106 protein-coding genes, 1 tRNA gene and 1 riboswitch (2 of these 108 running past the window's edge) are annotated in these 111,638 nt (G+C 69.1%); of the genes, 58 read left to right on the top strand and 49 right to left on the bottom strand.

Translation table 11 applies throughout. The annotated features are described in order from the left end of the window. The 6 genes from Talka_RS03660 to Talka_RS03635 form a co-directional block, all read right to left on the bottom strand. A protein-coding gene (locus Talka_RS03660) for an ABC transporter ATP-binding protein (RefSeq protein ID WP_143889744.1) crosses the window boundary here: on the bottom strand, positions 1 to 259 show its 5' portion. The gene continues 551 nt to the left of window position 1, outside the view; 259 of the gene's 810 nt are visible here — the first part of the coding sequence; its start codon is at positions 257 to 259; its stop codon lies off the left edge, out of view. Positions 260 to 399: 140 nt separating this feature from the next. After that, positions 400 to 1,728 (bottom strand): ABC transporter substrate-binding protein, encoded by a 1,329-nt coding sequence (locus Talka_RS03655; RefSeq protein WP_143889743.1) that lies wholly within the window; start codon positions 1,726 to 1,728, stop codon positions 400 to 402. Positions 1,729 to 1,781: 53 nt separating this feature from the next. Then, the gene (locus Talka_RS03650) at positions 1,782 to 2,858 is read right to left on the bottom strand and encodes a branched-chain amino acid ABC transporter permease (protein ID WP_143889742.1); all 1,077 of its coding nucleotides are present in this window, start codon (positions 2,856 to 2,858) and stop codon (positions 1,782 to 1,784) included. A gap of 62 nt (positions 2,859 to 2,920) precedes the next feature. Continuing rightward, complete coding sequence (locus Talka_RS03645) at positions 2,921 to 3,850, bottom strand: branched-chain amino acid ABC transporter permease (protein WP_143889741.1); 930 nt, start codon at positions 3,848 to 3,850, stop codon at positions 2,921 to 2,923. A gap of 33 nt (positions 3,851 to 3,883) precedes the next feature. Further along, positions 3,884 to 4,669, bottom strand: coding sequence for an ABC transporter ATP-binding protein (locus Talka_RS03640; RefSeq protein ID WP_143889740.1), 786 nt, complete (start codon positions 4,667 to 4,669; stop codon positions 3,884 to 3,886). 30 nt (positions 4,670 to 4,699) lie between these two features. Beyond that, positions 4,700 to 6,646 (bottom strand): AMP-dependent synthetase/ligase, encoded by a 1,947-nt coding sequence (locus Talka_RS03635; protein WP_143889739.1) that lies wholly within the window; start codon positions 6,644 to 6,646, stop codon positions 4,700 to 4,702. Positions 6,647 to 6,861: 215 nt separating this feature from the next. Between Talka_RS03635 and Talka_RS03630 the strand changes: the two genes are divergently transcribed. Together Talka_RS03630 and htpG are read left to right on the top strand one after the other, a co-directional pair. Then, positions 6,862 to 7,596 carry a Crp/Fnr family transcriptional regulator gene (locus Talka_RS03630; protein WP_246100553.1) on the top strand — a complete coding sequence of 245 codons (735 nt, stop codon included), beginning with the start codon at positions 6,862 to 6,864 and terminating at the stop codon, positions 7,594 to 7,596. Between the two features lie 111 nt (positions 7,597 to 7,707). Next, complete coding sequence (gene htpG, locus Talka_RS03625; protein WP_143889737.1) at positions 7,708 to 9,642, top strand: molecular chaperone HtpG; 1,935 nt, start codon at positions 7,708 to 7,710, stop codon at positions 9,640 to 9,642. Positions 9,643 to 9,734: 92 nt separating this feature from the next. Here the strand turns inward: htpG and Talka_RS03620 are convergent, their stop codons facing one another. From Talka_RS03620 to Talka_RS03610, 3 genes are all read right to left on the bottom strand, one after another. After that, positions 9,735 to 10,319: a hypothetical protein gene (locus Talka_RS03620; protein ID WP_143889736.1), complete on the bottom strand. Its 585-nt coding sequence runs from the start codon at positions 10,317 to 10,319 to the stop codon at positions 9,735 to 9,737. A 115-nt stretch (positions 10,320 to 10,434) separates the two neighbouring features. Then, positions 10,435 to 11,193, bottom strand: coding sequence for an acyl-CoA thioesterase (locus tag Talka_RS03615; protein WP_246100552.1), 759 nt, complete (start codon positions 11,191 to 11,193; stop codon positions 10,435 to 10,437). A 148-nt stretch (positions 11,194 to 11,341) separates the two neighbouring features. Next, a riboswitch (cobalamin riboswitch) is annotated at positions 11,342 to 11,547 on the bottom strand. Beyond that, positions 11,545 to 12,447: a LysR family transcriptional regulator gene (locus Talka_RS03610; protein WP_143889735.1), complete on the bottom strand. Its 903-nt coding sequence runs from the start codon at positions 12,445 to 12,447 to the stop codon at positions 11,545 to 11,547. Its footprint overlaps the riboswitch before it by 3 nt. Positions 12,448 to 12,547: 100 nt before the next feature. On the opposite strand from Talka_RS03610, the gene metE reads away from it, so the two are divergent. The 5 genes from metE to Talka_RS03585 all read left to right on the top strand — a co-directional run bounded on the left by metE (position 12,548) and on the right by Talka_RS03585 (position 19,376). Beyond that, positions 12,548 to 14,869 (top strand): 5-methyltetrahydropteroyltriglutamate--homocysteine S-methyltransferase, encoded by a 2,322-nt coding sequence (metE, locus tag Talka_RS03605; protein WP_143889734.1) that lies wholly within the window; start codon positions 12,548 to 12,550, stop codon positions 14,867 to 14,869. A 71-nt stretch (positions 14,870 to 14,940) separates the two neighbouring features. Continuing rightward, on the top strand, positions 14,941 to 15,819 hold the full coding sequence (locus tag Talka_RS03600; protein ID WP_143889733.1) for a class I SAM-dependent methyltransferase: 879 nt from the start codon (positions 14,941 to 14,943) through the stop codon (positions 15,817 to 15,819). A 7-nt stretch (positions 15,820 to 15,826) separates the two neighbouring features. Then, positions 15,827 to 17,011, top strand: a complete 1,185-nt coding sequence (locus tag Talka_RS03595) for a cation:proton antiporter domain-containing protein (RefSeq protein ID WP_221933847.1) — start codon at positions 15,827 to 15,829, stop codon at positions 17,009 to 17,011. Positions 17,012 to 17,014: 3 nt separating this feature from the next. After that, a complete protein-coding gene (locus tag Talka_RS03590; RefSeq protein ID WP_143889731.1) occupies positions 17,015 to 18,145 on the top strand; it encodes a YbdK family carboxylate-amine ligase in 1,131 nt (376 codons plus the stop codon). A 70-nt stretch (positions 18,146 to 18,215) separates the two neighbouring features. Further along, positions 18,216 to 19,376 carry a pyridoxal-phosphate-dependent aminotransferase family protein gene (locus tag Talka_RS03585; protein WP_143889730.1) on the top strand — a complete coding sequence of 387 codons (1,161 nt, stop codon included), beginning with the start codon at positions 18,216 to 18,218 and terminating at the stop codon, positions 19,374 to 19,376. Positions 19,377 to 19,410: 34 nt separating this feature from the next. Here Talka_RS03585 and Talka_RS03580 read toward each other — a convergent pair whose 3' ends face one another. Further along, entirely contained in the window at positions 19,411 to 21,783 is a 2,373-nt protein-coding gene (locus tag Talka_RS03580; RefSeq protein WP_143889729.1) for a methyl-accepting chemotaxis protein, read from the bottom strand. An 88-nt stretch (positions 21,784 to 21,871) separates the two neighbouring features. Next, positions 21,872 to 22,549: a ribulose-phosphate 3-epimerase gene (gene rpe / locus Talka_RS03575; RefSeq protein WP_143889728.1), complete on the bottom strand. Its 678-nt coding sequence runs from the start codon at positions 22,547 to 22,549 to the stop codon at positions 21,872 to 21,874. A gap of 154 nt (positions 22,550 to 22,703) precedes the next feature. Between rpe and thiL the strand changes: the two genes are divergently transcribed. Genes thiL through Talka_RS03555 form a run of 4 tightly spaced genes read left to right on the top strand, consistent with a single transcriptional unit; the run spans position 22,704 to position 25,568 of the window. Beyond that, entirely contained in the window at positions 22,704 to 23,729 is a 1,026-nt protein-coding gene (gene thiL, locus Talka_RS03570) for a thiamine-phosphate kinase (protein ID WP_143889727.1), read from the top strand. Then, positions 23,726 to 24,514 (top strand): NUDIX hydrolase, encoded by a 789-nt coding sequence (locus tag Talka_RS03565; protein ID WP_143889726.1) that lies wholly within the window; start codon positions 23,726 to 23,728, stop codon positions 24,512 to 24,514. The genes thiL and Talka_RS03565 overlap by 4 nt, the downstream gene beginning before the upstream one ends. Then, positions 24,511 to 25,062 carry a phosphatidylglycerophosphatase A family protein gene (locus Talka_RS03560; protein ID WP_143889725.1) on the top strand — a complete coding sequence of 184 codons (552 nt, stop codon included), beginning with the start codon at positions 24,511 to 24,513 and terminating at the stop codon, positions 25,060 to 25,062. The genes Talka_RS03565 and Talka_RS03560 overlap by 4 nt, the downstream gene beginning before the upstream one ends. 5 nt (positions 25,063 to 25,067) lie before the next feature. Further along, positions 25,068 to 25,568: a CinA family protein gene (locus tag Talka_RS03555; protein WP_425472625.1), complete on the top strand. Its 501-nt coding sequence runs from the start codon at positions 25,068 to 25,070 to the stop codon at positions 25,566 to 25,568. Between the two features lie 10 nt (positions 25,569 to 25,578). Here Talka_RS03555 and Talka_RS03550 read toward each other — a convergent pair whose 3' ends face one another. Next, positions 25,579 to 26,409, bottom strand: coding sequence for a YecA/YgfB family protein (locus tag Talka_RS03550; protein ID WP_143889724.1), 831 nt, complete (start codon positions 26,407 to 26,409; stop codon positions 25,579 to 25,581). 26 nt (positions 26,410 to 26,435) lie between these two features. Next, on the bottom strand, positions 26,436 to 27,488 hold the full coding sequence (locus Talka_RS03545) for a hypothetical protein (protein WP_221933846.1): 1,053 nt from the start codon (positions 27,486 to 27,488) through the stop codon (positions 26,436 to 26,438). Positions 27,489 to 27,557: 69 nt separating this feature from the next. Between Talka_RS03545 and Talka_RS03540 the strand changes: the two genes are divergently transcribed. Then, positions 27,558 to 30,062, top strand: a complete 2,505-nt coding sequence (locus Talka_RS03540; protein WP_143889722.1) for a Lon protease family protein — start codon at positions 27,558 to 27,560, stop codon at positions 30,060 to 30,062. Positions 30,063 to 30,069: 7 nt separating this feature from the next. Here the strand turns inward: Talka_RS03540 and Talka_RS03535 are convergent, their stop codons facing one another. Beyond that, positions 30,070 to 31,203 carry an SGNH/GDSL hydrolase family protein gene (locus Talka_RS03535; protein WP_143889721.1) on the bottom strand — a complete coding sequence of 378 codons (1,134 nt, stop codon included), beginning with the start codon at positions 31,201 to 31,203 and terminating at the stop codon, positions 30,070 to 30,072. Positions 31,204 to 31,491: 288 nt separating this feature from the next. Between Talka_RS03535 and Talka_RS03530 the strand changes: the two genes are divergently transcribed. Next, positions 31,492 to 33,150: a methyl-accepting chemotaxis protein gene (locus Talka_RS03530; protein WP_185970046.1), complete on the top strand. Its 1,659-nt coding sequence runs from the start codon at positions 31,492 to 31,494 to the stop codon at positions 33,148 to 33,150. Positions 33,151 to 33,186: 36 nt separating this feature from the next. Here the strand turns inward: Talka_RS03530 and Talka_RS03525 are convergent, their stop codons facing one another. Further along, a complete protein-coding gene (locus tag Talka_RS03525; RefSeq protein ID WP_143889720.1) occupies positions 33,187 to 34,581 on the bottom strand; it encodes an aminopeptidase P N-terminal domain-containing protein in 1,395 nt (464 codons plus the stop codon). 70 nt (positions 34,582 to 34,651) lie between these two features. Continuing rightward, the gene (locus Talka_RS03520) at positions 34,652 to 35,371 is read right to left on the bottom strand and encodes a nucleotidyltransferase family protein (RefSeq protein ID WP_143889719.1); all 720 of its coding nucleotides are present in this window, start codon (positions 35,369 to 35,371) and stop codon (positions 34,652 to 34,654) included. A gap of 93 nt (positions 35,372 to 35,464) precedes the next feature. On the opposite strand from Talka_RS03520, the gene Talka_RS12220 reads away from it, so the two are divergent. After that, positions 35,465 to 35,599 (top strand): hypothetical protein, encoded by a 135-nt coding sequence (locus tag Talka_RS12220; RefSeq protein WP_281289641.1) that lies wholly within the window; start codon positions 35,465 to 35,467, stop codon positions 35,597 to 35,599. Between the two features lie 99 nt (positions 35,600 to 35,698). On the opposite strand, the gene Talka_RS11900 is transcribed toward Talka_RS12220, so the two are convergent. After that, the gene (locus Talka_RS11900) at positions 35,699 to 36,010 is read right to left on the bottom strand and encodes a hypothetical protein (protein ID WP_221933845.1); all 312 of its coding nucleotides are present in this window, start codon (positions 36,008 to 36,010) and stop codon (positions 35,699 to 35,701) included. 235 nt (positions 36,011 to 36,245) lie between these two features. Here Talka_RS11900 and Talka_RS03510 point away from each other — a divergent pair, with 235 nt between their 5' ends. Genes Talka_RS03510 through Talka_RS03500 form a run of 3 tightly spaced genes read left to right on the top strand, consistent with a single transcriptional unit; the run spans position 36,246 to position 39,378 of the window. After that, positions 36,246 to 37,214, top strand: a complete 969-nt coding sequence (locus tag Talka_RS03510; RefSeq protein WP_143889717.1) for a LysR family transcriptional regulator — start codon at positions 36,246 to 36,248, stop codon at positions 37,212 to 37,214. Between the two features lies 1 nt (position 37,215). Further along, positions 37,216 to 38,064, top strand: coding sequence for a metallophosphoesterase (locus Talka_RS03505; protein ID WP_143889773.1), 849 nt, complete (start codon positions 37,216 to 37,218; stop codon positions 38,062 to 38,064). 21 nt (positions 38,065 to 38,085) lie between these two features. Continuing rightward, entirely contained in the window at positions 38,086 to 39,378 is a 1,293-nt protein-coding gene (locus Talka_RS03500) for an HD-GYP domain-containing protein (RefSeq protein WP_143889716.1), read from the top strand. 1 nt (position 39,379) lies between these two features. Here Talka_RS03500 and Talka_RS03495 read toward each other — a convergent pair whose 3' ends face one another. Further along, a complete protein-coding gene (locus Talka_RS03495) occupies positions 39,380 to 40,303 on the bottom strand; it encodes a LysR family transcriptional regulator ArgP (RefSeq protein WP_143889715.1) in 924 nt (307 codons plus the stop codon). Between the two features lie 154 nt (positions 40,304 to 40,457). On the opposite strand from Talka_RS03495, the gene Talka_RS03490 reads away from it, so the two are divergent. The 4 genes from Talka_RS03490 to Talka_RS03475 all read left to right on the top strand — a co-directional run bounded on the left by Talka_RS03490 (position 40,458) and on the right by Talka_RS03475 (position 44,152). Continuing rightward, positions 40,458 to 41,798 (top strand): D-amino acid dehydrogenase, encoded by a 1,341-nt coding sequence (locus Talka_RS03490; RefSeq protein WP_143889714.1) that lies wholly within the window; start codon positions 40,458 to 40,460, stop codon positions 41,796 to 41,798. A 93-nt stretch (positions 41,799 to 41,891) separates the two neighbouring features. Next, positions 41,892 to 42,383: a flavin reductase family protein gene (locus tag Talka_RS03485; protein ID WP_143889713.1), complete on the top strand. Its 492-nt coding sequence runs from the start codon at positions 41,892 to 41,894 to the stop codon at positions 42,381 to 42,383. A gap of 85 nt (positions 42,384 to 42,468) precedes the next feature. Beyond that, on the top strand, positions 42,469 to 43,752 hold the full coding sequence (locus Talka_RS03480) for a solute carrier family 23 protein (protein ID WP_143889712.1): 1,284 nt from the start codon (positions 42,469 to 42,471) through the stop codon (positions 43,750 to 43,752). Between the two features lie 97 nt (positions 43,753 to 43,849). Next, positions 43,850 to 44,152 (top strand): flagellar basal body protein, encoded by a 303-nt coding sequence (locus Talka_RS03475; protein ID WP_281289640.1) that lies wholly within the window; start codon positions 43,850 to 43,852, stop codon positions 44,150 to 44,152. Positions 44,153 to 44,314: 162 nt separating this feature from the next. On the opposite strand, the gene Talka_RS03470 is transcribed toward Talka_RS03475, so the two are convergent. The 7 genes from Talka_RS03470 to alr form a co-directional block, all read right to left on the bottom strand. Next, positions 44,315 to 44,626 carry a hypothetical protein gene (locus Talka_RS03470; protein WP_143889711.1) on the bottom strand — a complete coding sequence of 104 codons (312 nt, stop codon included), beginning with the start codon at positions 44,624 to 44,626 and terminating at the stop codon, positions 44,315 to 44,317. Positions 44,627 to 44,714: 88 nt separating this feature from the next. Next, positions 44,715 to 45,464: a sulfite exporter TauE/SafE family protein gene (locus tag Talka_RS03465; RefSeq protein WP_143889710.1), complete on the bottom strand. Its 750-nt coding sequence runs from the start codon at positions 45,462 to 45,464 to the stop codon at positions 44,715 to 44,717. A 108-nt stretch (positions 45,465 to 45,572) separates the two neighbouring features. Next, the gene (locus Talka_RS03460; protein WP_143889709.1) at positions 45,573 to 46,595 is read right to left on the bottom strand and encodes an SLAC1 anion channel family protein; all 1,023 of its coding nucleotides are present in this window, start codon (positions 46,593 to 46,595) and stop codon (positions 45,573 to 45,575) included. A gap of 20 nt (positions 46,596 to 46,615) precedes the next feature. Further along, positions 46,616 to 46,843, bottom strand: a complete 228-nt coding sequence (locus Talka_RS03455; protein ID WP_143889708.1) for a YgaP family membrane protein — start codon at positions 46,841 to 46,843, stop codon at positions 46,616 to 46,618. Positions 46,844 to 46,895: 52 nt separating this feature from the next. After that, on the bottom strand, positions 46,896 to 50,189 hold the full coding sequence (locus Talka_RS03450) for an efflux RND transporter permease subunit (RefSeq protein WP_143889707.1): 3,294 nt from the start codon (positions 50,187 to 50,189) through the stop codon (positions 46,896 to 46,898). Between the two features lie 41 nt (positions 50,190 to 50,230). Continuing rightward, a complete protein-coding gene (locus tag Talka_RS03445) occupies positions 50,231 to 51,334 on the bottom strand; it encodes an efflux RND transporter periplasmic adaptor subunit (RefSeq protein WP_143889706.1) in 1,104 nt (367 codons plus the stop codon). Between the two features lie 73 nt (positions 51,335 to 51,407). Next, the gene (gene alr / locus Talka_RS03440; protein ID WP_143889705.1) at positions 51,408 to 52,574 is read right to left on the bottom strand and encodes an alanine racemase; all 1,167 of its coding nucleotides are present in this window, start codon (positions 52,572 to 52,574) and stop codon (positions 51,408 to 51,410) included. Positions 52,575 to 52,733: 159 nt separating this feature from the next. On the opposite strand from alr, the gene lplT reads away from it, so the two are divergent. Continuing rightward, a complete protein-coding gene (gene lplT, locus Talka_RS03435) occupies positions 52,734 to 54,035 on the top strand; it encodes a lysophospholipid transporter LplT (RefSeq protein ID WP_143889704.1) in 1,302 nt (433 codons plus the stop codon). A 52-nt stretch (positions 54,036 to 54,087) separates the two neighbouring features. Here lplT and lipA read toward each other — a convergent pair whose 3' ends face one another. The 3 genes from lipA to Talka_RS03420 are packed head-to-tail and all read right to left on the bottom strand — an operon-like array spanning position 54,088 to position 56,056. After that, the gene (gene lipA, locus Talka_RS03430) at positions 54,088 to 55,068 is read right to left on the bottom strand and encodes a lipoyl synthase (RefSeq protein ID WP_143889703.1); all 981 of its coding nucleotides are present in this window, start codon (positions 55,066 to 55,068) and stop codon (positions 54,088 to 54,090) included. A 28-nt stretch (positions 55,069 to 55,096) separates the two neighbouring features. Beyond that, positions 55,097 to 55,780 carry a lipoyl(octanoyl) transferase LipB gene (gene lipB, locus Talka_RS03425; RefSeq protein WP_143889702.1) on the bottom strand — a complete coding sequence of 228 codons (684 nt, stop codon included), beginning with the start codon at positions 55,778 to 55,780 and terminating at the stop codon, positions 55,097 to 55,099. A gap of 3 nt (positions 55,781 to 55,783) precedes the next feature. After that, positions 55,784 to 56,056, bottom strand: a complete 273-nt coding sequence (locus Talka_RS03420) for a YbeD family protein (RefSeq protein ID WP_143889701.1) — start codon at positions 56,054 to 56,056, stop codon at positions 55,784 to 55,786. Positions 56,057 to 56,230: 174 nt separating this feature from the next. On the opposite strand from Talka_RS03420, the gene Talka_RS03415 reads away from it, so the two are divergent. The 11 genes from Talka_RS03415 to Talka_RS03365 all read left to right on the top strand — a co-directional run bounded on the left by Talka_RS03415 (position 56,231) and on the right by Talka_RS03365 (position 65,223). After that, positions 56,231 to 56,785, top strand: coding sequence for an ATP synthase subunit I (locus Talka_RS03415; protein WP_221933844.1), 555 nt, complete (start codon positions 56,231 to 56,233; stop codon positions 56,783 to 56,785). Beyond that, entirely contained in the window at positions 56,775 to 57,644 is an 870-nt protein-coding gene (atpB, locus tag Talka_RS03410; RefSeq protein ID WP_143889699.1) for a F0F1 ATP synthase subunit A, read from the top strand. The genes Talka_RS03415 and atpB overlap by 11 nt, the downstream gene beginning before the upstream one ends. A 48-nt stretch (positions 57,645 to 57,692) precedes the next feature. Next, on the top strand, positions 57,693 to 57,938 hold the full coding sequence (gene atpE / locus Talka_RS03405; protein ID WP_143889698.1) for a F0F1 ATP synthase subunit C: 246 nt from the start codon (positions 57,693 to 57,695) through the stop codon (positions 57,936 to 57,938). A 107-nt stretch (positions 57,939 to 58,045) separates the two neighbouring features. Further along, positions 58,046 to 58,516 carry a F0F1 ATP synthase subunit B gene (locus Talka_RS03400; RefSeq protein WP_143889771.1) on the top strand — a complete coding sequence of 157 codons (471 nt, stop codon included), beginning with the start codon at positions 58,046 to 58,048 and terminating at the stop codon, positions 58,514 to 58,516. 51 nt (positions 58,517 to 58,567) lie between these two features. After that, entirely contained in the window at positions 58,568 to 59,098 is a 531-nt protein-coding gene (locus Talka_RS03395; protein WP_143889697.1) for a F0F1 ATP synthase subunit delta, read from the top strand. Positions 59,099 to 59,147: 49 nt separating this feature from the next. After that, positions 59,148 to 60,704, top strand: coding sequence for a F0F1 ATP synthase subunit alpha (atpA, locus tag Talka_RS03390; protein ID WP_143889696.1), 1,557 nt, complete (start codon positions 59,148 to 59,150; stop codon positions 60,702 to 60,704). Between the two features lie 41 nt (positions 60,705 to 60,745). Then, complete coding sequence (atpG, locus tag Talka_RS03385; protein WP_143889695.1) at positions 60,746 to 61,615, top strand: F0F1 ATP synthase subunit gamma; 870 nt, start codon at positions 60,746 to 60,748, stop codon at positions 61,613 to 61,615. Between the two features lie 52 nt (positions 61,616 to 61,667). After that, on the top strand, positions 61,668 to 63,077 hold the full coding sequence (gene atpD / locus Talka_RS03380) for a F0F1 ATP synthase subunit beta (protein ID WP_143889694.1): 1,410 nt from the start codon (positions 61,668 to 61,670) through the stop codon (positions 63,075 to 63,077). A gap of 76 nt (positions 63,078 to 63,153) precedes the next feature. Beyond that, positions 63,154 to 63,570 (top strand): F0F1 ATP synthase subunit epsilon, encoded by a 417-nt coding sequence (locus Talka_RS03375; protein ID WP_143889693.1) that lies wholly within the window; start codon positions 63,154 to 63,156, stop codon positions 63,568 to 63,570. Positions 63,571 to 63,572: 2 nt separating this feature from the next. Further along, positions 63,573 to 64,643, top strand: coding sequence for a YheT family hydrolase (locus Talka_RS03370; RefSeq protein WP_342781035.1), 1,071 nt, complete (start codon positions 63,573 to 63,575; stop codon positions 64,641 to 64,643). A 7-nt stretch (positions 64,644 to 64,650) separates the two neighbouring features. Beyond that, positions 64,651 to 65,223, top strand: a complete 573-nt coding sequence (locus Talka_RS03365; protein WP_143889692.1) for a DUF2946 family protein — start codon at positions 64,651 to 64,653, stop codon at positions 65,221 to 65,223. On the opposite strand, the gene aroQ is transcribed toward Talka_RS03365, so the two are convergent. Next, a complete protein-coding gene (gene aroQ / locus Talka_RS03360) occupies positions 65,166 to 65,678 on the bottom strand; it encodes a type II 3-dehydroquinate dehydratase (RefSeq protein ID WP_143889691.1) in 513 nt (170 codons plus the stop codon). The two genes, Talka_RS03365 and aroQ, sit on opposite strands and share 58 nt — an antisense overlap. Beyond that, complete coding sequence (locus tag Talka_RS03355) at positions 65,675 to 66,181, bottom strand: c-type cytochrome (RefSeq protein ID WP_143889690.1); 507 nt, start codon at positions 66,179 to 66,181, stop codon at positions 65,675 to 65,677. Before Talka_RS03355 ends, aroQ begins: the two co-directional genes overlap by 4 nt. A 139-nt stretch (positions 66,182 to 66,320) precedes the next feature. On the opposite strand from Talka_RS03355, the gene Talka_RS03350 reads away from it, so the two are divergent. After that, a tRNA-Arg gene (locus tag Talka_RS03350) sits at positions 66,321 to 66,396 on the top strand. Between the two features lie 81 nt (positions 66,397 to 66,477). Here the strand turns inward: Talka_RS03350 and Talka_RS11895 are convergent. Together Talka_RS11895 and Talka_RS03340 are read right to left on the bottom strand one after the other, a co-directional pair. After that, complete coding sequence (locus tag Talka_RS11895; RefSeq protein WP_185970044.1) at positions 66,478 to 66,696, bottom strand: putative motility protein; 219 nt, start codon at positions 66,694 to 66,696, stop codon at positions 66,478 to 66,480. Between the two features lie 91 nt (positions 66,697 to 66,787). Next, complete coding sequence (locus tag Talka_RS03340) at positions 66,788 to 68,146, bottom strand: glutamine synthetase family protein (protein ID WP_143889689.1); 1,359 nt, start codon at positions 68,144 to 68,146, stop codon at positions 66,788 to 66,790. A 173-nt stretch (positions 68,147 to 68,319) separates the two neighbouring features. Here Talka_RS03340 and Talka_RS03335 point away from each other — a divergent pair, with 173 nt between their 5' ends. Next, complete coding sequence (locus tag Talka_RS03335) at positions 68,320 to 69,519, top strand: threonine ammonia-lyase (RefSeq protein ID WP_143889688.1); 1,200 nt, start codon at positions 68,320 to 68,322, stop codon at positions 69,517 to 69,519. 31 nt (positions 69,520 to 69,550) lie between these two features. Here Talka_RS03335 and Talka_RS03330 read toward each other — a convergent pair whose 3' ends face one another. Then, positions 69,551 to 70,363, bottom strand: coding sequence for a TIGR00266 family protein (locus Talka_RS03330; protein WP_143889687.1), 813 nt, complete (start codon positions 70,361 to 70,363; stop codon positions 69,551 to 69,553). A 110-nt stretch (positions 70,364 to 70,473) separates the two neighbouring features. Here Talka_RS03330 and Talka_RS03325 point away from each other — a divergent pair, with 110 nt between their 5' ends. From Talka_RS03325 to pdeM, 4 genes are read left to right on the top strand one after another with little or no spacing between them, the layout of a single operon-like run. Beyond that, positions 70,474 to 71,565, top strand: coding sequence for a ligase-associated DNA damage response exonuclease (locus tag Talka_RS03325; protein ID WP_143889686.1), 1,092 nt, complete (start codon positions 70,474 to 70,476; stop codon positions 71,563 to 71,565). Beyond that, positions 71,562 to 73,247, top strand: coding sequence for an ATP-dependent DNA ligase (locus Talka_RS03320; RefSeq protein ID WP_143889685.1), 1,686 nt, complete (start codon positions 71,562 to 71,564; stop codon positions 73,245 to 73,247). The genes Talka_RS03325 and Talka_RS03320 overlap by 4 nt, the downstream gene beginning before the upstream one ends. Further along, positions 73,244 to 75,781, top strand: a complete 2,538-nt coding sequence (locus Talka_RS03315; RefSeq protein ID WP_185970043.1) for a ligase-associated DNA damage response DEXH box helicase — start codon at positions 73,244 to 73,246, stop codon at positions 75,779 to 75,781. The genes Talka_RS03320 and Talka_RS03315 overlap by 4 nt, the downstream gene beginning before the upstream one ends. Continuing rightward, a complete protein-coding gene (gene pdeM / locus Talka_RS03310) occupies positions 75,774 to 76,541 on the top strand; it encodes a ligase-associated DNA damage response endonuclease PdeM (RefSeq protein ID WP_246100548.1) in 768 nt (255 codons plus the stop codon). The genes Talka_RS03315 and pdeM overlap by 8 nt, the downstream gene beginning before the upstream one ends. Here the strand turns inward: pdeM and Talka_RS03305 are convergent. After that, complete coding sequence (locus Talka_RS03305) at positions 76,520 to 77,287, bottom strand: hypothetical protein (protein ID WP_143889684.1); 768 nt, start codon at positions 77,285 to 77,287, stop codon at positions 76,520 to 76,522. The genes pdeM and Talka_RS03305 overlap by 22 nt on opposite strands. Continuing rightward, positions 77,281 to 78,111 (bottom strand): biotin--[acetyl-CoA-carboxylase] ligase, encoded by an 831-nt coding sequence (locus Talka_RS03300; protein WP_143889767.1) that lies wholly within the window; start codon positions 78,109 to 78,111, stop codon positions 77,281 to 77,283. Before Talka_RS03300 ends, Talka_RS03305 begins: the two co-directional genes overlap by 7 nt. A 114-nt stretch (positions 78,112 to 78,225) precedes the next feature. Here Talka_RS03300 and Talka_RS03295 point away from each other — a divergent pair, with 114 nt between their 5' ends. From Talka_RS03295 to tssL, 3 genes are all read left to right on the top strand, one after another. Continuing rightward, on the top strand, positions 78,226 to 80,883 hold the full coding sequence (locus Talka_RS03295; protein ID WP_246100547.1) for a DNA topoisomerase III: 2,658 nt from the start codon (positions 78,226 to 78,228) through the stop codon (positions 80,881 to 80,883). Between the two features lie 84 nt (positions 80,884 to 80,967). Further along, entirely contained in the window at positions 80,968 to 81,723 is a 756-nt protein-coding gene (pomA, locus tag Talka_RS03290; protein WP_143889683.1) for a flagellar motor protein PomA, read from the top strand. A 42-nt stretch (positions 81,724 to 81,765) separates the two neighbouring features. Continuing rightward, positions 81,766 to 82,647, top strand: a complete 882-nt coding sequence (tssL, locus tag Talka_RS03285) for a type VI secretion system protein TssL, long form (RefSeq protein WP_143889682.1) — start codon at positions 81,766 to 81,768, stop codon at positions 82,645 to 82,647. Here the strand turns inward: tssL and Talka_RS03280 are convergent. From Talka_RS03280 to Talka_RS03265, 4 genes are all read right to left on the bottom strand, one after another. After that, positions 82,644 to 84,230 carry an HDOD domain-containing protein gene (locus Talka_RS03280; protein WP_185970042.1) on the bottom strand — a complete coding sequence of 529 codons (1,587 nt, stop codon included), beginning with the start codon at positions 84,228 to 84,230 and terminating at the stop codon, positions 82,644 to 82,646. The two genes, tssL and Talka_RS03280, sit on opposite strands and share 4 nt — an antisense overlap. A 60-nt stretch (positions 84,231 to 84,290) precedes the next feature. Continuing rightward, positions 84,291 to 85,697, bottom strand: a complete 1,407-nt coding sequence (locus Talka_RS03275; RefSeq protein WP_143889765.1) for a sensor histidine kinase — start codon at positions 85,695 to 85,697, stop codon at positions 84,291 to 84,293. A gap of 70 nt (positions 85,698 to 85,767) precedes the next feature. Then, complete coding sequence (locus tag Talka_RS03270) at positions 85,768 to 86,442, bottom strand: response regulator (RefSeq protein ID WP_143889680.1); 675 nt, start codon at positions 86,440 to 86,442, stop codon at positions 85,768 to 85,770. A 46-nt stretch (positions 86,443 to 86,488) separates the two neighbouring features. After that, on the bottom strand, positions 86,489 to 87,031 hold the full coding sequence (locus Talka_RS03265; RefSeq protein ID WP_143889679.1) for a MarR family winged helix-turn-helix transcriptional regulator: 543 nt from the start codon (positions 87,029 to 87,031) through the stop codon (positions 86,489 to 86,491). A 156-nt stretch (positions 87,032 to 87,187) separates the two neighbouring features. On the opposite strand from Talka_RS03265, the gene recA reads away from it, so the two are divergent. Beyond that, positions 87,188 to 88,267 (top strand): recombinase RecA, encoded by a 1,080-nt coding sequence (gene recA / locus Talka_RS03260; protein ID WP_143889678.1) that lies wholly within the window; start codon positions 87,188 to 87,190, stop codon positions 88,265 to 88,267. A gap of 7 nt (positions 88,268 to 88,274) precedes the next feature. Continuing rightward, complete coding sequence (recX, locus tag Talka_RS03255; protein WP_143889677.1) at positions 88,275 to 88,751, top strand: recombination regulator RecX; 477 nt, start codon at positions 88,275 to 88,277, stop codon at positions 88,749 to 88,751. Positions 88,752 to 88,789: 38 nt separating this feature from the next. Here the strand turns inward: recX and Talka_RS03250 are convergent, their stop codons facing one another. Then, positions 88,790 to 89,842: a c-type cytochrome gene (locus Talka_RS03250; RefSeq protein ID WP_143889676.1), complete on the bottom strand. Its 1,053-nt coding sequence runs from the start codon at positions 89,840 to 89,842 to the stop codon at positions 88,790 to 88,792. 262 nt (positions 89,843 to 90,104) lie between these two features. Between Talka_RS03250 and Talka_RS03245 the strand changes: the two genes are divergently transcribed. Continuing rightward, a complete protein-coding gene (locus tag Talka_RS03245; RefSeq protein WP_143889675.1) occupies positions 90,105 to 92,234 on the top strand; it encodes a methyl-accepting chemotaxis protein in 2,130 nt (709 codons plus the stop codon). A gap of 23 nt (positions 92,235 to 92,257) precedes the next feature. Here the strand turns inward: Talka_RS03245 and Talka_RS03240 are convergent, their stop codons facing one another. Genes Talka_RS03240 through rpmH form a run of 6 tightly spaced genes read right to left on the bottom strand, consistent with a single transcriptional unit; the run spans position 92,258 to position 97,508 of the window. Further along, positions 92,258 to 93,463: a pyridoxal phosphate-dependent aminotransferase gene (locus tag Talka_RS03240; RefSeq protein WP_143889674.1), complete on the bottom strand. Its 1,206-nt coding sequence runs from the start codon at positions 93,461 to 93,463 to the stop codon at positions 92,258 to 92,260. Between the two features lie 5 nt (positions 93,464 to 93,468). Next, on the bottom strand, positions 93,469 to 94,881 hold the full coding sequence (mnmE, locus tag Talka_RS03235) for a tRNA uridine-5-carboxymethylaminomethyl(34) synthesis GTPase MnmE (RefSeq protein ID WP_143889673.1): 1,413 nt from the start codon (positions 94,879 to 94,881) through the stop codon (positions 93,469 to 93,471). A 9-nt stretch (positions 94,882 to 94,890) separates the two neighbouring features. Then, positions 94,891 to 96,606: a membrane protein insertase YidC gene (gene yidC, locus Talka_RS03230; RefSeq protein WP_143889672.1), complete on the bottom strand. Its 1,716-nt coding sequence runs from the start codon at positions 96,604 to 96,606 to the stop codon at positions 94,891 to 94,893. After that, complete coding sequence (yidD, locus tag Talka_RS03225; protein WP_246100546.1) at positions 96,603 to 96,908, bottom strand: membrane protein insertion efficiency factor YidD; 306 nt, start codon at positions 96,906 to 96,908, stop codon at positions 96,603 to 96,605. The genes yidC and yidD overlap by 4 nt, the downstream gene beginning before the upstream one ends. Next, a complete protein-coding gene (locus Talka_RS03220) occupies positions 96,905 to 97,360 on the bottom strand; it encodes a ribonuclease P protein component (RefSeq protein WP_143889671.1) in 456 nt (151 codons plus the stop codon). The genes yidD and Talka_RS03220 overlap by 4 nt, the downstream gene beginning before the upstream one ends. A gap of 13 nt (positions 97,361 to 97,373) precedes the next feature. Continuing rightward, on the bottom strand, positions 97,374 to 97,508 hold the full coding sequence (gene rpmH, locus Talka_RS03215) for a 50S ribosomal protein L34 (protein WP_143889670.1): 135 nt from the start codon (positions 97,506 to 97,508) through the stop codon (positions 97,374 to 97,376). Between the two features lie 198 nt (positions 97,509 to 97,706). Between rpmH and dnaA the strand changes: the two genes are divergently transcribed. The 9 genes from dnaA to Talka_RS03175 all read left to right on the top strand — a co-directional run bounded on the left by dnaA (position 97,707) and on the right by Talka_RS03175 (position 106,813). After that, positions 97,707 to 99,146, top strand: coding sequence for a chromosomal replication initiator protein DnaA (dnaA, locus tag Talka_RS03210; RefSeq protein ID WP_143889669.1), 1,440 nt, complete (start codon positions 97,707 to 97,709; stop codon positions 99,144 to 99,146). Positions 99,147 to 99,153: 7 nt separating this feature from the next. Beyond that, the gene (gene dnaN, locus Talka_RS03205; protein ID WP_143889668.1) at positions 99,154 to 100,269 is read left to right on the top strand and encodes a DNA polymerase III subunit beta; all 1,116 of its coding nucleotides are present in this window, start codon (positions 99,154 to 99,156) and stop codon (positions 100,267 to 100,269) included. A gap of 8 nt (positions 100,270 to 100,277) precedes the next feature. Beyond that, positions 100,278 to 102,857 (top strand): DNA topoisomerase (ATP-hydrolyzing) subunit B, encoded by a 2,580-nt coding sequence (gene gyrB, locus Talka_RS03200; protein ID WP_143889667.1) that lies wholly within the window; start codon positions 100,278 to 100,280, stop codon positions 102,855 to 102,857. Between the two features lie 162 nt (positions 102,858 to 103,019). Then, positions 103,020 to 103,841 carry a cation efflux transmembrane domain-containing protein gene (locus Talka_RS03195; RefSeq protein ID WP_246100544.1) on the top strand — a complete coding sequence of 274 codons (822 nt, stop codon included), beginning with the start codon at positions 103,020 to 103,022 and terminating at the stop codon, positions 103,839 to 103,841. A gap of 128 nt (positions 103,842 to 103,969) precedes the next feature. Next, entirely contained in the window at positions 103,970 to 104,314 is a 345-nt protein-coding gene (locus Talka_RS03190) for an ArsR/SmtB family transcription factor (RefSeq protein ID WP_143889763.1), read from the top strand. 96 nt (positions 104,315 to 104,410) lie between these two features. Then, a complete protein-coding gene (locus Talka_RS03185; RefSeq protein ID WP_143889665.1) occupies positions 104,411 to 104,920 on the top strand; it encodes an arsenate reductase ArsC in 510 nt (169 codons plus the stop codon). A gap of 18 nt (positions 104,921 to 104,938) precedes the next feature. After that, the gene (gene arsB / locus Talka_RS03180; RefSeq protein ID WP_143889664.1) at positions 104,939 to 106,030 is read left to right on the top strand and encodes an ACR3 family arsenite efflux transporter; all 1,092 of its coding nucleotides are present in this window, start codon (positions 104,939 to 104,941) and stop codon (positions 106,028 to 106,030) included. 157 nt (positions 106,031 to 106,187) lie between these two features. Beyond that, positions 106,188 to 106,289: a sodium-dependent bicarbonate transport family permease gene (locus Talka_RS11980; RefSeq protein ID WP_221933843.1), complete on the top strand. Its 102-nt coding sequence runs from the start codon at positions 106,188 to 106,190 to the stop codon at positions 106,287 to 106,289. Next, positions 106,286 to 106,813 (top strand): sodium-dependent bicarbonate transport family permease, encoded by a 528-nt coding sequence (locus Talka_RS03175; protein ID WP_143889663.1) that lies wholly within the window; start codon positions 106,286 to 106,288, stop codon positions 106,811 to 106,813. Before Talka_RS11980 ends, Talka_RS03175 begins: the two co-directional genes overlap by 4 nt. 95 nt (positions 106,814 to 106,908) lie before the next feature. On the opposite strand, the gene Talka_RS03170 is transcribed toward Talka_RS03175, so the two are convergent. Both Talka_RS03170 and Talka_RS03165 read right to left on the bottom strand, forming a co-directional pair. Next, the gene (locus Talka_RS03170) at positions 106,909 to 107,436 is read right to left on the bottom strand and encodes a cytochrome b/b6 domain-containing protein (protein WP_143889662.1); all 528 of its coding nucleotides are present in this window, start codon (positions 107,434 to 107,436) and stop codon (positions 106,909 to 106,911) included. Between the two features lie 32 nt (positions 107,437 to 107,468). Next, positions 107,469 to 107,729 (bottom strand): PepSY domain-containing protein, encoded by a 261-nt coding sequence (locus Talka_RS03165; RefSeq protein ID WP_143889661.1) that lies wholly within the window; start codon positions 107,727 to 107,729, stop codon positions 107,469 to 107,471. A gap of 250 nt (positions 107,730 to 107,979) precedes the next feature. On the opposite strand from Talka_RS03165, the gene Talka_RS03160 reads away from it, so the two are divergent. The 3 genes from Talka_RS03160 to Talka_RS03150 are packed head-to-tail and all read left to right on the top strand — an operon-like array spanning position 107,980 to position 110,365. Next, on the top strand, positions 107,980 to 108,273 hold the full coding sequence (locus Talka_RS03160; RefSeq protein ID WP_143889660.1) for a PepSY domain-containing protein: 294 nt from the start codon (positions 107,980 to 107,982) through the stop codon (positions 108,271 to 108,273). After that, entirely contained in the window at positions 108,270 to 108,935 is a 666-nt protein-coding gene (locus tag Talka_RS03155; protein WP_143889659.1) for a response regulator, read from the top strand. Before Talka_RS03160 ends, Talka_RS03155 begins: the two co-directional genes overlap by 4 nt. Next, entirely contained in the window at positions 108,932 to 110,365 is a 1,434-nt protein-coding gene (locus Talka_RS03150) for a sensor histidine kinase (protein ID WP_143889658.1), read from the top strand. Before Talka_RS03155 ends, Talka_RS03150 begins: the two co-directional genes overlap by 4 nt. A 165-nt stretch (positions 110,366 to 110,530) precedes the next feature. Here Talka_RS03150 and Talka_RS03145 read toward each other — a convergent pair whose 3' ends face one another. Continuing rightward, entirely contained in the window at positions 110,531 to 111,157 is a 627-nt protein-coding gene (locus Talka_RS03145) for a glutathione S-transferase C-terminal domain-containing protein (protein WP_143889657.1), read from the bottom strand. 140 nt (positions 111,158 to 111,297) lie between these two features. Between Talka_RS03145 and purB the strand changes: the two genes are divergently transcribed. Further along, a protein-coding gene (gene purB, locus Talka_RS03140; protein ID WP_143889656.1) for an adenylosuccinate lyase crosses the window boundary here: on the top strand, positions 111,298 to 111,638 show its 5' portion. 1,117 nt of this gene lie beyond the right edge of the window; the window shows 341 of its 1,458 coding nt (coding positions 1-341); its start codon is at positions 111,298 to 111,300; its stop codon lies off the right edge, out of view.

Genomic DNA, 111,638 nt, shown 5'->3' with positions numbered 1-111,638 from the left:
TGACGAGGTCGGCGGGCGTGAGGTTGTCGATGCGCTCGCCGCGCAGCTCGATCGAGCCCTTGGTGACCTCGCCGCGCTCGCCCTTGAGCAGGTTGGAGATGGCGCGCAGGGTGGTGGTCTTGCCGGCGCCGTTGCCGCCCAGGATGGCGGCGATCTGGCCCTCGGCGAGCTGCAGCGAGACGCCCTTGAGCACGAGGATGACGTGGTTGTAGATGACCTCGATGCCGTTGACGGTGAGGACGGGGGCGGGGATGGTCATGGGCAAGGTTCCATCGGTGAGGGGGATCGCCCAGCCTCGGCTCGATCCGAAGGCTGGACGCCGTCGATACCGCCAGGAAGGACGCGGGCAGGGGACCAGTCCCCCATGGTGCGTGCCCCGCGTCCCCCCTCAGCCGATCATCACGACTGGCAGTCTTGCGGCGTGCGACGCTGAATCTTTTTCTCGGCGGCGTAGCGATCGGCAGCGGCGCGCACCATCGGTCGAATGATTTGCTCGTCGGCCTGATACCAGTCGCTGGTGAACACCCATTTGGTGCCATCCCAGGTGTGGATGCGCGCCCAGGCCGACCCCATATGGTCTTGGCATGAGGTGGAGATGGGGCGCATCACGCCTTTGAAGCCCAAGGCGTCGAGCTTGGCCTGCGTCAGGTTGAGATTTTCCAGGCCCCAGCGCACCTGCTCGCCGGTCATGACCTTGCCCTTGCCGAAGCGCTCCTGCGCGGCGCGCACGCCCTCCACCGCCAGCATCGCGCTGATGGCGCCGCGCACATACAGCACGGAGCCCACCTCCTCGCGTGGGCCGGTGCCCTGGCCCTTGGCGTGCACTTTTTCCAAGATTTCTTTGATGAACGGCGCATTGGGCTCAGCGCCATGCTGCATGGCGACGGCGTTGTAGCCCTTGGCGCCCATGCCCACATCTTTGACGTCCGGCTCGGAGCCGGCCCACCAGACGCCGTACATTTTCTCGCGCGGGTAGCCGACGGCTTGCGCTTCTTTGAGCGCGGTGGCGTTCATCACGCCCCACCCCCACAGCAACACATAGTCAGGGCGCTGCTGGCGGATCTGCAGCCAGGTGGATTTTTGCTCCACCCCTGGGTGCGCCACCGGCAGCAAATTGAGCTGAAAGCCGTGCATCGCGGCGCGCTCCTGCAGCAGCGGGATCGGCTCCTTGCCGAACGGGCTGTCGTGATAGACCAGGGCGATCTTCTTGCCCTTGAGCTTGTCAAAGCCGCCCTCTTGCTTGGCGATGTGCTGGATCAGCACGTCCGCGGCCACCCAATACGTGCCGGCCAGCGGAAAGTTCCATTTGAAGATGCCGCCGTCCTGGCTTTCGCTGCGACCGTAGCCCACGGTGATGACCGGAATCTTGTCGATCGGGGCTTTTTCGGTCAGTGCAAACGTCACGCCCGTGGAAAGCGGCTGAAACATTGTGGCTCCGCCATGCTTGCCTTTGAGCCGTTCGTAACATTCCACGCCGCGATCGGTGGCGTAGCCGAATTCGCACTCTTCCCAGATGATCTTGACGCCGTTGATGCCGCCGCGCGCGTTGGTCAGCTTCAGGTAGTCGATGAAGCCGTTGGCCCATGGCGTGCCGTTGGGGGCGTACGCGCCGGTGCGGTACACCAGCACGGGGAAAAATTGCTCTTTGGCCTGTGCGTGCGCGTGGGCGCCGAGCAGCGAGGCCGACAGCGCCGCAGCCGCGGCCAGCAGGGTGGAGCGTCGGATCATGGCGGAGTCTCCTTTGCGGTTGGGGTGGGACGAATCAGGCTGCGGTCTGGCCGTTAGTGCGGAAACGGCCAGATGCGCAGCTTTTGCTTGCCGATGCTCCACAGCTTGGCCAAGCCATGGGGCTCGACAATGAGAAACCAAACGATCAACGCGCCAAAAATCATGTGCTCGACGTGGCTGACGGTGGCGGTGGACACCATCAGCCCTACCAGGCCTCCAAGCCACGGCAGCAACTGGTTGAGCGCAATCGGCAGAATGACGATGAAAGCGGCGCCAAAGAAGCTGCCCATGATGGAGCCCAGCCCCCCAATGATGACCATGAACAGCAGCTGAAACGAGCGGTCGATCGAGAATGCCGCCGGCTCCCACGAGCCGAGGTGGATAAAGCCCCACAGCGCGCCGGCCACGCCGACGATGAAAGAGCTGACCGCAAACGCCGACAGCTTGGCATACACCGGCCGAATGCCAATGACTGCGGCAGCCACGTCCATGTCGCGGATCGCCATCCACTCGCGCCCAATGGCCGAGCGCACCAGGTTTTTGGCCAGCAGCGCAAACAGCGCCACCACTGCCAGGCAGAACAAATATTTTTCTTCGGGGGTGTCGAGCCGCCAGCCGAACACGCTGAGATTGGACACCGACACCGAGCCCGATGGGCTGTCGTTAGTGAACCAACTGATGCGCAGAAACGCCCAATCGGCGAAAAACTGCGCGGCCAAGGTCGCCACCGCGAGATACAGCCCCTTGACGCGCAGGCTCGGGATGCCGAAGATGATGCCCACCAGCGTCGCGCACAGACCGCCGATCAGCAGCGCGACCACGAGCGGCATGCCCTCGATGCGCACGAAGGCGTTGTAGGCCATGTAGGCGCCCACCGCCATGAAGGCGCCTGAGCCCAGCGAGATCTGGCCGCAGTAGCCGACCAGGATGTTGACCCCGATGGCCGCCAGCGACAGGATCAGGAACGGGATCAGGATGGCGCGGAACAGGTACTCGTCCGCCAGCAGCGGCACGCCGACGAAGGCGAACGCCACCAGCGCGAGGATGGCCCAGCGGTCCTGAGCGATCGGAAAGATCTGCTGGTCGGCGCGGTAGCTGGTCTTGAACTGGCCGTTTTCGCGGTAGAACACGAGAGGTCTCCGGTCGAAGAGGGCTGCGTGAGGGGGACGGAAGGCCGGGGCGCGGGGCGGCGTCAGACGCGGTCGATGATCTTCTCGCCGAACAGGCCCTGTGGACGCACCAGCAGGAACACCAGCGCCAGCACGTAGGCGAACCAGATTTCAATGCCGCCGCCGACCAGCGGCCCGAGGTAAACCTCGGAGAGCTTTTCGCCCACGCCGATGATGAGGCCGCCGACGATGGCGCCCGGCACCGAGGTGAGGCCGCCGAGGATGATGACCGGCAACGCGCGCAGCGCCACGGTGGACAGCGAAAACTGCACGCCAAGTTTGGAGCCCCAGATCATGCCGGCCACCAGCGCGACGATGCCGGCCACGCACCAGACGATCACCCAGATGCGGTTGAGCGGGATGCCGATCGACTGCGCGGCCTGGTGGTCGTCCGCCACCGCGCGCAGCGCACGGCCGGTGGCGGTCTTCTGGAAGAACAGGCTCAGGGCCGCCACCAGCGCCGCGGCGATGCCGGCGGCGATCAGGTCTTCCTTGTTGATCAGGATGCCGCCCTCGAACGTGCCTTCGAGGATGAACACCGGATCCTTGGGCATGCCGATGTTGATCTGGTAGATGTCGCTGCCGAACAGCGTCTGGCCCAGGCCGTCGAGGAAGTAAGTGATGCCCAACGTCGCCATCAGCAGCGTGGCACCTTCCTGGTTGACCAGGTGGCGCAGCACCAGCGCCTCGATCAGCCAGGCGACGACGAACATCAGCGCCGCCGCGGTGAGGAACGCCAGGACGTTGGCCAGCAGCAGGCTGTCGAACCCGAACCACTGCGGGTACCACTCCGCAAAGCGCGCCATCGCCAGCGCGGCAAACAGCACCATTGCGCCCTGCGCGAAGTTGAACACGCCGGAGGCCTTGAAGATCAGCACGAAGCCCAGCGCCACGAGCGAATACAGCATGCCGGCCATCAGGCCGCCGAACACCGTTTCGATGAAGAAGGCCATACCTGTCGTCTCCTTGCGTGCGGCGCTTGTGTCTCAGTGGCTGGCGCCGAGGTAGGCGCGGATCACGTCCGGGTTGGTGCGCACCTCCTCCGGCGTGCCGTCGCCGATCTTCTTGCCGTAGTCGAGCACGACGACGCGGTCGCTGATGTCCATCACCACGCCCATGTCGTGCTCGATCAGCACGATGGTGGTGCCGAACTCGTCGTTGACGTCGAGGATGAAGCGGCACATATCCTGCTTTTCCTCGACGTTCATGCCGGCCATCGGCTCGTCCAGCAGCAGCACCTGCGGCTCCATGGCCAAGGCGCGCCCCAGGTCCACGCGCTTCTGCAGCCCGTACGGCAGCTGGCCCACCGGCGTCTTGCGGTAAGCCTGGATTTCGAGAAAGTCGATGATGCGCTCGACCACCTCGCGGTGTTCGATCTCCTCGCGCTCGGCCGGGCCGATGCGCAGCGCCTGCAGGAACAGGTTGCTCCGGATGCGCAGGTTGCGCCCGGTCATGATGTTGTCGAGCACGCTCATGCCCTTGAACAGCGCCAGGTTCTGGAACGTGCGCGCGATGCCCATCTCGGCCACCTGGCGGCTGTTCATGTGGCTGAAGGTTTGGCCGCGGAAGGTGATGGAGCCCTCCTGCGGCGTATAGACGCCGTTGATGCAGTTCAGCATCGAGCTCTTGCCGGCGCCGTTGGGGCCGATGATGGCGCGGATCTCGTGCTCGCGCACGTCGAAGCTGATGTCGGTCAGCGCCTTGACGCCGCCGAAGCGCAGCGAGATGTTGCGCACGTCGAGGATGACGTCACCGATCTTGCGTTGGGCCATGGGGTGGGTCCTCGGGGTGGGCGCGGGGTCTCAGGCCGCCGCCTTCAGCGGCTCGAAGGTCCTGGCGTCGGCGATGCGCAGCGTGGCGCGGATGGTGCCGGTGCGCCCGTCCTCGAACTTGACCTGCGTCTCGATGTACTGCTCGGTCTTGCCGCTGTAGAGCGCCTCCACCAGCGCGGCGTATTTTTCGGCGATGAAGCCGCGGCGGACCTTGTTGGTGCGCGTCAGTTCCCCGTCGTCGGCGTCGAGCTCCTTGTGCAGGATCAGGAAGCGGTGGATTTGGCAGCCAGCCAGCATCGCGTCGCGGCTCAGGTCGGCGTTGACTTTCTCGACGCACTCTTGGATCAGGGCATAAACCTCGGGCTTGCCGGCCAGATCGGTGTAGCCGGTGTAGGGCAGTCCGCGCTTCTCGGCCCAGTTGCCCACCGCCTCGAAGTCGATGTTGATCATCGCGCAGACCTTGTCGCGCCCGTCGCCGAAGGCCACCGCTTCCTTGATGGTGGGGAAAAACTTCAGCTTGTTTTCGATGTATTTCGGCGCAAACATGGCGCCGTCGTGTGGCCCGCCTTTCAAGCGCCCCACGTCTTTGACGCGGTCGATGATCTTGAGGTGGCCGCTTGCGTCGATGAAGCCGGCGTCGCTGGTGTGGTACCAGCCGTCGGCGTCCAGCACCTCGGCGGTGGCCTTGGGGTTTTTGTAGTACTCCTTCAGCAGCCCGGGCGAGCGCACCAGAATCTCGCCTCGCTCCGATAGCTTGATCTCCACCCCCTCGCACGGCACGCCCACCGTGTCGGGCTTGACCTCGTGGTCGGGCTGCAGGCAGACGAACACCGCCGTCTCGGTGGAGCCGTAGAGCTGCTTGAGGTTGATGCCGATCGAGCGGTAGAAGGTGAACAGGTCCGGGCCGATCGCTTCGCCGGCGGTGTAGGCCACGCGCAGGCGCGAAAAGCCCAGGTTGTTGCGCAGCGGGCCATAGATCAGCACGTCGCCGAGCGCGTAGTGCAGCCGCTCCAGCAGCCCCACCGGCTGGCCGTCCATCAGCCGCGGGCCGATGCGGCGCGCCACCTCGATGAAGTGCCGAAACAGCCCGCGCTTGAGCCGCCCGGCGTCCTCCATGCGGATCATGACGCTGGTCAGCATGCCTTCGAAGATGCGCGGCGGTGCGAAGTAGTAGGTCGGCCCGATCTCCTTCAGGTCGATCATCACGGTGCTGGGCGATTCCGGGCAGTTGACGACGTAGCCGCACGCCAGCCACTGCGCGTAGCTGAAGATGTTCTGCCCGATCCACGCCGGCGGCAGGTAGGCCAGCACCTCCTCTTTCTCGGTCAGCCGGTCGAACTTCGCGCCGACCTCCGCGCGGTTGAGCAGCGAGAAGTGCGTGTGCACCACGCCCTTAGGGTTGCCGGTGGTGCCGGAGGTGAAGAACATCGCCGCGACGTCGTCCGGCTGGCCCTGCTCGACCTGTTCGGCGAACCACTGCGGATGCTCCTGGCAGAACACGGCGCCGGCGGCTTCGATTTCCTTGAGCCCCGCCAGGCCGGGGTGGTCGTAGTGGCGCAGGCCGCGCGGGTCGTCGAACAGGATGTGCTCCAGCTGCGGGCACTGCGGCCGGATCTCCAGCATCTTGTCCACCTGCTCCTGGTCCTCGACGACCGCGAAGCGCACCTCGGCGTTGTGGATCGGAAAGACGCACTCGGCGGCCACCGCGTCCTGGTACAGCGGCACCGGGATGCCGCCAATGGCCTGCGTGGCCAGCATCGCGGCGTAGAGGCTTGGGCGGTTGTGGCCGATCACCACCAGGTGCTCGCCGCGGCGCAGGCCAAGCTGGTGCAGGCCGGCGGCGATGTGCTGCACGCGCTGCAGCATTTGGCGCCAGGTGGTGACCTGCCAGATGCCAAATTCTTTTTCGCGCATCGCCGCCGCGTCGGGGCGCTCGGCGGCGTGGCGCATCAGCAGGCGCGGAAACGTGGTGCGCATGACGTGACTCCCGAGCCGGATGCAAGGGGGACTGGCTTGCTGGCTCCCGCCGTGATCCGTTGCTGCGCACTCTACGCCGGCATTTGACGCTATTTTGTCCTTCCAAAGACAATTTAAGGGAGACCCCCATGGGGATTTTCCCGGGGGGTGCCGTGATCTCGCGGCTGCGGGCATCAAGATCGCGTTGGAATGGTTTTGTTCGTGGGCCTGCAACTGTGAGTCCGACCGCCAATCGACTGCGCCAGCGTGCTCGCCCGCTTACCGAATCCGAACTCAACAGCATCCCCTGGCTGGCCGGGCTGGAGCCCGACGCGCAAGTGCGCGCCCGCGAAGCCTTAATGGTCAGCGAAGCGGAGCCGGGCGACTACATCTGCCGCATTGGGCGTCCGGTGACGTATTGGCTGGGCTTGATCGACGGGCTGCTGAAGATGAGCAACGACGATTCGCGCGCCCCCGCGATGACGTTTGCCGGTGTGGCTCCGGGTGGCTGGTTTGGCGAGGGCACGGTGCTGAAGCGCGAAGCCTACCGCTACAACATCCAGGCGCTGCGACGCAGCCGCGTGGCGGGGCTGCCGGTGGACATGTTCCACTGGCTGCTGGATCATTCAATTGCGTTCAACCGCTTCGTGATGAACCAGCTCAACGAGCGGCTAGGGCAGTTCATTGCCGCGCGCGAGATTGATCGCCTGGGCGATCCGGATGTGCGCGTGGCGCGCAGCCTGGCCAACTTGTTTCACCCGACGTTGTTCCCCGGGGTCGGGCAGGTGCTGCGCATCACGCAGCAGGAGCTGGCCTATTTGGTCGGGCTGTCGCGCCAACGCGTCAATTTGGCGCTGGCGCGCTGGCAGCGCGCGGGCGCGATTCAGGTGGAATACGGCGGTCTGCGCGTGTTGGATCTGCAAGCGCTGCGTCGCGCCGGGGCGGACGAATCCGCGCCGCCGCGGACTTGAAAAACCGCGCGCGCATCCCTATGACTGAGGCCGGGGCGCGAGTCGGCTGCGGCCCGGCTTAGCCCTTTTGCATCGTTTCCGAATTGTTGCTCGACCGCTTTCTAAGAGCCCATGAGTGCCCATACCCATGCTTTCCAGGCCGAGGTGGCGCAGCTGCTGCACCTCGTGACCCATTCGCTGTATTCCAACCGCGACATCTTCCTGCGCGAGCTGGTCTCCAACGCCTCCGACGCCTGCGACAAGCTGCGCTTCGAGGCGCTGGCCGACGCCTCGCTGTATGAAGATCAGCCCAACCTCGAGATCCGCGTCACCTTCGACAAGGCGGCCAGGACGATCACCATCAGCGACAACGGCATCGGCATGAGCGAGGCCGAGGCGATCGACCACCTCGGCACGATCGCCAAGAGCGGCACGCGCGAATTCCTGCAGCGCTTGAGCGGCGACCAGAAGAAGGACGCGCAGTTGATCGGCCAGTTCGGCGTCGGCTTCTACTCCGGCTTTATCGTCGCCGATCGCATCGTGGTCGAGAGCCGCCGCGCCGGCCTGCCGCCCGAGCAGGGCGTGCGCTGGACGAGCGACGGCAGCGGCCAGTTCACCACCGAGACGATCACGCGCGCCGCGCGCGGCACCAGCGTCATCCTGCACCTGCGCGACGACGCCAGCGAATACCTGAGCCGCTGGAAGCTCAAGTCCATCATCGGCAAGTACTCCGACCACATCAGCCTGCCGATCCTGATGCCCAAGGAGCAGTGGGACAAGGACAAGGGCGAGTACGTGCTGCTGCAGGAGTGGGAGCAGGTCAACGCCGCCAGCGCCCTGTGGACGCGCGCCAAAAAAGACATCACCGATGAGCAATACATCGAGTTTTACAAAAACCTCGCCTACGACGACGAGCCGCCGCTGGCCTGGGCGCACCACCGCGTGGAGGGTGCCACGGAATACACGCAGCTGCTCTACATCCCGTCGAAGGCGCCGTATGACATCTGGAATCGCGACAAGCGCGGCGGCGTCAAGCTCTACGTCAAGCGCGTCTTCATCATGGACGACGCCGAGGCGCTGCTGCCGGTGTACCTGCGCTGGGTCAAGGGCGTGGTCGATTCGGCCGACCTGCCGCTCAACGTCAGTCGCGAGCTGCTGCAGGACAGCCGCGACGTGCGCGCGATCCGCGAAGGCAACACGCGCCGTGTGCTGTCGATGCTGGAGGACCTGGCGGCCAAGGACCGCAAGCCCGAGGGCGAGGCGTGGGAGCGCTTGAGCGACGACGAGAAGAAACAAGCCGAGGCCGACGCCGGCAAGTACAGCCGCTTCTGGGCCGAGTTCGGCATGGTGCTCAAGGAGGGTCTGGGCGAGGACTTCGCCAACCGCGAGCGGCTGGCGCGCCTGCTGCGCTTTGCCTCCACGCACAGCGATGCCGTGAGCGTCAGCCTGGCGGACTACAAGGCGCGCATGAAGGAAGGCCAGGAGGCGATCTACTACCTGACCGCCGAGTCGCAGGCCGCGGCGAAGAACAGCCCGCAGCTGGAGGTGTTCCGCAAGAAGGGCATCGAGGTGCTGTTCATGACCGACCGCGTCGATGAGTGGATGCTGCAGTACCTGCACGACTTCGACGGCACGCCGCTGCGCAGCGTCGCCAAGGGCGCGGTGGATCTGGGCAAGCTGCAGGATGAGGAGGAAAAGAAAAAGACCGAGCAGGCCGCCGAAACGCTCAAGCCGCTGCTGGAGCGGCTCAAGGAGGTGCTCAAGGACAAGGCCAAGGACGTGCGCGTCTCGGCGCGGCTGGTCGATTCGCCGGCCTGCCTGGTGGTGGAGGACGGCGAATATTCGATGCAGCTGGCGCGGCTGCTGAAGGCAGCCGGGCAGAAGGTGCCCGAGGTCAAGCCGATCCTGGAGCTCAACCCCGAGCATGCGCTGGTGCGCAAGCTGGACGGCCATCCGCACTTCGACGACCTGGCGCACGTGCTGTTCGACCAGGCGCTGCTGGCCGAAGGCGGCCTGCCGGAGGACCCGGCTGGCTATGTCAAGCGCGTCAGCGCCTTGTTGGTTTAAAAAGCCGTGACGCGTGGCGGGCCCTGCTGTTCACGATGGCAAGGCCCCAGCGCCGCGTGGCGCGGGCAGATTGGCGCAGGCGTGGAGTCGTCCTACGGCAAGGTGCCCGCCCACTCCAAAATCGCGCGGTGATCGGGTGGTAGCAGGGTGTAGAGAATGCCTTCGCTGCTGTAAAAAGTGCGCATATCCAGATCGATTTCGCGCGCTTGTTGCTCATCTTGCAGGCGGCCCGCTTGCACGTAGGGCTTTTCATCGTGCCGCTGAGCAAACACGTTGATGTGGTCAAAGCGCTTGAGCCACGCCCGGATTTGCGTCTTGGTTTTGGTCACGTCGCAAATGTTGTCGGGGTAGCGCTCGTTGTAATACAGCAGTTGCGGCAAGCCGCCCTCGGTCACTAAGTATTGAACTTGGCCGTCCAAGGCGGTCAGCATGCGGTACTGCTGCTGAGCCAGCCCGAATTGGTAGCGCAAGGCTTCGGTGTCGCCCGCCCAGACGTGGGCTTTGGCGACCTCGGGCACCCACTCCACCGTCTTGTGCAGCAAATGCAATTTGAGCACGATCGCCGAGGCATACAGCGATTTGTCGCAGCCCGGCCCTCCCAGAATATTGATCACCTTGGTGGGGTAGCGACGCAAGCGGGTTTCGCTCGGATCGACGTAAATGATGCGCGTGCTCATGGTGGGCTCCCCGAGTCGAGACCGTTCATGGCCCGATCATGCTACGGTGGCGACCGCGCCACAAGTCCCTGTTGACCCTAGGGGCCTGGACCAACGGGCTTTACGATGGCGAGCTTCAAAGGGCTGACGGTGTGGTTCGCACCGGCACGGGTCGGCCATTGTCGTCAATCGCTACAAACACCAACTGCGCTTCGGTGCAGCACCGTCGCTGGCCGCTGGCGGGGGAATAAGCCTCCATGCGCGCCGCCGCCGTCATGGAGGAGCGTCCGACTTGGACGATCCGAGCGGTAATTTCGACCACCTCGCCCACGTAAGCTGGGGCCTGAAAATCGAGAGCCTTGCTGCCGGCCATGACCACCGGCTGCCTTGCATGACGGGTGGCGGCGGCAAACCCCGCCTTGGCCAACCAGGCCATGGCGGGCCCGCCGTGCAAAATGCCACGGTGGTTGGCATGGCCCGGAAAGACAATTTCCGCCACGCAGACCGAATCGGGTTGGAGAGGCGGCCAATCGGCCTCGGCGCGCGCGGGCGTGGGCGACACCATCACAAACTGCCCGGTCAAGCAGGCAATACGCTGGCCGCTGAGCAAATCCTCCGCGTGCAGCTGCGTTTCCAGGGTCACCGAGCGGTGTCCGACTCGGCTGACCCGACCGATGCACTCGGTCAGCCAGCCGGCGGGCGCGGGCTGATGGAACTGCAGCTCGCGCACCGCCGCGGTGACCAGCGGGCCGCGCAACACCCGGCTGCCGAGGATGAAGGCCAGTTTATCCAGCATCGCCAACGCCGCGCCGCCAAACAGCGTGCCATGGTGATTGCACTGGTCGGGCAGCACCATGTCCACCAGCGACAGCGTCGGTAAGGGGGCTTCGGACATCGCAGGGCTCCAAACCGAAAGAGCGGAGCCGGGGGCCGGCGCGGGACGCAAACACGCCCGCTGCGCGGAGGGCGCAGCGGCAAGCCGCCTGCCTTGAAGGGCAGGCTCGCAGCGTCGCTCTCGCCGGGGACACCCCGCCCCGAACGTTGAGGAACACGCTCTCGGGGCAGGTCTCCTGACTTTCGGGTCACCGCCGCCTGCCAGCCTTCCCAGCCGCAGCCAGTGGCGCTGATGGCAGACAACTCGCCGATGACAGTTGCGGGGGCAGTTCCGGACTAGGGCCAGGGGCCCGCACCGGATTCCCTTTTCATGCCGACTGCCGCGCAGCCGGCAACCCCGAGGCAGGGCCGATCATACCCCGGGTTTATCGGGACGGCTCGAGCGCGCCTGCTGCACAAACGCAGCCAGGTATGCAACGCCGCGATCCACAGCGCGGATGCCGAGAAAAATTTGTTTCGCGATGCCCCGCGGCCCCAACCGGATGGACGCGATGTCGAATTTGCTGGCGTATTCGTTGACCAGCCAGTTAGGCAGGGCTGTCACGCCCCGGTTTGCGGCTACCAGTTGCAGCAGGATATCGGTGGTTTCGACGGTTTTGTGCTGTTTGGGGATGATGCCGGCCGGGGTTAAAAACAGTTTAAAAATGTCCAGCCGATCGGCTTCAACTGGGTAGGTCAACAGTGTTTCTTCAGCCAGTTGAGGGGGGTCGATCCATGCGGCGCCTGCTAAGGGGTGGCGGCGGCTTACGACCAAAACCTGTTCATAGTCAAAGACGGGCTCAAAAATAAGCTCCTTTTTGTAAACGGGGTCCGGTGTGACCAAAAGGTCGATGTCGTGGTTTAGCAAAGCGCCAAGCCCGCCAAACTTAAATTGTTGCCGCACGTCGATATCGACGTGCGGCCATGCCGCCAAAAAGGGTTGCAAGACGCCCAGCAGCCAAGCGTAGCAGGGGTGGCACTCCATGCCGATGCGCAGCATGCCGCGCTCGCCCCGGGCGATTTGGCGCAGTTGCTGCTCAGTGGAGGCCAGCAGCGGCAGCACCCGGTTGGCCACCGCCAACAACGCTTGGCCAGCCTGCGTCAGGCGTAGCTGCCGACCATCCCGTTGCCAAAGGGCCGTGCCCAGCTGGGCCTCCAATTTCTTGATGCTGTGGCTCAGTGCCGACTGCGTCAAGCACAGCGTTTGCGCCGCGGCGGTGAGGGAGCCGCGGCGCTGCACTTCGCGCACGATGGCCAGGTGGATGCGCTCGATCATCGATGAGCGGTGTTCATGGATGGTTGCAAAAAAACCATTTTACTTCATCGATTCCTCGTCTTAGCATGCGTATCCTGTTGGTGATGCAGGAGGGTGCAAATTGGTTGTCATACACAATCTGGGTTATCCGCGCATGGGGGCTCGCCGGGAGCTGAAATGGGCTTTGGAGGGCTACTGGAAAGGCGATATTTCGCGCGCGCAGTTGGAGGCTGTGGGCGCCGAGTTGCGCCAGCGCCACTGGGCCGATCAGGCTGATTTCGATTGGGTGCCGGTGGGGGATTTTTCGTTTTACGACCATGTGCTGGACATGAGCGTCACGTTGGGCTGTTGGCCTGAGCGGGCGCGCGCGATGAGGGGCGATGATCTGGATCGATCTTTTTGCTTGGCGCGTGGACAGTCGGCGCCGGGCGCGAGTGCTCCAATTGCCGCGGCAGAAATGACCAAGTGGTTTAATACCAATTACCACTACATCGTGCCGGAATTTGATGCTGGCACGACATTTGAGCTGAACGCGGCGCGGCTTGAGGCGCAAATGGCGGAGGCCAGGGCGCAAGGGATACGCGCGAAACCGGTGATCATCGGCCCGATCACCTACTTGGCGCTGGGCAAAGCCTGCGACGGAACCGATCCCCTGACGCTGCTGCCGCGGCTGCTGCCGGTCTATGCCGAGTTGCTGCAGAGCTTGGCGGCAGCGGGGGCGCAGTGGGTGCAGGTCGATGAGCCGCTGTTGGTAACCGAACTGAGCGCCGAGTGGCAGCATGCCTACAACGTGGCTTACCACGCGCTCAAGAGCGCGCCCGTCAAGCTGCTGCTAACCACCTATTTTGGGCGGCTGCTCGACAATGCTTATCTCGCGGCGAATTTGCCCGTGGCCGGGCTGCACATCGATGCCATTGAAGGGCGTGATGATGTGGCGCCGCTGCTTGGCCTGATGCCCCCGCACAAGGTGCTTTCGCTGGGTGTGGTCGATGGTCGCAACGTCTGGAAAACCGACCTTCAGGCGACGCTGGACTGGCTGGAGCCGCTGGCGCAGCGATTGGGGTCGCGGTTGTGGCTGGCGCCGACATGCTCGCTGCTGCACGTGCCGCTGGATTTGACCGCGGAGCGCCAGCTCGACCCCGAGGTGCGCGCGTGGCTGGCGTTTGCGGTGCAAAAGCTCGACGAGTTGCGCGTGCTGCGCCAAGCATTGCGTCAAGGGCGCACAGCTGTGCGTCCGGCGTTGGAAGCCAACGCTGCGGCGGTGCAGGCGCGGCGCGCCTCAGGCCGGTTGCGTCATCCGCAGGTGCAGGCGGCTCTGGCCGCTTTGCAGGCCAAAGGGATAGCCAAACGCAGCCCCTACGCCCAGCGCGCTGCCCGGCAGGCGGCGGCGCTGGGGCTGCCGCTATTGCCCACCACCACGATTGGTTCTTTTCCGCAAACGCCCGAGATCCGACAGGTGCGGCGTCAGTTCAAAGCTGGGTTGATCGATGCCGCCACCTACCGATCGGGTATGCAGGCGGAAATCGCCCGTTGCGTGCGGGAGCAAGAAGCTCTGGGGCTGGACGTGCTGGTGCATGGCGAACCTGAGCGCAGCGACATGGTGGAATTTTTCGCCGAGCGCTTGGAGGGTTTTGCGGTCACCGAGGCGGGCTGGGTGCAGTCGTATGGTTCGCGTTGCGTCAAGCCGCCGATTCTGTTCGGTGATGTGCGCCGAGCGCAGCCGATGACCGTGGAATGGATCGCCTATGCCCAGTCGCTGACGTCCAAGCCCGTCAAAGGCATGCTGACCGGTCCGGTGACGCTGCTGAATTGGTCATTCGTGCGCGACGACCAGCCGCGCTCGGTGACCTGCAAGCAGCTGGCGCTGGCGATCCGCGAGGAGGTGTTGGATTTGGAGCGTGCGGGTGTGCGCGTCATCCAAATCGACGAGCCGGCCTTACGGGAAGGCTTGCCGCTGCGCCGGGCCCAGTGGCCGCAGGCGTTGCAATGGGCCGTGGAGAGCTTTCGCGTGGCCTGCAGCGGCGTGCGCGACGAGACACAGATCCACACCCACATGTGCTACTCGGAATTCAACGACATCATCGAAGCCATCGCAGCCTTGGATGCCGACGTGATCACGTTGGAGTGCGCGCGCTCTCGAATGGAGCTGCTGGAGGTCTTCGATCGCTTCGCCTACCCCAACGCGATCGGCCCAGGCGTGTATGACATTCACTCCCCCAACGTTCCCACGGTCGAGCAAATGGTCGAACTGCTGCGGCAGGCGCTGCGCCGCCTGCCCCTGGCGCGCCTGTGGGTGAACCCCGATTGCGGCCTCAAGACGCGTCACTGGCCTGAGGTGGTGGCCGCGCTGCGACATATGGTGGCGGCGGCGCAGCAACTGCGTCTGGAGTTGCAAGCTGAAGCTGGCCAACCGCAGGCCCTCGCGGTCTCGCGCGGCGGTTGAGGGCATGCTTGCGCCGCTTGGACCCATAGGCTGGCGATCCGGTTCGAGGCGGGCTGGGCTACCATGGCGGCATGAACGCGTCAACGTCTTGGGCTCTGCCGCCGGACGTGCAGGCCGCGCTGCGCCCGGGCCAATCGGTAGAACTGCTCAAGGAGCTGCATATCCTGACGCGGGAAGGCCGACTCAATCAGGATACACGTCGCAAGCTCAAACAGGTCAACCACTTGCTGCAATTCGTGGAGCCGCTGCTGGAGCAGGCGCTGGCCGCGCGCGGCGACGTCACGGTGGTCGATCATGGGGCTGGCAAGTCCTACCTCGGCTTCCTGCTGTACGACCGCGTGCTGGCGGCGCGCGCGGCTGGCACAGTGTGGAGCGTGGAAGCGCGCCCTGAGCTGGTGGCGCGCGCGCAGGCGCTGGCGCAGCGGCTGGGCTTTGCGCGCATGCACTTTGTCGCCGCCACCGTGCGCGAGGCGATGGCGGCGCTGCCGGCGCAGGCGGACGTGGTGACGGCGCTGCACGCCTGCGACACCGCCACCGACGACGCGCTGGATTTTGCGCTGCAGCGCCAGGCGGGCGCGATCGTCGTGGTGCCGTGCTGCCAGGCGGAAGTGGCCGCCGCGCTGCGGCGCGGCAAGGCGCTGCAGCTGGCGCGCACGCCGCTGGCGGAGCTGTGGCGCCACCCGCTGCATACGCGCGAATTTGGCAGCCAGGTTACCAACGTGCTGCGTTGTTTGCGCTTGGAGGCCGCCGGCTACGACGTCACGGTTACGGAGCTGGTGGGCTGGGAGCATTCGCTGAAAAACGAACTCATCCTGGCGCGGCGCACCGGCCGGCGCAAGCGCAGCGCGGCGCTGCGGCTGCAGCGCATGCTGGATGAGCTGGGGCTGTCGGAACTCCAAGCTCGGTTTGCCGTCCCAACTGAGGGAGGTGGGTTGTCGCCAGAGGAGTAAGCCGTCAATGCAGTTGTGGGTGACGTGGCCGGCTCTGTTGTGGTTGGCGTGGTGGCTGGGGGAGCGCGCGCAGCCATGGGGTGTGCCGCGGGTCAGCGTGTATGTGGCCGTGGGGCTGTTGGCCAGCGTGGTGGCGCCCGCGCCCGCACTGGTGGATGGCGCCGTGTTGGCCTTGCTGGCGCAGTTGGCGCTGGCGCTGGTGCTGTTTGAGCTGGGGCATCGCATCCGTCTGGCGTGGTTGCGCGCCAACCCCTGGGTGACCGCCGCGGCGCTGTTGCAGGGGCTGGGGATTTTTGCCGTCGTGGCTTGGGGCGCCGCCTGGCTTGGCGTCATGCAGGAGGAGCGCTGGTTGTTGGCGGCGGTGGCGGTGGCGGCCTCGCCCGCCGCGCTGCTGCGGCTGGTCAACGACGCGCGGGCAGGCGGCCAAGTAACCGAGCGGGTGCTGCACCAGGCGGCTTTGCTGTCGGTGTTGGCGGTGTTGCTGGTCAAAGGCGTCTCAGCGTATTGGTTGGCAAGCACCGCGGGGGATTGGCAGCGGGCGCTGCTGACCGGCGTCTATGCCTTGGTGGCTTCGGTCGGCCTTGGGGTGGCGCTGGCGGTGGTGCTGGGCTTGCTGGTGCGGGGGCCGTTTGCCTCGCCGGTGGTGCCCACGGTGGGCTACGCCCTGGCCTTGATCTGGCTGACGGTGGTGGCCGACGCCCTGCAGCTGTCGCCGTTGTTGGCCGCTTTGAGCTTGGGCATGGCGCTGCGGCAGCGCCAGACGCTGGCGGCGGCGGTGCAGCGCGATTTCGGCGCGCTGGGCTGGGTGCTGGGCGTGTTTTTGTTCGTGTATGTGGGCTCGCGCATGACTTGGGAGGCGCTGACCCAGCCCCAGGTGTGGGCCATGGCCGCGCTGGTGCTAGGGGCGCGGCTTTTGGTGCCGGTAGGGGTCAACGCCGCGCTGGCTTGGCCGGCGGCCACGACATTGCGCAAAGGTGTGCTGACGGGCGTAGCGTTGGTGCCGATGTCGGCGCTGACGTTGCTGTTGCTGGAGCGCAGCGTGGCGCAGGGCGTGGCGCCGGCGGCGCAGGTGTTGCAGCAGCTGGCGGCGGCTTTGTTGTGGGCCGAACTGTTGGGGCCGTGGGTGACTTTGTGGGCGCTGCGCGCGGCGCGTGAAGCCGCTGTCGGCAACCCGGCGCGTTGGGGGGATTGAGGCATGCCATTGGAGCCGTTCAAGCAGTCCGACGCGCTCACGATGGGCGTGGAGCTGGAGCTGCAAATCGTTCACCCCTACGACCTGGACTTGACGCCGGGGGCCGACGATCTGCTCGCGCTGCTCAAGCGCGCGCCGTTTCCGGGCAGCGTCACGCCGGAGATGACGCAAAGCATGATTGAGGTCGCCACCGGCGTGCACACCCAATACGATGCCCTGCTGGCGCAGCTGCGCGCGATCCGCGACACGCTGCTGGCGGCAGCGGAGCGGCTCAACGTCGAGCTGGCCGGCGGCGGCACGCATCCGTTTCAGCGCTGGTTCGAGCAGCGCATCTTCGACAAGCCGCGCTTTCAGCAGCTGTCGGGCCTATATGGCTACTTGGCCAAGCAGTTCACGGTGTTCGGGCAGCACGTGCACATCGGCTGCCGCTCGGCGGACGAGGCGCTGTTCCTGCTGCATGCGCTCAACCGCTACGTGCCGCACTTCATCGCGCTGTCGGCCTCTTCGCCGTTCTTTCAGGGCGTGGACACGCTGTTCGATTCGGCGCGGCTGAACTCGGTGTTCGCCTTTCCGCTCAGCGGCCGCGCGCCGTTCGTGCTGCGCTGGGACGACTTCGAGCAGGGTTACTTCCGCAAGATGGAGTCCACCGGGGTCGTGAAGTCGATGAAGGACTTCTACTGGGACATCCGCCCCAAGCCGGAATACGGCACGATCGAGCTGCGCGTCTGCGACACGCCGCTGACGGTGGAGCGCGCCGCGGCGCTGGCCTGCTACCTGCAGGCGCTGTGCCGCCACCTGCTGGAAGGCGGCGAGCCGCCCCCGGAAGAGGACGACTACCTCGTTTACACCTACAACCGCTTCCAGGCGTGCCGCTTCGGGCTGGAGGGCACGATGGTGCACCCGCGCACGCGCGAGCCGCTGTCGATCCGCGAGGATATCCTGGCCACGCTGCGCCGGCTGGAGCCGCACGCACAGGCGCTGGGCAGCGCGGCGGCGCTCGTGGAGCTGGAGGCGGTGGCGGGATCGCTGGGCAACCACGCGCGCCAGCTGCGCACGGTGCATGCGCGCACCGGCAGCATTCAAGCGGTGGTGCGCGCCGCCGCCGACGCGCTGCGCGAGGGCGTGCTAAGCTGAGATGGCAAAGTTGGCTTGCCTGCCTGGCCTTGGCAAGCCCGCAACCGACCCGAAGCACGAGGAGACTGCCATGCCCGGCCTGCTGCCGCACGTTGACCCCGACGGTTTGCTTGAGTTTTCGGTGGTGTACACCGACCGCGCGCTCAACCACATGTCCAGGCGCTTCCAGCGCGTCATGACCGACATCGGCGGCATCCTCAAGGAGGTGTACGGCGCGCAGTCGGTGGCGCTGGTGCCGGGCAGCGGCACCTTCGGCATGGAGGCGGTGGCGCGCCAGTTCGCTACCGACCGGCGCGTGCTGGTGATCCGCAACGGCTGGTTCAGCTACCGCTGGACGCAGATCTTCGACATGGGCCGCATCCCGGCCGAGGCGCATGTGCTCAAGGCCCGCCGCGTGGCCGAGGAGCCGCAGGCGCCGTGGGCGCCGGCGCCGCTGGACGAGGTGGTGCGCACGATCCACGCGCTGCGCCCGGCGGTGGTGTTCGCCCCGCACGTGGAGACCGCCGCCGGCATGATGCTGCCGGACGACTACCTGCGCGGCGTGGCCGAGGCTGTGCACGCGGTCGGCGGGCTGTTCGTGCTGGACTGCATCGCCTCCGGCGCGATGTGGGTGGACATGCGCTCAAGCGGCGTGGACGTGCTGATCTCGGCGCCGCAGAAGGGCTGGAGCGGCTCGCCGTGCTGCGCCATGGTGATGCTGTCGCCGCGGGCGCGCCAGGCCATCGACGGCACCGCCAGCTCGAGCTTTGCCTGCGACCTGAAGAAGTGGCTGCAGGTGATGGAGACCTACGAGCAAGGCGGGCATGTCTATCACACCACCATGCCGACCGACGCGCTGGCGCGCCTGCGCGACGTGATGCAGGAGACGCGCGAGCAGGGCTTCGCCGCGATGAAGGCGGCGCAGGCGGAGCTGGGCCGGCGCGTGCGCGCGCTGTTCGAGGCGCGCGGGCTGCGCAGCGTGGCCGCGCCCGGCTTCCAGGCCCCGGGCGTGGTCGTCAGCTACACCGACGATGCGGAGATCGCCAGCGGCCGCAAATTCGCCGCCGTCGGGCTGCAGACCGCCGCCGGCGTGCCGCTGATGTGCGACGAGCCGGCGGATTTCCGCACCTTCCGCGTCGGGCTGTTCGGGCTGGAAAAGCTCTTGCACATCGAGCGCACCGTCGGCCACCTGCGGCAGGCGCTGGACGCCATCGGCCTGCGCGAGCGCTCGCTGGTCTCCGTCATGGCCTGAAATTGACCGGGAGCAGAAAGGGCTGCGGTTTTGTTTAAGCTGCAGCCTTTGCCATGCCTGCGCTGTCGGCGCGGCTTTTGAGCGCGCTGCGATAGGCGCCGCAGCCCAGCACCAAGCCGTTGCCGATCGGCACCACGTAGGAGGCTTTGGCGCGAACCTGGCCCGTGACGGGGTTGACGATGTTGTATTCCACCCAGCCGCCACCCTGGCTGGCGCGGTGACGCACATCGGCCAAAAACGCTTCGGCGTCGATGCCGGGGGCGTCGTGCACGCGCGTGCCAACCTTGCCGCGATCCAGGCCCATGACGTGATACGTGCCCGCCTCGTCCAACACGAAAATGTAGAGATCCCGATCCACGAAGGGGCCGCTTTTATCGTGAAAATCCTCCGCGGCGCGTTCGTAGCCGACCGCCTGCAGGTGCGCCAAGGCCTTTTGCACGAGTTCGTAGGCTTCATCGGCGGTGCCTTGGCGCAGCTTCATGTGGTGCACGGCCTCATCCAGGTCGCGGGTGCGCTCCATCAACCGGTTGGCGCGGTGCGTGGTGCGCTCCACCATGGCGGAGTTTTCGTTGGTGACTTTGTCGAGGTCGCCCACCGCGGCCACCACCTCCGCCAACGCCGTGCTTTGCTGGCGGCTGGCGTCGGCCATCTCGCCGATGCGCGCCGCGATATCGCGGATGCCGCGCACCAGCACGTCCATCGCGTCGTTGACGCTGCGGATTTCTTGCACCGTGCCTTGCACGCGCTCGGCGGATTCGGCGATTAGCTGGCGCACTTCGTTGGCGGCCTCCTGGCTGCGCTGGGCCAGCCGGCGCACCTCGGCGGCCACGACGGCAAAGCCCCGCCCGGCCTCGCCGGCGCGCGCAGCCTCCACCGCGGCGTTGAGCGCCAGGATGTTGGTCTGGAATGCGATGCCATCGATGGTGCCGATGATCTCGGTCATGCGCTGCGAGGTGGCCTGCAGCGAGCCCAGCCCGCCCACCGTGTGCTGCATCAGCTCGCTGGCGCGCTCGGTTTCGCGGTTGAGCTCGCTGGTCAGGCGCCGGATGTCCTGCGCGCTTTCCGCGTTGGCTTGCACCGTCTCGGCCACTGAGCGCACGTTGCTGGTGGCCTGCTCCAGGCTGGCGGCCTGGCTCTGCGTGCGCTCGGCCAGCTGCTGGCTGTCTTGCACCAACTGCACTCCAACGTGGCCCAGCACCGCCGCGGCGCTGCGCACGTCGGCCACCAGCTCTGAGAGCGCTTGCAGCATGTGGTGCAGGCGCTGGCTCATGTCGGCCATTTCGTCGCGCCCCGGCAACACCGCGTCGGTGGTCAAGTCGCCTTCGGCGGCGCGGTCGATGGCCTCATTGAGGTGCCGTAAGCCCCCCACGGTGGCGCGGTAAAACGCCACCATGCCGTAGGTCAGCAGCACCAGCGCCAGCGCGCAGCCTGCGGCCACCAGAGCTGTTTCGCCTTGCAGGGCTGCCAGGCGCTGCAGCCAATTCGCCTCGATGGCTGCGGCCAGCTCCTGCTCCAGGGCCGCCGTGGCCTCGATGGCGCGGCTGGCCTGGGCGTAGTAATCGGCGCTGGTGACGGTCATGGCCGCGGTTTTGAGGTGCGTGGCGGTGCTGCGCACCAGCTCGTCGGTGGCGCTGCGAAAGTCGGCCCAGTTTTGCGGCGCCGCCCCGCCGCGACGCTGCAGCGCCTCGATGCGCTCTTGCAGCGCCGGCAGCAGCCCCTCGATTTGATCAGCCGCGGCAGCTTGCCGCACCATGTTGGAGATGATGACCGAGTCGGTCATCGCATCCGGGTGCGCCAGCATGGCGCTGGCGCGCCCGCGCAGCAAACTGGCCAGCTCGCGCAGCGGCGGCAGCCCCTCCAGCGCCAAGGCAGCCCGGTGGGCCACTTGCGGATCGGGGTCGCGCAGCACCCCGCTGGCATCACCGATCCAGCCGCTTAAGCGCTGCAGCCGCGCCAGCACCTGCGTAGCCGCGGCATGGCGCGCCGGCGGCGGGCGCTGCGCGTCTTGCAGCAGGGCGGCAAGCTGCTCGCGCAGCGGATTCCACATGCCGGTCGTGTTCCACTGCGGGTGTTGCTGCAGTTGCGTTTCCAGCGTGCGGATCGCTTCTTGCACGCGCGCGGCGGCGCGCTGCTGCTCGGCCTGTCGCTCCGCAATCCCGGCAGCGGCCACGTCGGCGGCGTCGCGCCAGTCCTGCAGCGCGTGGGCCAATTGCTGCACCGTTTGCATCGCTGCCAGCCCCTGCTGCGCGGCGCGGGTGGCCTGCAAGGCGCGCCAGTTGTCCGCCACCAGCAGCCAAGCCACCAACAGCAGCGGCAGCACCACCATGGCGGCCATACCCAGCATCTTGGCGGGCATCGACAGCCGCTGCAGCAACGCCACCGCTGGGTAGAAGGCATCCTTGCGCATGCCCGTAGTATCGGCAAAGTCCACCCCCGTCGCACGCGAGAAAACCCCACCGTGCGTCACGGCGGTGACGAAACGCAGGTTGGGCGCCTCAAGCTAACGCCGCGCGCATTTGGTCGATGACAGCCTTGTAGTCGGGCTTGCCAAAGATGGCGCTGCCGGCGACGAAGGTATCGGCGCCGGCGTCGGCCACGCGGCGGATGTTGTCGGCCTTGATGCCGCCGTCCACTTCCAGCCGGATGTCCTTGCCGCAGGCGTCGATGCGGCGGCGCGCCTGCTCGACCTTGCGCAGCGCGCTGTCGATGAACGACTGCCCGCCGAAGCCCGGGTTGACGCTCATGATCAAAATGAGGTCAAGGTCGTCGATCACCCAGTCCAGCACGTCCAGCGGCGTGGCGGGGTTGAACACCAGCCCCACCTGGCAGCCGCGCGCCTTGATGGCCTGGATGCTGCGATGCACATGGATGCTGGCATCCGGGTGGAAGCTGATCAGGTCGGCCCCGGCGTCGGCGAACATTTGCGCCAACGCATCCACCGGCTGCACCATCAGGTGCACGTCCAGCGGCACCGGGCGCCCGTCGGGCGTCTTGCAATGCGGCTTGAGCGCCTGCGCCACCGCCGGGCCGATCGTCAGGTTCGGCACGTAGTGGTTGTCCATCACGTCGAAGTGGATCCAGTCGGCGCCGGCGGCGATGACGGCGCGCACTTCTTCGCCGAGGCGGGCAAAGTCAGCCGAGAGAATGGAGGGGGCGATGCGATACTGAGGCATGGCGGTGGGGAAAGTGGCCAACGAACGCGACGCGCAAGCGGCGCCGTAACTGGGTTACATCCGCCGTATTGTCAGGCAAAACGTGCGTCCGCGCATCTTGCGTCATGCATTTTGGATTTGCGCGCGCCGCCGCGCCGGGCATCACAATCCACCCATGGGCGAATTTGAACTCATCCGCCGCGTGTTTTGGCGCGCCACCGGCGCAACTCCTGGGGTGTGGCTGGGCAACGGCGACGACGCGGCGCTGCTGGCGTCCTCGCCAGGCTGCGTGCTGGCGGTCAGCAGCGACATGCTGGTGCAAGGGCGGCACTTTTTGCCGGACGTCGAGCCGCAGGCGCTGGGCCACAAGGCGCTGGCGGTGAACCTGAGCGACCTGGCGGCCATGGGGGCGCGGCCGCTGGCCTTCACGCTGGCGCTGGCGCTGCCGCGCGTTGATGAGGCGTGGCTGCGCGCGCTGGCCGAGGGGATGCTGACGCTGGCCGACGCGCACGGCTGCGCGCTGGTGGGCGGCGACACCACCGCCGGCCCGTTGACGCTGGCGCTGACGGTGTTCGGCGAGGTCGCGCCGCAGCGGGCGCTGCGGCGCGACGCGGCGCGCGTCGGCGACGACGTTTGGGTCAGCGGCGCGCTGGGCCTGGCGCGGCTGGGGCTGGCGCTGCTGCGCGGGGAGCTGGCCATGTCCGGGGCACAGGCCGAGGCGGCGCGCGCGCAGCTGCTGCGTCCGACGCCGAGGGTGGCGCTAGGGCAGGCGCTGGCGGGCCTGGCGCACGCCGCCGCCGATGTTAGCGACGGGCTGCTGGCCGACCTCGGGCATATCCTGGCCTCCAGCGGCGTGGCTGCCGAACTGGACGTGGAGGCGCTGCTGCGCGAGGCGACGCCGCCGGCGGTGCGCGATCTGCCGCCGGCGCTGGCCCTGTCGTTTGTGCTGGCCGGCGGCGACGACTACGAGCTCGTCTTTACCGCCCCAGCGGCGCGCCGCGACGCCGTGCAAGCCGCCGCCGCCCGCGCGGCCACGCCGGTGGCGTGCATCGGGCGCATCGTGCCAGGCGAGCCCGCCGAGCATCCGCTGGCCGACGGCGCCGGCCGCGTGCGCCTGCTCGACACCCAGGGGCGCCCATACCCGCTGCCGGAGGGAGTGCGGCTGGCCGGCTTCGACCACTTCGCTACCATTGCGGCATGACCGAACCGCGCCGCGCCGCCCCCGCCGACGAGCCGCCCCCGCGCGATGCCGCCAGCGTCGTGCTGCTGCGCGATGGCGCGGCGGGTCTGGAGGCGCTGTTGCTGCAGCGCCCCTCGGCCAGCCGAGAGCTGGGCGGCGTGTTTGTGTTTCCCGGCGGCAAGGTGGACGCCGCCGACGCCGACCCCGCCTGGCAGGATTGGCTTGGCGCTGCGGCGCAGCTGCTGCCTGCTCGGTTGGGAGAGCCAGCCCTGACACCGGGGCAGGCGCGCGCGCTGCTGGTGGCCGCCGCGCGCGAGCTGCGCGAGGAGGCCGGCATCGCGTTGGACAGTGGCGCGGCGCTGGTGCCGTGGTCGCGCTGGATCACGCCGTGCAACCCGCCGGTGGGCACGCAGCGCTTTGACACGCGCTTCTTTCTCGCGCGGCTGCCCGACGGGGCCGAGGTGCGCCCGGATCCGCGCGAAGTCAGCGCGGCGCTGTGGCTGACGCCGCGCGAGGCGCTGCGTCGTGCTTGGGAAGGCGCCATGGCGCTGATTCCGCCGCAGCTGATGGGGTTGGCGCAGCTGGCGCGCTACCCCAGCGTGGCGGCGGCGCTGCAAGATGCGGCGGCGCGGGTGCCGCCGTGCATCCTGCCGCAGCTGTTTGAGTTGGATGGCGAGCGCGCGATGTGCTACCCCGGCGATCCGTTGCACCCGGTGCGCGAGCGCGCGCTGCCCGGGCCGACGCGGCTGCGCCTGGCGCGCGGGCGCTTCGAGCCGTTCGGCGGCTTTGAGGAGTGGTTTGCATGAGCGATTCCACCCGAGCGCCGGCAGGGCTGCCGTGGCCGGTGCCGTCGGCGCGCTTCATGCGGGCCCGGCTGTCGCATCTGGTGGCGCTGGGCTTCGGGGCCGGACTGGCGCGGCTGGCGCCGGGCACGGTGGGCACGCTGTGGGGTTGGGCGGCCTACGCGCTGATCGAGCGGCTGGTCGCGCCGGGCGATGTCGGCTGGGCTGGCATCGTCGCCGGGGCATTGCTGGTCGGTTGGTGGGCCGCCACTGCCACCGCCCGCCGCACGGGTATCGACGACCCCAGTTTCGTGGTGATCGATGAAATCGTTGCGATCTGGCTGGTGCTGTGGATCGCGGCGCCGGCCACGCTGCTGGGGCAGGCGCTGTGCTTTGCGCTGTTTCGGCTGTTCGACGCTGCCAAGCTTGGCCCGGTGGCGTGGGCCGACCGCGCTTTCAAAGGCCCGGGCTGGCGCGGTGGCTGGGGCATCATGTTCGACGACCTGGTGGCGGCGTTTTGCACGCTGCTGGTGGTGGCGCTGGCGCGTTTCCTGTGGGGAGGGGTGGCGTGAGCGGGGTGTTGCCGCTGTGGCTGCCGCCGGCGGTGTGGGCCGAGGTGGAGGCGCTGGCGCAGGCGCTGCCGGCGCGCGGCTGGCGGCTGGCCACCGCCGAGAGCTGCACCGGCGGGCTGGTGGCCTCGGCCTGCACCGCGCGCGCCGGCAGCAGCGACTGGTTTGAGCGCGGTTGGGTGACCTACGCCAACGCCGCCAAGACCGCCGAACTTGGCGTGCCGGCGGCGCTGATCGAGGCGCACGGCGCGGTCAGCGAGCCGGTGGCGCGCGCGATGGCGGCGGGCGCGGCGGCGCGCGCCGGGGTGGCGGCGGCGCTGGCCGTCACCGGCATCGCCGGCCCGGGCGGCGGCTCGGCGGCCAAGCCGGTTGGCACGGTGTGGTTCGCCTGGTGCGTGGGAGGCCAGGTGCACGCCGAGTGCGTGCGCTTCGACGGCGACCGCGCCGCGGTGCGCGCGCAGGCCGCCCTGCACGCGCTGGCCGGGCTGCGCCGGCGGCTGCCCGACTAGCGCAGCGCGCTCAGGCGGCGGCGCCGCAGCATTTTTTGAATTTTTTGCCGCTGCCGCACGGGCAGGGGTCGTTGCGGCCCGGCTCGGGGGCCTTGCGCACGGTCGGCACCGGCGCGCCCAGCTCGCGCGCCAGGTCGTGCAGCGCGTAGGCGGCCCAGATCGCCTCGCCAAGGGCGTTGAGGCGCGCCTCGGAGTAGCCGATCGGCTGGCCATCGTCGTCCGGCGGCAGCGGCGCTTCGGTGTCGTCGTCCAGCAACGCCGCGATGTCGGCCAGCGCCCCTTCCCACGCCTGAGCCAGCTCGCGCTCGCGCGGCGGTTTCCAGTCGTCCGGCCACGCGGCCACCACGTCGAGGAAGCCCACGGCCCACAACTGCCCGATCGGCGGCAGCTCATCCAGCGGGTGCCCGAGCGCGTCCTGCAGCTGCTGCCGCTTGTCGGCGCCGAGGCCCATGGCCCAGCCGCGCAGGTCGTGCCAGCACGGCTGCAGCGTGCGCGGGTCGTCCAGCGTCTCCACCGGCTGCTGCAGGGCGTGCGCGACCTCGTTCCAGCGCCGCATCCACAGCTGCAGGAAGGTCTGCAGCTGCGCCTCGTCACGGAATTCCACCGCGCCGAATCCCGGGCCCGAGCCCGGCTCGGCGCCGAACAGCACGGGAAAGTATTCGCTTGGCATCATCAGCCGGCGCGAACACAAGAGCGCGGTCAGAAAGCCGTCGCAGTACTCCCAGTCGTCCGGCGCCTGCGCATCTTCGCCAGCGCGCGTGGCCAGATCATGCAGGATGTCGTTGAGGGTGTCGAAGTCGTCGTCCGCCAGCGCAGCGGTGGGGGGCGGGGGCGTGTCCATCGCTGCAGTGTAAATCGAACGTCCCCTTACGCCACCAAATCGATCTGTTGCAGAAGGCGCGCCGCGCCGGTTTCGGCCAGATACAGCCCGCTGGCGCGCACCAGGCCCGCCACCGCGCCGTCGTTGGTGCGCAGCGTCCAGGGGCTGGCCACGCGGCCGGTGTGCAGCGCACCTACGCCCGCTTCGCGCAGCGTCAGCAGCCGCCCCGGGTCGTGCGCGCCGGTGCGCACCCACACGCGCAGCGCTTCGAACGCCGCGTCGGCCTCGTCGATCCAGCCGTTGCCGTCCTCATCCAGCGCCGCCAGGTCTGCAAAGCCGTCGCCGCTGAGCGCGCCGAGCACCTCGCGGCCATCGTCGATGCGGCCATTGCCGTCGCGGTCCAGCACCAGCCAGCCGGCGCCCGGCGCCGCAAACGGCACCGCCTCGGTCTGCCCGTCGGCGTCGAGGTCGAACGCAAAGCGCCAGTTGCTCAGGCCGATCGGGTTTGTGTCCAGCGCGATCATCAGCGGGTCTTTGGTGCGCTGCGCCCGCGCGGTTACCGCCTCCACTTGGAGCCGCTCGTGATGCAGCTCCAGTTTCAAGTCCAACGCCAGCGTGCGTCCGTCGGTCAGCGTGATTTGACCTTGGGCCCACACTTGCAGCGTGCTTTGCTCGTGGCGCACGTGCAGGCGCGTGACTTCCAGCGCCAGTGCCGGCGTGGCAGGGGTGGCGGTGGGCGTCTCGATGGATCGGTCGGCTTGCAAGGCCTCGGCGCGCACAACGCGCACGCGCAAGCCTGTCATGGCCTCCACCAGCCGCGCCAGCACCGCCAGGCGCGGCTCGCGCAAGGAGGGTTCGTTGCGCACCGCGTCGGCGCCGCAGGCTGCGCCGTGTTCCTGGGCCCGCGCCCGATCCGGGGATGGGGGCGTGCCCGTGGATGGAGCCGTCGGGGCCGGCGGTGCTGGGCGCAGCAGCCCTCGCGCGGACGCAGGGTCAGGGGAAGGCTGCTCGCGACCGATTCGCTGCGTGATCGAAGTGTGCTGGCGCACCCGCTGCTCGTGCCGGGCCGCCAGATGGAGTTGACTGTGTTCGATGCGCATGCCTGCGTTATCGACGCCGCGGCAGCCGCCTTACAGGCCGCGGCGACGAACGGCGCTAGACTGCCGCGCATGAACGACGAACGGCCTGACAACGCGGTGCCCGTCGCTGCGGCGGGCGCCGGCGCGCCCGCGCCGCTGCCCCCCAGCGCGCTGCGGCTGCGCATCGACCCAGCGCAGCTCGGCTTTGCCGACACCGACGAGCTGGCGCACGAGCCGCTGCCGTGGATCGGGCAGGCGCGCGCGCAAGCGGCGGCGCGCTTCGGGTTGGAATTGGATCAACCGCGCCATCACCTGTTCGTGCTCGGCGCCGTCGGCACTGGGCGGGCCACGCTGATGCAGCAGGAGATGCAGGCGGTGGCCGCCAAGCGTCCGGCGCCGCCCGATCTCTGCTATCTGCACAACTTTGAAAACCCCCAGCAGCCGCGCGCGCTGCGCCTGCCGGCGGGGCAAGGGCGCGTGTTGCGCCAGCGCATGCAGGAGTTCGTGCGCACGCTGCAGGCCGACATCCCCAAGCGCCTGAGCGAGCCCGGCTTCAAGGCCGCGCTGTCGGCGCTGGAGAAGAACTACGCCGACCGCGAGGCGCAGGCGTACGCGGAGCTGGCAGCCTTTGCGCGCCAGCGCCACTTCGCGCTGCGGCGCGAGGGCGGGCAGCTGATCTTCACGCTGCTGGACGAGGACGGCGAGCCGCTGTCGGCCGAGGGCCTGGCGGCGCTGGACGAGGCGCGCCGGCGCGCCTACGACGACGGCGAGCGCGAGCTGCGCGCCGAGATCCTGCGCTTCCTGGAAGTGACCGCGCCGCTGGAGCGCGCGCTGCGCGAGGGCGTGCAGGCGCTGCGGCGGCAGGCCGTCAAGCCGCTGCTGGAGCGCGAGCTCGGCGCCGTGCGCCAGGCGCTGCGCAAGCAGTTCAAGGACGCGCGCAAGCTCAACCAGTGGCTCGACGGCATCGCCGCCGACGTGCTCGATCACCTGGATCTGTTCGAGCCGGGCGACGCCGAGGACGAAACCGAGCGGCGCGAGGCGCTGGAGCGGCGGCTGCAGCGCTACCGCGTCAACCTCGTCGTGGACAACGCCGACACGCAAGGCGCGCCGGTCATCGTCGAGAACAACCCGCTGTACCGCCCGCTGTTCGGCAGCATCGAGTACCAGACCGACAACGACGTACTGGTGACCGACTTCAGCCGCATCCGCGCCGGCAGCCTGCTGCGCGCGCACGGCGGCTTTCTGATGCTGCACCTGCGCGACCTGCTGGCCGACGAACTGGTGTGGGAAAAGCTGCGCCGCGTGCTGCGCAGCGGCCGGCTGCAGATCGAGGAGCCGGGCACGATGTTCTCGGCGCTGGCCACCACCTCGCTGGAGCCGGAGGCGGTGGACATCGACGTCAAGATCGTGCTGATCGGCACGCACAAGCAATACTACGCGCTGCAGGAAGGCGACCCGGAATTCGCGCGCCACTTCCGCGTCAAGGTGGATTTCGACGACAGCTTCGTGGCCGGGCCCGACACCTGGCGCGCCACCGGCGTGTTCGTCGCCCACACCGCCGCGCGCCGCGGCCTGCCGCCGTTCGACGCCGCGGCGGTGGCGCGCCTGATCGAGGACAGCCACCGCCAGGCCGAGGATCGCACGCGCCAGAGCGCCGTCTTCGCCCGCACCGAGACGCTGGTGATCGAGGCCGCGCAGCACGCCCGCGCGCGCGGGGCCCGCCTTGTGGAGCGCGCCGACGTCGAGCAGGCCATCGCCGCGCGCAACCGCCGCCACGACGGCCCCGAGCAGCGGCTGCGCGCCGCCATCGCCGAGGGCGACCGCGTCGTGCACTTAAGCGGCGCGCGCATCGGCCAGCTCAACGGCCTGTCGGTGCTCGACCTGGGCGACTACGCCTTCGGCCTGCCGATGCGCGTGGCGGCGCGCACCGTGCCGGGCCACGACGGCCTGCTCAACATCGAGCGCGAGGTCGAGCTCTCCGGCCCGATCCACGACAAGGCGGTGCTGATCCTGCACAGCTACCTGTCGGCGCTGTTCGCCCCGCTGGCGCCGCTGGCGCTGACCGCCTCCATCGTCTTCGAGCAGGAATACGCCGGCGTGGAGGGCGACTCGGCCTCCTGCGCCGAGTTCTTCGCGCTGCTGTCGGCGCTGGCCGGCGTGCCGCTGAAGCAGTCGATCGCCGTCACCGGCGCCCTCAACCCCTTCGGCGAAGTGCTGCCGATCGGCGGCGTCAACGAGAAGATCGAGGGGTTCTTCCGCGTCTGCGCCGCCGCCGGGCTGGACGGCACGCACGGCGTCATCATCCCGGCGCGCAACCGCCGCCACCTGGTGCTGGCCGACGAGGTCGTCGAGGCCGTCGAACGCGGCCGGTTCCACGTCTGGGCCATCGACCACGTCGCCGAAGGCATGACGCTGCTGAGCGGCGTGCCGTTCGGCCTGGCCGACCCGCGCGCGGCCACCGCGCCGCTGGATGCCGCCGGCCAGCCGGCCTACGCCCCCGGCTCGGTGCTGGCGCGCGCCGCCGAGACGCTGCGCGCCTACCGCCGCGCCTGCCTGCGCGCCGGCAGCCCGCGCGCCTGGCGCGCCCGGGGGTGAGCGATCGTCACACCCACCCCCGCGCCCGCAGCGCCTGCACCACGAGCCGGCCCATCAGCGCGTTGGTGTGCGGCGTGCCGTGGAAGTTGTCGGAGAAGACGTAGCCGTTCCACCACGCGCCGCCGGCGCCGGCGGGCGGGTTGGCGGCCAGCAGCGCCTCGGTGCAGGTGGCCAGGTTGTAGCTCGGCAGGCCCTGCGCGTCGGTGCCGGCGGCGGGGCAGGCCGGAGTGGTGGTGTTGGTCAGCCCGTAGGCGGCAGGGTTGGTCAGCCACTGGTCGAGCGCGGCGCGGAAGTCCACCAGCGCCACGCGGCTTTCACCGGCGAGGCGTTGCGCCAGCCGACCGTTGAAGGCGTCGAGCCAGGCGCGTGCCATCGTGACCACCTGTTGCGCCGCGGCGGCGCCAGCCTGGCCGCCCCCAGCGCCTGCGGCCACCGAGGTCAAGACCGCCGCGAAGCGCGGCGTGCGCGCGACGTCTGGCGCGTTGAGCACCACGACGCGCCGCGCACCTTTGGCCAGCGCCTCGGCGGCGAGCGTGTCGGCCAGCCGGTCGGCCAGAGCCGCCATGTACGCGCCTCCGGCCTGCGCGAGGCCGGAGGCTCCCGCCGCTGCCGCCGCCACCTGATCGGCCGGCAGCAGCTCCGCCAGCAGGCTGGTGTAGGCTGCCCCGCCGTCGCCTGTCGCGGACAGATAGGCGCCGATCAGGTCCGCCAGGTCGTTGCCGCCGCCGTCCACCAGCAGGATGTCCTGCGCCGCGTAGCCGCTGGCCCCCAGCGTGCGCAGCTGCTGCAGCACGGAGTAGGGGGTCGCATCGCCGGCGCTGCCACGCACGTTGAGACGCGCGCCTCCGACCGCGTGGCTGGTGCAGCTCGCTCCCGCCGGGTCGGGTTCGATGGCGCCGCTGGAGGGATCGCCGCGGTAGCGGGGGCAAAGCGGCGCGACGTCGGCGGCATCGGCCACCACGTCGGTCCAGATGCGGGTGGCGTTGCGGCTGGCGGCCTGCACCGTGAACTTGAAGCCGAACGTGCCGGCGTCGGCCAGACTGTCGCCCGCGACCTTGACGGCCGTGACGTCCGAGCCGCCACCACAGGCAGTCAAGACGGCCGCCACGGCAATGGCGGCCAAGCGAGGCATCCAGCGCATGGGAGACTCCTTTCGGACAAATCTCCGATCTCCATTGTAAAAATCCGTGCGCATTTGCTGATATTCGGGTTTTCCCTCGTGCTGTGTCGGGGGGTGATCTCGAGAGTGATGGTTGCATGCAATACCCGGCACGGTACCAGGTTCTGCTGGCGCGATAGGGTTTGATGTAGGTCAAAGGATGCGGATGATGCAGCGGGCAAGATGTTCGCTGTCATTGTCGCTCGAGTTTCGAGCTCGATTTTTCGTCTCTGCGAGCGATCTCCTCCTTCCTGTTTTTTCGCGGATCGCATGTCAACGCCGTCGTTGGGGCAGTCTCTGGGATTGGCCGGGGTGGTTCAGTCGCCGGCATGGGCACCGTCCGGGGCTTTCCGGGTGATCGTGGCGCCTGGGGTGCGGTGCTTTCAGCGTCTGCGTTTTGCTGGCAAGGCGCTGGTCATCTCGCTGAGCTTTATGCTGCCGATGATCGCGCTCATCCTCGGCTTGCTGGTCACTCAGGCCCGAGATGCTCGGCAGGCCCGCATGGATGCCACGCGCCAGCATGTCGAGGTGGCGCATGGGGTGCTGGTATGGGCGCATGGCCTGGAGCAGTCCGGTCAATTGAGCCGGGCGGAGGCGCAGGATCTGGCCAAGCGCGCGGTCGCGGCATTGCGTTACGACAGGGTGGAGTACTTCTGGATCAATGACATGGAACCCCGGGTCGTGATGCATCCAGTCAATCCGAAGCTGGACGGTCAGCCGGCCGGCGACATTCGTGATCCGAATGGATTCGCTCTCTTCCGGGGTTTCGTCGATAAGGTGCGAAGCGAGGGAGAGGGGTTTGTTGCCTATCAGTGGCCGCGTCCGGGCAGCGACGAACCCGTTGACAAGCTATCCTACGTGAAGGGATTTGCTCCTTGGGGTTGGGTCATCGGGTCGGGCATCTATGTCGACGATCTGCGCGCGTCCGAATGGCGGCGCTGGAAATGGGTGGGGGGTGTTTCGCTGCTGGCGCTGTTGGTGTCCGGCTATCTGTTTTTCAGTTTCTACTGCGTCATGAGTTCCGGGTTGCGCGAAACGCGGGAACATCTGCAGGCCATTGCCCGGGGTGACCTGACGCGCACGCCGCAACCCCATGGGAGTGACGAGACGGCGCAACTCTTGTTCGATTTGCGGGCCATGCAGGATGCCTTGCGCCACATGGTCGAGCAGGTTCGGGCATCGAGTGATCGGATCGTTCAGGCCAGCGCCGAGATCGCCGCGGGTGCGCACGACTTGTCTGCGCGTACCGAGGCGACCGCCTCCAATCTGGAGGAATCCGCCGCGTCGATGGAGCAGATCGTGGCGGCGGTGCAAAGTGGATCGTCCTTGCTGGACGAGGCTGCGCGGACGGCCCGCGACAGCGCACGCGGCGCCATCGCTGGCGGGCGGGTCATGCAGGACGTCGAGCGGACCATGGCGGACATTCGGCAGTCCTCGCAGCGCATTGGTGAAATCATCGGCACGATCGACGGTATCGCGTTTCAGACCAACATCCTGGCGCTCAATGCCGCAGTGGAAGCTGCCCGGGCGGGTGAGCACGGCCGCGGTTTTGCCGTGGTGGCTGGCGAGGTGCGCAGCCTGGCGCAGCGCAGTGCCGCCGCGGCGCGCGAGATCAAGGCCCTCATCGACGCCAGCGTGGCGCAAGTCGGGGCGGGTGCTCAGGTGGTGGTTCAGGCCGGGCAAGCCATGCGCGACATCGTCACGTCGGCCGAGCGCGTCGACCGGCTGCTCGAGCAGGTCGCGAACGGCGCACAGGAGCAGCATGCCGGCATTGCGCAGGTGGGACAGGCGCTGCAGGAGCTGGACCGCATGACGCAGCAGAATGCTGCCCTGGTCGAGCAGACCGCCGCCGCCACGGCATCCTTGCGCCAGCTCGCGCAGTCACTGGCGCAGGAGGTGGACCGATTCGTGTTGCCGCAGCGGGCTTGATCAGGTGGCGGGCGTCCAACGCCGGGGGGTTGACCCTCACCCCCGCATCAGCGCCTCGATCGCGTCGGGCTGCACCGGCACGTCGCGCGTGATCAGCTCGCAGCCGTGCTCGGTGACGACGGCGTCGTCCTCGATGCGGATGCCGATGTTCCAGAACGCCGGCGGCACGTCCTCGGCCGGGCGTACGTAGAGGCCCGGCTCGATCGTCAGCACCATGCCGGGGCGCAGGATGCGCGCCGGGCGGTCGAGGATGGTCTCGCCGCTGAGCGGGTCGCGCCGCGGGCTGGCCTGGCCGATCTCGCTCGGCTCGACGTAGCTGCCGACGTCGTGCACGTCCAGACCCAGCCAGTGGCCGGTGCGGTGCATGTAGAAGCGGAAGTAGGCGCGCTGCTCGATCGCGTCGTCCAGCGTGCCGACCTGTTCGCGCTTCAGCAGCCCCTCGTCGAGCAGCCCCTGCGTCAGCACGCGCACCGCGGCCTCGTGCGCGTCGGTGAAGCGCGCGCCGGGGCGGGTGGCCGCCACCGCGGCCTGCTGCGCTGCCAGCACCAGCTCGTAGAGCGCGCGCTGCGGGCCGCGAAAGCGCCCGTCGGCCGGGAAGGTGCGCGTGATGTCGCTGGCGTAGCCCTCGAGCTCGCAGCCGGCGTCGATCAACACCAGCTCTCCGGGGCGCACCGGGGCCGTGTCAGCACGATAGTGCAGCACGCAGGCGTTGGCCCCGGCGGCCACGATGCTGCCGTAGGCCGGGCCGCTGGCGCCGTGGCGGCGGAATTCGTGCAGCAGCTCGGCCTCCAGGTGGTACTCGCGTACCTCCTGCCCGGCGCGCAGCCAGGCGGCGCAGCGCTGCATCGCGCGCACGTGGGCGCCGGCGCTGATGCGCGCGGCGCGGCGCATCACGTCGAGCTCGTGCGCGTCCTTGACGAGGCGCATCTCGTCCAGCAGGCTGCACAAGTCGCGCTGCGCTTCCGGGCACAGCACGCCGTAGCGCACGCGGGCGCGCACGCGCTGCAGCCAGCCGTCGAGGCGCGCCTGCAGCCCCTCGTGGGTGGCGAACGGCCACCAGACGCTGCGACGGTTTTCCAGCAAGGGCGGCAGGCGTGCGTCGAGCTCGGTGACCGGATACGCCTCGTCGACGCCGAGCGCGGCCGGCGCGGCCTCGGGCCCGAGGCGGTAGCCGTCCCAGATCTCTCGCTCGGGATCCTTGGGCTGGCAGAACAGGATGCTGCGGCCCTCGGCGGTCAGCACCAGCCACGCCTGCGGCTCGGCAAAGCCGGTCAGGTAGAAGAAGGAGCTGTCGAAGCGGTAGGGGTACTCGTTGTCGCGGTTGCGCGGACGCACCGGCGCGGTCGGCACAAGGGCGATGCCGCCTTCGCCCAGCTGTTGGGCTAAGCGTGCGCGGCGATGAAGGTAAAGCGAGGGGTCGGTCGTGGTCATGCACCCTATCATAGGATGCGTCGCTGACCGATACGCCTAACGTGTGGCGCGGTGGCCGCAGGAGCGTCGGTCAGGTGGCAGGGGCTTGCAAGGCTGCCAGGCGCTGCGGCGTGCCGACATCTGTCCAGGCGCCCGGCCAAACTTCTGCGCTCACGCGCCCGGCGGCCATCGCGCGGCGCAGCACAGGGGCCAGCGGCGCCACCGCGCCATTCGGGTTGCCAGGCGGGATGTCGCACCACGGCGGGCGAAACAGCGCATGGCGCAGCAGCGCGATCGTGCTGTAGGTCCAGCGCGGACGCGGGTCGTCGGCTGGCAAGTCGAGTGCATGACCTTCGTCAAGGCCAAAGTCGCCAGCTGGGTGATGCGGAGGGTTGGGCACCAGCCACAGATGCGCCAGGTCGGCACGGCGCGCGAAGGCGGCGCGGCGCGCCTCGTCGAACGCAAAGTCCGGCGCGTACACGTCGCCGGCCACCAGCCAGAACGGATCCTCCAGCCGCGGCAACGCGCGCGCGATGCCGCCGGCGGTCTCCAGCGCGTGGCCAAAGTCCTCCCCCTCCATCGAATAGGCCAGCGCCACCTCGCCCCAGGGGGTATCCTGCACGGCCCCCAGCGCCGCCGGAATTTGCGCGCCGAGCCACGCCGTGTTGATCAAAACCCGCCGCACGCCGCCTCGGGCGAGCGCGTGCAAATGCCAGATCAACAGGGGCCGGCCGCGCACCGGCAACAAAGGCTTGGGCATGTGATCGGTGAGAGGGCGCAGCCGTTGCCCGCGTCCGGCCGCCAGCACCATGGCTTGCGCCGGCAGGGATGACGACGATGCTGCCGATCTCGGAGTTTGACTAAAATCAATAGGGTCGCTCACTGAAGCAGGAGTTGCAGCGCTATGGCCCATCCATCTGACAGCGTTCGCGAGCCCGACGCCGCCGAATCGATTGTGCACGTCATTCCGTGGCTGATCCCGCTGGCTGGTGCGATTTTGATGTTTTTGCTGGCCTTTATCGCCGTCATGATGGGCTGAGCTGGCCGAGCGGATCGCGGGCTTGCGGGGCTGCGTGCACCGCTGCCCCGTGTGCCGTTATGCCCTGCGCCCCTCACAGCGCGTCGCGCGCGGTTTATCTCAAATGTAATACAGGTTGAATTGTCGCCCGGCTGGCATCTCGACCGATTTGGTTGGCTGGGGCGCCGTTGGATTCGGAGCAAGACCGGCTTGCGCGAGGGCTTTGGCTCGCAGTCGGGCGCGCGCCCGCGCGTGACTGCGCGCCCAGGCATCCAGAGCGTAGGTGAGGCGGCGCGCCGCATGCCGAGCCGGCGAAGCGAGCACCAAGCTGCCGAAAAACACCACGGCCCACATCAACAGCCAGGCGGTCACCAGGCCGTCTTGCGACCACGGCCCGATCCAGCGATCCGCGGCCACGGCCAAAGCGGCCACGCCCGCGGCCAACAGCAGGGTGCTGAGCGCTCGCGGCGCAGTGGCGCGCCGTGCTGCCTCCACGGCTGAGGACCCAGCGGCGGCGGGCCAAGCATCCGAAAGCTTGCCCGAAGAAGCCAAAGCGGTGGAAGGGTTCATCGTCGTGCCCTTAATGATGCGCTGCACAACGTAAGATTAGGGAAAACCCTAGACAAAGGCAAGTTTGAATTACCAATGAATTACATTCACAGCGTGAATGTCTAAGGTCAATTTCCGCACGCTGGATCTCAACTTGCTGCGCGTCTTCGATGAAGTCATGGCTGAGCGCAGCCTGACGCGCGCGGCGTACAACCTGGCGCTGTCGCAGCCGGCGGTCAGCAACGCCTTGAGGCGGCTGCGCACGCTGCTGGGCGACGAGCTGGTGCGTCGCAGCGGCTACGGCGTGGAACCCACGCCTTACGCGCTGCAACTATGGCCAGCCGTGCGCGAGGCGTTGCAACGCCTGCGCGCCTCGCTGGCGCCCGGGCCGTTTGAGCCGTCGCAGGCACAGGACGTTTTTGTGCTGGCCATGGCGGATGCTACCGCCTCCAAAGTCATTCCTGGCTTGGTGGCAATCTTGGATGCGCAAGCGCCTAGCGTGACGCTGCGCGTGTTGCCGCTGACCACGCGCGACCCGCGCCCTTTGCTGGACGGCGGCGGGGTGGATCTGGCCATCGGTTACTTCCCGGGCGTGCTGGCGGAGCTGGGCGCCACCCATTTGCAAGAGCAAGCCCCCCGTTTTTTTTGGCGGCGGCTCTACCAAGGGCGCTATGTGGTGGCCATGCGCCGCGGGCATCCGCTGGCGCAGGCGCCGCTGACCTTGGATGCCTATTGCGCGGCCAGGCATGTGCTGGTGAGCTTTTCCGGGCGACCGTTCGGCTTTGTGGATGAAGCGCTGGCGGCGCTGTCGCGGCGGCGGCGCGTTGTGTTGACGGTTAACCAGTTTTTTACCGCCGGGCAGGTGGTGGCCCGCTCCGACCTGCTGACGGTGCTGCCGCAGCATTTTTTGAGCGCAACCGGGCACGCCGAGGCGCTGGCCACGTTGCCGCTGCCGCTGTCCGTGCCGCCGGTGCACGTGGACATGCTGTGGCATCGGAGCACCGAGGGTAGCGCCGCGCACGCCTGGCTGCGTCAGGCGGTGCAGCGAGCTGTAGCCGCAACGGGGCTGGAGGCGCGCGATGCCTGAGCTGCGCATTCAGCTGCTGTCGGACTTGCACCTCGAGGCGCACCCCGGCTGGCGGCCGCAGCCGGCCCCTGGCGCCGACGTGCTGGTGCTGGCCGGCGACATCGGGTCTTACCAACGGGATCGGGCTGGCCAAGTCAAAATGGTCGAGCCGGACTGGGGGCTGGCGCGCTTCGCCCGCTGGCCGGTGCCGGTGCTGTTTGTGCCCGGCAACCACGAATACGACGCGCTGGATTGGGATGAGGCGCACGCCGGCCTGCGCGCAGCTTGCGCGCGCCACGGGCTGGTGTGGTTGGAGCGCGCCGAGCACGTGCTGCGCGGCGTGCGCTTCATTGGCACCACCTTGTGGGCCGACTACGACGCGCTGGCCGATGTGCCTGAGCGCCGCAAGGGCAAGGCGCGGCCGATTGCGGATGCACCGCGCCACCGCGAGCGCCAGCGCGAACGCGCCTTTCGCGCCGCCAACCACTACCTCGCGCAGGCGGCCACGCGGCGCCATGGCGCGTTGTTTGACGCCGCCGCGATGCGCGAGGAAGCCTTGGCGTGCCAGCGCTGGCTGGCCGCCGCGCTGGCCGAGCCGTTTGCCGGCCCCACCGTGGTGGTGACGCACTTCGCCCCCAGCCTGCGTAGCGCCGACCCGCGCTACGGCCTGCAGCCCGGCACCGCCGGCTTTTGCAACGCGCTGGATGAGCTGCTGGCGCACGCCGATCTGTGGCTGCACGGGCACGTGCACTGTCGCCACGACTACCGCGCCGGGCGCTGCCGCGTGGTGGCCAACCCGCTGGGTTACGCCGACAAGGGTGAGCAAGCCGGCCACGATCCGCTGGCTGTGGTGACCTTGGCCTGGTCCTAGGCAGGCGTTATCATTTCTGTCATGCTCAAGCGGATCCGCGTGGAAGACGTTCGGCTCGGCATGTATATCCATGGGTTTGCCGGATCGTGGTTTGACCACCCGTTCTGGCGTAACCGTTTTTTGCTTGACGATCCTGCGGATCTCGAACGCATCCGCTCCAGCGCGGTCAGGGAGGTTTGGATCGACGTGCGCCGCGGCGCGGATGTGCCTGCCAGCGTCGCTGTAGCGGAAGCCGTCGAAGCGCCTGAGGCAGAAGCTGAAGCGGCGACGCAGGCCGAGCCGCAGCCTGAAGTCTGCGCCGCGCAGGCCGAGGCGGCGCGCACTTTAGCGGGGGCAAGCGCCTCCGCGCGCTACTGGCAAGAGTTGCAGCGGGCCGCGCGGCTGTTGGCCAGTGCGCGCGCGGCGGTGCAGGACATGTTTCAAGATGTGCGCATGGGCCGCGCTATCGATCGGCAGGTGATGAAAGCGGTTGCGGAAGAAATCGCCGCCAGCGTCGAGCGTCATGCCGGTGCGCTCATCAGTCTGGTGCGCGTCAAAAGCGCTGATGAATACACCTACTTGCACTCAGTGGCGGTGTGCGCGCTGATGGTGGCCTTGGCGCGCCAGCTTGGGCTGCCCGATGAGCAGGCGCGCGCCGCAGGGTTTGCGGGACTCCTGCATGACGTGGGCAAAGCAGACATTCCGCTGCAGATTTTGAACAAGCCGGGTCGGCTGACCGAGGAGGAGTTTGCCATCGTGCGCGAGCACCCGCGCAGGGGCTGGCAGCGCCTGCGCGCCGCCGGCATCGACGACGAGAGCGCGCTGGATGTGTGCCTGCACCACCATGAGCGCATGGACGGCGGCGGCTACCCCGATGGCTTGGCCGGCGAGGCGATCTCGCTGATGGCGCGCATGGGTGCGGTGTGCGATGTGTATGACGCCATCACCTCCAACCGACCCTACAAGGCGGGCTGGGATCCGGCGGAGTCGCTCAAGCGCATGGCCACCTGGAAAGGCCATTTCGATGAGCGCATTTTTCAGGCGTTTGTGCGCAGCTTGGGCATTTACCCGGTCGGCTCCCTGGTGCGCTTGTCTAACCTGCGGTTGGCCGTGGTGGTGGAGCAAAACCCCCACAACCTGCTGCGGCCGGTGGTCAAGACGGTGCTGTCGCTGCGCAGCGGCGAGCGCTTGATCCCTGAGCGCGTCGATTTGTCCGCTCCGGGCTGTCGCCTGACCATTGAGCAGCGTGAAGACCCTGCGCAGTGGAAGATTCCTGATCTGGACGAAATCTGGTCCGGCATTCCCGGCTTGGGCCGCCAGGCTGCTGGCGTTTGAGCTAGCCAGACAGCGGCTCGAGCTGCTGGCGGGCAGTCTCGCGCAACGCGGCGCTGACGCGCGCCAACGCTTCCGACGGCAGGCTCCAGCAATGCCAGTGTAGCGCTACCCCGTAGCGCACGCGGGGGGCGACATCCACCAGCGTGCCATCGGCCAAGCCCGGCTCGGCCAGAGCGCGCGGCACCACCGAAATCCCCCAACCGGCGCGCGCCGCGCGCACCTGGCCTTCTGAAGACGGCACGAAGGTTTGCTGCAGCCCCACCTGCGACAGACCGAAGGCATGGCAGACGAAATCGCGCTGCAAATCGTCTTTGCGGTTGAAGGCGATGAACGGCACGCGGTGGAAGTTGTGCGCGGTGAGCTCGCCTCCCAGCTGCTGCGCCAGGGCGGGGCTGGCTACGGCGACGTAGGGCATGCGACCCAGCGGCTCCAGCCGGCAGCCGCGCAGAGCCTGCGCCAACGACGTGACGCAGCCCATCACCTGACCTTCACGCAGCCATTCGTGGGTGAAATCCTGATCGTCGTGGATGATTTCCAGCGCCACGCCGTCGTGGATCAAAGGCGTTAAAGCGTCCAGCACCCAGGTGGCGATGCTGTCGGCGTTGACGGCAATGGACAGCCGACCTTCGTCACGCGCCCTTTGGGCCAAGGTTGGATCCAGCTCGCGCAGCTCGCGCGCCAAATCAGCCCGCAGCAGCCGCATCATCTTGGCGTGCTTGATCAGCCGCTGGCCGGCCGGCGTCGGGCGCACCGGCCGGCTGCGCACCAGCAGCACGGTGCCCACTTGCGCCTCCAGCGCGCGCAGGCGCTGCGAGACCGCCGATTGCGTGATCGACAACCGCTGCGCCGCGCGCTCAAAACCGCCCTCTTCGACAATGGCCGCCAGGCACTCTAGGGCGTCAGGGTCAAAGATTGGCGTCGTCATCGTTCGATTATAAGTTTTTCTGATGAAGAAGGCGTTTCGTCAATAAGGCTTTTGTTTGCCATCGGGGTAAGCCACACTGCGCGCTGCAATTTCCTGCCAACAACATGACTCTGCCCCCGGCGGCAGGGCGTCGATTCGTTCAAGGAGAAGGCCCATGCGAGTGGTGGTTTTGGGCGCGGGCATCATTGGCGCGTCCACGGCATGGCATCTGTTGCAGCGCGGGCACGAGGTGGTGCTGGTGGATCGCCAGCCCGACGCGGCGCTGGAGACGAGCTTTGCCAACGCGGCGCAGATTTCGGTGAGCTACTGCGAGCCGTGGGCCAACCCGCAGGCGCCGTGGAAGGCGCTGAAGTGGATGTTCGACCCCACCGCGCCGCTGCTGTGGCGGCCGCAGCTGGACTGGGGCCAGTGGCGCTGGCTGCTGCAGTTCCTTGGCCAGTGCACCGACCGGGCGTTCGAGCGCAACGTGGCGCAGCTGGTGGCGCTGGGGCGCTACAGCCACGCCACGCTGCACGAGATGGTGGCCGCCACCGGCATCGACTACCCGCGCAGCCAGCGCGGCATCGCGCATGTTTACAGCGATGCGCGCGCCTTCGACGAGGCGGCTGCCGCCGCCGAGCTGATGCGCCGCCACGGCGTGCAGCGGCAGGTGATCGGGCGCGACGAGCTGCTGCGCATCGAGCCGGCGCTGAGCGCCTGCGCCGAGCGCATCGTCGGCGGCACCTACACCCCCACCGACGAGCACGGGGATGCGCGTGTGTTCACGCAGGCGCTGGCGCGCGACTGCGCGCGCCGCGGCGCGCAGCTGCTGTTCAGTCATGACATCGAGCGGCTGGAGGTGGCCGGCGGCGCGGTGCAGCGCGTGCACCTGCGCTGCCGCACCACCGGCCAGGCGCGCGCGCTGCAGGCCGACGCCTACGTGGTGGCGTGCGGCTCTTACTCGGCCCCCTTGCTGGCCAGCGTCGGCATCCGCGTGCCGATCTACCCCGGCAAGGGCTACAGCGCCACGCTGCCGCTGCGCGATCCGGCGCGCGCGCCGCAGGTCAGCCTGATCGACGACGCGCGCAAGATCGCCATCTCGCGCCTGGGCGAGCGGCTGCGCGTGGCCGGCACGATCGAGCTGGCCGGCTTCGACCTGCGGCTGGACACCCCGGTGGCGCAGGCGCGCTGCCGCATGCTGCTGCAGCGCATCGAGCAGCTCTTCCCCGGCGTGGCCGACACGCGCACGCCCGAGCAGGGCGGCGAGCCGAACTTCTGGTGCGGGCTGCGGCCCGCCACCCCGACCAACGTGCCGCTGATCGGGCGCCTGCCGCTCGAGCGCCTGTGGATCAACGCCGGCCACGGCACGCTGGGCTGGACGCACGGCGCCGGTTCGGGCCGGGCGCTGGCGGAGCTGCTCAGCGGCCAGCGCCCGGCGCTGGCGTTTCGTTTTGTCGGCTTCGAAGCCTCGAGCTCAGCGCCCCAGTCGGTTGCGGCGCCCTCGGCCGCGGTTTGACGACCGGTTTCCCCCGTATCCAACCTTGCACGGTTTGAGGCTGCGAGCGCGGCCATCGAAGCCGGGGCGAGCCCCGCGGCACAATGCGCATCCATGGATCTGCCCACCCCCGCCGCATTGCGGGCCGCTCTGGGTCGGTTTGCGACCGGCGTGACGATCGTGACCACACAGGCTCCCGATGGAGCGCCGGTGGGGCTGACGGTGAATTCGTTCAATTCGTTGTCGTTGCAGCCGCCGCTGGTGCTGTGGAGCTTGGCGCTGACGTCAAGGGCGCGCGGCATCTTTCAGACAGCGGCCTTTCGTGCGATTCATGTGTTGGCCGCCGGACAGCAAGCCCTGGCGCAACGCTTCGCCAGCCGCGAAGGGGATCGCTGGGCGGGGGTGGACTGGACGCCCAGTGCGCATGGCGCGCCGCTGCTGAACGGTTGCGCCGCGGTGCTGGAGTGCCGCCAGCGGCGCTGCTACGTTGAGGGCGACCACGTGCTGTTCGTGGAAGAAGTGTTGCGCTGCCAGCATCATGCGGCAGCGGCCCCGTTGCTCTACCACGCGGGTCGGTTTGAGATCATGGCCTCGCGCTCGGCCTGATCTCCGCGCCAGCCCGGCTTGCCGCCTGTGCGGCCACGCAGGCACAATCGCGGCCATTTGAGCAACGTTGTGAGGAGAACCGTCGATGTGGGCTTGGGCTGTAAAGTCTGCCGCTGCGCTGCGCGGCGGCGTGGTGGGGCCGCAAGAACGGCTGCCATGGCCGCAAACGGTGTTGCTGGGCGTGCAGCACCTGATCGCGATGTTCGGCGCGACGGTGCTGGCGCCGATCCTGATGGGCTTCGACCCCAACGTGGCCGTGCTGATGAGCGGCGTTGGCACGCTGATTTTCTTCCTGATGACCAGGGGGCAGGTGCCGAGCTACCTCGGCTCGAGCTTTGCCTTCATCGGCGTGGTGATCGCCGCCACCGGCTACGCCGGCCAGGGGCCCAACGCCAACCTCGGCGTGGCGCTGGGCGGCATCGTCGCCTGCGGGCTGCTGTACTTCCTGATCGGCGCCGTCGTGCACGCGGTCGGCACCGGCTGGATCGAGCGGCTGATGCCGCCGGTGGTGACCGGCTCGGTGGTGGCGGTCATCGGCTTGAATTTGGCCCACATCCCGGTGAAGAACATGGCGCCGACGCCGTTCGACGCCTGGATGCAGGCCGTCACCTTCGTCTGCGTCGGGCTGATGGCGGTGTTCACGCGCGGCATGTTGCAGCGGTTGCTGATCCTGATGGGGCTGATCGTGGCCAGCGTCGTCTACGCGGTGCTGGCCAACGGGCTGGGGCTGGGCAAGCCGCTGGATCTGTCGGGCGTGGCCGCGGCGCCGTGGTTCGGGCTGCCGCAGTTCAGCACGCCGGTGTTCAGTGCGCCGGCCATCGTGCTGATCGCGCCGGTGGCCATCATCCTGGTGGCGGAAAACCTCGGCCACATCAAGGCGGTGACGGCGATGACCGGGCGCGATCTCGACCGCTACATGGGCCGCGCCTTCATGGGCGACGGCCTGGCCACGATGGTGGCCGGCAGCGCCGGCGGCACCGGCGTGACCACCTACGCCGAGAACATCGGCGTGATGGCCGCCACCAAGATCTACTCCACCGCCATCTTCGTCGTCGCCGGGCTGATGGCGATCGCGCTTGGCTTCAGCCCGAAGTTCGGCGCGCTGATCCAGGCCATCCCGCTGGCGGTGATGGGGGGCGTCTCGATCGTCGTCTTTGGCCTGATCGCGGTGGCCGGCGCCAAGATCTGGGTCGACAACCAAGTGGATTTTTCGGACAACCGCAACCTGCTGGTGGCGGCGATCACGCTGGTGCTGGGCACCGGCGACTTCACGCTGAAGTTCGGCGACTTTGCGCTGGGCGGCATCGGCACCGCCACGTTTGGCGCGATCCTGCTGCACGCGTTGCTGCAGGGGCGCGCCCCGCGGTGACGCGCGCCCAAGCGCTGCGACGGCTACTGCGCTGGGCAACCCATCTTGGATCGCCCCCCGCTGGCACGGGGGCGCGGTCAAAGCTATACTGAGGCCCATGTTGGGCAACGTAGCTTCCATCGCCGCCTCTGGCATGAACGCCGCGCAGGTGAGCCTGCAGGCGGCGGCGTCTAACGTGGCCAATCTGCCAACCGAAGGCTACCGGCGCATCGTCGCGCGCGCTGAGCCGTTGCCCAGCGGGGGGGTGCGCTCACAGCTTGAACGCCTGCCTGCCCCTGGCGTCGATCTGCCCACCGACCTCGTCGAGCAAAAAAAGGCCATAACGGCTTTTGCCGCCAATCTGCAAGTCTTCAAAGCCGCCGATCGGATGGCGGGCAGCTGGTTGGACATCCGGGCCTGAAACGCGGCCCAAAAAATCAACCTCACGTCCGCCTTCGCTGACGTGAGGCTGTGTGTTAGACGCGTCTCCTCAGGCCCTCGGAACTCGATGAGTTGCTCCGATCAACCTCAGACGCATTCTAGAGGCGCATCAACCCCTTGCGAGTGCGGGCAAACCCTAGCATCACCAACCTTTGGGCAGTTTCACGCTGCCGGTGTTGAGCGCCGAGCCGCGAAATTCGCCATCGGTGCTCAGCGGCGAGCCAACTTGGCTGGATCCCAAGCACTGCAGCAGCTCCATGTGGAAGCGCAGCAGCAGCTCCGCGGTGGCCGCATCAAAGCCGCGCCGCTGGCCGTCGCGGGTGTCCAACAACAATTGATCGAGGTAGTCCGCCACCGCACGCGGGCTGAACCAGAGCTGCTCGATGCGCTCACGGATGTGAGGGTAGCGGATCTGAGGCAGGTAGCGTTCCCGCAGCGCTTGCAAGGCATCCATCACGGCAGCTCCTTGGGCCAACGGTTTGCACATGATAGACAAGCGCCGCTGCGCGGCCAACCGTTGGTCGCCTGGTGTACGCCTTTCGTCAAGCTCTGAACATGAACACCGCCGTCATCGTCAGCCCGGTGGCGATGACCGCCGCCCGCACCGCTGCGGCGGGCAGGCGCCGGGCTCCACGCGCGCCCAGGTAGCCCCCCAGGGTGGCGGCCACCGCCATCAGCGCGGCCGGTCCCCATGCGATCGTGCCCGCCAGTGCAAACGTCAACACCGACAGCACCGACAGCACCAGCGAGTTGAGGTTTTTCAGCGCGTTGGCCCGGTGCACGTCGTCTTCGCCGGTGGCGGCGTAAAGCGCCATCAGCAAAATGCCCAGCCCGCCGTTGAAGTAGCCGCCGTAGATCGACACCGCCAGCAGCCCCCAGACGCGCAAGCGTGGGCGGTTCTGTGCGCCATGGCCCAGCCGCCGGGTGAGGGTTGGGCCCAGAATGAAGATGGCCGTGGCCAACAGCAGCAGCCACGGCACCAAGGCCCGAAACGCTTGCGGCGGGGTCACCAGCAACAACAACGCCCCCAGCACGCCGCCTGTGGCGGCGATGCCCGCCTCCAGCCGCAAGCGGCGCGCCGGCAGCGTTTGCAGTTCGCGCCGAAAGCCCAGCGTGCTGCCGAAGTAGCCGGGGCTGACGGCCAGCGCGCTGGTGGCGTTGGCCACGATCGGCGGCACGCCGGTGAACACCAGGGCGGGAAAGGTGAGAAAGCTGCCTCCTCCCGCCAAGGCATTCAGTGCGCCCGCGGCCAGCGCCGCGCCGGCCAGCCAGACCCACGAAAATCCATCCATCGGCCTATGCTAGCAGGCCGACGCGAGCCAACCTCCCGCATCGCGGTCGCTGCGGTGACGTTGGCGGGCCGCGGCTTTGACGCCACGGCGGGCTGTCGCTGGCCGCGATCAGGGAGAGGCGGCGACCACCGGCGCTGCCGGTTCCGGCGCCAGCAGCGTGCCATCACGCAGACCTTTCAGGGTGGCCAGCGTCAACGTCACGATCACCACCGACGCCAGCGCCAGCAGCGCCAGCGCGGCGAGTTGCAGCCCGGGGTGCCCCAGTGCGGCGGCCAGCTTGAACGTCAGGCTGGTGAACGCCGCCAGCGGGAACGACACCGCCCAGAATGGCAGCGCGAATGGCTGGCTGAAGTAGCGCCGCGCTTGCGTGCCGACCCACAACAGCATGAACAGGCCCAGCCCCCAAAAGGCTGCCGCCACGCCCAGCGGCCAGCCGAAGCGCAGCGCGCCCAACCCCCCGACCGCTGCCGGGGCCAGCGAGATGAACCACGTGGGCTGCAGCCGTGGCGGCATCGGGCCGTGGGCCAAGCGTCGCGCCACCAACAGGGTAAAGACCACCGGCCAGAAGAACATGCCGATGCCGAAGTGCACCGCCGACCATAGCTCGTGCCCGAAGCCGACGCCGGCCAGCGGCGCCACCACATTGCCGACCACCGGGATGTAGAGCACCGGCGTGACGCCGTTCCACAGCGACTGCGCATCCGGCGCATGCGGCACGGTGGGGGCGAGCCACCGCCCCAACACCCAGACCGTGACGCTGAGCTGGCCGATGGAGCCCGCCCACCACAGCGCTTGCGCCACGGGCGGGATCAGCTCGAAAGCTTGCAGCCATGTGGCCAGCAGCAGCAACCCCACCGGCATCGCCGCGACGAACCCGTGCCGCACGGGGTGGCGCAAGTCCTCCGTCACAGCCGCGGGGTGTCGTTGCCAGCGCCAAAGCGAGGCCAGCAGCAACGCCAACCACACAGCGGCTGCCAGCGCGCCCACCGTCAGCGCCACCCCTTCAGCCCAAGGGCCCAGCACGCCGCCGGCGGCATGCCAAGCCAGGGCCAGGCCAGCCAAGCCCATGACCAGCGTGAACCAGCCGGGGTGCAGGAATTTCAGCGGGGTTGCGTGGGGGGAGGACGCCATGGCTGTCTCCGTCTGCGGGATCAGCACGCCTTGCACGGCGCGGCGCTTTCGGGCACGCCCAGTTTCTTCAAGATGATGGCCAGCGGGCAGAAGTTGGTGAAGCCGAACTGGAACAGGTTCAGCCCGACGAAGGCCGTGAAGGCCAGGAACCATTCGCTGACGAACAGCGGGCTGGCCGGCGCGCCCAGCGCCACCGATAGGAACACGAACAGGCCCGCGATCACACGGATCCAGCGCTCGACGGTCATGATGCTCTCCTCACTTGCTAGGGTTGGGACAGGGTTGCGGGAAAAACGGGGCTCAGGCCGGGCGCGGCGCGCCCGGCGCCTCGTGGCGGCGCCGGTACACGGCGTAGTACAGCACCGGGATCACCACCAGCGTCAGCAAGGTGGAGACGGCGATGCCGAAGATCAAGGACACCGCCAGGCCGTTGAAGATCGGGTCGTCCAGGATGAAGAAGGCCCCCAGCATCGCCGCCAGGGCGGTGAGCGCGATCGGCTGCGCGCGCACCGCAGCGGACTGGATCACGGCCTGCTTGAACGGCATGCCCTTGGCGGTCTCAAGTTCGATGAAGTCCACCAGCAGGATCGAGTTGCGCACGATGATGCCGGCCAGCGCGATCATGCCGATCATGCTGGTGGCGGTGAACTGCGCGCCCAGTAGCGCGTGGCCCGGCATGATGCCGATGATGGTCAGCGGGATCGGCGCCATGATGATCAGCGGCGTCAAGTAGCTGCGGAACTGCGCCACCACCAGCAGGTAGATCAGCACCAGCCCCACCGCATAGGCCGCGCCCATGTCGCGGAAGGTCTCGTAGGTCACCTGCCACTCGCCGTCCCATTTGATCGCATACTCGCGCCAGGGGTCGGCCGGCTGGCGGATCCAGTATTCGCCCAGGCCGCCGGTGTCGGGCAGCGCGGCCTCGGCCAGCCGGCTGCGGATCGCGAACATGCCATAGAGCGGCGAGTCGGTCTTGCCGGCCATGTCGCCGAGCACATAGACCACCGGCAGCAGGTCCTTGGTGAAGCGCGGCGGGTCGATGACGCCGCGCTCGACGCGCACCAGCTCCGACAGCGGCACCATGCGGCCGTCGGCGGCTTTGAGCGGCAGCGCCAGCAGCGCCTCCAGCCCGACCTGGCGCTCGCGCGGCAGCTGCAGCCGCACCGGCACCGCAAACTTGGCATGGCCGTCGTGCAGGTAGGCTGCGTCGCTGCCCGACAACGCCGTATAGACCGTCTGCGCGATCACCTGCGCCGGGATGCCGAGAGCCTCGGCGCGCGCGCGCTCGATGCGCAGGAACACGCGCGGCGCCTCCTCCTTCAGCGTGGTGTCGATGCCGACGATGTCGGGCGTGTCGGCAAACGCCTTGGCGACACGGCGCGCCAACTCGGCGCGACCGGCCTCGTCCGGGCCGTAAACCTCGGCGACGATCGGCGACAGCACCGGCGGCCCCGGCGGCACCTCCACCACCTTGATGCGCCCGCCGTGCGCGCGCGCGATCGCCTCCAGCCCCGGGCGCAGGCGCTGCGCGATGGCGTGGCTCTGCTCCTTGCGGTGCTTGGCGTCGATCAGGTTGACCTGCAGGTCGCCCTGCTCGGCATCCGCGCGCAGGTAATACTGCCGCACCAGCCCGTTGAAGGTGATGGGGCTTGAGGTGCCGGCGTAGCCCTGCACGTGCGTGACCTCCGGCTGCTGCGCCAGGAACGCTGTCATGTCCTGCAGCGCGGCGGCGGTGTCTTCCAGCGCCGTGCCGGCGGGCATTTCCAGCACCACCTGGAACTCGCTCTTGTTGTCGAACGGCAGCATTTTCAGGATCACCGCCTGCACCACCGCCAGCCCCACCGACAGGAACAGGCCCGTGGCCACGCCCAGCGCCAGCAGCCAGCGGTGGCGGGCGCTTTCCAGGAGCGGCGTCAGCACGCGCGTGAAGAAGGTCTGCAGCCCGCGCGTCAGCTTCGACGGCCCGTGCGCCGCGTGGCCGGCGCCGTGCGCACCCATCAGCTTCCACGCCAGCCACGGCGTGATGGTGAACGCCACCGCCAGCGAGATCGCCATGCCCATGCTGGCGTTGATCGGGATCGGGCTCATGTAAGGGCCCATCAGGCCGGTGACGAAGGCCATCGGCAGCAGCGCCGCGATCACCGTCAACGTCGCCAGGATGGTCGGCCCGCCGACCTCATCGACCGCGCGCGGGATGATCTCCAGCAGCGGCGCCTCCGGCGTAAGCTGGCGGTGGCGGTGGATGTTTTCCACCACGACGATGGCGTCGTCAACCAAGATGCCGATCGAGAAGATCAGCGCGAACAGCGACACGCGGTTGAGCGTGAAGCCCCACGCCCACGAGGCGAACAGCGTGGCCGTCAGCGTCAGGATCACCGCCACGCCGACGATGACCGCCTCGCGCCGGCCCAGCGCGAGCCCCACCAGCACGATCACGCTGCCAGTGGCGAAGATGAGTTTGCTGATCAGCTTGTTGGCCTTGTCGGCGGCGGTGGCGCCGTAGTCGCGGCTGATCGTCACCTCCACTCCCTCGGGGATCAGCGTGTTGTGCAGGCGCTCGAGCTGCTGCGTGGCGGCGCGCGCCACGTCCATGGCGTTCTCGCCCGGTTTCTTGGTCACGATGACCGTGACGGCGGGGTAAGCTTGCCCAACTTGCGCTCCTTGCGGCAGGGTGGCCGCCGGCCCCGGCGTGTGCCAGACGTAGCGGCGCGGCAGCTGCGCGCCTTCCTCGATGCGCGCCACCTCGCGCAGGTACACTGGGCGGCCCTGGTGCACGCCGACCACGATGTCGCCGACGTCCTGCACGCTCTTCAAGAACTCGCCGGTCTCCACCGTCAGCAGGCCCGGCTCGCCGGGCTGCTGGCGCGGCTGCGCCACGGTGCCGGACGGCATGGCCTGGTTGGCGGCGGCGATCGCCTGGTGGATGGCCTGCAGCGGCACACCGCGGGCGCGCAGCCGCTCCGGCTCGATCCAGACGTGGATCGCGCGCCCGGGGCCGCCGATGGTCTGCACCTCGCGCGTGCCGGGCACGCGCTTGAGCTCGGTTTCGATGGCGTGCGCGACGCGCTCGATTTCCCACGCGCTCTTGCCCGCGGGGCTCCACAGTGTGGCGGCCAGCACCGGCACGTCGTCGATGCCCTTGGGCTTGACGATCGGCGGCAGCACGCCCAGGCCCTGCGGCAGCCAGTCCTGGTTGGCGTTGAGCACGTCATAGAGGCGCACCAGCGCCTCGGTGCGCGGCACGCCGACCTTGAACTGCACCGTCAGCACCGCCACGCCGGGGCGCGAGACGCTGTAGGTGTGCTCGATGCCGTGGATCTGCGACAGCACGTGCTCGGCGGGCTGCGCCACCATCTTCTCTACGTCCGCGGCGGAGGCGCCCGGGAACGGGATCAGCACGTTGGCCATCGTGACGTTGATCTGCGGCTCCTCCTCGCGCGGGGTGACCAGCACCGCGAAGACGCCCAGCAGCAGCGCCACCAGCGCCAGCAGCGGCGTGATGGCGTTGGCCTGGAAGGCGCGCGCGATCACGCCGGAGATGCCCAGCCGTTCGGTCTGGGTACCGGTGGGGGTAATTTGGGATTCGGCGTTCATCGGCCGTTCTCCTGCCTCAAGAGGAAAGGGATCATGGCCGATCACTGGGCCGGCTGCGCACCGCGCAGCCCGGCGCGCACCGGATCGAGCGCCACGCGCTCGCCCGGCTGCAGGCCCGACAGGATCTCGATGCCCGCCTCGCCGTGGTCGGCGCCGACGCGCACCGCGCGCAGCACGAAGCCCGCCGGCGCCCCGGCCGGCGCCGCCACATAGACCGCGGTCAGCTCGCCGCGGCGCAGCAGGGCGCTGGCCGGCACCACCAGCCGCTCGTCGCTGCCGGCGGCAAAGCGCACCTTGACCGCCTGGCCCGGCAGCACGCCCTGCGCATCGGCGGCCACGAGCGGCAGGCGCCACTCCACCGTCTGCGCCACCGGATCCGCCGCCGGCAGGCGGCTGCGGGCGCTGGGCTGGACCCAGCGCCCGTCGGGCAGGCGCACCTCGACGCGCTGCGCGCGCTCCGCGAGCGCCGACTGCGACGCCGGCACGTGCACGGTGGCGCGCAGCGGCTGCGGCGCGTACACCGTCAGCACCGGACGGCCCGGCGCGGCCAGATCGCCGGCCTCGGCGTGCGTGGCCAGCACGAAGCCGTCGAACGGCGCGGTCAGGCGCGTGAAGCCCTGCGCCAGCGCGGCCTGCGACTGCGCGGCCTTGGCCTGCTGCAGCGCGGCGCGCGCGGCGGCGGCCTGCGCCTCGGCGGTATCGAGCGCCGCTTGCGAAATAAAGCCTTGTTCGCGCAGCTCGCGCGTGCGCTTGGCGTGCGCCTCGGCGTTGCGCAGCTCGGCCTCGGCTTGCGCCACCGCGCCGCCGGCGCGCTGCACGCCGGCGCTGGTTTCGCGGTCATCGATCACCGCCAGCACCTGGCCGGCGCGCACGCGGTCGCCGGCCTTGACGTGCAGCTGCAAAATCCGGCCGCTGGCCTGCGCTGCCAAGGTTGCCTGCTGCTGCGCTTCGATGGTGGCATCCAGCAACAGCGATTGGCCCACCGGGCGGCGGGCGACCTCGGCCACCGGCACGCGCGGGCCGGCGGCGTCGTTTTGAGCCCAAGCGGGCAGCAGCGCTAAGTTGGCCAGCAGTGCGGTGGCGGCGGTCGCGCCGAGCCAGCGCCGACGGGCCAAAAGAGGCAAAGGCAAGCGGCGAGCGTCCATGATCCGATCCTCCTACAACTGGTCCGCAGTATATCTTGATACCCCTGGGAGTAGCAAGAGCTGTTGGGGCCGGCTAGGCAGCAGGTTGGTCGTCCACGGCAAAAGGTACGCGTGGCGCCACCGCGCACAGCAGCTCGTAAGCGATGGTGCCCGCCGCCTGCGCCACGTCATCCACGGGCAGCACCGCGCCGCTGGTGCTGCGGCCCCATAGCACCACCTCGTCGCCAGGGCGGCAGGGGCCGCCGGCGGCTTCCACCGGGGTGAGATCGACCGCCAGCATGTCCATGCTGACGCGGCCCACCAGCCGCGTGCGCACGCCGCGCACCAGCACCGGCGCGCCGTGGTCCTGCGACAAGCTCGCGTGGCGGGGGTAGCCATCGGCGTAGCCGCAGGCGACGATGCCGACGCGCATGTCGCGCGGCGCAGTGTAAATCGAGCCGTAGCCGACCGTCTCGCCGGCGGCCACCGGCTGGATGGCGATCAGCCGGCTGGCCAGCGTCATCGTCGGCTGCAGGTCCCAGTCGGCGGCTCGGTGCGTTGGATGATCCGGCGCGCTGCCATAAAGGGCGATGCCGGCGCGCACCCAGTCCGCCGCCAGCGCTCCGCCATCGTCGCCCAGGCGCAGCCGCAGCGCGTGGCGCAGCGTGGCGGCGCTGTTGCACAGGCTGCGCTCGCCCGGCAGGTCGCGCGTGGCGCGCACGAACGCCTCCACCTGGTGCAGCACGCCCTCGCGCCCGCGGCGCAGCCCGTCGGCGTCGGAAAAGTGCGTCATCAGCCCGATCTCGCCGACCTGCGGCAACGCCTGCAGCCGCGCCCACGCGGCCCGGTAGGCCTCGGGCCGGAAGCCGAGCCGGTTCATGCCGGAGTTCATCTTCAGAAACACGTGGTGCGGCTGCTGCGTCTTGTGCGCGGCCAGCCAGTCGATCTGCTCCTCGGTGTGCACCACGTGCCACAGGTCCAGGCGCGAGCAGACCTCAAGGTCGCGCGGCTCGAAGCAGCCCTCCAGCAGCAGGATCGGGCCGCGCCAGCCTAGCGCGCGCAGCCGCTCGGCCTCGGCCAGATCCAGCAGCGCGAAGCCGTCGGCGCCGCGCAGCGCCGGCCAGACGCGCTCGATGCCGTGGCCGTAGGCGTTGGCCTTGACGACCGCCCACACGCGCGCGTCGCCAGCGGCGGCGCGACAGCGTGTGAGGTTGTGGCGCAAGGCGTGGAGGTGCACGATGGCCTGGATGGGACGGGGCATAAGCGGATGGGTGGAGTCAAACGAGGATCGCCGCCGCAGCGCTGGCTGAGACGGGGCGGGTGCGTGCTATAAACCGCGCACTCACGGCCAGCCCTGACTTTCGCACACCGCGTGGCCAAGGCGGGGCTCGCCCTCGCGGACGTGCTGATTTTTTTCGCCATGAAGCGCGGCTTCTACACCATCATGACAGCGCAGTTCTGCAGCTCGCTGGCCGACAATGCGTTGTTCGTGGTGGCGGTGGAGTTGCTGCGCAGCCGGGGCGCGCCAGCTTGGCAGGAAGCCGCGCTGGTGCCGATGTTTGCGCTCTTTTACGTGCTGCTGGCGCCGTGGGTGGGGGCGTTTGCGGACTCGCGGCCCAAGGGCCAGGTGATGTTTTTCAGCAACGCCGTCAAAGTGGCGGGCTGCGTGTTGATGTGGACGCCGGTGCATCCACTGGCGGCCTACAGCTTGGTAGGGCTGGGCGCCGCGGCTTACTCGCCAGCCAAATACGGCATTCTCACTGAGCTGCTGCCGCCGTCGCAGCTGGTCAAGGCCAACGGCTGGATCGAGGGCTTGACGATTGCCTCCATCATTTTGGGCGTGGTGTTGGGCGGACAGTTGGTGTCGCCCGCGGTGGCGGCTTGGCTGGCGGCGCACGAGGCGGCGTGGCTGCGCGCCTGGTTTCCCACGGCGGCGGAGTTGGCCATCGTTGGCTTGGTGGGCGTGTACGGGTTGGCCGCCGCATTTAACTTGCGCATTCCAAGCACTGGGGCGCCGCTGCGACCGCTGGCGCGCAACCCTATGGCATTGCTGCCGGACTTTGCGCGCTGCAACCGCTTGCTGTGGCGCGATCCGCTCGGTCAGATTTCGCTGGCCACCACCACGCTGTTTTGGGGGGTGAGCGGCAATCTGCGCTACCTCGTGCTGGCCTGGGCGGCGGCGGCCTTGGGCTACAACACGACGCAGGCGTCCAGCCTCGTGGGCGTGGTGGCGATCGGCACTGCCGTGGGGGCGGTGCTGGCCTCGATGCGCATGCGCATCGATCAGGCCCCGCGCGTGATGCCGCTGGGGGTGGCGATGGGGCTGCTGGTGGTGCTGATGGTGGCGATTCGGGACGTCTGGGTGGCCGCGCCATTTCTGATGCTGCTGGGGGCGCTGGGGGGCTTTCTCGTGGTGCCGATGAACGCGCTGCTGCAGCACCGCGGCCACAACCTGATGGGCGCGGGACGCTCGATTGCGGTGCAGAACTTCAACGAGCAGATCTGCATCCTCGGGCTGGGCTTTCTCTACAGCGCCGCCACCGGGGCGGGGCTGTCGGCGTTCGGCGCCATCACCGCGTTCGGGCTACTGGTGGCCGGGGTGATGGTGCTGATCACGCTGTGGCACCGGCGCAATCTGCGCCGCTATCCGAGGTTGCTGCAGCGCTTGTTTCAACACGCGCGACGCGACGATTGGCACGCCGCCCATCACGGCGCGCCTTAAGCGCCCGACCGGCAAAAGACTGAGCGGTTTTGCGCCTGAGGCATTAGGCGGTTCAAGCGCCTTGATCGTGCCAGACGCCAGCGGCGTGCGCCTGTCGGTCGGCGTGGTAGCTGCTGCGCACCAAGGGGCCCACCGCCGCGTGCGTGAAGCCCATCGCGTAGGCCTCGCGCTCGAACATTGCGAAGGTGGCCGGCTCCACGTAGCGCCGCACCGGCAGGTGATGGGGGCTCGGGGCCAGATACTGGCCAATCGTGAGCATGTCCACCCCGTGCGCGCGCAGGTCGCGCATCACCTGCAGGATCTCCTCGTCGGTTTCGCCGAGGCCGACCATCAGCCCGCTCTTGGTCGGGATGCGCGGGAAGCGCTCCTTGAACTTGCGCAGCAGGTTCAGGCTGAACGCGTAGTCCGAGCCGGGGCGCGCCTGCCGGTACAGGCGCGGCACCGTCTCCAGGTTGTGGTTCATGACGTCTGGCGGCGCCTCCGACAGGATCGCCAGCGCCCGCTCGTCGCGGCCGCGGAAGTCCGGCGTCAGGATCTCGATCGTCGTGCCGGGCGAGCGTTCGCGCACGGCCCGGATGCAGGCGACGAAGTGTGCCGCACCGCCGTCGCGCAGGTCGTCACGATCCACGCTGGTGATGACGACGTAGCGCAGCTTCAGCGCCGCGATCGTGCGCGCCAGGTTCTCGGGCTCGTCGGGGTCGAGCGGATCCGGGCGGCCGTGGCCGACGTCGCAGAACGGGCAGCGCCGCGTGCACTTGTCGCCCATGATCATGAAGGTGGCGGTACCCTTGCCGAAGCATTCGCCGATGTTGGGGCAGGAGGCCTCCTCGCACACCGTCACCAGCCGGTTGGCGCGCAGGATGTCCTTGATCTCGTAGAAGCGCGAGCCGGGGCTGGCGGCCTTGACGCGGATCCACTGCGGCTTGCGCAGCGGCGGGGCCGGCTCGATCTTGATCGGAATGCGTGCGGTTTTGGCCGCGCTTTTTTGTTTGACGACGGGGTCGTAAGCGGACGCGGTGACCGTAGGGTTCATGGGGGCGCTTTCCAACGCAGGGCGTTGTTTAGGCTTGCAACTGCCGCGGTTGCAGCAGGCAGCGCAGGTGGTTGGCCAAGGCCGCCCTCACTTCGGCGATGTCGGCCATGACGCCGATCGTAGCAAGATCCACCGTGCGCAGCCCGGCGTAGCCGCATGGGTGGATACGGGAGAAGGGGCTCAAGTCCATGGCCACATTGAGCGCCAGTCCATGGTAGGCGCAGTGGCGCTGCACCTTGATGCCCAGGGCGGCGATTTTGCCCAGGCCCGCCCAAGGGTTGTCGCCGGGTGGAAGGCCGCGCAGCGCAGCGTGGCCGCAGGGGTCATCCAGGCGCACATACACGCCAGGGGCGCCGGGCACCCGATGGCCGGTGACGCCCCAGTCCGACAGCGTGCGCAGCACCGCCTCTTCCAGCCGGTGCACGTAGGCTTTGACCCACAAGTCCAGCCGGCGCAAATCCACCAGCGGGTAGGCCACCACCTGGCCCGGCCCGTGGTAGGTGACCTGCCCGCCACGGTTGGCGGCCACCACCGGGATGTCGCCGGGGTCGAGCACGTGCTCGGGCCGCCCCGCCTGGCCTTGCGTGAACACCGGCGGATGCTCGCACAACCAGAGCTGGTCGGGCGTGTCGGGCTGGCGCGCCTCAGTGAAGGCGCGCATCGCCTGCGCCGTTGGCCGATAGGGCGCCAAACCAAGCCAGCGCAGCTCCATGGCTTACAACACCACCCGCACCATCGGGTGCGTGGTCAGCGTGCGATACAGCTCATCCAGCTGCTCGCGCGAGGTTACGCGCACGGTCAGCGTCAGGCCGATGTAGCGACCGTGCCGGCTGGCGCGCACTTCGATGGTGGCTTCATCAAACTCGGGGTCAAACGCACGCGCCACGCGTGCCATGGCAGTCGCAAACCCTTCCGTCTGGGCACCCATGACCTTGATGGGAAAGCGACAAGGAAAGCTCAATAGACTTGCGCGGGCTGGGTCGGTCATCGGGCGAGTTCCCTTTTCAATAACTCGGGTTTATCCGTATAATAAAGAGCTTTTTGTCAAAGCGCTGTCTTGGGCTGCCGGCAAAGCTGGCGTGATCCAATCAGCGCTTGGCCAAAGTCCTTAGTCTCTTTGTTCCCTAGTTTGCCTATGCCCAAGCCGCCTTCTGTGGCTGCGGTGCCCGCTGGCGCTGCGCACTGGCGTCGCTGGGATGAGGAGCAAGATCAGGGCGCCGACAGCCCTTTTAAGCCCCTCAGTCCGCAGCAGGCCCAGGCGTGGCGCGTGTGCCATGGCGAGCCATGGATCCAGAGGGTGTTGTGGGCGCAGTCGGCGTTGGCAGCGGTCGCTATCGCGGTGGCTTGGGTTATCCAGGCTTGGGTCGAGGTTGGGTCGTCCTTCATCGTGGGGTCCGTGGCTTGGGGGGCGGCCTGCGCGGCGCTGCCGTCGTGGATGATGGCGTGGGGGTTGCGCGGCGGTGTTTGGGCGCGCCAGCGCCAGGCGCGACCCCGCGAGGCGTTGTTGCGCTGGCTGGTGTGGGAGGGGGCTAAAGTGCTGTTGGCGTTGGCCATGTTGGCGGCGGCGCCGCGCGTGGTGCCGGATTTGAGCTGGCTCGGACTTTTGGCCGGGTTGGTGGTGGTGTTGAAAGGGTATGCAGTGGCGGCGCTGTGGCCGCGCCGACGCTGCGCAATCGCATCGACGATCAAGATCGCAGGAACAACCGATGGCTGCTGAAGGACACGCTCCGACTGCCGGTGAATACATCCGTCATCACCTGGTTCATCTGACCAACAAAAAGCAAGAGTTCATTGTTGATTTTTCGGTCATCAACATCGACTCGGTGGTCTTTTCGGTGCTGACCGGGCTGATTGGGGTTTTTCTGCTGTGGCTTGGGGCGCGGCGCGCCACCGCCGGGGTGCCGGGGCGGTTTCAGGCTGCGGTGGAAATCCTGGTCGAGCTGGTCGAGACGCAGGCCAAAGGGGTGATCCACAACGCCGCCAGCCGCAAGCTGATCGCGCCGATGGCGTTGACGGTGTTTGTCTGGATCTTTTTCATGAATTTCATGGATTTGCTGCCGGTTGACCTGCTGCCGGCGATTTGGCATGCCGTGGGGCCGGCGTTGGGCTACCCTGATTACCTGCGGGTGGTGCCGACGGCCGATTTGTCCACCACGCTGGGGCTGTCGGTTTCGGTGTTGTTGCTCTGTTTGTTCTACAACATCAAAATCAAGGGGTTGGGTGGCTGGGCGCACGAGCTCGTGACCGCCCCGTTTGGCACCAGCCGCAATCCGCTCTGGGCACTGCTGCTGGGCGTGGTGAATTTCCTCATGCAAATGATCGAGTTCGTGGCGAAGACGGTCTCCCACGGCATGCGATTGTTTGGCAACATGTTCGCGGGCGAGCTGGTCTTCATGCTGATCGCGCTGCTCGGCGGCTTTGCCGCGCTGTCGTTCACGGGCGGCCTGCTGTTCGTCGGACACTTGATCGCGGGCACGGTGTGGGCGATCTTCCACATCCTCGTGATCACCTTGCAGGCGTTCATCTTTATGATGCTGGCGCTGATCTATCTGGGTCAGGCGCACGACGCCCACTGATGATTCCCTTTCCCCCAACCTTCCTCTCAAACCAAAGGAAATCTCACCATGGAAAACATCCTCGGTCTCGTTGCTCTGGCTTGCGGCATCATCGTCGGTCTTGGGGCTATTGGCGCCTCGATCGGTATCGCTCTGATGGGAGGTAAGTTTCTGGAGTCTTCCGCCCGTCAGCCGGAGCTGATGAACGAACTGCAGACGAAGATGTTTATTCTGGCGGGTCTGATCGATGCGGCCTTCCTGATTGGCGTGGCGATCGCGCTGCTGTTTGCGTTTGCCAATCCGTTCGCGCTCTGATCGTTGGGGACGAGGAAGGGGCGCCCGGGCGCTGCGGTGTCCGGGTGCTTGCTCTTCCGAGCGCTAAACCCAGCCTCTTTCCGCAAATCTGTCCGAAAGGCGTTGCGATGAACATCAATGCAACCCTCTTTGCGCAAGCCATCGTTTTTGCCATCTTGGTTTGGTTTACGATGAAGTTTGTCTGGCCGCCGATCACCAAGGCGCTGGACGAGCGGGCGCAAAAGATTGCCGAAGGCCTGGCCGCCGCTGAAAAGGCTAAAACTGAGTTGGCTGTCGCGAGCAAGCGCATCGAAGACGCGTTGGCGCAATCGCGCAATGAAGCTGCCGCCCGTCTGGCCGATGCCGAGCGGCGCGCGCAGGCCATCATCGAAGAAGCCAAAGCTCGGGCAGCGGAAGAGGCGGCCAGAATTGTGGCGGCGGCTCAGGCGGAGGCACAGCAACAGGTGGTGCAAGCGCGGGAGGCGCTGCGCGAGCAGGTGGCTTTGCTGGCCGTCAAAGGCGCTGAGCAAATTTTGCGGCGCGAAGTCGATGCCCGTGCGCATGCCGACATGCTGGAGCGTCTGAAGGCCGAGCTTTGACGATGGCGTGGCGTGTGTGCGGCGCGCTTTTCTTGACCAAGAGAGAACACCATGGCTGAAGTAGCCACCTTGGCCCGTCCTTACGCGGAGGCGCTGTTCAAAGCGGCTGGCGAGCGGGCAGCCGATGCGGCGGCCTGGCTGCAGGAGCTGGCCTCCGTCGCCGCCCATCCGCAGCTGTTGGACTTTGCGGCCCACCCGAAAGTCACCACGCAGCAGGTTTACGATCTGGTGGCTGGCCTGTTGTCAGTGCCGTTGCCGCCGATCGGACAAAATTTTTTGCGCACGGTCATTGACAATGACCGCCTGCGCGTGCTGCCGGAGATTGCGCGGCAGTTTCGCGCGTTGCTCAACGCCCAGCAAGGCGTGGCCGACGCCCGCGTGGAAAGCGCTTTTGCGCTCGATGAAGCGCAGCTGGCGTCGTTGCAGAGCGTGCTGGAGCGGCGCTTTGGACGCGCGCTGCGACTGCAGGTGCAGGTGCGCCCTGAGTTGATTGGCGGGGTGCGCGTGGTGGTGGGCGATCAGGTGCTGGACACCTCGGTCGCCGCTCGTTTGGAACAAATGCGTGTGGCGCTGTTGGCTTGACGCTGGCTGACGTCACCCCGGAATCGAACCTTGCGCAAAGGAAAGCGTCATGCAACTCAATCCTGCCGAAATTTCTGAATTGATCAAGTCGCGCATCGAGGGTTTGGCCCCGACGGCCGATCTGCGCACCCAGGGAACGGTGGTGTCGGTGACCGACGGCATTGTGCGCATCCACGGCCTGTCGGAGGCCATGCAGGGTGAAATGCTGGAGTTCCCTGCCGGCAAGGATGGGCAGCCGACCTACGGCCTGGCGCTGAACCTGGAGCGTGATTCGGTTGGCGCGGTGATTCTGGGGGAATACGAGCACATCTCGGAGGGCGACACGGTCAAGTGCACCGGCCGTATCCTGGAGGTGCCGGTGGGCCCCGAGTTGATCGGCCGCGTGGTCGACGCGCTGGGCCGCCCGATCGACGGCAAGGGCCCGATCAACGCCAAGCTGACCGACGTGGTCGAGAAGGTCGCCCCGGGCGTGATCGCGCGCAAGAGCGTGGATCAGCCGGTGCAGACCGGCATCAAGGCCATCGACGCGATGGTGCCGATTGGTCGCGGTCAGCGTGAGCTGATCATCGGTGACCGCCAGACCGGCAAGACGGCGGTGGCCATCGACACCATCATCAACCAAAAAGGCCAAAACATGGTCTGCATCTACGTCGCCATCGGTCAGAAGGCGTCGTCGATCAAGAGCGTGGTGCGGGCCCTGGAGCAGCACGGGGCGATGGACTACACCATCGTCGTGGCGGCCTCGGCCTCCGAGTCGGCGGCGATGCAGTTCCTGGCGCCGTATTCCGGCTGCACGATGGGCGAATACTTCCGCGACCGCGGCCAGGATGCGCTGATCGTGTATGACGACCTGTCCAAGCAGGCCGTGGCCTACCGCCAAGTCTCGCTGCTGCTGCGCCGTCCGCCGGGGCGCGAGGCGTATCCGGGTGACATTTTCTACCTGCACAGCCGCCTGCTGGAGCGCGCCGCGCGTGTCAACGCCGACTACGTCGAGGCCTTCACCAAAGGTGAGGTCAAGGGCAAGACCGGCTCGCTGACCGCGCTGCCGATCATCGAGACCCAGGCCGGTGACGTCTCGGCGTTCGTGCCGACCAACGTCATTTCGATCACCGACGGCCAGATCTTCTTGGAAACGAACCTGTTCAACGCCGGCATCCGTCCCGCCATCAACGCGGGCATCTCGGTGTCGCGCGTTGGCGGCGCGGCGCAGACCAAGCTGATCAAGAGCCTGTCAGGCGGCATCCGCACCGACCTCGCGCAGTACCGGGAACTCGCGGCGTTCGCGCAGTTCGCCTCCGACCTCGACGAGGCTACCCGCAAGCAGCTCGACCGCGGCGCGCGCGTGACCGAGCTGCTGAAGCAGCCGCAATACAGCCCGCTGCCGATCAGCCTGATGGCCGCTTCGCTCTACGCCGCCAACAAGGGCTACCTGGACGACATCGAGGTCAAGAAGGTGCTGGCGTTTGAGGCCGCGCTACACGCCTACCTGAAGGACAAGCACGCCGCGCTGTTGGACAAGCTCGAGACGCAAAAGGCGATGGACAAAGACGCCGAGGCCGAGCTCGACGCCGCCATCCGAACCTTCAAACAGACCGGCGCGTGGTGAGAGGCTCGTCGCGGGCCCAACCCTGATACCAAGGAGTGGCGATGGCAGCAGGCAAGGAAATACGCGGCAAGATCAAGTCGGTGGAAAACACCAAGAAGATCACCAAGGCCATGGAGATGGTCGCCGCCTCCAAGATGCGCAAGGCGCAGGAGCGCATGCGCATGGCGCGGCCCTACAGCGAGAAGGTGCGCGCCATCGCGGCCAACCTGAGCCGTGCCAATCCTGAATACGTGCACCCCTTCATGGTGGAGCACCCGCAGGCCCCTGCGGCCGGGTTGATCGTGGTGACCACCGACAAAGGACTGTGCGGCGGCTTGAACACCAACCTGCTGCGCGCCGTGACCAACCAGCTGCGCGAGCTGCAGGGCCAGGGCAAGAGCGCGCAGGTGGTGGCCATCGGCAACAAGGGGCTGGGTTTTCTCAACCGCATCGGGGCCAAGGTGGTCTCTCACGTTACCGGGTTAGGGGATACGCCGCATCTGGAGCGCCTGATCGGCCCGGTCAAGGTGCTGCTGGACGCCTACGCCGAGGGCAAGCTCAGCGCCGTTTATCTGTGTTACACACGCTTCATCAACACGATGAAGCAGGAACCGGTGGTGCAGCAATTGCTGCCGCTGTCGGCCAAAGAGCTGGAGACCGGCGCGCCCGATTACGACTGGGATTACATCTACGAGCCGGATGCCCCGACGGTGATCGACGAGTTGTTGGTGCGTTACGTGGAAGCGCTGGTTTATCAGGCGGTGGCCGAAAACATGGCCTCGGAGCAGTCGGCGCGCATGGTGGCGATGAAGGCCGCCACCGATAACGCCGGCAACCTGATCAGCGAGCTCAAGCTCGTTTACAACAAGACCCGGCAAGCGGCCATTACCAAAGAAATTTCAGAAATCGTCGCGGGCGCAGCCGCGGTGTGATGCCGCAGCGGTTTTCGTCATTGTCGCAATCGAACAGACCAAGGTTGAAATCATGGCTCAAGCTCAAGGCAAAATCGTGCAGTGCATCGGCGCGGTGGTGGATGTGGAATTCCCGCGCGACCAGATGCCCAAGGTGTATGACGCGCTGAAGATGGAAGGCTCGCCGCTGACGCTGGAAGTGCAGCAGCAGCTTGGCGACGGCGTCGTGCGCACCATCGCGCTGGGCTCTTCCGACGGCCTGCGCCGCGGCATGACCGTTTACAACACCGGCGCGCCGATCACCGTGCCGGTCGGCAAGGCGACGCTGGGCCGCATCATGGACGTGCTGGGCAACCCGATCGACGAGCGCGGCCCGATCGACCAGTCGCTGACCCGCTCGATCCACCGCAAGGCCCCGGCCTACGACGAGCTGTCGCCGTCCACCGAGCTGCTGGAGACCGGTATCAAGGTGATCGACCTGATTTGCCCGTTCGCCAAGGGCGGCAAGGTCGGCCTTTTTGGCGGTGCGGGCGTCGGCAAGACCGTCAACATGATGGAGCTGATCAACAACATCGCCAAGGCGCACTCGGGCCTGTCGGTGTTCGCCGGCGTCGGTGAGCGCACCCGCGAGGGCAACGACTTCTATCACGAGATGATGGAGTCCAAGGTCGTCGTCAGCGAGGACCTGAGCCAGTCGAAGGTCGCGATGGTGTACGGCCAGATGAACGAGCCGCCTGGCAACCGCCTGCGCGTGGCGCTGACCGGCCTGACGATCGCCGAGTCGTTCCGCGACGAGGGCCGCGACGTGCTGTTCTTCGTGGACAACATCTACCGCTACACGCTGGCCGGCACCGAGGTGTCGGCGCTGCTGGGCCGCATGCCGTCTGCGGTGGGCTACCAGCCGACGCTGGCCGAAGAGATGGGCAAGCTGCAGGAGCGCATCACCTCGACCAAGGTTGGTTCGATCACCTCGATCCAGGCCGTGTACGTGCCGGCCGACGACCTGACCGACCCGTCACCGGCCACCACTTTTGCGCACCTGGACGCCACCGTGGTGCTGTCGCGCGACATCGCGGCGCTGGGTATCTACCCGGCGGTGGATCCGCTGGATTCCACCAGCCGCCAGGTGGATCCCAACATCGTCGGCGAAGAGCACTACAACACCACGCGCGCGGTGCAAGCGGTGTTGCAGCGCTACAAGGAGCTGCGCGACATCATCGCGATCCTCGGCATGGACGAGCTGTCGCCGGAGGACAAGCTGATCGTGGCGCGCGCGCGCAAGATCCAGCGCTTCCTGAGCCAGCCGTTCCACGTCGCCGAGGTGTTCACCGGTCAGCCCGGCAAGTACGTGCCGCTGAAGGAGACCATCCGCGGCTTCAAGATGATCGTCAACGGCGAGTGCGACCACCTGCCGGAGCAGGCGTTCTACATGGTCGGCACGATCGACGACGCGTTCGAGAAGGCCAAGAAGCTGGCCAGCTGATCCCCCAACGGACCCGCGGCGGCGCCCCGTGCGGGCTCCAAGCCCGCGCCCGCCGCCGGACACGACAGGAGTCGAAATGAACACCATCCAGGTTGAGGTGGTCAGCGCTGAAGAATCGATCTACAGCGGCCCGGCTCGCTTCGTGGCGCTGCCCGGCGAGGCCGGCGAGCTGGGCATCCTGCCCGGCCACGTGCCGCTGATCACGCGCATCAAGCCCGGCGCGGTGCGCATCGAGAAGCCGGACGGCGACGAGGAGTTCGTCTTCGTGGCCGGCGGCATTCTGGAGGTGCAGCCGAAGGTGGTGACGGTGCTGTCCGACACTGCCATCCGCGGCAAGGATCTCGACGAGGCCAAGGCCACCGAGGCGCGCAAGGCCGCCGAAGAGGCGCTGAAGAACGCCAAGAGCGAAGTCGATTTCGCCAAAGCGCAGTCGGAGCTGGCGATCATGGCCGCGCAGATTGCGGCGTTGCGCAAATACCGTCAAAAACGCTAAGCGTGAGGCGGGCCGAACCAGCCGCGCCAGGGGCGGTGCCGCCCGTGCCCGCCGAAGAGGATTGGCCCGCTGCGCCATGGCTGCACTGGGGCGGTCATGGGCAGACGATCGCGGCGGCTTTGTGGGGCTTGCGAGGCCGGGGAGCCAAGACGCAGCCGCAACGTCAGCGTTGGACGACGCCCGACGGCGACTTCGTGGACGCTGACCTCTGGGTCAACGCGGGTGCGCCAGAAGACCCAGTGGTGGTGCTGTTTCATGGCTTGGAGGGCTCTTCCCGCAGTCATTATGCCCAGGCGTTGGTGACCGTGGCCCAGCGCCGAGGTTGGACGGTGGTGGTGCCGCACTTCCGGGGCTGTTCCGGAGAGCCCAACCGTGCGCCGCGCGCCTACCACAGCGGGGATCACGACGAGATCGACTGGATGCTGCGTCAGGTGCGGCGCCTGTGGCCGCACGGGCGCTTGCGGGCGGTGGGCGTGTCGCTCGGCGGCAACGCGTTGCTGCGGTGGTTGCAAGAGCAGGGTCATCGTGCGCGCGCTGTCATCGAGGCGGCTGCAGCGATTTCGGCACCGTTGGATTTGCAAGCTGCCGGCGCGGCCATTGACCGCGGGTTCAACCGTTGGTTGTATGCGCGTTATTTTTTACGCACCATGCGGGCCAAAGCGGCTGCGTTCGCGCAGCGCCACCCTGGATGGATCGATGGGCGTCGAGCGGCCCGCGCCCCAACGTTGCGAGCGTTCGACGATGCGTTTACGGCGCCACTGCACGGATTTGCGGGTGTCGATGATTACTGGCGCCGCGCATCCAGTCGGGCGCATTTGGCGCGTATCGAACTGCCGACGTTGGTTCTGAATGCCCGCAACGATCCGTTGGTGCCTGCCCGCAGTTTGCCGCAACCTCACGAGGCAGGACGATGGGTTCGGCTTTGGCAGCCGACGCGCGGCGGGCATGTCGGCTTTGCCCAGCGGCGCAGTCGCTGGGATGGGCGGGGCGATCTGACCGACCTGTGGACGCGTGTGCTCGATTGGTTGGACGCCGCCGCAAAGGTATCGGAGTTGCACAGCCGGGGAGCGTGAGGGCGCGATGGATGAAAGCGTTAAAGCCGCGCTGGCGAAATGGCCCAATGTGCCGCATTGCTACGGCTGGCTCGGTCTGGATGAGCGGGGGCGCTGGTGGATGCGCGACCTCGCCGCGCAGGCGGCTGGCCCGTTTGCCGGCTCGGGCGCCACGCCCGAAAGCCGCGGCACGCTGTTGCGTCATGAGGGCTTGATCGCCTTCATCGGTCGCAACTACGAGGCCGACGCCGAGGGTCAATGGTTCTTTCAGAACGGCCCACAACGCGTCTATGTGGAGCTGGCCGCCACACCCTGGATCTGGCGTTTGCAGCCGGATGGGCGGTTGCACACGCATACCGGGGTGCCGGCCGGCACGCCGCAGCAGGCGCTGCTCGATGAGCAGGGGCGTCTGTATCTGGCGACCCCGTTGGGCTTGGGTTTGGTGCACAGCCAAGACGTGCCGCTGGCGGCCCAAGCCCTCGAGGAAGGACGCTGGGGCGCGATGCCGCTGCACCAGGTGCAGGCCGATGAGCTGCCGCAGCGCTACGGCTTCGTGCGCAGCCCAGCGCGCCAGGCCAGCGCCTGCAGCGCCAACAGATAACCCTCCACCCCCAAACCGATGATCGAGCCCGCGGCCACCGGCGCAACCCAGGAATGGTGGCGGAATGGCTCGCGCGCGTGCACGTTGGACAGATGCACTTCGATCACCGGCAACGGCTCGACTCCTTTGATGGCGTCGTGCAGCGCGATCGATGTGTGGGTGTAGGCGCCGGGGTTGAACACCACTCCGAGGGCTTGCCCGGAACGGTGAGCTGCTCCCCAAGCGTGAAGGTGATCGATCAACACGCCCTCATGGTTGCTCTGGGCGCATTCCACCTGCAAACCTAGCGCTTCGCCATACGACCGACAACGCGCTTCCAGTTCCGCCAGCGTCAGGCAGCCATAGACCCCGGGCTCGCGCTGGCCAAGCAGGTTGAGATTGGGGCCGTTGAGCACCAACACCCGCACACCTGGCCGCGCGCCGGGTGCCGCGTCACATACAACGGTGGAACTCATTGGCCGTTGGCGGGTGTTTCGGGTTCGGGGAATTGCCCGCCCCCCGCATTGGCCATGTAGGCCACGGCGCGCGCAATTTCCAGATCCCGAAACGCCCCTCCCCCTTGCGGGCCCATGGCCCCTTTGCCATGCAGCGCCGAATTGACCAAGGCGTCAAAGCCTTGCCCGAGTCGCGGCGCCCAAGCCGCTTTGTCGCCGAACTTGGGCGCGCCGACCAAGCCGGCCTCGTGGCAGGCGGCGCACTGAGCCTTATAGACGTCGGCGCCGGCGGCCAGCGGACGGTTGGCGTCGCGCAGCTCGACGGTGCCGACCTTTTGGATGCGGATGGCCGTGGCGAGCTCAGGATTGTCCACCCCGGCTTGCGGCTTCGGCTCGCGGCTGACGAACACCGCCAGGCCCATGATCAGCGCCACGGGTACCACAAAGGCGGCCACTGCCGTCCACCAAAGCTGTCGAGGCGTCTTGATCGGGCCGGTGTGCGCATCGTGGGCGTGCTCGCTCATGCTATCCCCTTCATGAAGTCCGGCTGGCCGAGCTCAGCACGAAGCAGCGGGCGCATGCCGGATCGCCACAAGATCGACTGATTATAGGAGTGCGTGTGCACGCCCGACGTGCCTGTTAGAATGCAAGCGTGACAGCTGCGCGGCTGTAGCTCAGTGGATAGAGTGTCGGCCTCCGAAGCCGAAGGTCGTGGGTTCGATCCCCGCCAGCCGCGCCAGTTCGTTGCGCCATGCTGTGAAACGCGCGGACGATCTGAACCCCATCCAGCAGCGACAGCAGGTTGACTGGGTCAAGAGCGTCAAACCCAAACGTTGACTTGACGGCCCAATGGGCCTTCCGTGGCCAATGGTTGGGGCTCTGTGGCGGGCAAGGCTGGCGGCAACGTTTGCAGCAGCGCTTGCGCTGCCTCGCGCTGCAGTTGCAGCGCCTTGCGCAACACCAACGTTTGCGCGGCGGTGGGCGCCTCGGCGCTGGTGGTTGCCGCTTGGCTGATCAGCGAGGCGGAGGTAAGTTCCATGGGTGACCCTGGCGCTTCAAATCAAGCCTGTTCGATGTTGTAGCGCAACCGCCGCGGTCTGGCAAGCCCCTGCGCCCCTGGGCCGATGAGGTTAGACGTTGAGCAGCAGATAGCGCCGCTCCCAGGGGCTGATGACGTCAAAGTATTGCGCGTATTCCGCGGCTTTGATGGCCCCATACGTGCGAATGAAGTGCGCGCCAAACAGCTCCGCCAGCGGTTCGCAGCGCATCAGCCGATCCACCGCGTCGTCGAGGTGTCGCGGGAGTTGGTGCGGCTGCTCGTAAGCGCTGCCGTCCAGCGGCTCGGTGGGCTGCAGGCGCTGGCGGATGCCCAGCAGCCCGCAGGCCAGGCTGGCGGCGATCACCAGGTAGGGGTTGGCGTCCACCCCGGCCAGGCGGTTCTCGACGCGGCGCGCCTCGGGGGGCGCATTGGGCACGCGCAGGCCGCAGGTGCGGTTGTCGTAGCCCCAGCTGAGGTTGATCGGCGCGGCGGTGTAGCGGCTCAGGCGCCGGTAGCTGTTGATGTAAGGCGCGAAAAACGGCATCGCCGCCGGCAGGTAGGTTTGCAGCCCGCCGATGAAATGGAAAAACGCCGGGGAGGGGCTGCCATCAGGGTTGGAAAACGCATTGCGGCCGCTGGCCAGGTCGATGACGCTTTGGTGGATATGCATGGCGCTGCCGGGCTGGCCTTGCATCGGCTTGGCCATGAACGTGGCATACATGCCATGGCGGATGGCGGCTTCGCGCACGGTGCGCTTGAACAGGAACACCTGGTCGGCCAGCGCCAGCGGCTCGCCGTGATCGAGGTTGACCTCCATCTGCGCCGTGCCCATCTCGTGGATCAGGGTGTCGAGTTGCAGACCCTGCGCCTCGCACCAGTCGTAAATGACGTCAAAGATGTCGCCGTATTCGTTGACGGCGTCGATCGAAAAGCTCTGCATGCCGGCTTCGGTGCGCTGCGTGCGCCCGACCGGGGGTTTGAGCGGGATGTCCTCATCCGGCTCGATCTGCACCAGGTAAAACTCAATTTCCGGCGCAACGATCGGCTTGAAGCCTTCGCGCTCGTATTCCGCGACGATGCGGCGCAGCACGTTGCGCGGGGAGAGTTCCACCGGCGTGCCGTCGAAGCGCACGCAATCGTGGATGATCTGCGCGGTAGGCTCTTTGGCCCACGGCACCAAGCGCAGCGCCGCAGGGTCGGGCAGCAGCCGCATGTCGGGGTCGGCCACTGGAGTGAAGTCTTCTTCGGGGTAGGCGCCGGTGACGGTCATCTCCAGCACCGCCATCGGCAGCCGCAGCCCTTCGGCCGGGCGGTATTTGTGGCGCGGCACGATCTTGCCGCGCGCCTGCCCGGCCATGTCCGGGATCAAGCACTCCACTTCCGTGATGCGGTGCTGGTCGAGCCAGCGCTCGATGGCGTGGGCGGTGTCCGGGTGAGCGGGAGCATGCATAAAGTCGGGGTGTTCCTCAACGGCGGTGGGCCCGCAGTATGCGCGCCGCGCGCCTGCGTGCAAGGGCCATGGAGCGGCGCGGCGCAGGCACCAATCAGGGGCACAGCGGCGCGCTGGCGCACAATCGAAGGGTCGGTTGGCGTAAGCGCGCACGCAGAGGAGCAAATTTCATCATGGTTCAATGGGCCGATGTGCAGGCGGCGGCGCAGCGCATTGCCGGGCAGGTGCTGGAGACGCCGTGTCTGGAGTCGCGCACGCTGTCGCAGATCACCGGGGCGCAGCTGTTTCTGAAGTTCGAGAACCTGCAGTACACCGCCTCGTTCAAGGAGCGCGGCGCCTGCAACCGGCTGGCGCAGCTCAGCCCCGGGCAGCGCGCGCGCGGCGTGGTGGCGATGTCGGCGGGCAACCACGCGCAAGGCGTCGCCTACCACGCGCAGCGGCTCGGCATGCGGGCGGTGATCGTGATGCCGCGCTTCACCCCGGGCGTCAAGGTTGAGCGCACGCGCGCGCTGGGCGCGGAAGTGGTGCTGCACGGCGAGACGCTGGAGCAGGCGCGCGAGCACGCCGACTGGCTGGCCGCCGAGCAGGGCTTGACGTTCGTGCACCCCTACGATGACGAAGCGGTGATTGCCGGGCAGGGCACGGTGGCGCTGGAGATGCTGCGCGCGCAGCCGCAGCTGGAGGTGCTGGTGGTGGCCGCCGGCGGCGGCGGGCTGATCAGCGGCATGGCGCTGGCGGCCAAGGCGCTCAAGCCCGACATCGAGGTGGTGGGGGTGCAGACGCGGCGCTTTGCGGCCTTGGTCAACGCGCTGACTGGCAGCCACTGGCCGGTGGGCGGCAACACCATCGCCGAGGGCATCGCCGTGGCGGCGCCGGGCCGGCACACGCTGGAACTCGCCCGCCGCTACGTGGACGACTGGCTGGTGGTGGAGGAGGAGGATCTGGAGCAGGCCATCGTGCTGCTGCTCGACATCGAGAAGACGCTGGTGGAGGGCGCCGGCGCCGCCGGCTTGGCGGCGGTGCTGAAGCACCCGCAGCGCTTTGCCGGGCGGCGCGTCGGGCTGGTGCTGTGCGGCGGCAACCTCGACCCGCTGCTGCTGGCCTCGATCATCGAGCGCGGCATGGTGCGCGCCGGGCGGCTGGTGCGGCTGGTGGTCAGCACGCGCGACCTGCCCGGGCAGCTGGCGCGCATCGCTGCGGTGGTGGCCGAGGCCGGCGCCAACATCGACCAGGTGCATCACCAGCGCGCTTTTACGTTGCTGGCGGCGCAGAACGTTGAGATCGAGCTCGTGCTGCAGACGCGCGGGGCCCAGCACGTGCAGGAGGTGCTGGCGGCGCTGCGCGGCGCTGGTTTTGAGGTGACGCCGCGCTGACCCGCCGCAGGGCCGCGCTGCCGCCGCGGCCTCACTCGTCGTCGCCGCCCAGCAGCCCGCCCGCCAGTCCGCCGGCGGCAAAGCCGCCCAGCAGCGAGCCCTCCTCGCGCCGGCCGCCCAGCTGCGGCGCGGCGGCAAACACGCGCGAGGCCAGGCGCGAAAACGGCAGCGTCTGCAGCCACACGGTGCCAGGGCCGCGCAGCGTGGCCAGGAACAGCCCCTCGCCGCCGAACAGCGCGGTCTTGATCTTGCCGACGTATTCAATGTCGAAATCGATGCTCGGCGTGTAGGCGACCACGCAGCCGGTGTCCACCCGCAGCATCTGCCCCGCGGCCAGCTCGCGCCGCACCACGGTGCCGCCGGCGTGCACGAACGCCAGTCCGTCGCCGTCGAGGCGCTGCATGATGAAGCCCTCGCCGCCGAAGAAGCCGACCGACAGCTTGCGCTGCAGCGCGATACCCAGGCTCACGCCGCGCGCGGCGCACAGAAAGCTGTCTTTCTGGCAAATCAGCGCACCGCCCAGCGCCTTCAGGTCCATCGGCAGGATCTTGCCGGGGTATGGCGCGGCGAACGCCACGCGGCGCTTGCCGTCCGCCTGGTTGGTGTAAACCGTGGTGAACAGCGACTCGCCGGTGATGAGGCGCTTGCCGGCGCCGAGCAGTTTGCTAAAAAAACCGCCCTGCTGCGCGCTGCCGTCGCCGAAGACGGTGTCCATGACGATGCCGTCGTCCATCATCATCAGGCTGCCGGCCTCGCCGATGGCGGCCTCGCCGGGGTCGAGCTCGATCTCGACGAACTGCATCTCCGCGCCGCGGATCTCGTAATCGATGACGTCCATGCCCATGGCTGTAACCTCAGACGTTTGCGTGTGAAACTTTGTTACTGATATTGTCGCTGAAGAAGGGTAACCCCAGCCCGCGGTGGCAGCCTGCTGGGCCTCTACACTGCGCGGCCATGACGCAGCGGCAGGCGTTGGTGACGGTGCGTCCCGAGGGGCTTTATTGCCCAGCGGGAGACTTCTACATCGATCCTTGGCGGCCCGTGGCGCGCGCGGTCATCACGCACGCGCACGCCGACCACGCGCGCCGCGGCCATGCGGCCTACCTGACGCACGAGCACTGCGCGCCGCTGCTGCGCGCCCGGCTCGGCGAGGACCTCGCGGTGCAGCCGCTGCGCTACGGCGAGGCGCTGAGGATCGGCGCGGTGCGCGTCTCGCTGCACCCCGCCGGGCACGTGCTCGGCTCGGCGCAGGTGCGGCTGGAGCACCGCGGCGAGGTCTGGGTCGTCTCCGGCGACTACAAGCTCGACGCCGACGGCGTCAGCGCCCCGTTCGAGCCGGTGCGCTGCCACACCTTCATCACCGAATCGACCTTCGGGCTGCCGATCTACCGCTGGCCCGACCCGAATGAGGAGCTGGCGCGGCTGCTCAGCTGGTGGCGGGGCCACGCCGAGGCCGGGCGCGTCAGCGTCGTCTATGCCTACGGCCTGGGCAAGGCGCAGCGGCTGCTGGCGGCGCTGGCCCGCGCCGGCTCGGCCTTGCCGGGGCCGATCCTGGTGCATCCGGCGGTGGAGCCCCTCAACGCCGTGCACCGGGCGCTGGGCGTGGCGCTGGCGCCGACGCAGCCGCTGACCGCCGCCACAGGCCGGGCGCAGGCCGCCGGGGCACTGGTGCTCGCGCCGCCGGCGGCGCAGGGCGGGCGCGCGCTGCGGCGCCTGGGCGAGCAGGCCGACGCGCACGTCAGCGGCTGGATGCTGGTGCGCGGCCAGCGCCGCCGCCGCGGGGTGGACGCGGGCTTCGTGCTGTCCGACCACGCCGACTGGCCGGCGCTGCTGCGCGCGATTGAGGCCAGCGGCGCCGGGTGCGTGCGGGTGACGCACGGCCACGTGATGCCGCTGGTGCGCCACCTGCAGGAGCAGGGCCTGGAGGCGCAGCCGCTGGCCACCGAGTTCGGCGGCGACGAGGCCGGGGACGACGGGGCAGCGCTGGCCCCGGAGGTTGCCCCGGCGCCAGCGTTCGACGGCAAGCCCGAGGAGGCGGCGGCATGAACGACTTCGCCGCCCTCTACGCGGCGCTGGACGCCACCACCTCGACGCAGGCGCGGCTGCAGGCGTTGCAGGCCTACTTCGCGCAGGCCGACGCGGCGGATGCCGCCTGGGCGGTGTATTTGCTGGCCGGCGGCAAGCCGCGCCAGGCGGTGCCGACGCGCGAGTTGAAGGCGCTGGCGCGCGAGGTGGCGGGGCTGCCCGAGTGGCTGTTCGACGAGTGCTACCAGGCGGTGGGCGACCTGGCCGAGACGGTGGCGCTGCTGCTGCCACCGCCGGTGCAGCCGCTGCAGCAGCCGCTGGCGGCGTGGATGGCCGAGGTGCGCGCGCTGCGCGGGCTGCCGCCCGAAGAACGCGCGGCCCGGCTGAAGGCGCAGTGGGCGCGCCTGCCGCAGGACCAGCGGCTGCTGCACGGCAAGCTGATCACCGGCGCGTTGCGCGTCGGCGTCTCGCGCCTGCTGGTGACGCAGGCGCTGGCGGCGCTGGCCGGCTTGCCGGCGGCGTTGGTGGCGCAGCGGCTGATCGGCTACACGCGCGCCGACGCCTGCCCCGGCGCGGACGACTGGCGCGCACTGGTGGCCCCGGCGGCGGCGCCGGCCGGCCTCGCCGTCGGCGTGCCGGACGCGCACCCGTATCCGTTCTTCCTTGCGCACGCGCTGCCGGCGGACGCGCAGGCCGCCGCGGCGCAGCTCGGGGCCGTGCCGGACTGGCTGGTCGAATGGAAGTGGGACGGCATCCGCGCGCAGCTGGTGCGCCGCGGCGGCGTGGCGCTGTGGTCGCGCGGCGAGGAGCTGATCACCGACCGCTTCCCGGAGCTGGCCGAGCTCGGCGCGCGGCTGCCGCCCGGCACCGTGCTGGACGGCGAGATCGTCGTCTGGCGCGACGGCGCGCCGCAGCCGTTTGCGGCGCTGCAGCGGCGGCTGGGCCGCCAGCGCGTCGGCACGGCGCTGCGGCGCGCGCTGCCGGTGGCGCTGCTGGCCTACGACCTGCTGGAGCAGGACGGCGCCGACCTGCGCACACGCCCGCAGCACGAACGCCGCGCGCGCCTGCAGGCGCTGGTGCAGGCGCTGGCCGACCCGCGCCTGCCGCTGAGCCCGGAGCTGGTGGCCCCGCCGGGGGCGGACTGGGCGTGGTTCGACGCCGAGCGCCGCCGCGCCCGCGCCGTCGGCGCCGAGGGGCTGATGCTGAAGCGCCGCGACGGCGCCTACGGCGTCGGGCGCACGCGCCGCGGCGGCCTGTGGTGGAAGTGGAAGGCCGACCCGTGGACGGTGGATGCGGTGCTGGTTTATGCGCAGCGCGGCCACGGGCGGCGCGCCGGGCTATTCTCGGACTACACGTTCGCGCTGTGGAGCCATCCGCCCGGCGATGCGCGCCGCCAGCTGGTGCCGTTTGCCAAGGCGTATTCGGGCCTGAGCGACGCGGAGCTGAGGCAGGTGGACGCCATCATCCGCCGCACCACGCGCGACAGCTTCGGCCCGGTGCGCGCGGTGGAGCCGACGCTGGTGTTCGAGCTCGGCTTCGAGGGGCTGGCGCGCAGCGCGCGCCACAAGAGCGGCGTGGCGGTGCGCTTTCCGCGCATCCTGCGCTGGCGCACCGACAAGCCGGTGGAGGAGGCCGACACGCTGGCGGCGCTGCACGCGCTGCTGGACGGTGCCGCAGGCGACGGCGCAGGGGAGGCGGCGTGAGCGCGCACGCCATCGACGCCGGGGCGCAGGACGTGGTGGCGCGCGCCGAGGCGTGGCTGCGCGCGCAGGGCTGGGCGCCGTTCGATTTCCAGCGCGCGGCCTGGCGCGCCATCGCCGCCGGGCAGAGTGGCCTGCTGCACGCCAGCACCGGCGCCGGCAAGACGTACGCGGTGTGGCTGGGTCTGCTGGCGCGCCACGGCGCGGCGCCGCCGCCGGTAGCCAGCGGCCCGCGGCTGCTGTGGATCACGCCGCTGCGGGCGCTGGCGGCCGACACCGCGCAGGCGCTGCAGGCGCCGCTGGCCATGCTCGCGCCCGGCTGGCGCCTCGCCGTGCGCACCGGCGATACGCCCACCGCCGAGCGCGCGCGCCAGCAGCGCCGCTCCCCCGAGGCGCTGGTGACGACGCCGGAGAGCCTGTCGCTGCTGCTGGCGCACGCCGACGCGCGGCAGCGGCTGGCCGGCGTGCAGGCGGTGGTGGTGGACGAGTGGCACGAGCTGCTCGGCGGCAAGCGCGGCGTGCAGGTGCAGCTGGCGCTGGCGCGGCTGCGGCGCTGGCAGCCGGCGCTGCAGGTCTGGGGCCTGTCGGCGACGCTGGCCAACCTGGAGGAAGCCCTGGCGGCGCTGGTCGGCCAGGCGCAGGCCGCCAGTGCCGCGCTGTTGCGCGCGGCGCTGCCGAAGACCCTCGTCGTCGATGCCCTGCTGCCGCCGGCGGTGGAGCGCTTCGCCTGGGCCGGGCGCCTTGGCGCGGCGATGGCGCCGCTCGTGGCCGCGGAGCTGGACGGCTGCGGCAGCGCGCTCGTCTTCACGAACACCCGCGCACAGACCGAGTGGTGGTATCAGGCGCTGCTGGAACTGCGCCCGCACTGGGCCGGCAGCCTCGCGCTGCACCACGGCTCGCTGGACGCTGGCGTGCGCCGCTGGGTGGAGGAGGGGCTGAAGCGCGGCGCGGTGCGCGTCGTGGTGTGCACCTCCAGCCTCGACTTGGGCGTCGATTTTGCGCCGGTGCAGCGCGTGCTGCAGATCGGCTCGCCCAAGGGCGTGGCACGGCTGTTGCAGCGCGCCGGGCGCAGCGGCCACGCGCCGGGGCGGCCATCGCGCCTGACGCTGGTGCCGACGCACGGGCTGGAGCTGGTGGAGGCCGCCGCGGCGCGGCACGCAGCGGCCGCCGGCCAGGTGGAGCCGCGCCGTCCGCCGCAGGCGCCGCTGGACGTGCTGGTGCAGCATCTGGTGACCGTGGCGCTGGGCGGCGGCTTCGAGCCTGACGACCTGCTGGCCGAGGTGCGCTCGACCCACGCCTACGCGGCGCTTTCAGACGACGACTGGCGCTGGTGCCTGGACTTCGTGCGCCGCGGCGGGCCGTCGCTGCAGGCGTATCCGCAGTATCGCCGCGTGGAGCCGGACGCGCACGGCGTCTGGCGCGTGCCGGATGCGCGGCTGGCGCGGCGGCACCGCTTGTCAATCGGCACCATCGTCGGCGATGCGCAGCTGGAGGTGCGCTTCCTCAACGGTCGGCGCCTCGGCCACGTCGAGGAGGGGTTCGTCGCACGGCTGCGCCCCGGCGACGTCTTCACGCTCGCCGGGCGCACGCTGGAGCTGGTGCGCTTGCGCGACCTGGTGGCCTGGGTGCGGCCAGCGGCGGCTTCTCGCGCGGCCATTCCGCGCTGGCAAGGCGGGCGCCTGCCGCTGTCCACCCTGCTGGCCGACGCGGTGCTCGAGCGTCTGCACGCCTGCGCGCAGGGGCGCGCCGACGACGACCCCGAGCTGCGCGCTGCCCAGCCGCTGCTGGCGCTGCAGGCGCGCTGGTCGGCGCTGCCGCAGCCGGGGCGGCTGGTGGCCGAGGCGCTGCGCGACCGCGACGGCCACCACCTGTTCCTCTATCCACTGGCCGGGCGCGACGTGCACCTGGCGCTGGGCGGCTGGCTGGCCTGGCAGCTCACGCAGCGCCAGCCGTGCACGGTGGCGCTGGCGGTCAACGACTGGGGGCTGGAGCTGCTGGTCAGCCAGCCCGTGGACTGGGCCGCCTGGCTGCCGCCGGCGCTGGAGCCGCCGCCGCCGGCGGCGTTGGCGGCGCAGCTGCTGGCCAGCCTCAACGCCGCCGAGCTGGCGCAGCGGCGCTTTCGCGAGATTGCGCGCGTGGCCGGGCTGCTGGAGCCGGACGCGCCGGGGCAGCGGCGTCGCGCGCGCGACCTGCAGGTCAGCGCCAGCCTGCTGTGGCAGGTTTTCACGCGCCACGACCCGGACAACCGCCTGCTGCGCCAGGCGCGCGACGAGGTGCTGGCGCAGGAGCTGGCGCTGGACGCCCTGCACGCCTGCCTGCAGCGGTTGCGCGGCTGGCGGCTGCAGCTGCGCCCGATCGCGCGGCCGACGCCGCTGGCGTTTCCGCTGGTGGTGGAGCGCCTGCGCGAGCGGCTCTCCAGCGAGACGCTGGCCGCGCGCCTGCAGCGCCTGGTGGCGCAGCTGGAGCGCGCCGCCGACGCCGAGGCGCGCCCGCGTCGCCGTGCCCGGTCAGGGGCGCCGGAGGGCCGCGGTGGCTGAGCCATACGAAGCCGACGCGCCGGCCGGCGCGCTGCGCGTGCGCGCCGCGCCCGACCCGGCGGCGGAACTGTGGCTGCTGCCGCAGCGCGCCGTCTGGTGGCCGCACGAGGCCACGCTGTTCGTCGCCGACGTGCACCTCGGCAAGGGCGCTGCGCTGCGCGCGGTGGGCGTGGCGGTGCCCAGCGGCAGCTCCGCCGGTGACCTCCAGCGGCTTGGCGCGCTGCTGCAGGGCCTGCGCGCGCGCCGGCTGGTGGTGCTGGGCGACTGGCTGCACGCGCGCGCCGGCCGCACCCCGGCGCTGCAGGCGGCGCTGCAGGCGTGGCGTCGGGCGCACGCCGGCGTGCGGATGGTGCTGGTGCGCGGCAACCACGACGACCGCGCCGGCGACCCGCCGCCCGAGCTCGGCATCGATGCGGTGGACGAGCCGTGGCCGCTCGGCCCGTGGCGCGCCTGCCACGCGCCGCCGCAAGGCAGCCAGCCGGATGCGGCCCCCGTGCTGTGCGGCCACGTGCACCCGGTGGCGGTGCTGCGCGGGCCGGGGCACGAGCGGCTGCGCCTGCCGTGCTTCGTGCTGCGGCGCGGTGCGCTGGTGCTGCCGGCGTTCGGCGCCTTTACCGGCGGCTGGGCGGTGCCGGCGGGCGCGGACGCGGCGCGCGCCGTGCTGGCCGACGGGCGCGTCTGGCCGCTGCCGCAGCGCTGGCCGGCGCCGTGGCAGCCGGTGGCGGCCGCCGACGAGCCTCAGGGGCAGGCCGCCAGTTGACGCGCCGCCGGGCCGAGCGCCTCGCGCAGCGCGGCGATCTCGGCGGCGGTCAGATCCGGCCAGCGCAGCGTCAGCAGTTCGCTCGCCGGCCGCTCGCGCACCACGCGCGCGTCGCGCACGCCGCGCTGCTGGGCCTCGGCCAGCGCCTTGCGCGCCGCCTCCTCGGTGGAGTAGGTGCCCAGCGCCACCCCAGGGCCGACGCCCGGCGCCTCCACCAAGCGCTGATCCAAGCCTGCCTGGCGCAGCGCCGCGCGCCGCGCCGCCAGCGCCGCCGGGTCGGCCAGCGGCCCAATGTAAACCAGCCAACGCGATGGCTGGCGGCTGACGCTTTCCGTGTGGCGACCCTGCAGGCCCGCCTGCGTTTCGGCGGCGCGGCGCAGCGCCTGCGCCTGCGCCGGCGGCAGCGCCGGCAGCTGCCAGCAACGCCGCGGTTCGCGGGAGGCGGCGCCGGCAGCTGCAGCCGTGGGCGCCAACGGCCAAGCCGCTTCCGCAGAGTCAACAGGGTCTGCGTCGGCGGCGACCGGGCCCTCAGCCGTAGGAGATGAGGCCTGCTGCGTGGGAGGAGGCTGCGTCGGCGCCCCAGGGGAATTGAGCAGCCGCAGCCGCTGCGGCTCGAGTTGCTGAGCCAGGCGCTCGGGCTCGCGCCGAGGTTCGTGCCTGCTCAGCCAAGGATCGAGCCAGCCTGCTTGCCAAGCCGCCAGCGCGGCGTTGGCCAGCAACAGCACGAGCACCAGCGCCCTTAGCATGGCCGCACGCTGACCTCGCCGGCCTGCACCGGCACGACGCGGCCATCGGCGGTGCGCAGACGCAGCGCACCGTCGGCGGTCACGCCGTCGGCCACGCCTTCACGCCCATCGCTGATGCGCACCCGCAGGCCGGCCAGCGCATCCAGCGCGCCATAGCTGGCCTGCCACGGCGCAAAGCCTTCGGTCTCAAAGCGGCGCACCGCTTGCACCAGCGCCGGCGCCAGCCGCGCCAGCCAGGTTCCTGCGTCCTCGGGCGGTTGCCCGCACGCGCGCGCGACCTCGTGCAGGCCGGCAGGGGGCAGCGCATCCAGCGGCGCTTGCGGCGGCAGCGCTGGCGTGGCCAGGTTAAGGCCGACGCCGATGACGGCGTAGCGGGCAGCCACGCCCGGCGCCGCGACGGTTTCGATCAGGATGCCGCCGAGCTTGCGTGCATGCCAGACGAGGTCGTTGGGCCACTTCAGCCGCACGTCGGGGGGAAGCGCCCGCGCCAAGGCCACGCCAGCCACCAAGGACAGGCCCGACCACTCGACGGGCTGCAGCGGCAGCCCGACCGAAAACGCCAGCGATCCCTGCGGCACCATGACCCAAGGCCGGCCATGGCGGCCTCGTCCCGCGCTTTGCGCCAGGGCCGCCAGCAACGCCGGTTGGCAAAGGCCTGTGCGCGCGCGGCGCAGCAGCTCGGCGTTGGTGGAATCGATGTGCGCCACCGTTTCAACATGCAGGTCTGGCAGCAGCGTCCTGAGCGTTTGTTGTGCCTGCACTGCGCCCGCGTGCAAGGCTTGCAGCGCGGCGACGTCGTCGGGGGCGGGGGGTGAAGTCCGCATCATTCGGAGCGAGCGCATCAAAGTTTGCTATGGTGTGAGGTCGCGCGCGAGCTGCCGCCGTGACGATGCGACGGCGGGCGCGCGCCCCACTGTGCAAGCATTGTAGAAACAAGCATGGATAGCCCCCCCATGGCCGGCAAAACGCTGGTGATCGCGGAAAAGCCCTCGGTGGCGCTCGACATCGTGCGGGCGCTGGCGCCCGTCTCGGGAAAGTTTGCGTCGCACGACGACTACCACGAAAACGAACGCTACATCGTGACCTCTGCCGTCGGGCATTTGCTGGAAATCGCCGCGCCCGAAGCCTACGAAGTCAAGCGTGGCAAATGGAGCCTGGTCAACCTGCCGGTCATTCCACCTTACTTTGACCTCAAGCCGCTGGACAAGACCAAGGGGCGGCTGCAAACCATCGTCAAGCTGGCGCGGCGCAAGGATGTGGCCGAGATCGTCAACGCTTGCGACGCCGGGCGCGAGGGCGAGCTGATCTTTCGCTTGATCGAGCAATACGCCGCCGGCACCGATCGGCACGGCCAGCCCAAGCCGCTGGGCAAGCCGATCAAGCGGCTGTGGCTGCAGTCCATGACGCCGCAGGCGATCCGCGAGGGCTTTGCGCAGCTGCGCAGCGACGAGCAGATGCGTCCGCTCGCGGATGCGGCGCGCAGCCGCTCGGAGGCCGACTGGCTGGTCGGCATCAACGGCACGCGCGCGATGACGGCCTTCAACAGCCGCGATGGGGGGTTCTTCCTCACCACCGTCGGGCGCGTGCAGACGCCGACGCTGGCCATCGTGGTGGAGCGCGAGGAGCAGATTCGGCGCTTCCGCGCGCGGCCTTACTGGGAGGTGCATGCGACGTTCGCCGCGCAGGCCGGCGCCTACCCTGGGCGCTGGTTCGACCCCGAGTTTCGCAAGCCTCAGGGCGAAGGCGCCGACGCCGAGCTGCGCGCCGAGCGGCTGTGGGACGAGGCGCGCGCCCAGGCCATCGTCGCCGCGGTGCAGGGCCGCCCCGGCGAGGTCAGCGAAGAGAGCAAGCCGGCCACGCAGTCCTGCGGGCTGCTGTATGACCTGACGACGCTGCAGCGCGAGGCCAACGCGCGCTACGGCTTTTCTGCCAAGACGACGCTGGCGCTGGCGCAAGCGCTCTACGAGAAGCACAAGGCGCTGACCTACCCGCGCACGGATGCGCGCGCGCTGCCGGGCGACTACCTCGGGCCGGTGCGGCAGGCGATGGAGGCGCTGGCCGGCAGCGAACTGGCCCACCTGGCGCCGTTTGCGCGCCAGGCGCTGCAGGAAGGCTGGGTGCGGCCAACGCGGCGCGTGTTCGACGACGCCAAGGTCAGCGACCACTTCGCCATCATCCCGACCGGCCAGCTGCCCAAGGGCCTCACCGAAGCGGAGCAGAAGCTCTACGACCTGGTGGTGCGCCGCTTCATCGCCGTGTTCTTCCCGCCGGCGGAGTTCCTCGTCACCACGCGCATCACGCGCGTGCGCGCCGAGGGCGAAGTGCACCACTTCAAGACCGAGGGCCGGGTGCTGGTCAAGCCGGGGTGGCTGGCGGTCTATGGGCGCGAGGCCGCCGCCGACGTCGAGGGCGCGCAGGCCGGCGACAAGGGCCAGCCGCTGGTGGCGGTGCAGCCCGGCGAGACCGTGCGCACCGAGGAGGCGCGGCTGGAGGCGCGCCAGACGCGCCCGCCGGCGCGCTACACCGAAGCCACGCTGCTGGCGGCGATGGAGGCCGCCGGCAAGCTGGTGGAGGACGAGGAGCTGCGCCTGGCGATGGCCGACAAGGGGCTGGGGACGCCCGCTACGCGCGCGGCCATCATCGAGGGCCTGCTGGAGGAAAAATACCTGGTGCGCGAGGGGCGCGAACTCGTGCCGACGCCCAAGGCCTTCCAGCTGATGACGCTGCTGCGCGGGCTGGGCGTGGAGGAGCTCTCGCGACCCGAGCTGACCGGCGAGTGGGAGCACAAGCTGGCGCAGATCGAGCGTGGCCAGCTGTCGCGGCAAGAGTTCATGCGCGAGATCGCGGCGATGACCGAGCGCATCGTCGCCAAGGCCAAAGCGTTCGACCGCGACAGCGTGCCGGGCGACTACGCGACGCTGCAGGCGCCGTGCCCGCAGTGCGGCGGCGTGGTCAAGGAAAACTACCACCGCTACGCCTGCGCCGGCGCCGATGGGCAGGGGGCGGGCTGCGGCTTTTCGCTGCCGAAGGCGCCCGGCGGGCGCATCTTGGCGCCCGAGGAGGCCGAGCGGCTGCTGCGCGAGCATCGCCTGGGGCCGCTGGAGGGTTTCCGCTCCAAGATGGGGCGGCCGTTCGCCGCCGAGCTGCGTCTCAAGCCCGAGGACGGCCAGTGGCGGCTGGCGTTCGACTTCGGCGACGAGCCGGCGCGGGACGAGGGCGGCGCGCCGGTGGACGTGGCCGCGCTGCCCTCGCTGGGCCCATGCCCGAAGTGCGGCAGCCCGGTGGTGCAACTGGGCAACCAGTATGTCTGCAGCCGCGCCGCGCCGGGCGCGCAGCCGGCCACGTGCGACTTCCGCAGCGCCACCACGATCCTGCAGCAGCCGGTGGCGCCCGAGCAGATGGAAAAGCTGCTGCGCGAGGGCCGCACCGACTGGCTGGAGGGGTTCGTCTCCAACCGCACGCGGCGCCGCTTCAAGGCGCGCCTGGTTTGGGACGCCCAAGCCGGCAAAGTGGGCTTTGAGTTCGAGCCGCGCGCGTCTGCCGCGCCTAGCCGTGCCAGCGCGGCGCGCAGCCGGGCGCGGCCTCCAGCCGGCTGAGGCGACCTGCCGCCCACGGTCACGAGGCTTGGGTAACATCGCGGCGCGGTTGGCGAAGCCAAAGCGTTTGCAGGAGAGCGGTTTGTGGATCTTGCCACCCTTTTGGGGCTGATCGGCGGCTTGCTGGTCGTGCTGGCGGCCATTTTGGTTGGCGGCTCGGCTGGCATGTTCATCGACGTGCCCTCGATCCTCATCGTGCTGGTCGGCTCGCTTTTTGTGGTGCTGATCAAGTTCTCGCTCAAGCAGTTTTTGTCGGCGGTTGGGGTGGCGGCCAAGGCGTTCAAATTTCGGCTGCCCGACACCCAGGCGCTGATCGACGAGGTCACCGAGATCGCCCGCATCGCGCGCAAGGAAGGCTTTTTGGCGCTGGACGGGCGCGACTATTCCACGCCGTTTTTGAAGCTTGGCATCCAGATGATGGTCGATGGCCATCCGCCGGAGGTGGTGCGCACGGTGCTGGAGCGCGAGCGGCTGCTGACGCTGGAGCGCCACAAGTGGGGCGCCAAAGTCTTCACGGCGCTGGGCGACGTTGCGCCGGCGATGGGCATGGTCGGCACGTTGGTGGGCCTGGTGCAAATGCTGTCCAACATGGATGACCCCAAAGCCATCGGCCCGGCCATGGCGGTGGCGTTGCTGACCACGCTCTACGGCGCGATCCTGGCCAACATGGTGGCCATCCCGATCGCCGACAAGCTCAACCTGCGCATGACCGAGGAGGCGCGCCAGCAGGCCATGCTGCTGGACGCCATCACCAGCATCCAAAACGGCGTCAACCCGCGCGTGGTGGAGACGCTGCTCAACAGCTACCTGCCGCCCAAGCTGCGCAAGGCCGAGGCCTGACGCCGCCCGACCCCGCGCCCTCCCGAACTCCGAGCCAAGGCGATGGACGACGAAGCCGACGAGTGCAAACCGGGCCTGCCGGCCTACATGGGCACATTTGCCGACCTGATGTCGCTGCTGATGTGCTTTTTCGTGCTGCTGCTGTCGTTCGCGGAGATGGATGCGACGAAGTTCAAGCAGATCGCCAAGTCGTTGGAAAAAGCCTTTGGCGTGCAGCGCCAGGTGCCGGCCGACCAGATCCCGATGGGCACGAGCCCCGTGTTCGACAAGTTCTCGCCCGGCAAGCCAGAGCCGACCGTGCTGGACGAGGTGCACCAGCAGACCAGCCAGCAGGATCCGCGCCTGGCCACCCACAGCGCCGAGGCGCTCAAGCAGGTGCAGCAAGCGCTGCAGCAGCTCATCGAGCGCAGCGCGCAGCAGCTGGCGCAGGCGCTGCAGCAAGAGCTCGGCAAGGGCCTGCTGCAGCTGGAGCAGGGCCACAAGCGGCTGGTCATCCGCATCGAGGAGCGGGGCTCGTTTCCGTCCGGCTCGGCTGAAGTCACGCCGGCGTTTCGCGACATGCTGCGCCGCATCGGCGAGGCGCTGTCGGCCATCCCCGGCCAGGTGGCGGTGGAGGGCCACACCGACGATGTGCCGATCCGCACCGCGCGCTTTCAGTCCAACTGGGATTTGTCGGCGGCGCGCGCCGCCGCGGTGGCCAACGCGCTGCTGGAGCAGAAGGCGGTGGAGCCGCAGCGGCTGCGCGTGGCCGGCTTTGCCGACACCCAGCCGCTGGCGCCCAACGACAGCGCCGAGCACCGCGCGCGCAACCGGCGCGTCGAAATCGTGATCGACTTGGCCGGCCCAGCAGCGCAATTCGAGACCGAGGCGCTCAAGCTGCTGGAGGCTGGCGGCGACCTGACGCGGCTAGGCTGGCGGCGCTAGCCTGCCGGCCCTTCGGCGGGCTGGCTGGCGCGGCGCTGCTGCAGCACCAGCAGCCGCGTCAGTTCGCGCGCGAAGTGTGGCGTGACCTGCTTGATGCCCTGGTATTGCGCATCGGTGAGCCCTTGCCCCCAGGTTCCCGCATCGGCCCACAGGACGCCAGCGGCGCGCCCGCGCACCGTCAGCGTAGCCAGCGCCACGCCGCCAGCGGGCAGCTCGCTGTCCAGCGGGCCGGGAAGTTGGGCGCGCGCGGTCGGCACTTGCGCCGGCGCCACGCGCAGGAAGGCGCCGGGTTGCCCCATCAGCCGCGCCAGCAGCGGCGCCTGCGCCAGCGGCACCTGCAGCCGGCGCGGCTGCACCGCAGCGCCGAAACCGTGCGCGGCGATGCAGACCAGCCGCCCGGGGTCGGTGGTGCGCATCAACAGCGCAAAGCGCGCCAGCCCGAGCGACTGTCGCAGCGTCAGCGCAAACGCCTGTAAGAACTCGGCCAGCGTGGCAAAGCGCCGCGTCTGGCACGCTTCGACGAAGTCGGCCAGCGGCAGCAACGGCGCTGTAGCCGGCGCAGCGGGCGCCGCGGGCGCCAGCTCGGAGGAAGGCTTGGGTCGGGTCGCCTCCGTGGGCGCTGCCGCGGCCGGCGTGGCGGCCTCCTCTTGTGGCGCGACGGCCAGTCGGCGCGCGGGGGGGCGCGCCCAAAACAGCCGCGCGGCTGGCGCACCGATCCACGCCGCCCACGTCAGGCCGCGGCTGGCCTCGGCGGCGTGTCGGTGCGCAAAGGCGATCGTATCGTCCAGCCGCCAGCCGCGCAGCGTCGCCAGCACGCGCAGCAGCAGCGCGGTGCGCGGGCCGTGCCAGTCGGCCATCGCCTCGCGCGCCAGCAGGAACCACAGCCGCGGCGCCAACGCGGGCTGGTGCAGCCAGCGGCCCAAGTCGGCGTCGGGGGCGGGCGGGTGCGTCTCGATCCAGGCCAGCCGAGCGGCGCGGCGCAGCAAGCCGGGATGGCAGCTCGGGGCGCGCGGCAACAGATCAGGGTCTTCCCAGCCCAGCTGGCACGCCAGCGCCTCATCCCATGTCGCCAGCGGCGCCCCCAGCCAGCGGCGCTCCAGCCACGCGCCGCGCTCGCCGGCGGCGGTGCGCTCCAGCCACGCTTGCGCGCGCGCGGGCTCGGCCAGGGCCCAAAACCACTGCGCGCAGCCGCAGCGCGCGGTGCGCCAATACACGCTGGCGTGATCGGCGCGCCGGTCTTGGCGCGCGCAAGCCTGCGCCCAGTGTGCGGCCAGCAGGCTGGTGGCCACCGCCTCGGCAAAGGCGAGGTGGCCCGGCGCGCGCGGATCCAAGCGCCGCGCCGCCGCCTGGCGAATCAGCGCTTGCGCGCGGCTGACGCCGAGCAGCCCGATTGCGTGCTCCACATGTTCGATGCGCTGCGCGCTGCGCAGCAAGCGCTGCGCCGCTGCGATCAAGCGCCAGCCAAGGGGAGGATCGCGATGCAGATGGGCGGCCAACGCCGCGCCGTCGGTTTCAGGGTCGAGCACGGCGGCCAGCGCTGCGTCATCCAGCAAAAGCGGCAGCGCGTGCGCTTCGGCGCGCATCAGCCAAGGCGGTGGCGCGACGGCTGTGGCAAGGTGGGACGCCGCAAGAGACATCGTCGTTTAGACCTCGCGCATCGATGCGGCTTGAAAGCGCACCGCCACTCGCAAGCCGGGGCGCTCTGGGCGCTCGGGGTTGGCATCTTCCATCGTCAGCGTCGCGCCATGCTGGCGCACGATTTCGTGCACGATGGCCAGCCCCAGTCCGGAGCCCTCGACGTTGGTGCCCAGCGTGCGGTAAAACGGGGCCAGCACCCGCTCGCGCTCCTGCGGCGCAATGCCGGGGCCATCGTCTTCGATTTGCAGCACCTGCACGCCGCCCCAGGGGTCGCTGAGCACGCGCACCGTGACCACGCCGCCCGAAGGGGTGTAGCGCAGGGCGTTGTCGATCAGGTTGCGCGCCAGCTCGGCCAGCAGCACCGCGTTGCCCCACAGCCGCAGCGGCGGCGCGCCGCGCAGGGTGGCCGGCGGCGGCAGCGTCTCAAAGCCCAGGTCGATGCCTTTGTCCAGCGCCAGCGGCACCAGGTCTTCCACCACCTCGCGCGCCACCGCGGTCAGGTCCACCGGCTCGCGCGGCAGCGCCTGCCCGGCGGCTTCGGCGCGCGCCAGCGCCAGCAGCTGGTTGACGGTGTGGGTGGCGCGCGCGCTGGAGGCGGCGATGTGCCGCAGCGTGCGCTCGATCTCATCGCCGCTGCCGCTCGGCAGTTGCTGCTGCGCCATTTCCGCCTGCAGCCGCAGCCCCGCCAGCGGGGTTTTCAGCTGGTGCGCCGCATCGGCCAAAAACCGCTTTTGGTTGGACAGCGTGACCGCCAGCCGCTGCAGCAGCTCGTTGATCGAGCCGACCAGCGGCGCCACTTCCTGCGGCACGTGGTGCAAATCGATTGGGCTGAGGTCGTCCGGGCGGCGCGAGCGGATGCGTCGCTCCAGCTCGCTGAGCGGCCGGATGCCGCGCACCAGCGCCAGCCACACCAGCAGCACCGCCAGCGGCAGGATGATGAACTGCGGCACCATCACACCCTTGATGATCTCGGTGGCGAGCTTGGAGCGCTTGCCGCGCGTCTCGCCCACCTGCACCAGCGCCAGCGGCTCGCGGCTGCCGCTTGGCGCCAGCCAGATGTAGGCCACGCGCACCTCTTCGTCGCGCACGCGATCGTCGCGCAACTGCACGCTGCCCAGACGGGTTGAAGGCTCGCGTTGCGGCGTTGGAAAGGCTGGGTCGCCGGCCACCAAGCGCCCTGCGGCGTCGCGCACCTGATAGAAGACCAGGTCGGTGTCGTCGGCGCGCAGCAGCTCACGCGCCTGCGGCGTCAGCGCAAACGTAACCCGCCCGCCTTCCACCGCGACGAACTGCGTCAGCGCCTGCAAGGTGAATTCCAACGCGCGGTCGTAAGGCCGATTGGCGATGCCTTGCGCCACATACCACGTCAGCCCCAGCGACAGCGGCCACAGCAACAGCAGCGGCGTCAGCATCCAATCGAGGATCTCGCCAAAGAGGCTAGGCTGCTCGCGCTGCAACAGCCCGCGCCAGCTGCCGCGCGGCTCACGAGGGGATCTTTTCAAGGCAATACCCCAGCCCGCGCACGGTGGCGATGCGGATCGGGCCGCGCTCGATCTTCTTGCGCAGACGGTGGATATACACCTCGATGGCGTTGTTGCTGACCTCCTCGCCCCATTCGCACAAGCGCTCGACCAGCTGCTCTTTGCTGACCAGCCGCCCAGCGCGTTGCAGCAGCACTTCCAGCAGGCTGAGCTCGCGCGCCGACAGCTCCACCATGCGGCCCTCCAGCGTGACCACGCGGCCAGCCAGGTCGTAGGTCAATGGGCCGTGTTGAATGAGGCTGGAGGCCGCCCCGTTGCCGCGGCGCACCAGCGCGCGCACGCGCGCTTGCAGCTCGGCCAACGCAAACGGCTTGGCCATGTAGTCGTCGGCTCCCAGATCGAGCCCGCGCACGCGGTCTTCCACGCTGTCGGCGGCCGTCAAAATCAAAACCGGCAGACGCGAGCCGCGCGCGCGCAGGCGCTTGAGCACCTCCAGCCCGCCAAGGCCCGGCAAGCCCAAATCCAAGATCAACAAATCGAAGCTGGCGTGCGCCAGCAGCGCAGCATCGGCGGCCTCGCCGCTGGCCACGTGATCCACCGCGGCGCCGGCGGCGCGCAACGTGCGTTGCAGCCCATCGGCCAGCACCTGATCGTCTTCGGCGATGAGGATGCGCATCGGGGGTCTCCTCGGCGCCAGCGCGCGCGGCAGCAGAGGGCGGCGTCTAGGGCGCACGATCGCGATGGCGAACATTGTAGGCACGCTGCGGGGGCACGCCCTCGTCGTTGCCGTCGGCATACGCTTCCAGCCCCAGCAGCACCACCGCCGCCACTTCGGGGCCGACGGTGGCGCGAAATTCCGCTTCAGCTTGCTCCACCGCGCGGCGAAACGCCTGCAGCCAATCCAGCCCGGTGGGGGTGAAGACGATGCGCCGCGCGCGGGCGTCGCGCGGATCCGGCTCGCGCCGCACCAGGCCCCAGGCGGCGCACTGATCGACCAGCTCGCCCATGGCCTGCTTGGTCATGCCGGCGCTGGCGGCCAGCTCACCCAGCCGCGCGCCGGCCAGCGGCAGGTGGCGCGTGATGTGCACGATGGCGGCGCTGATCTGCGCGCGCGCGGCCAGGTTCGACAGCGCCAGCGGCGCCTGCGGCGAATGCGCCATCAGCTCCAGCACGCGCGCGTCAAAGCGGCGCCGCGCATGACCGAGCAAGCGGCCCAGGTGCGTCAAGCGCCAGCGTTCTTCGGGGCCATACGCCAAAACCGTCATGGTCTTAATAGTAAGGTAAACTGACTAAAAAATTAAAGAAATTTTTTGGACAACGCGCTACACTGCGTCCACGCATCGACCGCGCGGACGCCGCCGGCGTCGCAGGGAGGGCGGTGCGAACCCCCGTTCAACGCCCCAGCGAAAAGGAAGCCAAGCATGACCGCCACCTCCACCCGCACCCCGGATCCCGAGAAGGCCAAGGCCCTGCAAGCCGCTTTGGCGCAGATCGAAAAGCAGTTCGGCAAGGGCGCCATCATGCGCCTGGCCGAGGGCGAGAAGGTCGAGGACATCCAGGTCGTCTCCACCGGCTCGCTCGGGCTGGACCTGGCGCTGGGCGTCGGCGGCCTGCCGCGCGGGCGCATCATCGAGATCTACGGGCCGGAATCGTCCGGCAAGACGACGCTGACATTGCAGGTCATCGCCCAGATGCAAAAGCAGGGCGGCATCTGCGCCTTCGTCGATGCCGAGCACGCGCTGGACGTGCAGTACGCGCAGAAACTCGGCGTCGATCTGTCCAACCTGCTGATCAGCCAGCCCGACACCGGCGAGCAGGCGCTGGAGATCGTCGACAGCCTGGTGCGCTCCGGCGCGGTCGATCTGATCGTGGTGGACTCGGTGGCGGCGCTGACGCCGAAGGCCGAGCTGGAGGGCGACATGGGCGACGCGCTGCCGGGCTTGCAGGCGCGCCTGATGAGCCAGGCGCTGCGCAAGCTCACCGCCACGATCAAGAAGACCAACTGCATGGTCATCTTCATCAACCAGATCCGCATGAAGATCGGCGTGATGTTCGGCAGCCCCGAGACCACCACCGGCGGCAATGCGCTCAAGTTCTACGCCTCGGTGCGCATCGACATCCGCCGCACCGGCTCGATCAAGAAGGGCGAGGAGGTCATCGGCAGCGAGACCAAGGTCAAGGTCGTCAAGAACAAGGTTGCCCCGCCGTTCAAGACCGCCGACTTCGACATTCTCTACGGCGAAGGCATCAGCCGCGAGGGTGAAATCGTTGATTTGGGCGTGCAATACAAGGTGATCGAGAAGTCCGGCGCCTGGTACGCCTACAACGGCGAAAAAATCGGCCAGGGGCGCGAGAACGCGCGCGAGTTTCTGAAGGAAAACCCGGATCTCGCGCGCGAAATCGAAAACAAAATCCGCGCTGCCGTGGGCGTGGCGGCGTTGCCGTCGGTGGCGCCAGACGATGAAGTGGAGCCCGATTTTTCGGCGCTGGACGAGGTCTGACGTCGCCATGGCCGCCGCGGCCCCGACGCTGAAGGCGCGCGCGCTGCGGCTGCTGGCGCGGCGCGACTATACGCGCCAGGAGCTGGCGCAGCGGCTGGCGCCGCACGCCGCCGACGCCGCGGAGTTGGAAGCGGTGCTGGATGAGTGCGCGCGGCGCGGCTGGCTGGACGAGGCGCGCGCGCTGGAGGCGCACCTGCACCGCCGCGCCGCAGGGCGCGGGCGCGCCCGGCTGCAGGCCGAGCTGCGCGCGCGCGGCTTTGCCGACGAGGTGCTGCTGGAGGAGGCCGATGCGCGCCTGGCGGCCACCGAGGCCGAGCGCGCGCAGGCCGCGTGGGCGCGCCGCTTCGGCACCGCGCCGCGCGATGCCGCCGAACGCGCGCGCCAGCTGCGCTTCCTGCTGGCGCGCGGCTTCGCGCCGGAGGTGGCGCGCCGCACCGTGCCGCGCGTGGCAGTGGCCGACGACGCCGCAGACGGTGAGGGCTGACGCTGCGGCCCGCCGTTGCGTGCCGGGGTTGACCGCGTTCAGCGCCCAGCCGCAGCCGCTCCGCTTGCGGCTTGCTCGCGCCGCGCATACTCCATCAGTTGCGCTTTCATTTGCTGCTGTTTTTGCACCAGCGGCGGGAACGGCCCATATTTGTGCTGATCGGGGTTGGCCAGCAAATACGGCGGGAAAGCCGCATCCACGGGTTTGTTCCAGCGCGCCGGGAAGTCCTTTTCTAGCCCGGCTTTTTCAGGGCGCGGTTGCGACAGCATGTAGGCGGCCACATCATAAGCCTCATCCAACGTCAGTTGCACATTGCCGTGGCTGGCGCCCAGCGGCATGTTGGCATAAACAAAGCGGGTGGCCATTGCCAGCCGGTTCATGCCGGCGCCGGTGTTGAAGCTGTCCGGCCCCCACAACGGCGGGAACAGGTAGCCCTGCGCGTCACCGGGCTGGCCGACGCGGCGGCCCTGGCCGTCTTCCCCATGGCAGCTGGCGCACTTGGCGGCATACACCTTGGCGCCGGCTTCAGGGTTGGCGCGGCGGTTGGGCATGCGGGTGGTTACCGTGCCCAAGCCCTCAATCTCTGCGCCAATCGGCACGCCTTTGGAGAGGTGCGTGATGTAGGCGACGAAAGCGCGCATTTCGCGCGAATCCCACGGCAGCGGCTTGCCGTTCATGCTGCGCTCCATGCAGCCGTTGATACGGTCTTGCAGCGTGCTGATGTCGTCCTCGCGCGCCCGGTATTGCGGGAAGGTCGCGGCCACCCCAAGCCACGGCATCGCGTATTCTTTGGTGGCTGCCGCTTGGTGACACGACGCGCAAGCCAGATTGTTGCCGGCGTAACGCATCGCGGGGTCTTTCACTTCCGGGCCGATGTAGGCGAAAGTGCGTTCGGTCAGCTCCTTGCCGTAGCGGATCAGCCGCCCGAGGTGATCGTCGGGCAGCTGCTCCACCGGCGTTGGCTGGATCTGTTCCAGCTTCAGCTTAGGCGCTTGAGTGGCCGGCGTCTGGGCGTGCGCCACCGCGCCCCAAACGGCCAGCGCCACGGCGCTGGGGAGCCAACGATGAAATGACGTCCGGATGGCTTTCATGGTGCTCTCCTTGCAGGTCAACCTCCGATTCCCACAACGTGGGAAGGGTTTCTTCAATCTAGGGTTTTCCCGCGGCTGCGGCTTGACCGTTGTCAAAAAGTCGGTCGGTCGGCGCTCCAGGTGCGCTGGCCGTCGGCCACTTCCGCCCGGTCGATGGCGCTGGTGCGCCAGCCAGCCTTTGCGCTACACTGGGTTGGGCAGGTGAGGGCGGAATGCGCCCCAACGCCCTGTCCGCCGTCGTCGGTTGAACTGTGCGATCCCCATGCGCCTGAACCTGCCTGTCACCCAAAAGCTCTACGATTTCCCGGCCGACCAGACGCTGATTTCGGTCACCGACGTCAAAGGCCGCATCACCTACGCCAACAACAATTTCGTGGCCATCAGCGGCTACAGCCGCGAGGAGCTGCTGGGCCAGCCGCACAACATCGTGCGCCATCCCGACATGCCGGAAGAAGCCTTCCGCGACATGTGGCACACCATCCTGCATGAAGGGCGCCCGTGGAGCGGCGTGGTCAAAAACCGGCGCAAAAACGGCGACCACTACTGGGTGCGCGCCAACGCCACGCCGGTGCGCGAAGGGCGCGAGATCGTCGGCTTTCTTTCGGTGCGCACCAAAGCCACCCCGGAGGAAATCGCCGCCGCTGAGGCGCTGTATGCGCGCATGCGCGCCGAGGCCGAGCAGGGGCGCTTGCGCACGCGGCTGCAGGGCGGCGAGGTGGTGCGCAGCGGCTGGCTGCCGGCGCTGGCGCGTCGGCTCAAGCCCGGCTTGCGTGGGCGCATCTTGTTGGCGGTGGCGCTGGCCGGCTTGGTGCCGGTGGCGGGGCATCTGCTCGGCTGGCCGTGGTGGGGCGATGCGCTCAGCACCGCGGCGCTGGTGGCGCTGGCCGCCTGGATGATCGAGCGACAGTTCATGCGGCCGCTGCGGCGCATTGTGCGCCAGGCTGAGCACCTGGCCGCCGGTGATCTGGTCGAGCCGATCGTGGTGGACACCGATGACGAACTGCGCCGCATCCAGCTCGCGCTGCAGCAGGTGGAGGTGGGCGTGCGCACGGTGGTGCGCGACATCCGCCACGAGGTGGCCAACCTGCGCGGCGGCACGCAGGAGATCGCCGCCGGCAACCAGGACCTGTCGCACCGCACCGAAAACGCCGCCGCGAGCCTGCAGCAGACCGCGGCGTCGATGGAGGAGATCAACGGCACGACGCAGGAGACCGCGCGGCTGGCGGATCAGGGCGTGGCGTTGGCGCGCCAGACGCTGGAGCTGGCGCGCGCCGGCACCGAAGCGGTGGCGGCGCTGTCGGGCACGATGCGCGAGATCACCGACTCGTCGCAGCGCATCACCGACATCATTCAGGTCATCGAGGGCGTGGCGTTTCAGACCAACATTCTGGCGCTCAACGCCGCGGTGGAGGCGGCGCGCGCCGGCGAAGCGGGTCGCGGCTTTGCGGTGGTGGCCGGCGAAGTGCGGGCCCTGGCCCAGCGCACCGGCGAGGCGGCCAAGCAAATCCGTCAGCTCATCACCGAGTCGCGCCAGCGGGTGTTGGCGGGCGATGCCCGCACCACTGAAGCCAACGAGCGCATGACCGCAGTGATGGAGGCGGTCGAGCGCGTGGCGCGCATGTTCGAGGATGTGCACCACTCCGCGCAAGAGCAGACGCAGGGCGTGGCGCAAATTGCCGAGGCGATCGCCAACCTCGATGCCATCACGCAGCAAAACGCTGCTATGGTCGAGCAGTTGGCCGCGGCGTCGGTGTCGCTGGATGAGCAGGTGCAAACGGTGCACAGCACGATCCGGGTGTTTCGCCTCACGCACCAAGACAAGCTGCTGGTCAAGGAAGATGCGGCGGCGTTGCGCCGCGCCATGGCGGCCAAAGGCGATCCCGATCAGCTGGATTTCGATGCGGCGATCAAAGCGCATCAGCAGTGGCGCATCAAGCTGCGCAACGCCATCCTCAAGGGCGAAAAGCTCGACGTGGCCACCATCCGCCGCGACGACTGCTGCATCTTGGGCAAGTGGATCTACGGCGCCGGCGGGCGGCAGTGGGGCCACCTGCCGCTGTTTGCCACGCTGGTGGAGCAGCACAAGCACTTCCACCAGGAGACCGGCCGCGTGGCGGAGCTGGTCAACGCCGGTCGCGCCGAAGAGGCCAACCGCCTGCTGATGGGCGAATCGCCGTTCATCCGCGCGGGTCGGGCGGTGGTGGATACGTTGCAAAAGCTTAAGCAGGCGGTGCAGGGCGCAGCCAAGTCGGCGCAGCTGCTGCAGGCCCAGCCGGCGCGCCTGGCCGCCGCGCCGAAGGCGCTGGCGGCGGGTGGCGCGCCCGCCAAGGGCGCCGGCAGCCCAGCGCCCTCGGCCAAGCCCGCCGCCGCCGACGACTGGGAGACCTTCTGACCCGGTCGGCGGGCGGCCCAGCGTCAGCCGAGCCAGCGGTGCAGGCGCTGCAACGCCTCGTCGAGATCGTCTGGCGTCGTGGCGACGGAGAAGCGCACGAAGCGCCCGCCGTCAGCCTCGCCGAAGTCGGCGCTCGGCGTGGCCACCACCCGCGCACCTTGCATCATCGCGCGCACGAACGCCAGGCTGTCGGCCACGCCCACGCGCGCCATCGGCGCGCTCGCGTCGGCCCAGACGTAGAACGCGCCGTCCGGCGCCACCGGCACGGCAAAGCCAAGCTGCCGCAGCCCGGCGGCGAAGCGCCGCGCCCGCCGCGCGTATTCGGCGCGGCGCCGCTCGCACTCGGCCAGCGTGTCGGGCTCGAAGGCCGCCAGTGCTGCCCGCTGCGCCACGGTGCTGGCGCAGATGGCGTGGTTCTGCGCCAGCCGCTCCAGCGCCGGCACCAGCGGCGGCGGCAGCACCAGCCAGCCGAGCCGCCAGCCGGTCATGCCCCAGTACTTGGAAAAGCTGTTGACGCTGACGATGTCCTCGCCCAGCGCCAGCGCCGTGGCGGCGTCTTCGCCAAACGTCAGCGGCAGGTAGATCTCATCGACCACCAGCGCCCCGCCGCGCGCGCGCACCTGCGCGAGGCTGGCTGCCAGCGTTGCCGCCGGGATCGAGGCGCCGGTCGGGTTGGCGGGACTGGCCAGCATCAGCCCGCGCGTGCGCGCGCCCCAGGCGGCCTGCAGCGCCGCCGGCTCGGGTTGAAAGCGCCCGGCTGCCCGCGTCGGCACCAGCCGCGGCTGCACGCCAAGGCTGGCCAGGATCTGCCGGTTGCACGGGTAGCACGGATCCGGCAGCAGCACCTCGTCGCCGGCGTCGAACAGCAGCAGGCTGGCCAGCTGCAGCGCGCCGGACGCCCCGGCCGTCACCGCCACACGCGCCGGATCCACCGCCACGCCCCAGCGCGTGCCGTACCAGGCGGCGATGGCCTCGCGCAGCGCCGGCAGGCCCAGCGCCGGCGTGTAGCCGGTCTGCCCGGCGCGGATCGCGCGTTCGGCGGCTTGCTGCACCGCCGGCGGGGCGCCGACGTCGGGCTCGCCGATGTTGAGGCGCAACAGCCGCGGCGCGCCGGGTGCGCTTTGCCGTTCCAGCTCGGCGGCTTCGAGGGCTACCTGCATCACCCAGAACGGCGCCACGCCTTCGGCGCGGCGGCTCGCGGTCGGTGCGGGCGTCGTCGGGGTCGTCATGCGGGTCACTTGCCGATGCAGAAGCGCGCGAAGATCGCGCCGAGCAGCTCGTCGGCGCCGAAGGCGCCGGTGAGGGTGCCGAGGGCCTCCTGCGCCAGCCGCAGCTCCTCGGCCAGCAGCTCCAGCGCCGGCGCCGGGCCGTGCAGCAGCCGCTCGGCCGCCTGCAGGTGCGCCTGCACGCGCCGCAGCGCCTCGACGTGACGCTGGCGCGCGCTGTAGAGGCCCTCGGCGGTGGCGCCGTCCCAGCCGGCCAGCCGCAGCAGGCGCTGGCGCAGCGCCTGCAGCCCCGCGCCGCTGCGCGCCGACAGGCGCACGCCGCCGTCGGCGTCCTCGCCGGGCTCCACGCCGGCGGCGTCGGCCTTGTTCCAGACCTCGATCACCGGCACCTTCTCAGGCAGCCGGGCGCGGATGGTGGCGTCGGCCTGCGCGTAGGCCGGCTCGTGCGCGCGCGTCAGGTCGTGCACGAACAGCACCGCGTCGGCCTGCGCGATGCGCTGCCAGGCGCGCTCGATGCCCAGGCGCTCGACCTCATCCACCTCCGCGCCGTCGCGCAGCCCGGCGGTGTCGATCACGTGCAGCGGCACGCCCTCGATCTGGATCGCCTGCTGCACGACGTCGCGCGTGGTGCCGGCGATCGGCGTGACGATGGCCACCTCGGCCTGCGCCAGCGCGTTGAGCAGCGAACTCTTGCCGGCGTTGGGCTGGCCGGCGATGACGACGTGCAGCCCCTCGCGCAGCAGCGCGCCCTGGCGCGTGCGCGCCAGCACCTCCGCCAGCTGCGCCTGCAGCCGCTCAAGCTGCCCCGCGGCATCCGCCTGGCGCAGGACGTCGATCTCCTCCTCGGGGAAATCGAGCGTGGCCTCCACCAGCAGCCGCAGCTGCACCAGCGCCTCGTGCAGCGCGCCCACCGCCTGCGAGAACGCACCGGCCAGCGAGCGCGCGGCGCTGCGCGCGGCGGCCTCGGTGCTGGCGTCGATCAGGTCGGCCACCGCCTCGGCCTGCGCCAGGTCCAGCTTGCCGTTGAGGAAGGCGCGCTCGGTGAACTCGCCGGGCCGCGCCAGCCGCAGCCCCGGCAGGCGCGGCCGGCCGCTTTGCGGGTCGGGCTCGGCGGCGGCCTCCAGGCAGCGCTGCAGCAGCAGCTGCAGCAGCACCGGGCCGCCGTGCGCCTGCAGCTCCAGCACGTCCTCGCCGGTGTAGGAGTGCGGCGCCGGAAACCACAGGGCAAGGCCATGATCGAGCGCGCTGCCGTCGGCGGCGCGGAAGGGCCCGTAATGCGCGTGGCGCGGCGCAAGCCGCCGCCCCAGCAGCGGCGCGTGCAGCGCCTCCAGGCCCCGGCCGCTCAAGCGCACGATGCCGACCGCACCGCGGCCCGGCGCGGTGGCCACGGCGACGATCGGCTCGTCATGGCGCGGCAGCATCGCCTGGCGTCACTTGAACTTCGGCAGGTTGAACTTCAGCGGCACGCCCATCGTGTGGTTGATGTAGGCCTGCTGCGCGATCGTCAGCACGTTGTTGACGATCCAGTAGAGCACCAGACCAGCCGGGAAGAAGAAGAACATCACGCTGAACACCAGCGGCATCAGCCACATCAGCTTGGCCTGCAGGGGATCCGGCGGCAAGGGGTTGAGCGCCGTTTGCACGACGGTGGTCAGCGTCATGACCAGTGGCAGCACGTAATAAGGGTCGGGCGACGACAAATCGTCGATCCAGCCGATCCACGGCGCGTTGCGCATCTCCACGCTGGCCAGCAGCACCCAATACAGCGCAATGAACACCGGAATCTGGATCAGGATCGGCAGGCAGCCGCCCAGCGGGTTGACTTTTTCCTCGCGGTAGAGCTGCAACATTTCTTGCTGCAGCAACTGGGGCTTGTCTTTCAGGCGCTCGCGCATTTCCATCAGGCGGGGGCTGATGGCCTTCATCTTGGCCATGCTGCGGTAGGCGCTGGCGTTGAGCCAGTAAAACGCCGCCTTGATCAGCACCACCAGCAGCACGATCGCCCAGCCCCAGTTGCCAACCAGGCCGTGGATCTTTTCCAGCAGCCAATACAGCGGCTTGGCCAGGATCGTCAGCCAGCCGTAGTCCTTGACCAGCTCCAGCCCCGGCGCCAGCCGCTCCAGCACCTTCTCTTCCTGCGGGCCGACCACCAGGCGCGCAGCGCTCGTCTGCGTGGCCCCAGGGGCCAGCGTCAGCTCCGGGCCGATCTGGCCGACCGCGTACAGGTTGTCCACCTTGCGCGCGTAGTTTTCGCGCTCCACGCCTTCCGGCAGCAGCCAGGCGCTGAAGAAATAGTGCTGCACCATCGCCACCCAGCCGTCGCGGGCCTGGCGTTGGAAGTCCGCCCGGCCCTTGTCAAGGTCGGCGAATTCAATTTTTTGATACTTGCCTTCGTGGCTGTAAACCGCCGGGCCGGTGAACGTGGAGTAAAACGGCGTTTCGCTGCCGGCCTTCAGGCCATCGCGCAGCAGCTGCTGGTACGGGCGCACGCGCGCCTCGGCCTCGCCCTGGTTGACGACCTCGTGCTGCACGTCGAGCACGTAGCTGCCACGCTGCAGCGCGATGCGCTTGCGCAGCACCAGCCCCTCCACCGGGTCGGACTCGAACACCAGTTCCAGCCGCTCTTGCCCGTCGGCCAGCTCGATCGGGCCGCTGGCGGCGGGGCTGATGAGCCGCATCGGCGTCTTGTGCGTCGGCGCGGGGCGCCCGCCTTCGCCGATCAGGCCGGACTGCGCCACATACACGCGCCGGCCATCATCCACCAGCAGCTGCAGCGGCGTGAACGATTGGCGCAACGCCTTGCCGGTTTCCGCCGCGTGTCGGAGCAGCCGTGCGCCGGCCAACGTCGCCCCTTCGCTGTCAAACGTCAGCTCCAGCACGTCGGTGCGTACGACGTAGCGCTGGCGCGCCGCCGGCGCGGCGGTCGCCGGCACGGCGCCGGGCGACGCGGCGCTGCCAACGCTGGGTTGGGGCACATCAGCGGCGCCTGAGGGGACGCCTTCGGCCGGCGCCGTGGCCGCGGGCCTTGGCGTGCTGGACGGAAAAAACGTGGCGGGATGCCCGCGATGGATCTGCCAGCGATCCCACAACAGGATCAGCGAAAAGCCAAAGATCACCCACAGGATGGAGCGCCGAATGTCGTTCATGACGGGGTCGGGGGATCGGAAGGGGAGGAGCGCGCCGCCCAGCTGAACAGCCGCGGCGCTTGCGCCGGCACCGGGTCGTGGCCGCCGGCGCACCAAGGGTGGCAACGCAGAACGCGCCGCGCCGCCAAGTAGCTGCCGCACAAAGCGCCGTGACGCTGCAGCGCTTCCAAAGCGTAAGCCGAGCAGCTCGGGGTGAAGCGACACGAAGAGCCCACCCACGGGCTAAGCAGCAAGCGATAGCCCTGCACCAGGGCGATCAGCAGCCGCTGCGGCCATCGGGCCAGTCCTGCCCAGACCTTCACCGATCGGTCTCCTTCAGACCAGCCAGGCGTTGCGGCAGGCGATCGCGCAAAAGCCACATCAGCTCGGCTCGCACCGCCCGACGCAGCGCGCGGGAGGCGGCGCTGGGGAATTCGCTCGTCGGCCAGCCGCGCTTGAGTCTTAACACCCACGCACCAGGCGGCGGCGGATGCAGAGCGGCCACCGCGCGCGCTTGACGCTTGATCAGATTGCGCGTCACCGCGCGGCGCGCGCCGCGGCGCGACACCACCAAGCCCAGCCACGGCCCGGGGCCACGGGGCAACGTCTCGGCTTCAGGCGGCCACGGCCAAGCGATGCCGTGCAGCGCGAAATGCTCACTTTGCGCCAGGGGGGCAGCGGCCAAGATCCGCTCGAAATGCGCCCGGCGGCGCAACGATGGCAGCCGTGGGACGGCGCCAGAAGCCGGAGCCGGGCTGACCGCAGCGGCGCCCACGAAAGCAAAACCGTTAGACCGCCAGGCGTTTGCGGCCTTTGGCGCGGCGCGCGTTGATGACCTTGCGGCCGCCACGCGTTTTCATCCGCACAAGAAACCCATGCGTGCGGGCGCGACGAATTTTGGAAGGTTGGTACGTGCGTTTCATTTGGACGGGATCCTCACGCAAGCGATGCTCGATCTTGCAGCAAAGCAAGGTCGCACCAAAACCCTTTATTATGGCAGAGGGGGCTTATCCTTGCCAGCCCCCATAGAACCCGGCGTGCAGGTCGAGCCGATGGTCGGTTGAAGGCGGCGGCTGGCGCTGTGGATAACTCGAGCTGGGCGGCTACAATCGGTCGCAGTCATGAGTTCGGTGCGATCGGTTTCGGATGCGGCTGCCGCGCCTGGTCAGGGGCCAGGCGCGGATTTGTGGGAGGCGTGCCTGCAGCGGTTGGCGCAGGAGATGCCGCCCCAGCAGGTGACCACGTGGCTCAAGCCGCTGGCTGCGCAGGTGGCGGCCGATGGCTCGCGCGTGACGTTGACGGTGGCCAATCGCTTCAAGCTCGATTGGGTGCGCGCGCAGTACGCCGGGCGTATCAGTGCGGCGCTGCAAGAACTGGCTGGCCAGCCGGTGGCGCTGGAGCTGGTGCTGGCCCCGCGCGAGGCGCCCGCCAGCCCTGCCGGGCGGGCAAGCGCGGCGCGCACGGCCTTGCCGCTGCGCGGCGAGTCCGCGCTGCCGCCGCTGGCCGAGTCGCCGGCGCCCGAGCCGGCGCCCGCGGAGCACCGCACGCGCCTGAACCCGGCCCTGACGTTTGCCACGCTGGTGGAGGGGTCGGCCAACCGCATGGCGCGCGCCGCGGCGATGCACGTAGCCGCCAGCCCCGGCCAGCTCTACAACCCGCTGTTCATCTACGGCGGCGTGGGCCTGGGCAAGACGCATCTGGTGCACGCGATCGGCAACCAGCTGCTGGCCGAGCGTCCCGAGGCCAAGGTGCTGTATGTGCACGCCGAGCAGTTCGTCTCGGACGTCGTCAAGTCCTACCAGCGCAAGACCTTTGACGCTTTCAAGCAGCGTTACCACAACCTGGATCTGCTGCTGATCGACGACGTGCAGTTCTTCGCCAACAAGGACCGCACGCAAGAGGAATTTTTCAACGCCTTCGAGGCGCTGCTGGCCAAGAAGAGCCACATCGTGATGACCAGCGACACCTATCCCAAGGGGTTGACGGACATCCACGAGCGGCTGGTGTCGCGTTTCGACTCCGGGCTGACGGTGGCCATCGAGCCGCCGGAGCTGGAGATGCGCGTGGCCATCCTGATCAGCAAGGCGCAGGCCGAGGGCGCCGCGATGCCCGAGGACGTGGCGTTCTTTGTCGCCAAGAACGTGCGCTCCAACGTGCGCGAGCTGGAGGGCGCGCTGCGCAAGATCCTGGCCTATGCGCGCTTCAACCAGCGCGAGGTCTCGATCGCCGTGGCGCGCGAGGCGCTCAAGGATCTGCTCAGCATCCAGAACCGCCAGATCAGCGTCGAAAACATCCAGAAGACGGTGGCTGACTTCTACAAGATCAAGGTCGCCGACATGTATTCCAAGAAGCGGCCGGCGGCGATCGCGCGGCCGCGCCAGATCGCGATGTACCTGGCCAAGGAGCTGACGCAGAAGAGCCTGCCGGAGATCGGCGAGCTCTTTGGCGGGCGCGACCACACCACCGTGCTGCACGCCGTGCGCAAGATCGCCGCCGAGCGCCAGGTGGACAGCGAACTCAATCAGCAGCTCCACGTGCTGGAGCAGACCTTGAAGGGGTGACCCGAGCATGATCGTCCTGCAAGCGACGCAAGAGCGGCTGCTGGCCGCGCTGCAGTCCGTCAGCGGCATCGTCGAGCGCCGCCACACCGTGCCGATCCTGGCCAACGTGCTGATCCGCCGTGACGGCGGCGCGGTGCAGTTCACCACCTCCGACCTGGAAATCCAGATCCGCGCCAGCGCCGACTTCGGCGGCGACGCCGGGCCGTTTGCCACCACGGTGGGGGCGCGCAAGCTGATCGACATCCTGCGCACGCTGCCGGCGGAGCAGACCGTCACGCTGGACGCCAGCGGCGGGCGCGTGGTGCTCAAGGCCGGCAAGAGCCGCTTCACGCTGCAGACGCTGCCAGCGGAGGACTTTCCGCTGGTGCAGGAGGCGCCCGCGTTCGGGCCGGCGTTTGCGGTGCCGCAGAAAGTGCTCAAGCGCCTGCTCGGGCTGGTGTCGTTTGCGATGGCGGTGCAGGATATCCGCTATTACCTCAACGGCATCCTGTTCGTCGCCGAGGGGCGGCGGCTGACGCTGGTGGCCACCGACGGCCACCGGCTGGCGCTGGCCAGCGCCGAGCTGGAGGTGGAGGTGCCGCGCCAAGAGGTGATCCTGCCGCGCAAGACGGTGCTGGAGCTGCAGCGGCTGCTGGCGGAGCGCGACGACCCGATCGAGCTGCGCTTTGCGAGCAACCAGGCCAAGTTCACGCTGGGAACCCTGGAGTTTGTCACCAAGCTGGTGGAGGGCAAGTTCCCGGACTACCAGCGCGTCATCCCCACCGCGCACCGCAATGTGCTGGTGCTGGGCCGCCTGCCGCTGCTGGCGGCGCTGCAGCGCGCCGCCATCATGACCAGCGACAAGTTCAAGGGCGTGCGGCTGCACCTGGAGCCGGGCCTGTTGCAGGTGGCGGCCAACAATGCCGAGCAAGAAGAGGCGGTCGATGAGCTCGATGTGGAATACAGCGGCGAGGTCATCGACATCGGCTTCAACGTGCAGTATCTGCTCGACGTGCTGGGCGCGATGGCGGCGCTGGGCGCCGAACACGTGCGCATCGAGCTGCAGGATGGCAACGCCTCGGCGCTGCTCACGGTGCCCGGTGAGGAACACTTCAAATACGTGGTGATGCCGATGCGCATCTGAGTGGATCCATGACTGAATCGCAACACCCCACCGCGCCGAGCGCGGGCTACGGTGCCGAGGCCATCCAGATCCTGGAGGGGCTGGAGGCGGTGCGCAAGCGCCCCGGCATGTATATCGGCGACACCTCCGATGGCACCGGTCTGCACCACCTGGTTTTTGAAGTGGTGGACAACTCCATCGACGAGGCGCTGGCCGGCCACTGCGACGACATCGTCGTCACCATCCACAGCGACAACTCGATCAGCGTGCTGGATAACGGCCGCGGCATCCCCACCGGCATCAAGTGGGACGACCGCCATGAGCCCCGGCGCAGCGCCGCCGAGATCGCGCTGACCGAGCTGCACGCTGGCGGCAAGTTCAACCAGAACGCCTACAAGGTCTCCGGCGGCCTGCACGGCGTGGGGGTGAGCTGCGTCAACGCGCTGTCGCGCTGGCTGCGCCTGACGGTGCGCCGCGACGGCAAGGTGCACTATCTGGAATTCGCCCGTGGTGAAGTGGTGGGGCGCCTGGTCGAGGAGGCCACCGCGCCCGACGGCAGCCGCGTGCTCGTCTCGCCGATGCGGGTGCTGGGCGCCACCGACAAGCGCGGCACCGAGGTGCACTTCCTGCCCGACACCGAGATCTTTCGCGAGAACCACGACTTCCACTACGAGATCCTGGCCAAGCGGCTGCGCGAGCTGAGCTTTCTGAACAACGGCGTGCGCATCCGGCTGATCGACGAGCGCAGCGGCAAGAGCGACGATTTTTCCGGCGCCGGCGGGGTCAGAGGCTTCGTCGAGTTCATCAACGCCGGCAAGAAGGTGCTGCACCCGACCGTCTTCCACGCCACCGGCAGCCGCCCCGCCGCCGACTACGGCGGCATCCCCGGCACCGAGATCGGCGTCGAGGTGGCGATGCAGTGGAACGACGGCTACAACGAGAACGTGCTGTGCTTCACCAACAACATCCCGCAGCGCGACGGCGGCACGCACCTGACGGGCCTGCGCGCGGCCATGACGCGCGTCATCGGCAAATACATCGAGCAACATGAGCTGGCCAAGAAGGCCAAGGTCGAGGTGACCGGCGACGACATGCGCGAGGGGCTGTGCTGCGTGCTGTCGGTCAAGGTGCCGGAGCCGAAGTTTTCCAGCCAGACCAAGGACAAGCTGGTCAGCTCCGAGGTGCGCGCGCCGGTGGAGGACATCGTGGCGCGGGCGCTGACCGACTACCTGGAGGAGCACCCGCAGGACGCGCGCATCATCTGCGGCAAGATCGTGGAGGCCGCGCGCGCACGCGAGGCGGCGCGCAAGGCGCGCGAGATGACGCGGCGCAAGGGCGTGCTCGACAGCCTGGGGTTGCCCGGCAAGCTGGCCGACTGTCAGGAAAAAGACCCGGCGCTGTCGGAGATCTACATCGTCGAGGGGGACTCCGCCGGCGGCAGCGCCAAGCAGGGCCGCGACCGCAAGTTCCAGGCCATCCTGCCGCTGCGCGGCAAGATCCTCAACGTCGAGAAGGCGCGCTACGAGAAGCTGCTGGCCAGCCAGGAGATTCTGACGCTGATCACAGCCCTGGGCACCGGCTTGGGCCGCAGCAGCAGCGGGGAAGACGGACGTGTGCGTTCCAGCGGCGAAGAGTTTGACATCGCCAAGCTGCGCTACCACCGCATCATCCTGATGACCGACGCCGACGTCGACGGCGCGCACATCCGCACGCTGCTGCTGACGTTCTTCTACCGCCAGATGCCTGAGCTGATCGAGCGCGGCCACGTCTTCATCGCGCAGCCGCCGCTGTATAAGGTGAAGTGCGGCAAGGAGGAGCTGTACCTGAAGGACGACCACGCGCTGCAGGCGTATTTGCTGCGCGTGGCGCTGCAGGGCGCGCGCGTGTACACCGGCGGCGCGCAGCCGCGCGTGATCGAAGGCGAGGAGCTGCAGGCGCTGGCGCAGCGCCACCAGGCCGCCGAGAGCGTGGTGGCGCGCTTAAGCCCCGTGATGGACGCCGAAGCGCTGCGCGCGATCGCCGCCGGCGTGGCGCTCGACCTCGACGACATGGAGGCCGCCGCGGCCAGCGCCGCGGCGCTGCAGGCGGCGCTGCGCGCCGGCGCCCGCAACGGCAGCGCGCCGGAGGTGCGCGCTGAACTCGACCCGCGCACCGACAAGCCGCTGCTGCGCATCAGCCGCCGCCACCACGGCAACGTGCGCACGAGCGTCATCACGCAGGACTTCGTGCACGGCGAGGACTACGCCGCGCTGGCGGATGCCGCGCGCACGCTCTCGGGCCTGCTCGGCGAGGGCGCCCGGGTGCAGCGCGGCGACGGCGAGCGCCAGCGCGAAGCGGCGGTGGACGACTTCCGCGCCGCGATGCGCTGGCTGCTGGCCGAAGCCGAGCGCACCACCAGCCGCCAGCGCTACAAGGGCCTGGGCGAGATGAACCCCGAGCAGCTGTGGGAGACGACGATGAACCCGGCGGTGCGCCGCCTGCTGCAGGTGCGCATCGAGGACGCCATCGAAGCCGACAAGGTCTTCACGATGCTGATGGGCGACGAGGTCGAGCCGCGCCGCGCCTTCATCGAGGCCAACGCGCTGCGCGCGGCCAACCTGGACGTATGAGGCGGGCGGTTGACGCGGCGGCCGGGCATCCCTAGATCCAAAGAAAGGTAAGGAGACCGCGATGATCGAAGCCGCCGTCACCAGCAAGGGGCAGGTCACGATCCCGGCCGCGATCCGGCGCGCTGGCTCGCCGCCCCCGCGACCGACGACGCCTGAACCATGATGACCGGCTCGCTTCACCCTGGCGGCCGCTGGCGCAGCACCTTCCGCGTGCCGGCGATGGACTGCCCGTCGGAGGAAAACCTGATCCGCGCCGCGCTGCGCGGGCTGCGGGGGGCGCGGCTGACGTTCGACCTGCCCGGGCGCACGCTGGTGGTCGAACACGCCGGGCCGGCCGATGCGGTGCTGCAGCGGCTGCAGCCGCTCAAGCTCGGCGCGCAGCTCATCGACAGCGTCGCGCTGACCGAGCCCGGCCCGGCCGCGGCCGAGACCGACCCGGCCGCCGAGGCGCGCGTGCTGCGCGCGCTGCTGGCGATCAACGCGCTGATGTTCGTCGTCGAGCTCGGCGCGGGCTGGTGGGCGCAGTCCACCGGGCTGATGGCCGACGCGCTGGACATGCTGGCCGACGCGGCGGTCTACGGCACCGCCCTGCTGGCGGTGGCGCGCGGTGCGGCCAGTCAGGCCGCGGCGGCGCGCGTGGCCGGCTGGACCCAGGCGCTGCTTGCGTTGCTGGCGCTCGTGGAGGTGGCGCGGCGGGCCTGGTTCGGCAGCGAGCCGGTGTCGCTGCTGATGATGGGGGTGGGCGCGCTGGCGCTGGTGGCCAACGTGGCCTGCCTGCTGCTGATCGCGCGCCACCGCGACGGCGGCGTGCACATGCAGGCAAGCTACATCTTCTCCGCCAACGACGTGCTGGCCAACCTCGGCGTCATCGTCGCCGGCGCGCTGGTGCTGGCCACCGGCGCGGCGTGGCCGGATCTGCTGATCGGCACCGTGATCGCCGTCGTCGTGCTGCGCGGGGCGCGGCGCATCCTCGCGCTGACCTGAGGCCGGCCCGGCGCCGCGCCGTGGCGGCGGGCCCGCCCTGCCATCGCGGCCATGTCCTGACCGGGCCCGAACGCACCGACGCCCCGGTTCGCCCTGATGTTCAATGATTCAAGTATCATTGAACCATGATGCAGGAAGCCGAAGCCGTGCAAGCGCTGGCCGCGCTGGCTCAGCCGGTGCGGTTACGGGCCTTTCGCGCCCTGGTGCAAGCCGGCGCCGAGGGACTAACCCCCGGCGCGCTGGCCGAGACGCTGCAGGCGAGCCCCAGCGCGCTGTCCTTCCACCTGAAGGAGCTGCTGCACGCCGGCCTGGTGACGCAGCAGCGCCAGGGCCGCCACCTGATCTACCGTGCCGCCTACGACGCGATGGACGCCTTGCTGAGCTACCTCACTGAGCAATGCTGCGGCGGCCAACGGTGCGCCGCTGCTGAGCGATGGCGCAGTCTTCCAGAGTCCAGCAGCCCGGCTCCATGACAACGCGGCGTCACGCGCCTGTTGCACGATGCGAAGCCGACACCCCTAGCCCCTGCGCCGACCGTCATGATTTTTTGTTGACTGAGGAGACCCCTGATGAGCGTCCCATCCCATCATCCCTTGAACGTCCTGTTTTTGTGTACGCACAACTCGGCGCGCAGCATCCTGGCTGAGGCGCTGCTGAACCATCTGGGGCGTGGGCGCTTTCGCGCCTACTCGGCCGGCAGCAACCCGCGCCCAAACCAACAGCCCAACCCGATGGCGCTGCAGGTGCTGCGCGAAGCTGGCATTCCCACCGAGGGCCTGCGCAGCAAGAGCTGGGATGAATTTGCCGGCCCCGAGGCGCCGCACATGGATTTGATCATCACCGTGTGCGACCAGGCCGCAGGCGAGCCGTGCCCGGTGTGGCCGGGCCACCCCGCCACCGCGCACTGGGGTTATCCGGATCCGTCCGCGCTGCAAGCTGACGACGCCGCCAAGCTGGAGGCGTTTCGGCACACGATGCAGCGGATCAAACGCCGGCTCGAAATGTTGGTGGCGTTGCCGCCGGACAAGCTGGCGCGCGCTTGCTTGCAAGATAGCGCCCGCGCCTTGGCGCAAGCTTAAGCGCAGGAAGGGATCCGCATGAGCGCGCAATGCGAAACCACCGCCAAGCGCGCCGCCGGCGCGCCGCTGGGCGTGTTCGAACGCTACCTGACGCTGTGGGTGGCGCTGTGCATCGTGGCCGGCATCGCGCTCGGGCAGGCGTGGCCGGCCCTGTTCCAGGCGGTGGCGCGGCTGGAGGTGGCGCAGGTCAACCTGCCGGTCGGGCTGCTGATCTGGGTGATGATCATCCCGATGCTGCTGAAGGTGGACTTCGGCGCGTTGCCGCAGGTGCGCCGGCACGTGCGCGGCATCGCCGTGACGGTGGCGGTCAACTGGCTGGTCAAGCCGTTTTCGATGGCGCTGCTGGCGTGGCTGTTCGTGCGCCAGCTGTTCGCGCCGTGGCTGCCGTCGGATCAGCTCGACAGCTACGTGGCCGGGCTGATCCTGCTGGCCGCTGCGCCGTGCACCGCGATGGTGTTCGTCTGGAGCCGGCTGTCGGGCGGCGATCCGCTGTTCACGCTGAGCCAGGTGGCGCTCAACGACACCATCATGGTGTTCGCATTCGCACCGATCGTCGCCCTGCTGCTGGGGCTGGCCTCCATCACCGTGCCGTGGGATACGCTGCTGTTCTCGGTGGGGCTCTACATCGTGGCGCCGGTGCTGCTGGCGCAGGCGTGGCGGCGGGCGCGGCTGCGCCGCGGTGGCGAGGCGGCGCTGCAGGCCACGCTGGCGTGGCTGGGGCCGGCGTCGATCGCCGCGCTGCTGCTCACCCTGGTGCTGCTGTTCGGCTTTCAGGGCGAGCAGATCCTGCGCCAGCCGCTGGTGATTGCGCTGCTGGCGGTGCCGATCATCATCCAGGTGGTGTTCAACTCGGCGCTGGCCTATGGGCTGAACCGCTACGTGGGCGAGGCGCACTGCGTGGCGGCGCCGTCGGCGCTGATCGGGGCGTCCAACTTCTTCGAGCTGGCGGTGGCCACGGCGATCAGCCTGTTCGGCTTTGAGTCCGGCGCGGCGCTGGCCACGGTGGTGGGCGTGCTGATCGAGGTGCCGCTGATGCTGGCGGTGGTGGCGGTGGTCAACCGCACGCGCGACTGGTATGAGCGGGGCCGCCAAGTCGCCGCGGCAGGGTGAGCGGCGCGACGGCAGGGCGTTGCCGCACGCACGGTGGCAATGGGGGTCTATTCATCGATTTCATACGATGAGTAATATCTGAAAAATTGATTTCTTAGGATGAGCTGTTCGCGGTAGGCTTGTAACTGAGTTACATCTTCCCTTGGAGGGTAGCCCCGTGAACAACTTGCTCGATCCTGCGATTCTGTTCTTCGTCTTCGGCGTGCTGGCCGGCGCGGTGCGCTCCAACCTGGAGATCCCGGCGGCGCGGCCACGCTGACGCTGGGCGGCGGCGCAGGAGGTGGGGCGCCGCTGTCGATCGGGCGCATCCTGCACGAGTCGTTCACCGACGGGGCGCACCTGCTGCTGCTCGGGGCGCTGGCCGTCGGCATGGTCAGCGGCGAGCAGGGCCAGGCGATGATGAAGCCGTTCTCCGGCGACCTGTTCAAGGGCATGCTGGCGTTCTTCCTGCTTGACATGGGCCTGATGGTGGCGCGCAACTTTCGCGAGGCGCGGCAAGCGTCGCCGGTGCTGCTGGCGTACGCGGTGGCGGGGCCGCTGGCGCACGCCGCCATCGCGCTGGGGCTGGCCACCGTGCTGGGCCTGAGCGCGGGTGACGCCGCGCTGCTGATGGCGCTGTCGGCCAGCGCTTCCTACATCGTGGTGCCGGCGGTGCTGCGCTACGCGATCCCGGAGGCCAACCCGGCGCTGTATTTCGGGCTGAGCTTGGGGGTGACATTGCCCTTCAACATCCTGAAGGGCAGCCCGTTTTACACGCAGATGGCCGCCATGGCGTTGGGCTAGCAGGCGCAATCTTGCATGAACCGGTGGCGGGGGATCTTAAGTTCCAGCGCCGCCGGCTCGTCGATACGATGCCCTGGGTCGACACAGACGCTGGCTCACTCAAAGCGCTTGACGCCGGTGAACATCGCCCGCACCAACGAAACCCGCTGCAGCCGGCCCATCACCAAGGCCGCCGCGGCATGCACCGCGGCGGCCACCAGCAGGGCGTTGGCCAGCGCCTCGTGCAAGTCTTCCAGCCATTCTTCCCCAAAAAGGGCATCGGTCTGCATTAGCCAGCCGGTCAAGCCCAGCGCCAGCACCAGCGCCATCAAGGCCAGCATCATCAGCGCACCGAAGGGGTTGTGGCCTGGATTGGCGTCCGGCTCCCCAGCCAGCACTGCACGCGCATGCGCGCGCAGCCGCGCTGGGGTGGGCCACCAGTCGGCGAAGCGGGCATGGCGGCTGCCCACCAGCCCCCACAGCAAGCGCAACCCAACCCAGGCCGCCGCCGCGTAGCCGACCCAGCGGTGCGCGGTCTCGCCCTCTTCCAACACCCAGAGGTTCAACACCACGCACGTCACCAGGCTCCAGTGGAAGACGCGCACGAACGGGTCCCAGACATACACTGCGGCGGGACGTTGCATTGTGCAAGCTCCTCGTTACGTTTTACGACGTCTTACTTGCGTTGCAGCTCCGCGCCGGTGGCGGGGTCAAAATAGATTTCCACCTTCTTGCCAGCCGCATCGCGTCCGTAGATTTCGTAGCACTGCCCCGAGCTGACTTTGAAGGTCTTGATCTGGTAGCCGCGCTTTTCCACCATGGCGCGGAAGTCGGCCTCTTTCATCCATTGTTCTTTGGGCGCTTTGCACTGGGGGCTGGCCCAGGCGGCGCCAAGCGAGGCCAGCGCCACGGTGATGCCCAGAAAGATTTGACGCATGATCCACACTCCTCCATCATTGGATCGATCCGAACGGGGCAGGCCCGTGCGAGAACGCGCGTGCACCGCCCCGGCAGGCAGTGTGCAGCCGCTTGGCTGAACCGACGCTGAATGGCGCGGTCATCATGGGTTCATGCTCGGTTCAGGCTGGCGGCGTTACCCTTTAGCCATGCGACGGCGATGTTGGGGCAGCACCGTTTCCCCTGTCTTGCGCGCTGGTGCTGCCTGGCGTCGAAAGGCGGGCCTGGGCATGGCGCTGGCGCTGACCATCGCGTGGCCGTTGGCGCAGGCGGATCGCGCGCTCGACCATCGCCGCGCGCGAGAGGCGGTGCTGGCCGGTGAAATTCGACCACTGGCCGAAATCTTGCAGCGGGTGCAGCCGTTGCTTGATGGCGAGATCATCGCCACCGAGCTGGAGCGCGAACACGGTCGTTGGGTTTATGAATTCAAAGTCCTGCGATCCGACGGACGCGTGGTCGAGTGGTCTGTGGACGCACGCGAGGGCAACGTGCTCAAGACCGAAGTCAAGAGAGGCAAGCGGTGAGGGTGCTGCTGGTGGAGGACGAGGCGGCCTTGGCGCAGCGGCTGGCGGTCAGCCTGCGCGCAGCCGGCTACACGGTGGACGTGGCCTGCGACGGCCGCCGCGCCTGGGAGCTGGGCGGCGTGGAGCCCTACGACGCCATCGTGCTGGATCTGGGTCTGCCGCAGCTGGACGGCCTGACGGTGCTGCAGCGCTGGCGCGCCGAGGGGGTGGCGGCGCCGGTGCTGATCCTGACCGCGCGCGACGCCTGGCAGGACAAGGTGGCCGGCATCGACGCCGGGGCGGACGATTACCTGACCAAGCCGTTTCACACCGAGGAGCTGCTGGCGCGCCTGCGCGCACTGATCCGCCGCGCGCACGGCGCCGCCCACCCGGTGCTGCGCTGCGGCGCGCTGGAGCTGGACACGCGCCAGCAGCGCGCCAGCGTGGCGGGGCAGCCGCTGGGCTTGACGGCGCAGGAGCTGCGCGTGCTGACCGTGCTGATGCATCGCGCGGGCCAGGTCGTCTCGCGCGACGAGCTGATGGAGCAGCTTTATGGCCTGGGGGGCGAGCGCGACTCCAACACCATCGAAGTGTTCGTGGCGCGTCTGCGGCGCAAGCTGCCGCCGGGCAGCATCCAGACCGTGCGCGGCCTGGGCTACCGGCTGGAGGCTGCGGTAGCATGAGGCGCGCAGCCGTCTCGCTGCGCTGGCGCCTGCTGCTGGCGGCGCTGCTGGCGGTGTCGCTGGCGCTGGCGCTGGCCGGGCTGGCGATCGCGCGGCTGTTCGAGCGGCACGTGACGCAGCAGTTCGATTTGCGCTTGCAGGATCAGCTCACGCAGCTGTTGGCGGCGCTGGAGCCGGACGCCGACGGGCAGCCGGTGCTGGCGCGGTCGCTGGCCGATCCGCGCTGGCAGCGCCCGTTCAGCGGCCTGTATTGGCAAGTGCAGGCGGTCGGGCGCGCGCAGGCCGAACCGGTGCTGCGCTCGCGCTCGTTATGGGACGAACGCTTGGCGCTGCCGGACGACACCTTGCCCGACGGCGCGCTGCATCGCCATGCGCTGCCCGGGCCGGCAGGGCAGCGGCTGCGGGCGATGGAGCGCGCGGTGCAGTGGGGCGAAACCGGGCCGCGCTGGCGCGTGGCGGTGGCCGCCGACACGCGCGAATTGCAGCAGGCGCTGCAGGCGTTTCAGGGCGCGCTGGCGCTGTCGCTGGCCGGGTTGGGGGCGGCGCTGCTGGCGGCGGTGGCGCTGCAATTGTGGCTTGGCTTACGGCCTTTGGGCGCGCTGCAACAGGCGCTGCAGGCGGTGCGCACGGGGCAGCGCACCCGGCTGCAGGGCAGGTTTGCCGCGGAGCTGCAACCGTTGGTGGACGAATTCAACCGCGTGCTGGCGCACCACGAGCAGACGGTGGAGCGGGCCCGTCGGCTGGCTGGGAACTTGGCGCACGCGATCAAGACGCCGCTGGCGGTGATTGGCACGCTGGCTGAAGAGCTGCTGCCGCGCGAGCCGACCATCGCCGCCGCGCTGCAAGAGCACGCGCAGCGCCTGCGCGAACAGGTGGACTGGCACCTGCGCCGCGCCCGTGCGGCCAGCGCCGCCCACCCGGCGCGCCACACGCCGGTGCAGCCGATTGTGGAGGGGCTGCTGCGCGTGATGCGCAAGGTGCACGCGCTGCGGGGCGATGGGGCGGCGCCGCTGCAGCTCAGTCTGCACGGAGATGCGGCGGCGGTGTTTGCCGGCGAGGCTCAGGATCTACAGGAAATGGTCGGCAACCTGGTGGACAACGCCTGCAAATGGGCGCGTCAGCAGGTGCGCGTGACCGTGCAGCGCGACGGCGAGGTTTTGTGGCTGATGGTGGACGACGACGGGCCGGGGCTGAGCCCCGAGCAACGCCGCCAGGTGCTGGCGCGCGGGGTACGGGCCGACGAGCGCGTGCCCGGCAGCGGGCTGGGTTTGGACATCGTGCGCGAGGTGGCTGCGCTCTACGGCGGGGCGTTGCAGCTGCAAGCAGGGCCGCTGGGCGGCTTGCGCGCGACGCTGCGGCTGCCCGCAGGCGACGCGCGGCCAAGCGTGGCCGCCCATTCGGGAACTTTGACGGCAGAGGCGGTCTCTTAGCCGTTGTGAGTCGTCTGTTGGGTTTGTGATGACCGCGAAGCGCGGCGCAGGGTCGCCATGATCCACGCGCCAGAAAAGCCGGCCGGGGCGGTTCTCCTCCTCCCTCCCTCCTCCTCTTTGTCCCGGCTGGCGCTTCGCGGTCTTTTTTTGCGCTGGGCAAACCCCTCAGGTTGCCGGCGGCTGCGTATCCGCGAAGCTGGGGCGCTGCATGAGCCGCTCATGCAAGCGCGCCAAATTGGGGTAGGCGCTGCGCCAGTCGATCTGGGGGAAGCGAAAGTCCAAATACCCCAAGGCCACCCCCACGGCGATGTCGGCCAGCGTCAGATGCACGCCGTGGCAGTAGGGGCGGTCGCCCAACCCCAAGCTCATGGCTTTGAGCGCGCGTTGCACGGCAGCCAGCTGACGCTCGATCCAAGCCTGGCTGCGTTCGTGCGCAGCGCGACCGCTCCAAGCCTGCTCCAAGCGGGCGGCCACCGCGGCATCGAGCATGCCGTCGGCCAGCGCTTCCCAGGTCTTGACTTCCACGCGCTCGCGTCCGCCTGCGGGGATGAGCTTGCCCACCGGCGACAGGGTGTCCAGGTATTCGACGATGACGCGCGAGTCAAACACCGCTTCCCCGCCCTCCATCACCAAGCATGGCACCTTGCCCAGCGGGTTGGCGTCCGGCACCGTGCTGTCGGCGGCCCAGGGGTCGGCCAGCTCAAACTGAAAGTCGAGCTTTTTTTCCGCCATGACGATGCGAACTTTGCGCACGTAAGGGCTGGTGAGGCTGCCGATGAGCTTGAGTTTCATGATGATGCGGGAAAGGGCCAAACGATACCCATGCCGGTGTCGCAAGCCGGCGTCGGGGTGCCGATTGTAGAGAGAATTGGCGCTGTCGGTGTGGCCGCGCAAGGGCCAACCTGCCTGCGCGGCCTACAATGCCGGCCATCATGCTTGCCGACACTGACCATCCCCTTACGGCGGCTGAGGCCGCGCTGACCGCGCTGTCGCCGCTGGACGGCCGCTACGCCGCCAAGGTCGCCGCGCTGCGGCCGATCTTCAGCGAATACGGCTTCATGCACCGGCGCGTGCAGGTGGAGCTGACGTGGTTCGAGCGCCTGAGCGACCTGGGCCTGCCGGAATTCCCGCCGCTGTCGGCGGCGGCGCGCGCGCACCTGCGGCGCGTGGTGCGGGATTTTGCGCCGGCGGATGCGGCGGCGATCAAGGCGATCGAGAAGACCACCAACCACGACGTCAAGGCGGTGGAATACTGGATCCGCGGCCACGCGGA

It is taken from the genome of Tepidimonas alkaliphilus (assembly GCF_007556595.1).
Classification (GTDB): domain Bacteria; phylum Pseudomonadota; class Gammaproteobacteria; order Burkholderiales; family Burkholderiaceae_C; genus Tepidimonas; species Tepidimonas alkaliphila.
Note: the sequence above shows the minus strand (reverse complement) of the source record. Positions and strands in the feature narration are given on the sequence as shown.

Coding starts and splice junctions, on each gene's coding strand:
- Talka_RS03150 (WP_143889658.1), top strand. CDS start 108,932: ATGAGGCGCGCAGCCGTCTCGCTGCGCTGGCGCCTGCTGCTGGCGGCG.
- Talka_RS03540 (WP_143889722.1), top strand. CDS start 27,558: ATGAACGACGAACGGCCTGACAACGCGGTGCCCGTCGCTGCGGCGGGC.
- Talka_RS03475 (WP_281289640.1), top strand. CDS start 43,850: ATGTTGGGCAACGTAGCTTCCATCGCCGCCTCTGGCATGAACGCCGCG.
- Talka_RS03270 (WP_143889680.1), bottom strand. CDS start 86,442: ATGCGCATCCTCATCGCCGAAGACGATCAGGTGCTGGCCGATGGGCTG.
- Talka_RS03335 (WP_143889688.1), top strand. CDS start 68,320: ATGGTTCAATGGGCCGATGTGCAGGCGGCGGCGCAGCGCATTGCCGGG.
- Talka_RS03525 (WP_143889720.1), bottom strand. CDS start 34,581: ATGACCACGACCGACCCCTCGCTTTACCTTCATCGCCGCGCACGCTTA.
- Talka_RS03320 (WP_143889685.1), top strand. CDS start 71,562: ATGAACGACTTCGCCGCCCTCTACGCGGCGCTGGACGCCACCACCTCG.
- tssL (WP_143889682.1), top strand. CDS start 81,766: ATGGACGACGAAGCCGACGAGTGCAAACCGGGCCTGCCGGCCTACATG.
- Talka_RS03455 (WP_143889708.1), bottom strand. CDS start 46,843: ATGACCGTCGAGCGCTGGATCCGTGTGATCGCGGGCCTGTTCGTGTTC.
- Talka_RS03485 (WP_143889713.1), top strand. CDS start 41,892: ATGGATCTGCCCACCCCCGCCGCATTGCGGGCCGCTCTGGGTCGGTTT.
- atpD (WP_143889694.1), top strand. CDS start 61,668: ATGGCTCAAGCTCAAGGCAAAATCGTGCAGTGCATCGGCGCGGTGGTG.
- Talka_RS03490 (WP_143889714.1), top strand. CDS start 40,458: ATGCGAGTGGTGGTTTTGGGCGCGGGCATCATTGGCGCGTCCACGGCA.
- Talka_RS03160 (WP_143889660.1), top strand. CDS start 107,980: ATGGCGCTGGCGCTGACCATCGCGTGGCCGTTGGCGCAGGCGGATCGC.
- rpe (WP_143889728.1), bottom strand. CDS start 22,549: ATGCCTCAGTATCGCATCGCCCCCTCCATTCTCTCGGCTGACTTTGCC.
- mnmE (WP_143889673.1), bottom strand. CDS start 94,881: ATGCTGCCGCGCCATGACGAGCCGATCGTCGCCGTGGCCACCGCGCCG.
- Talka_RS03445 (WP_143889706.1), bottom strand. CDS start 51,334: ATGGACGCTCGCCGCTTGCCTTTGCCTCTTTTGGCCCGTCGGCGCTGG.
- Talka_RS03595 (WP_221933847.1), top strand. CDS start 15,827: ATGCAGTTGTGGGTGACGTGGCCGGCTCTGTTGTGGTTGGCGTGGTGG.
- Talka_RS03560 (WP_143889725.1), top strand. CDS start 24,511: ATGAGCGATTCCACCCGAGCGCCGGCAGGGCTGCCGTGGCCGGTGCCG.
- Talka_RS03460 (WP_143889709.1), bottom strand. CDS start 46,595: ATGGCGTCCTCCCCCCACGCAACCCCGCTGAAATTCCTGCACCCCGGC.
- Talka_RS03470 (WP_143889711.1), bottom strand. CDS start 44,626: ATGGATGCCTTGCAAGCGCTGCGGGAACGCTACCTGCCTCAGATCCGC.
- Talka_RS03565 (WP_143889726.1), top strand. CDS start 23,726: ATGACCGAACCGCGCCGCGCCGCCCCCGCCGACGAGCCGCCCCCGCGC.
- Talka_RS03635 (WP_143889739.1), bottom strand. CDS start 6,646: ATGCGCACCACGTTTCCGCGCCTGCTGATGCGCCACGCCGCCGAGCGC.
- Talka_RS03400 (WP_143889771.1), top strand. CDS start 58,046: ATGAACATCAATGCAACCCTCTTTGCGCAAGCCATCGTTTTTGCCATC.
- lipA (WP_143889703.1), bottom strand. CDS start 55,068: ATGAACCCTACGGTCACCGCGTCCGCTTACGACCCCGTCGTCAAACAA.
- yidC (WP_143889672.1), bottom strand. CDS start 96,606: ATGAACGACATTCGGCGCTCCATCCTGTGGGTGATCTTTGGCTTTTCG.
- Talka_RS03480 (WP_143889712.1), top strand. CDS start 42,469: ATGTGGGCTTGGGCTGTAAAGTCTGCCGCTGCGCTGCGCGGCGGCGTG.
- Talka_RS03190 (WP_143889763.1), top strand. CDS start 103,970: ATGCAGGAAGCCGAAGCCGTGCAAGCGCTGGCCGCGCTGGCTCAGCCG.
- Talka_RS03520 (WP_143889719.1), bottom strand. CDS start 35,371: ATGGTGCTGGCGGCCGGACGCGGGCAACGGCTGCGCCCTCTCACCGAT.
- Talka_RS03165 (WP_143889661.1), bottom strand. CDS start 107,729: ATGCGTCAAATCTTTCTGGGCATCACCGTGGCGCTGGCCTCGCTTGGC.
- Talka_RS03640 (WP_143889740.1), bottom strand. CDS start 4,669: ATGGCCCAACGCAAGATCGGTGACGTCATCCTCGACGTGCGCAACATC.
- Talka_RS03465 (WP_143889710.1), bottom strand. CDS start 45,464: ATGGATGGATTTTCGTGGGTCTGGCTGGCCGGCGCGGCGCTGGCCGCG.
- Talka_RS03590 (WP_143889731.1), top strand. CDS start 17,015: ATGCCATTGGAGCCGTTCAAGCAGTCCGACGCGCTCACGATGGGCGTG.
- Talka_RS11895 (WP_185970044.1), bottom strand. CDS start 66,696: ATGGAACTTACCTCCGCCTCGCTGATCAGCCAAGCGGCAACCACCAGC.
- alr (WP_143889705.1), bottom strand. CDS start 52,574: ATGCCCCGTCCCATCCAGGCCATCGTGCACCTCCACGCCTTGCGCCAC.
- Talka_RS12220 (WP_281289641.1), top strand. CDS start 35,465: ATGGCCCATCCATCTGACAGCGTTCGCGAGCCCGACGCCGCCGAATCG.
- lplT (WP_143889704.1), top strand. CDS start 52,734: ATGAAGCGCGGCTTCTACACCATCATGACAGCGCAGTTCTGCAGCTCG.
- Talka_RS03395 (WP_143889697.1), top strand. CDS start 58,568: ATGGCTGAAGTAGCCACCTTGGCCCGTCCTTACGCGGAGGCGCTGTTC.
- atpA (WP_143889696.1), top strand. CDS start 59,148: ATGCAACTCAATCCTGCCGAAATTTCTGAATTGATCAAGTCGCGCATC.
- Talka_RS03610 (WP_143889735.1), bottom strand. CDS start 12,447: ATGATCGAGCGCATCCACCTGGCCATCGTGCGCGAAGTGCAGCGCCGC.
- Talka_RS03500 (WP_143889716.1), top strand. CDS start 38,086: ATGCTCAAGCGGATCCGCGTGGAAGACGTTCGGCTCGGCATGTATATC.
- Talka_RS03185 (WP_143889665.1), top strand. CDS start 104,411: ATGAGCGTCCCATCCCATCATCCCTTGAACGTCCTGTTTTTGTGTACG.
- rpmH (WP_143889670.1), bottom strand. CDS start 97,508: ATGAAACGCACGTACCAACCTTCCAAAATTCGTCGCGCCCGCACGCAT.
- Talka_RS03265 (WP_143889679.1), bottom strand. CDS start 87,031: ATGACGGTTTTGGCGTATGGCCCCGAAGAACGCTGGCGCTTGACGCAC.
- gyrB (WP_143889667.1), top strand. CDS start 100,278: ATGACTGAATCGCAACACCCCACCGCGCCGAGCGCGGGCTACGGTGCC.
- Talka_RS03615 (WP_246100552.1), bottom strand. CDS start 11,193: ATGTCCGAAGCCCCCTTACCGACGCTGTCGCTGGTGGACATGGTGCTG.
- htpG (WP_143889737.1), top strand. CDS start 7,708: ATGAGTGCCCATACCCATGCTTTCCAGGCCGAGGTGGCGCAGCTGCTG.
- Talka_RS03620 (WP_143889736.1), bottom strand. CDS start 10,319: ATGAGCACGCGCATCATTTACGTCGATCCGAGCGAAACCCGCTTGCGT.
- Talka_RS03585 (WP_143889730.1), top strand. CDS start 18,216: ATGCCCGGCCTGCTGCCGCACGTTGACCCCGACGGTTTGCTTGAGTTT.
- Talka_RS03655 (WP_143889743.1), bottom strand. CDS start 1,728: ATGATCCGACGCTCCACCCTGCTGGCCGCGGCTGCGGCGCTGTCGGCC.
- atpG (WP_143889695.1), top strand. CDS start 60,746: ATGGCAGCAGGCAAGGAAATACGCGGCAAGATCAAGTCGGTGGAAAAC.
- aroQ (WP_143889691.1), bottom strand. CDS start 65,678: ATGAGTTCCACCGTTGTATGTGACGCGGCACCCGGCGCGCGGCCAGGT.
- Talka_RS03450 (WP_143889707.1), bottom strand. CDS start 50,189: ATGAACGCCGAATCCCAAATTACCCCCACCGGTACCCAGACCGAACGG.
- Talka_RS03305 (WP_143889684.1), bottom strand. CDS start 77,287: ATGCTAAGGGCGCTGGTGCTCGTGCTGTTGCTGGCCAACGCCGCGCTG.
- arsB (WP_143889664.1), top strand. CDS start 104,939: ATGAGCGCGCAATGCGAAACCACCGCCAAGCGCGCCGCCGGCGCGCCG.
- atpB (WP_143889699.1), top strand. CDS start 56,775: ATGGCTGCTGAAGGACACGCTCCGACTGCCGGTGAATACATCCGTCAT.
- Talka_RS03300 (WP_143889767.1), bottom strand. CDS start 78,111: ATGCGGACTTCACCCCCCGCCCCCGACGACGTCGCCGCGCTGCAAGCC.
- Talka_RS03420 (WP_143889701.1), bottom strand. CDS start 56,056: ATGACCGACCCAGCCCGCGCAAGTCTATTGAGCTTTCCTTGTCGCTTT.
- Talka_RS03145 (WP_143889657.1), bottom strand. CDS start 111,157: ATGAAACTCAAGCTCATCGGCAGCCTCACCAGCCCTTACGTGCGCAAA.
- Talka_RS03580 (WP_143889729.1), bottom strand. CDS start 21,783: ATGCGCAAGGATGCCTTCTACCCAGCGGTGGCGTTGCTGCAGCGGCTG.
- Talka_RS03330 (WP_143889687.1), bottom strand. CDS start 70,363: ATGGGCATGGACGTCATCGATTACGAGATCCGCGGCGCGGAGATGCAG.
- Talka_RS03535 (WP_143889721.1), bottom strand. CDS start 31,203: ATGCGCTGGATGCCTCGCTTGGCCGCCATTGCCGTGGCGGCCGTCTTG.
- dnaN (WP_143889668.1), top strand. CDS start 99,154: ATGATCGTCCTGCAAGCGACGCAAGAGCGGCTGCTGGCCGCGCTGCAG.
- Talka_RS03295 (WP_246100547.1), top strand. CDS start 78,226: ATGGATAGCCCCCCCATGGCCGGCAAAACGCTGGTGATCGCGGAAAAG.
- Talka_RS03645 (WP_143889741.1), bottom strand. CDS start 3,850: ATGGCCTTCTTCATCGAAACGGTGTTCGGCGGCCTGATGGCCGGCATG.
- atpE (WP_143889698.1), top strand. CDS start 57,693: ATGGAAAACATCCTCGGTCTCGTTGCTCTGGCTTGCGGCATCATCGTC.
- Talka_RS03600 (WP_143889733.1), top strand. CDS start 14,941: ATGAACGCGTCAACGTCTTGGGCTCTGCCGCCGGACGTGCAGGCCGCG.
- recA (WP_143889678.1), top strand. CDS start 87,188: ATGACCGCCACCTCCACCCGCACCCCGGATCCCGAGAAGGCCAAGGCC.
- recX (WP_143889677.1), top strand. CDS start 88,275: ATGGCCGCCGCGGCCCCGACGCTGAAGGCGCGCGCGCTGCGGCTGCTG.
- Talka_RS03495 (WP_143889715.1), bottom strand. CDS start 40,303: ATGACGACGCCAATCTTTGACCCTGACGCCCTAGAGTGCCTGGCGGCC.
- Talka_RS03365 (WP_143889692.1), top strand. CDS start 64,651: ATGGATGAAAGCGTTAAAGCCGCGCTGGCGAAATGGCCCAATGTGCCG.
- Talka_RS03280 (WP_185970042.1), bottom strand. CDS start 84,230: ATGCGCGCCGAAGCGCACGCGCTGCCGCTTTTGCTGGATGACGCAGCG.
- Talka_RS03240 (WP_143889674.1), bottom strand. CDS start 93,463: ATGACGACCCCGACGACGCCCGCACCGACCGCGAGCCGCCGCGCCGAA.
- Talka_RS03545 (WP_221933846.1), bottom strand. CDS start 27,488: ATGCGCATCGAACACAGTCAACTCCATCTGGCGGCCCGGCACGAGCAG.
- Talka_RS03355 (WP_143889690.1), bottom strand. CDS start 66,181: ATGAGCGAGCACGCCCACGATGCGCACACCGGCCCGATCAAGACGCCT.
- Talka_RS03325 (WP_143889686.1), top strand. CDS start 70,474: ATGACGCAGCGGCAGGCGTTGGTGACGGTGCGTCCCGAGGGGCTTTAT.
- Talka_RS03550 (WP_143889724.1), bottom strand. CDS start 26,409: ATGGACACGCCCCCGCCCCCCACCGCTGCGCTGGCGGACGACGACTTC.
- Talka_RS03275 (WP_143889765.1), bottom strand. CDS start 85,697: ATGCTGACGCCGCTGCTGTTGCTGTGGCCGCTGTCGCTGGGGCTGACG.
- Talka_RS03170 (WP_143889662.1), bottom strand. CDS start 107,436: ATGCAACGTCCCGCCGCAGTGTATGTCTGGGACCCGTTCGTGCGCGTC.
- Talka_RS03250 (WP_143889676.1), bottom strand. CDS start 89,842: ATGAAAGCCATCCGGACGTCATTTCATCGTTGGCTCCCCAGCGCCGTG.
- Talka_RS03245 (WP_143889675.1), top strand. CDS start 90,105: ATGCGCCTGAACCTGCCTGTCACCCAAAAGCTCTACGATTTCCCGGCC.
- thiL (WP_143889727.1), top strand. CDS start 22,704: ATGGGCGAATTTGAACTCATCCGCCGCGTGTTTTGGCGCGCCACCGGC.
- Talka_RS03375 (WP_143889693.1), top strand. CDS start 63,154: ATGAACACCATCCAGGTTGAGGTGGTCAGCGCTGAAGAATCGATCTAC.
- Talka_RS03530 (WP_185970046.1), top strand. CDS start 31,492: ATGTCAACGCCGTCGTTGGGGCAGTCTCTGGGATTGGCCGGGGTGGTT.
- Talka_RS03195 (WP_246100544.1), top strand. CDS start 103,020: ATGACCGGCTCGCTTCACCCTGGCGGCCGCTGGCGCAGCACCTTCCGC.
- Talka_RS03510 (WP_143889717.1), top strand. CDS start 36,246: ATGTCTAAGGTCAATTTCCGCACGCTGGATCTCAACTTGCTGCGCGTC.
- lipB (WP_143889702.1), bottom strand. CDS start 55,780: ATGGAGCTGCGCTGGCTTGGTTTGGCGCCCTATCGGCCAACGGCGCAG.
- Talka_RS03340 (WP_143889689.1), bottom strand. CDS start 68,146: ATGCATGCTCCCGCTCACCCGGACACCGCCCACGCCATCGAGCGCTGG.
- dnaA (WP_143889669.1), top strand. CDS start 97,707: ATGAGTTCGGTGCGATCGGTTTCGGATGCGGCTGCCGCGCCTGGTCAG.